This window comes from Kribbella rubisoli (assembly GCF_004217145.1).
Lineage (GTDB): Bacteria > Actinomycetota > Actinomycetes > Propionibacteriales > Kribbellaceae > Kribbella > Kribbella rubisoli.
The window spans coordinates 109,966-197,016 of the sequence record NZ_SHKR01000001.1; the positions used below are offsets into that span (position 1 = coordinate 109,966).

The 87,051-nt window shown below is 68.8% G+C and carries 85 protein-coding genes; 36 read left to right on the forward strand and 49 right to left on the reverse strand.

Translation table 11 applies throughout. From position 1 onward, the window contains the following. The first annotated feature begins 7 nt into the window (after positions 1-7). On the forward strand, positions 8-562 hold the full coding sequence (locus tag EV645_RS00535) for a hypothetical protein (protein ID WP_242000114.1): 555 nt from the start codon (positions 8-10) through the stop codon (positions 560-562). Here EV645_RS00535 and EV645_RS41750 read toward each other — a convergent pair. Together EV645_RS41750 and EV645_RS00540 are read right to left on the reverse strand one after the other, a co-directional pair. Further along, positions 503-679 carry a hypothetical protein gene (locus tag EV645_RS41750; protein WP_157996977.1) on the reverse strand — a complete coding sequence of 59 codons (177 nt, stop codon included), beginning with the start codon at positions 677-679 and terminating at the stop codon, positions 503-505. The genes EV645_RS00535 and EV645_RS41750 overlap by 60 nt on opposite strands. Beyond that, entirely contained in the window at positions 679-2,568 is a 1,890-nt protein-coding gene (locus EV645_RS00540; protein ID WP_130438560.1) for an ABC transporter ATP-binding protein, read from the reverse strand. Before EV645_RS00540 ends, EV645_RS41750 begins: the two co-directional genes overlap by 1 nt. A 132-nt stretch (positions 2,569-2,700) precedes the next feature. Between EV645_RS00540 and EV645_RS42080 the strand changes: the two genes are divergently transcribed. The 3 genes from EV645_RS42080 to EV645_RS00550 are packed head-to-tail and all read left to right on the forward strand — an operon-like array spanning position 2,701 to position 3,937. After that, the gene (locus tag EV645_RS42080) at positions 2,701-3,141 is read left to right on the forward strand and encodes an SRPBCC family protein (RefSeq protein WP_242000115.1); all 441 of its coding nucleotides are present in this window, start codon (positions 2,701-2,703) and stop codon (positions 3,139-3,141) included. After that, the gene (locus EV645_RS42085) at positions 3,138-3,482 is read left to right on the forward strand and encodes an ArsR/SmtB family transcription factor (protein WP_242000116.1); all 345 of its coding nucleotides are present in this window, start codon (positions 3,138-3,140) and stop codon (positions 3,480-3,482) included. Before EV645_RS42080 ends, EV645_RS42085 begins: the two co-directional genes overlap by 4 nt. Positions 3,483-3,493: 11 nt before the next feature. After that, the gene (locus EV645_RS00550; RefSeq protein WP_130438564.1) at positions 3,494-3,937 is read left to right on the forward strand and encodes an SRPBCC family protein; all 444 of its coding nucleotides are present in this window, start codon (positions 3,494-3,496) and stop codon (positions 3,935-3,937) included. Here EV645_RS00550 and EV645_RS00555 read toward each other — a convergent pair. Both EV645_RS00555 and EV645_RS00560 read right to left on the reverse strand, forming a co-directional pair. Continuing rightward, positions 3,934-4,704, reverse strand: coding sequence for an enoyl-CoA hydratase/isomerase family protein (locus EV645_RS00555; protein WP_130438566.1), 771 nt, complete (start codon positions 4,702-4,704; stop codon positions 3,934-3,936). The two genes, EV645_RS00550 and EV645_RS00555, sit on opposite strands and share 4 nt — an antisense overlap. 25 nt (positions 4,705-4,729) lie before the next feature. Next, positions 4,730-6,328 (reverse strand): ABC-F family ATP-binding cassette domain-containing protein, encoded by a 1,599-nt coding sequence (locus EV645_RS00560; RefSeq protein ID WP_130438568.1) that lies wholly within the window; start codon positions 6,326-6,328, stop codon positions 4,730-4,732. A 63-nt stretch (positions 6,329-6,391) separates the two neighbouring features. Between EV645_RS00560 and ypfJ the strand changes: the two genes are divergently transcribed. Continuing rightward, positions 6,392-7,297, forward strand: a complete 906-nt coding sequence (gene ypfJ / locus EV645_RS00565) for a KPN_02809 family neutral zinc metallopeptidase (RefSeq protein WP_130438570.1) — start codon at positions 6,392-6,394, stop codon at positions 7,295-7,297. 174 nt (positions 7,298-7,471) lie between these two features. Here the strand turns inward: ypfJ and EV645_RS00570 are convergent, their stop codons facing one another. From EV645_RS00570 to EV645_RS00630, 13 genes are all read right to left on the reverse strand, one after another. Beyond that, a complete protein-coding gene (locus tag EV645_RS00570) occupies positions 7,472-10,492 on the reverse strand; it encodes an AfsR/SARP family transcriptional regulator (protein ID WP_130438572.1) in 3,021 nt (1,006 codons plus the stop codon). Between the two features lie 21 nt (positions 10,493-10,513). Then, on the reverse strand, positions 10,514-11,455 hold the full coding sequence (locus tag EV645_RS00575) for a hypothetical protein (protein WP_130438574.1): 942 nt from the start codon (positions 11,453-11,455) through the stop codon (positions 10,514-10,516). Positions 11,456-11,564: 109 nt separating this feature from the next. Continuing rightward, complete coding sequence (locus EV645_RS00580; protein WP_242000117.1) at positions 11,565-12,212, reverse strand: hypothetical protein; 648 nt, start codon at positions 12,210-12,212, stop codon at positions 11,565-11,567. Positions 12,213-12,232: 20 nt separating this feature from the next. Beyond that, entirely contained in the window at positions 12,233-13,012 is a 780-nt protein-coding gene (locus EV645_RS00585) for a TadE/TadG family type IV pilus assembly protein (protein WP_198681392.1), read from the reverse strand. Then, a complete protein-coding gene (locus EV645_RS00590; protein ID WP_130438576.1) occupies positions 12,999-13,436 on the reverse strand; it encodes a TadE/TadG family type IV pilus assembly protein in 438 nt (145 codons plus the stop codon). Before EV645_RS00590 ends, EV645_RS00585 begins: the two co-directional genes overlap by 14 nt. A gap of 10 nt (positions 13,437-13,446) precedes the next feature. Continuing rightward, positions 13,447-13,878, reverse strand: a complete 432-nt coding sequence (locus EV645_RS00595) for a TadE/TadG family type IV pilus assembly protein (protein WP_242000118.1) — start codon at positions 13,876-13,878, stop codon at positions 13,447-13,449. 11 nt (positions 13,879-13,889) lie between these two features. After that, a complete protein-coding gene (locus EV645_RS00600) occupies positions 13,890-14,111 on the reverse strand; it encodes a hypothetical protein (RefSeq protein ID WP_130438578.1) in 222 nt (73 codons plus the stop codon). Positions 14,112-14,211: 100 nt separating this feature from the next. Beyond that, positions 14,212-15,132 carry a type II secretion system F family protein gene (locus tag EV645_RS00605; RefSeq protein WP_130438580.1) on the reverse strand — a complete coding sequence of 307 codons (921 nt, stop codon included), beginning with the start codon at positions 15,130-15,132 and terminating at the stop codon, positions 14,212-14,214. Continuing rightward, on the reverse strand, positions 15,129-16,034 hold the full coding sequence (locus tag EV645_RS00610) for a type II secretion system F family protein (RefSeq protein WP_130438582.1): 906 nt from the start codon (positions 16,032-16,034) through the stop codon (positions 15,129-15,131). The genes EV645_RS00605 and EV645_RS00610 overlap by 4 nt, the downstream gene beginning before the upstream one ends. Before the next feature lie 4 nt (positions 16,035-16,038). Beyond that, positions 16,039-17,349: a TadA family conjugal transfer-associated ATPase gene (locus EV645_RS00615; RefSeq protein ID WP_130438584.1), complete on the reverse strand. Its 1,311-nt coding sequence runs from the start codon at positions 17,347-17,349 to the stop codon at positions 16,039-16,041. 76 nt (positions 17,350-17,425) lie between these two features. Next, positions 17,426-18,226 carry a CpaE/TadZ family protein gene (locus EV645_RS00620; RefSeq protein ID WP_130438586.1) on the reverse strand — a complete coding sequence of 267 codons (801 nt, stop codon included), beginning with the start codon at positions 18,224-18,226 and terminating at the stop codon, positions 17,426-17,428. Then, positions 18,226-18,966 (reverse strand): hypothetical protein, encoded by a 741-nt coding sequence (locus tag EV645_RS00625; RefSeq protein WP_130438589.1) that lies wholly within the window; start codon positions 18,964-18,966, stop codon positions 18,226-18,228. Before EV645_RS00625 ends, EV645_RS00620 begins: the two co-directional genes overlap by 1 nt. Before the next feature lie 52 nt (positions 18,967-19,018). After that, positions 19,019-19,480 (reverse strand): hypothetical protein, encoded by a 462-nt coding sequence (locus EV645_RS00630; protein ID WP_130438591.1) that lies wholly within the window; start codon positions 19,478-19,480, stop codon positions 19,019-19,021. Between the two features lie 211 nt (positions 19,481-19,691). Between EV645_RS00630 and EV645_RS00635 the strand changes: the two genes are divergently transcribed. From EV645_RS00635 to EV645_RS00655, 4 genes are all read left to right on the forward strand, one after another. Further along, on the forward strand, positions 19,692-26,774 hold the full coding sequence (locus EV645_RS00635; RefSeq protein ID WP_130438593.1) for a hypothetical protein: 7,083 nt from the start codon (positions 19,692-19,694) through the stop codon (positions 26,772-26,774). 33 nt (positions 26,775-26,807) lie between these two features. Further along, positions 26,808-27,338, forward strand: a complete 531-nt coding sequence (locus EV645_RS00640; RefSeq protein ID WP_130438595.1) for a hypothetical protein — start codon at positions 26,808-26,810, stop codon at positions 27,336-27,338. A 3-nt stretch (positions 27,339-27,341) separates the two neighbouring features. Next, a complete protein-coding gene (locus tag EV645_RS00645; RefSeq protein ID WP_130438597.1) occupies positions 27,342-27,899 on the forward strand; it encodes a hypothetical protein in 558 nt (185 codons plus the stop codon). A 129-nt stretch (positions 27,900-28,028) separates the two neighbouring features. Further along, a complete protein-coding gene (locus tag EV645_RS00655) occupies positions 28,029-34,445 on the forward strand; it encodes a hypothetical protein (protein WP_157996978.1) in 6,417 nt (2,138 codons plus the stop codon). A gap of 4 nt (positions 34,446-34,449) precedes the next feature. On the opposite strand, the gene EV645_RS00660 is transcribed toward EV645_RS00655, so the two are convergent. The 9 genes from EV645_RS00660 to EV645_RS00700 are packed head-to-tail and all read right to left on the reverse strand — an operon-like array spanning position 34,450 to position 41,636. After that, positions 34,450-35,067 (reverse strand): acVLRF1 family peptidyl-tRNA hydrolase, encoded by a 618-nt coding sequence (locus tag EV645_RS00660; RefSeq protein ID WP_242000119.1) that lies wholly within the window; start codon positions 35,065-35,067, stop codon positions 34,450-34,452. Next, positions 35,064-35,450, reverse strand: a complete 387-nt coding sequence (locus tag EV645_RS00665; protein WP_130438604.1) for a metal-sulfur cluster assembly factor — start codon at positions 35,448-35,450, stop codon at positions 35,064-35,066. Before EV645_RS00665 ends, EV645_RS00660 begins: the two co-directional genes overlap by 4 nt. After that, entirely contained in the window at positions 35,443-35,913 is a 471-nt protein-coding gene (gene sufU / locus EV645_RS00670) for a Fe-S cluster assembly sulfur transfer protein SufU (RefSeq protein WP_130438606.1), read from the reverse strand. Before sufU ends, EV645_RS00665 begins: the two co-directional genes overlap by 8 nt. A 1-nt stretch (position 35,914) precedes the next feature. Continuing rightward, positions 35,915-37,171, reverse strand: coding sequence for a cysteine desulfurase (locus EV645_RS00675; protein ID WP_130438608.1), 1,257 nt, complete (start codon positions 37,169-37,171; stop codon positions 35,915-35,917). Continuing rightward, a complete protein-coding gene (gene sufC, locus EV645_RS00680) occupies positions 37,168-37,929 on the reverse strand; it encodes a Fe-S cluster assembly ATPase SufC (RefSeq protein WP_130438610.1) in 762 nt (253 codons plus the stop codon). The genes EV645_RS00675 and sufC overlap by 4 nt, the downstream gene beginning before the upstream one ends. Positions 37,930-37,952: 23 nt before the next feature. Beyond that, on the reverse strand, positions 37,953-38,291 hold the full coding sequence (locus EV645_RS00685; protein WP_130438612.1) for a non-heme iron oxygenase ferredoxin subunit: 339 nt from the start codon (positions 38,289-38,291) through the stop codon (positions 37,953-37,955). Then, complete coding sequence (gene sufD, locus EV645_RS00690) at positions 38,288-39,490, reverse strand: Fe-S cluster assembly protein SufD (RefSeq protein ID WP_130438614.1); 1,203 nt, start codon at positions 39,488-39,490, stop codon at positions 38,288-38,290. The genes EV645_RS00685 and sufD overlap by 4 nt, the downstream gene beginning before the upstream one ends. After that, positions 39,490-40,902 (reverse strand): Fe-S cluster assembly protein SufB, encoded by a 1,413-nt coding sequence (gene sufB / locus EV645_RS00695; protein WP_130438616.1) that lies wholly within the window; start codon positions 40,900-40,902, stop codon positions 39,490-39,492. Before sufB ends, sufD begins: the two co-directional genes overlap by 1 nt. Continuing rightward, positions 40,899-41,636 carry a helix-turn-helix transcriptional regulator gene (locus tag EV645_RS00700; RefSeq protein ID WP_242000120.1) on the reverse strand — a complete coding sequence of 246 codons (738 nt, stop codon included), beginning with the start codon at positions 41,634-41,636 and terminating at the stop codon, positions 40,899-40,901. The genes sufB and EV645_RS00700 overlap by 4 nt, the downstream gene beginning before the upstream one ends. Positions 41,637-41,764: 128 nt before the next feature. On the opposite strand from EV645_RS00700, the gene EV645_RS00705 reads away from it, so the two are divergent. Genes EV645_RS00705 through EV645_RS00715 form a run of 3 tightly spaced genes read left to right on the forward strand, consistent with a single transcriptional unit; the run spans position 41,765 to position 44,203 of the window. After that, positions 41,765-42,484, forward strand: coding sequence for an ABC transporter ATP-binding protein (locus EV645_RS00705; RefSeq protein WP_242000121.1), 720 nt, complete (start codon positions 41,765-41,767; stop codon positions 42,482-42,484). After that, a complete protein-coding gene (locus EV645_RS00710; protein WP_130438620.1) occupies positions 42,481-43,257 on the forward strand; it encodes an ABC transporter permease in 777 nt (258 codons plus the stop codon). The genes EV645_RS00705 and EV645_RS00710 overlap by 4 nt, the downstream gene beginning before the upstream one ends. Before the next feature lie 19 nt (positions 43,258-43,276). Further along, positions 43,277-44,203 carry a COX15/CtaA family protein gene (locus EV645_RS00715; protein WP_130438622.1) on the forward strand — a complete coding sequence of 309 codons (927 nt, stop codon included), beginning with the start codon at positions 43,277-43,279 and terminating at the stop codon, positions 44,201-44,203. Positions 44,204-44,233: 30 nt separating this feature from the next. Here the strand turns inward: EV645_RS00715 and EV645_RS00720 are convergent, their stop codons facing one another. Further along, on the reverse strand, positions 44,234-45,328 hold the full coding sequence (locus EV645_RS00720) for a ScyD/ScyE family protein (protein WP_157996979.1): 1,095 nt from the start codon (positions 45,326-45,328) through the stop codon (positions 44,234-44,236). A 98-nt stretch (positions 45,329-45,426) separates the two neighbouring features. After that, positions 45,427-46,404, reverse strand: coding sequence for a heme o synthase (locus EV645_RS00725; RefSeq protein ID WP_130438727.1), 978 nt, complete (start codon positions 46,402-46,404; stop codon positions 45,427-45,429). 228 nt (positions 46,405-46,632) lie between these two features. Here EV645_RS00725 and tkt point away from each other — a divergent pair, with 228 nt between their 5' ends. From tkt to EV645_RS00765, 8 genes are all read left to right on the forward strand, one after another. Then, a complete protein-coding gene (gene tkt / locus EV645_RS00730) occupies positions 46,633-48,795 on the forward strand; it encodes a transketolase (RefSeq protein WP_130438729.1) in 2,163 nt (720 codons plus the stop codon). A gap of 41 nt (positions 48,796-48,836) precedes the next feature. Further along, complete coding sequence (tal, locus tag EV645_RS00735) at positions 48,837-49,946, forward strand: transaldolase (RefSeq protein ID WP_130438626.1); 1,110 nt, start codon at positions 48,837-48,839, stop codon at positions 49,944-49,946. Then, positions 49,943-51,526 (forward strand): glucose-6-phosphate isomerase, encoded by a 1,584-nt coding sequence (locus EV645_RS00740; RefSeq protein WP_130438628.1) that lies wholly within the window; start codon positions 49,943-49,945, stop codon positions 51,524-51,526. The genes tal and EV645_RS00740 overlap by 4 nt, the downstream gene beginning before the upstream one ends. 22 nt (positions 51,527-51,548) lie before the next feature. After that, complete coding sequence (zwf, locus tag EV645_RS00745; protein WP_130438630.1) at positions 51,549-53,108, forward strand: glucose-6-phosphate dehydrogenase; 1,560 nt, start codon at positions 51,549-51,551, stop codon at positions 53,106-53,108. Continuing rightward, complete coding sequence (locus tag EV645_RS00750; RefSeq protein WP_130438632.1) at positions 53,105-54,277, forward strand: glucose-6-phosphate dehydrogenase assembly protein OpcA; 1,173 nt, start codon at positions 53,105-53,107, stop codon at positions 54,275-54,277. The genes zwf and EV645_RS00750 overlap by 4 nt, the downstream gene beginning before the upstream one ends. Further along, positions 54,274-54,993 carry a 6-phosphogluconolactonase gene (gene pgl / locus EV645_RS00755; RefSeq protein ID WP_130438634.1) on the forward strand — a complete coding sequence of 240 codons (720 nt, stop codon included), beginning with the start codon at positions 54,274-54,276 and terminating at the stop codon, positions 54,991-54,993. The genes EV645_RS00750 and pgl overlap by 4 nt, the downstream gene beginning before the upstream one ends. A 40-nt stretch (positions 54,994-55,033) precedes the next feature. After that, positions 55,034-55,849, forward strand: coding sequence for an isocitrate lyase/PEP mutase family protein (locus tag EV645_RS00760; protein WP_130438636.1), 816 nt, complete (start codon positions 55,034-55,036; stop codon positions 55,847-55,849). Positions 55,850-56,160: 311 nt separating this feature from the next. Then, positions 56,161-56,394, forward strand: a complete 234-nt coding sequence (locus EV645_RS00765; protein WP_130438638.1) for a hypothetical protein — start codon at positions 56,161-56,163, stop codon at positions 56,392-56,394. Here EV645_RS00765 and EV645_RS00770 read toward each other — a convergent pair. After that, positions 56,353-56,970 (reverse strand): NADPH-dependent F420 reductase, encoded by a 618-nt coding sequence (locus tag EV645_RS00770; protein WP_130438640.1) that lies wholly within the window; start codon positions 56,968-56,970, stop codon positions 56,353-56,355. The genes EV645_RS00765 and EV645_RS00770 overlap by 42 nt on opposite strands. Before the next feature lie 52 nt (positions 56,971-57,022). On the opposite strand from EV645_RS00770, the gene EV645_RS00775 reads away from it, so the two are divergent. The 3 genes from EV645_RS00775 (at position 57,023) to EV645_RS00785 (ending at position 58,258) form a co-directional block, all read left to right on the forward strand. Continuing rightward, positions 57,023-57,457, forward strand: coding sequence for a VOC family protein (locus EV645_RS00775; RefSeq protein WP_130438642.1), 435 nt, complete (start codon positions 57,023-57,025; stop codon positions 57,455-57,457). Positions 57,458-57,598: 141 nt separating this feature from the next. Further along, positions 57,599-57,799, forward strand: coding sequence for a winged helix-turn-helix transcriptional regulator (locus EV645_RS00780; RefSeq protein ID WP_130438644.1), 201 nt, complete (start codon positions 57,599-57,601; stop codon positions 57,797-57,799). A gap of 48 nt (positions 57,800-57,847) precedes the next feature. Beyond that, complete coding sequence (locus EV645_RS00785; protein WP_130438646.1) at positions 57,848-58,258, forward strand: SRPBCC family protein; 411 nt, start codon at positions 57,848-57,850, stop codon at positions 58,256-58,258. Here the strand turns inward: EV645_RS00785 and EV645_RS00790 are convergent. Continuing rightward, positions 58,248-59,783: an AAA family ATPase gene (locus tag EV645_RS00790; protein WP_130438648.1), complete on the reverse strand. Its 1,536-nt coding sequence runs from the start codon at positions 59,781-59,783 to the stop codon at positions 58,248-58,250. The genes EV645_RS00785 and EV645_RS00790 overlap by 11 nt on opposite strands. Before the next feature lie 73 nt (positions 59,784-59,856). On the opposite strand from EV645_RS00790, the gene EV645_RS00795 reads away from it, so the two are divergent. Both EV645_RS00795 and def (EV645_RS00800) read left to right on the forward strand, forming a co-directional pair. Beyond that, positions 59,857-60,672 (forward strand): LLM class F420-dependent oxidoreductase, encoded by an 816-nt coding sequence (locus EV645_RS00795; RefSeq protein WP_130438650.1) that lies wholly within the window; start codon positions 59,857-59,859, stop codon positions 60,670-60,672. Positions 60,673-60,756: 84 nt separating this feature from the next. Then, positions 60,757-61,374 (forward strand): peptide deformylase, encoded by a 618-nt coding sequence (def, locus tag EV645_RS00800; RefSeq protein WP_130438652.1) that lies wholly within the window; start codon positions 60,757-60,759, stop codon positions 61,372-61,374. Position 61,375: 1 nt separating this feature from the next. Here def (EV645_RS00800) and EV645_RS00805 read toward each other — a convergent pair whose 3' ends face one another. Genes EV645_RS00805 through cobT form a run of 5 tightly spaced genes read right to left on the reverse strand, consistent with a single transcriptional unit; the run spans position 61,376 to position 65,524 of the window. Then, complete coding sequence (locus tag EV645_RS00805) at positions 61,376-61,924, reverse strand: P-loop nucleotide/nucleoside kinase family protein (RefSeq protein ID WP_130438654.1); 549 nt, start codon at positions 61,922-61,924, stop codon at positions 61,376-61,378. Next, positions 61,903-62,439, reverse strand: a complete 537-nt coding sequence (locus EV645_RS00810) for a GNAT family N-acetyltransferase (RefSeq protein ID WP_130438656.1) — start codon at positions 62,437-62,439, stop codon at positions 61,903-61,905. Before EV645_RS00810 ends, EV645_RS00805 begins: the two co-directional genes overlap by 22 nt. 9 nt (positions 62,440-62,448) lie before the next feature. Further along, the gene (locus tag EV645_RS00815; RefSeq protein ID WP_130438658.1) at positions 62,449-63,258 is read right to left on the reverse strand and encodes a TrmH family RNA methyltransferase; all 810 of its coding nucleotides are present in this window, start codon (positions 63,256-63,258) and stop codon (positions 62,449-62,451) included. Next, the gene (gene cobA, locus EV645_RS00820) at positions 63,255-64,463 is read right to left on the reverse strand and encodes a uroporphyrinogen-III C-methyltransferase (protein ID WP_130438660.1); all 1,209 of its coding nucleotides are present in this window, start codon (positions 64,461-64,463) and stop codon (positions 63,255-63,257) included. The genes EV645_RS00815 and cobA overlap by 4 nt, the downstream gene beginning before the upstream one ends. Next, positions 64,460-65,524 (reverse strand): nicotinate-nucleotide--dimethylbenzimidazole phosphoribosyltransferase, encoded by a 1,065-nt coding sequence (gene cobT / locus EV645_RS00825; RefSeq protein WP_242000122.1) that lies wholly within the window; start codon positions 65,522-65,524, stop codon positions 64,460-64,462. Before cobT ends, cobA begins: the two co-directional genes overlap by 4 nt. Positions 65,525-65,683: 159 nt before the next feature. Here cobT and EV645_RS00830 point away from each other — a divergent pair, with 159 nt between their 5' ends. Continuing rightward, positions 65,684-66,214, forward strand: coding sequence for a YbhB/YbcL family Raf kinase inhibitor-like protein (locus tag EV645_RS00830; RefSeq protein WP_130438662.1), 531 nt, complete (start codon positions 65,684-65,686; stop codon positions 66,212-66,214). 39 nt (positions 66,215-66,253) lie between these two features. On the opposite strand, the gene EV645_RS00835 is transcribed toward EV645_RS00830, so the two are convergent. Next, positions 66,254-66,709 (reverse strand): DUF7144 family membrane protein, encoded by a 456-nt coding sequence (locus EV645_RS00835; RefSeq protein ID WP_130438664.1) that lies wholly within the window; start codon positions 66,707-66,709, stop codon positions 66,254-66,256. Between the two features lie 227 nt (positions 66,710-66,936). On the opposite strand from EV645_RS00835, the gene EV645_RS00840 reads away from it, so the two are divergent. Continuing rightward, positions 66,937-67,386, forward strand: coding sequence for a DUF6069 family protein (locus EV645_RS00840; protein ID WP_130438666.1), 450 nt, complete (start codon positions 66,937-66,939; stop codon positions 67,384-67,386). On the opposite strand, the gene EV645_RS00845 is transcribed toward EV645_RS00840, so the two are convergent. Continuing rightward, entirely contained in the window at positions 67,383-67,796 is a 414-nt protein-coding gene (locus tag EV645_RS00845) for a hypothetical protein (protein ID WP_130438668.1), read from the reverse strand. The two genes, EV645_RS00840 and EV645_RS00845, sit on opposite strands and share 4 nt — an antisense overlap. Beyond that, positions 67,793-68,041 carry a YchJ family protein gene (locus tag EV645_RS00850; RefSeq protein WP_422386607.1) on the reverse strand — a complete coding sequence of 83 codons (249 nt, stop codon included), beginning with the start codon at positions 68,039-68,041 and terminating at the stop codon, positions 67,793-67,795. Before EV645_RS00850 ends, EV645_RS00845 begins: the two co-directional genes overlap by 4 nt. 175 nt (positions 68,042-68,216) lie before the next feature. Here EV645_RS00850 and EV645_RS00855 point away from each other — a divergent pair, with 175 nt between their 5' ends. Continuing rightward, the gene (locus EV645_RS00855) at positions 68,217-69,089 is read left to right on the forward strand and encodes a nucleotidyltransferase domain-containing protein (RefSeq protein ID WP_130438672.1); all 873 of its coding nucleotides are present in this window, start codon (positions 68,217-68,219) and stop codon (positions 69,087-69,089) included. Here the strand turns inward: EV645_RS00855 and EV645_RS00860 are convergent. Both EV645_RS00860 and EV645_RS00865 read right to left on the reverse strand, forming a co-directional pair. Beyond that, positions 69,078-70,028 (reverse strand): DNA glycosylase AlkZ-like family protein, encoded by a 951-nt coding sequence (locus tag EV645_RS00860; protein WP_130438674.1) that lies wholly within the window; start codon positions 70,026-70,028, stop codon positions 69,078-69,080. The two genes, EV645_RS00855 and EV645_RS00860, sit on opposite strands and share 12 nt — an antisense overlap. A gap of 38 nt (positions 70,029-70,066) precedes the next feature. Next, positions 70,067-70,732: a class I SAM-dependent methyltransferase gene (locus EV645_RS00865; protein ID WP_338419118.1), complete on the reverse strand. Its 666-nt coding sequence runs from the start codon at positions 70,730-70,732 to the stop codon at positions 70,067-70,069. A gap of 28 nt (positions 70,733-70,760) precedes the next feature. Here EV645_RS00865 and EV645_RS00870 point away from each other — a divergent pair, with 28 nt between their 5' ends. Continuing rightward, positions 70,761-71,633, forward strand: coding sequence for a GNAT family N-acetyltransferase (locus tag EV645_RS00870; RefSeq protein ID WP_157996980.1), 873 nt, complete (start codon positions 70,761-70,763; stop codon positions 71,631-71,633). Here EV645_RS00870 and EV645_RS00875 read toward each other — a convergent pair. Next, positions 71,620-72,006: a hypothetical protein gene (locus EV645_RS00875; RefSeq protein ID WP_130438678.1), complete on the reverse strand. Its 387-nt coding sequence runs from the start codon at positions 72,004-72,006 to the stop codon at positions 71,620-71,622. The genes EV645_RS00870 and EV645_RS00875 overlap by 14 nt on opposite strands. A 73-nt stretch (positions 72,007-72,079) precedes the next feature. After that, positions 72,080-72,562 (reverse strand): winged helix-turn-helix domain-containing protein, encoded by a 483-nt coding sequence (locus tag EV645_RS00880; protein ID WP_157996981.1) that lies wholly within the window; start codon positions 72,560-72,562, stop codon positions 72,080-72,082. A gap of 59 nt (positions 72,563-72,621) precedes the next feature. Here EV645_RS00880 and def (EV645_RS00885) point away from each other — a divergent pair, with 59 nt between their 5' ends. Both def (EV645_RS00885) and EV645_RS00890 read left to right on the forward strand, forming a co-directional pair. After that, positions 72,622-73,242 (forward strand): peptide deformylase, encoded by a 621-nt coding sequence (gene def, locus EV645_RS00885; RefSeq protein WP_130438682.1) that lies wholly within the window; start codon positions 72,622-72,624, stop codon positions 73,240-73,242. A gap of 11 nt (positions 73,243-73,253) precedes the next feature. Beyond that, positions 73,254-73,865 carry a class I SAM-dependent methyltransferase gene (locus tag EV645_RS00890; RefSeq protein ID WP_130438684.1) on the forward strand — a complete coding sequence of 204 codons (612 nt, stop codon included), beginning with the start codon at positions 73,254-73,256 and terminating at the stop codon, positions 73,863-73,865. Positions 73,866-74,157: 292 nt separating this feature from the next. Here EV645_RS00890 and EV645_RS00895 read toward each other — a convergent pair whose 3' ends face one another. Beyond that, positions 74,158-75,132 (reverse strand): Lrp/AsnC family transcriptional regulator, encoded by a 975-nt coding sequence (locus tag EV645_RS00895; protein WP_130438686.1) that lies wholly within the window; start codon positions 75,130-75,132, stop codon positions 74,158-74,160. A 130-nt stretch (positions 75,133-75,262) separates the two neighbouring features. On the opposite strand from EV645_RS00895, the gene EV645_RS00900 reads away from it, so the two are divergent. Next, positions 75,263-76,114 (forward strand): oxidoreductase, encoded by an 852-nt coding sequence (locus EV645_RS00900; protein ID WP_277876958.1) that lies wholly within the window; start codon positions 75,263-75,265, stop codon positions 76,112-76,114. Here EV645_RS00900 and EV645_RS00905 read toward each other — a convergent pair. After that, a complete protein-coding gene (locus EV645_RS00905; protein ID WP_130438688.1) occupies positions 76,098-77,552 on the reverse strand; it encodes an MGH1-like glycoside hydrolase domain-containing protein in 1,455 nt (484 codons plus the stop codon). The genes EV645_RS00900 and EV645_RS00905 overlap by 17 nt on opposite strands. A 71-nt stretch (positions 77,553-77,623) precedes the next feature. On the opposite strand from EV645_RS00905, the gene EV645_RS00910 reads away from it, so the two are divergent. Next, the gene (locus tag EV645_RS00910; RefSeq protein WP_130438690.1) at positions 77,624-78,391 is read left to right on the forward strand and encodes a PIG-L deacetylase family protein; all 768 of its coding nucleotides are present in this window, start codon (positions 77,624-77,626) and stop codon (positions 78,389-78,391) included. A gap of 79 nt (positions 78,392-78,470) precedes the next feature. On the opposite strand, the gene EV645_RS00915 is transcribed toward EV645_RS00910, so the two are convergent. Then, positions 78,471-80,639 carry an alkaline phosphatase family protein gene (locus EV645_RS00915; protein ID WP_198681394.1) on the reverse strand — a complete coding sequence of 723 codons (2,169 nt, stop codon included), beginning with the start codon at positions 80,637-80,639 and terminating at the stop codon, positions 78,471-78,473. A gap of 205 nt (positions 80,640-80,844) precedes the next feature. Between EV645_RS00915 and EV645_RS00920 the strand changes: the two genes are divergently transcribed. Further along, on the forward strand, positions 80,845-82,002 hold the full coding sequence (locus EV645_RS00920) for an EfeM/EfeO family lipoprotein (protein WP_157996982.1): 1,158 nt from the start codon (positions 80,845-80,847) through the stop codon (positions 82,000-82,002). Further along, positions 81,995-83,239 carry a Dyp-type peroxidase gene (locus EV645_RS00925; protein WP_130438696.1) on the forward strand — a complete coding sequence of 415 codons (1,245 nt, stop codon included), beginning with the start codon at positions 81,995-81,997 and terminating at the stop codon, positions 83,237-83,239. Before EV645_RS00920 ends, EV645_RS00925 begins: the two co-directional genes overlap by 8 nt. Positions 83,240-83,315: 76 nt before the next feature. Here EV645_RS00925 and EV645_RS00930 read toward each other — a convergent pair whose 3' ends face one another. Beyond that, the gene (locus tag EV645_RS00930; protein WP_198681395.1) at positions 83,316-83,825 is read right to left on the reverse strand and encodes a GNAT family N-acetyltransferase; all 510 of its coding nucleotides are present in this window, start codon (positions 83,823-83,825) and stop codon (positions 83,316-83,318) included. 262 nt (positions 83,826-84,087) lie between these two features. After that, the gene (locus EV645_RS00935) at positions 84,088-84,249 is read right to left on the reverse strand and encodes a hypothetical protein (RefSeq protein ID WP_242000124.1); all 162 of its coding nucleotides are present in this window, start codon (positions 84,247-84,249) and stop codon (positions 84,088-84,090) included. Positions 84,250-84,458: 209 nt separating this feature from the next. Here EV645_RS00935 and EV645_RS00940 point away from each other — a divergent pair, with 209 nt between their 5' ends. Continuing rightward, positions 84,459-85,214: a hypothetical protein gene (locus tag EV645_RS00940; RefSeq protein ID WP_130438702.1), complete on the forward strand. Its 756-nt coding sequence runs from the start codon at positions 84,459-84,461 to the stop codon at positions 85,212-85,214. Here EV645_RS00940 and EV645_RS00945 read toward each other — a convergent pair. Together EV645_RS00945 and EV645_RS42505 are read right to left on the reverse strand one after the other, a co-directional pair. Then, entirely contained in the window at positions 85,211-86,059 is an 849-nt protein-coding gene (locus tag EV645_RS00945) for a 1-aminocyclopropane-1-carboxylate deaminase/D-cysteine desulfhydrase (protein WP_242000125.1), read from the reverse strand. The genes EV645_RS00940 and EV645_RS00945 overlap by 4 nt on opposite strands. Before the next feature lie 465 nt (positions 86,060-86,524). Beyond that, on the reverse strand, positions 86,525-87,051 hold a 527-nt coding region (locus tag EV645_RS42505), incomplete at its 5' end, for a hypothetical protein (protein WP_206751439.1).

Genomic DNA, 87,051 nt, shown 5'->3' on the forward strand with positions numbered 1-87,051 from the left:
TTACGCGATGTACGACGTCGTACTGCTCGTCGAACAGGAACTGTCCGAGCCCGACGCGAAACGCGTCGTCGAACTGCACAACGACATGCCGGAGCCGGTCACGTACCACGTGCTCGTGCCATGCCACAACGCCGAAGCGGGCGTCGAGGCCTCGATCAGCGCACTCGGTACGGCGGACCTCTACGGGCCGGGACTCGCCGGTCAGCGTGACGACCTCGCCGAGGCACAGAAGGCGATCGACACCGAGGCCAAGGGCTGCAGCGGACGCAGCGTGCAGCGGCTCCGCGACCTCGGGCAGCACGCCGAAGGCGGAATCTCGCACGAGCGGCCGATCGACGCCCTCGTCGCCACCGTGAAGCAAGCCCAGGGGCAGGAGGTCATCATCCTGACCCGCCCGCACATCGTGGCCGAGTTCTTCCACCTGGACTGGACCACGTCGGCGCGCCGGCATCTCGGCGTACCCGTGCTGCATCTGCTCGAGCACGACGCGCAGAAGGCAGCCTCAGTGCGACAGCAGGGCCGCGTAGGTGACGCCGCCGGCGAGACACGCGATCAGCAATGACAGCGTCGTCCTGACCGCACGCTCACCCGTGCGGCCGTAGTGGCGGCCGTCCTCGGAGTGGTACGCGACCTTGAAGCCCGCGTACCCCGCTGCGAGAACGAGCGCCAACTTGATCATCAGACACCTGCCGCCGTACCAGATTCTGTGAACTGCGTGTGGTACAGATCAGCGTACTCGCCGCCCGCCGCGAGCAGCTGCTCGTGCGTGCCGCGCTCGACGATGTTGCCGTGGTCAACGACCAGGATCAGGTCGGCGTCCCGTACGGTCGACAGCCGGTGCGCGATGACCAGCGACGTACGCCCTTCCAGTGCCGTGTCGAGCGCCCGCTGAACGGCGACCTCGGACTCGGAGTCCAGGTGCGCGGTCGCCTCGTCGAGTACGACGATCTTCGGGGCCTTCAGCAACAACCTGGCGATCGCCAGTCGTTGCCGCTCGCCACCGGACAGCCGGTGACCACGATCGCCCACGACCGTGTCGAGACCGTCCGGCAGGCCGGAGACGAGGTCCCAGATCTGGGCCGCGGTCAGCGCGGCGACCATCTCGTCCTCGGTCGCGTCCGGCTTGGCGTACAGCAGATTGGCGCGGATCGTGTCGTGGAACATGTGCGCGTCCTGCGTGACGTACCCGATCGTGTCGTGCAAGGACTGCAGGGTGACGTCTCGAACATCCTGACCGCCGATACGCACCGCTCCCCCGGTCACGTCGTACAAGCGGGCCACCAGATTGGTGATGGTGGTCTTGCCGGCGCCGGACGGCCCTACCAGCGCGACCATCTGGCCGGGCTGAATCACGAAGCTGACGTCTTCGAGGACCTGAGCCGACACGCGCTTGTCCAGTACGGCGACGGCCTCGAGGCTCGCCAGTGAGACCTGCTCGGCGGTCGGGTAGGCAAACGCGACATGCTCGAACTCCACGCTCGCTGCATCGTCAGGCAGATCCTCAGCGTCCGGCGCGTCCTTGATCATCGGCTCCAGATCGAGCACCTCGAAGACCCGCTCAAAGGAGATCAGCGCGGTCATGACGTCGACGCGGATGTTGGACAGCGCAGTCAGCGGGCCATAGAGCCGGCCGAGCAGGGCGACGAGTGCGAGCAGTGTCCCGATGGTCAGGGTCTGCCGTACGGCGAGGTTGCCGCCCACGCCGTACACCAAGGCCGTCGCCAGCGCGGCGACCAAGGTCAGCGCCGTGAAGAACACCCGGCCGAGCATCGCGATCCGGATGCCCAGGTCGCGGACGCGGCCGGCGCGCTCGCCGAAGTCCGCGGTCTCCAGCTGCGGCTTGCCGAACAGCGTGACGAGCAGCGCGCCGCCGACGCTGAACCGCTCGGTCATCGCGCTGGACATCTCGGCGTTCAGGTTCATCTGCTCGCGCGTCATCGCGGCTAGGCGACGACCGAGGACGCGCGCCGGGATGAGGAAGATCGGCAGCATCAGGATCGCGACCACGGTCAGCTGCCAGCTCAGCGCGAGCATCGCGCCGACCACCAGGATCAGGCTGATCACGTTCGACACCACGCCGGACAGCGTGGAGGTGAAGGCCTGCTGGGCGCCGATCACGTCGTTGTTGAGGCGCGACACGAGCGCGCCGGTCTGCGTCCGGGTGAAGAACGCGACCGGCATCCGCTGGACGTGCGAGAACACCTTGGTCCGCAGGTCGAAGATCAGCCCCTCCCCGATCCGCGCCGAGAACCAGCGCTGGATCAGACCGAGCAAAGCCTCGAAGACCGCGAGTACGGCGACCACCAGGGCCAGCGCCGTCACCAGTCCGGCGTTGCCCTTCGAGATCCCGTCGTCGACGATCTTCTTGAACAGCAGCGGCGACGCGATCACCAGCACCGCGGACACGATCACCAGCAGCAGGAACGCCGCGATGTGCCAGCGGAACGGCCTCGCGAACCGCGCGATCCGCGGCAGCGTGCCCTTCGCCAGCTTCTGCCCGGCGACGGACGCGTCCTGCCGCCGCCAGCCCATCGCGCCCATGCCGGGCCGCATCATCGGTGACGACATTCAGTCCCCTCCCCTTCGATAGATCTTCTAACACCTCACGCCGCTCGAGACTTCCCGCAACTTTTGGTTGCGCATCCGAGCCGTCGTCGTCTACAGTCATGTGCAACAAAAGGTTGCGAAAGGATGAGGGTAATGACCAGGAGCATCGAGCGGGAGATTCGGGTGGAGGCTACCCCGGAGGTGGTCTACGAGGTGGTCAGCTCGCCGGAGCACCTGCGCGAGTGGTGGCCGGACGAGGTCGACCTCGACCCGAAGCCCGGCGCGACCGGCACGATCACCTTCCGGCAGGACCACGGCAACATGGTCGAGCCGCTGACGGTCGTCGAGGCGGACCCGCCGCGGCGCTTCTCGTTCCGCTGGGCCTACACCGACGAGCCCGCCACCGCGGAGAACTCGGTGCTGGTCACCTTCGACCTGATCCCGAGCGACGGCGGCACGCTGCTCCGGTTCGCCGAGACCGGGTTCGACGAGGCCGCCAAGTCCGACGAGCTGCTCGCGGACCACACCAGCGGCTGGGACTACTTCATCCCGCGCATCACGCCGTACGCCGAGGGGCTGGCGAACCGGCCGTGATCGACGACGAGCTCTGGTCGGCGATCGGTGACCCCACCCGGCGACGGATGCTCGACCTGCTGCTCGCCGACGGCGGCGGTACGTCGACCAGCCTCAGCGACCAGCTGCCCGTCACCCGCCAGGCGGTCGCCAAGCACCTCGCCGTACTCGACCGGGCCGGGCTGGTGCACTCCGCACCGTCCGGACGCGAACGTCGCTACACCGTCGACGAATCGCAGCTCGCCCGCGCGATCAACCAGCTGACCGACGTCACCGACGCCTGGGACCGGCGGCTGCAGCGCATCAAGCGGATCGCCGAAACGATCCAGAAGACCCGAGACAACACCCGAGACAACAACTGAGAGGCACAACCATGTACGACATCTTGCATCGCGTCGGAATCATCGCATCCCCGAACGACGTCTACGCGGCACTCACCACCATCGACGGCCTGGCCGGCTGGTGGACCGAGGACACGACCGGCGATGTCGACGGCGTCATCGCATTCCGCTTCGCCACGGCCGGCGGGGACGGCTTCGACATGAAGGTCCTCGAAACCACGCCCGGCAAGCTTGTCCGCTGGGAGGTCGTTGGTGGACCCGACGAATGGATCGGCACCCACGTCAGCTTCGAGCTCTCCCAGACCGACGAGTACACGATCGTGCTCTTCAAGCAGGAGGGCTGGCGCGAGCCGGTCGAGTTCATGTACCACTGCAGCACCAAGTGGGCCACGTTCCTGATGAGCCTCAAGCAGTACGTCGAGACCGGCAAGGGCGAGCCCGCGCCGAACGACGTACTCGTCAGCAACTGGCACTAACCGAGAGCGGCGATCAGTTCCTTCAGGCGCCGGGACTGGGCCTGACGCTCGGCCTCGAGCTGCTCGGTGTAGGTGCGGTCCGCGGCACCGAGCAGCAAGGCCTTGGTCTCGCGGATCGCACCCGGCAGCGGGCCGAGCAGCGCATCGGTCAGGTCCTTCACCGTCGCCGCCAGCTCATCGGCCGGTACGACGATGTTGGCCAGACCGATCTCCTTGGCCTCGGCCGCCTCGACCCAGCGGCTTGTCGCGCACAGCTCGAGCGCCCGCGAGTAGCCGACGAGCTGAACCAGCGGCTGGGTGCCGCCCAGGTCCGGGACCAGGCCGAGAGCCGGCTCGCGCATGCTGAAGCGGGCGTCCGGGGTCACCACTCGCAAGTCGCAGGCCAGCGCCAGCTGGAACCCGGCGCCGACCGCGTGACCCTGGACCGCCGCGATGCTGATGATCTCCGGGCGTCGCAGCCAGGAGAACCCAGCCTGGAACGCGGCGATCAGCTCCAGCAGCTCGGGCTCCGGCTTCGCACCCAGCGTCAGGAGCGGCTCCTGGCCGTCGACGGGATCGCCAACCATCAGACGTCGGTCGAGGCCGGCCGAGAACGATGGCCCCTCCCCCGACACGACGACGACGCGGACCTCGGGCGGCAACGACGTACCGAAGTCGGCCAAGGCACTCCACATCGCCGGGGTCTGCGCGTTGCGCACCTCCGGCCGGTCCAGCACCACGCGCGCAACAGGGCCGTCCACCGAGAACCGCAGTCCGAGATCCGTCATGGCACCGGATATTACTCCGGAGTAATCAGGCGAGCGAGACCAGGTCGGCGTAGTCGTTCGACCAGAGGTCCTCGACACCGTCCGGAAGCAGTACGACGCGCTCCGGCTCGAGGGCCTCGACCGCGCCCTCGTCGTGGGTGACGAGGACGATCGCGCCGGTGTACGAGCGGATCGCGTTCAGCACCTCGGCCCGGGAGGCCGGGTCCAGGTTGTTGGTCGGCTCGTCGAGAAGCAGTACGTTCGCCGCCGAGACGACCAGAGTCGCCAGGGCGAGCCGGGTCTTCTCGCCGCCGGAGAGCACGCTGGCCGGCTTGTCCGAGTCGTCTCCGGTGAACAGGAACGAGCCGAGCACGCTGCGGGCCTGCGTTTCGTTCAGGTCCGGGGCGGCCGACTTCATGTTCTCCAGCACGGTCCGGTTGACGTCGAGCGTCTCGTGCTCCTGCGCGTAGTACCCGAGCTTGAGGCCGTGGCCGTCGATGATCTCGCCGGTGTCAGCCTTCTCGATGCCGCCGAGGATCCGCAGCAGGGTGGTCTTGCCGGCGCCGTTCAGCCCGAGTACGACGACGCGCGAGCCCTTGTCGATCGCCAGGTCGACGTCGGTGAAGATCTCCAGCGAGCCGTACGACTTGGACAGCTCGCGGGCCATCAGCGGCGTCTTCCCGCACGGGGCAGGCGTCGGGAACGAGATCTTCGCGACGCGGTCTGCCTGACGCTCGTCCTCGAGCGACGACATCATCCGCTCGGCGCGGCGCAGCATCTGCTGGGCGGCGGCCGCCTTGGTCGCCTTGGCGCGCATCTTGTTCGCCTGGTCGACCAGCTGAGTGGCCTTCTTCTCCGTGTTCGCCCGCTCGCGCTTGCGGCGTCGTTCGTCGGTCTCGCGCTGGTTCAGGTACGCCTTCCAGCCGACGTTGTAGACGTCGATCTCGGCCCGGTTCGCGTCCAGGTGGAAGACGCGGGTGACGGTCTCCTCGAGCAGGTTCACGTCGTGGCTGATCATGATCACGCCACCGGCGTACGACTTGAGGAAGTCGCGCAGCCAGACGATCGAGTCGGCGTCCAGGTGGTTGGTCGGCTCGTCGAGCAGCAGCGTCTCGGCCTGCGCGAACAGGATCCGGGCCAGCTCCACGCGGCGGCGCTGACCGCCGGACAGGGTGGCCAGCGGCTGGCCGAGGACACGGTCCGGGAGGCCGAGGTTGGCCGCGATCCGGGCCGCCTCGGACTCCGCGGCGTACCCGCCAGCGGCGTGCAGGTCGGCCTCGGCGCGCTCGTACCGGCGCATGCCCTTGGAGCGGGTCTTCTCGTCGGCGCTGGCCATCGACTTCTCGGCGCTGCGCAGACGGCGTACGACGTCGTCGAGGCCGCGCGCGGACAGGATCCGGTCGCGGGCCAGTACTTCGAGGTCGCCGGTGCGCGGGTCCTGCGGCAGATATCCGATCTCGCCAGACTTGGTCACCGAACCGCTGGCCGGCAGGCCCTCACCGGCCAGGATCTTGGTCAGGGTCGTCTTGCCGGCGCCGTTGCGGCCGACCAGCCCGACCTTGTCGCCGGGACCGACCCGGAAGGAAGCAGGCGCCAGTAACTGCCGGGCACCGACGCGAACCTCGAGATTGGAGACAGTGATCATCGGGGTTCGCAGGCGTCCTTACGCTAGAGCTTCAGCAGAGTTTGCTGCTCTAGTGTAAGTGGCATGAAATTCAATCCGGATGCGGATCTCGACACCAGCGGTGTCGAGGACACCCGCGGTAGCGGCGGCGGGCGCGGTGGCGGCCTGCCCGGCGGGATGATCCCGGTCGGTGGCGGCATCGGCGGCATCATCCTGCTGGTCGTGATCCTGCTGCTGACCGGCGGCCTGCCAGGCGGAGGTGGCAGCGCCGACGAACCGGTCACGCAGAACACGGCGACCGGCAACCTGAGTTCCTGCAAGAAGGGCACGGACCTGCAGGCGAACTCGAACTGCCGGTTCGTCTTCTACCAGAACTCGATCGAGAGCTTCTGGGCCGCGGAGCTCCCCCGGCGCGGCAAGAAGTACACCCGGGCGCCGATGCGCGTCTTCGACGGCTCGGTCAACACCGGCTGCGGCCCGGCCACCAGCGCCGTCGGCCCGTTCTATTGCCCGCCGGACATGCGTGTGTACCTGGACCTCGGCTTCTTCGAGACGCTGCAGACCGACCTCGGCGCCCGCGGCGGCGAGTTCGCCGAGGCGTACGTCATCGCGCACGAGTACGGGCACCACATCCAGAACCTGTACGGCATCCTCGACCGGATCAAGACCCGCAACGGCCCGTCCTCGGACTCGGTCCGCTCCGAGTTGCAGGCCGACTGCCTGGCCGGCATCTGGACCAACCACGCCACCACGGTCCCCAACAAGAGCGGCCAGCCGCTCATCACCGAACTCTCCGACGACGACATCGTCCGCGGCCTCGACGCCGCCGCCTCCGTCGGCGACGACCGCATCCAGCAGAAGACCCAGGGCCAGGTCACCCCCGAATCCTTCAGCCACGGCACCGCCGCCCAACGCATGAAGTGGTTCCAGAAAGGTATGGACTCCGGCGACATGACCGCCTGCGACACCTGGTCCGCCAACCCCCTCTGACCACCGGCACCCACCGACTCAGGGCGGATATCCCCTGAAGTTGGGGGTTCTCCGCTCGCACACCAGCGGAGAACCCCCAACGCGAGTGGATATCCCCTCGTGTTCGGGCCGCTCAGACGGACATGCCGAACCGCCCTGTACCTGGAAGGTGCGGGGCGGTTCTTGCGGGGTCGGTCAGGCGACCTGGGCGGGGCGGTGGTAGCCGGGGAGGAGTTCGTCGACGAGGGCGTCGGTTTCGGCTTCCGGGCCGCGGGGGGCGCCGTGTTTGGTGAGGGCGGCGTACAGCTGGGCGGCGACGTTGGTGACGTCGGCCGTCGTACCGAAGTGGGATGCCAGGCGGAGCGTGGCTCGCCAGAGTTCCTCTGAGGCCGGGGAGAAGCTCAGGCCGGTCTGGAGGGCGGTGCGGGCGAGGTTGCCGTCGTTGTGGCTGAGGGACGCCTCGGCGAGCCGCAGGGCTGCGTCGACGACGGCCTCGGCCATCCGGCGCTCGATGCCGGACGCGGCGAGCCACGAGTAGCGGCCGCCGGGCAGGTTCGACCAGGCGGGACCGTGGACCAGGCTGAGCGCCGTCGACAGCGGACCACGCGGGTCGTCCACCATCGTCGCCTGCTTCGCCAGGGTCCGGAACACGTCCCAGTCGACCCGGACCACGCTGCGGTTGAGCATCCAGCGGCCGGACTCGTCGGCGTACATCGCGTCCACCCCGACCCAGCGGCGGGTGTGCTCCAGCGCGGCGTCCCGCAGCTCCTCGCTGATGCCGCGCGGCCAGATCGCACCAGCGAGCACGTTCGGGTGTACGCCGTAGTCCTGGCTCGCGAGGAACGCGATGATCTCCGTCGACAGCGAGACCCGGCCCTCGTCGATGACACCGCGGGCGTCGACCTCTACCGGACCGAGCAGGTCGACCTCGACCGGAGCCGGCTGGCTGAGATCGGTCGTCGAGAACTCGTACGCCGGCATGTCCTGCTCCGCGCGCCGCTTGTCGCGTGCATCCACCTCGGCCGCGTCGAACAGCGCAACCAGGTCGGCGAACTGCTCCGGGTTGACGCTGTGCGCGTCGACCTCGAGGCCGAGCAGCCGGCAGACGGCCTGGTTCTTCTCGTCCACGACGAACCGCCACGGCGAGTTGATCACGTCGCCGACCACGACGACCGCGATGCTGCGCTGGGCGTCCGCGGCCAGCCGGTTCAGCTGGTCCTGCTCCTCCGGCGACGGCGGCGCGGACACGAAGATGATCTCCGAACCCCACAACGCCGCGTCCGGGTGCGTCATCCGGGCATCCGCGACCGAGTCGACGTTGCGCCGCTGGCATGCCTGCACCTGTGCCTCGGTACGCCGGGCAACCTCGCCCATCGCGTCGTCGAGACGGATCCAGTAGCTCAGCCGCGACGGCGCCAGCGACGACAGGTCGTCGCCGAATCCGACCATGCTGATGTGCGCGCCCTCGGACCACAGGTTGGTCGCGAGCTCGACGGCGAGCGAACCGACCACGTCGCGGGACGCGTTGGTCACGCCGCCGAACGAGACGATCCCGTTCGCGGTGTCGAGGTCGATCAGCACCGTGGCGCCGTCGGCGTTCTGGCCGACCGTGACCAGCGTCGGGTACGGCGCGGGCGCGTTCACCTCGCCGCTCGGACCGTACGCCCGGCGCAGCGTCCACCGGGTGCCTTCGGCAATCGCCTGCCACGGACCGGGCGGCTCGGGCTGAGCCTCGTACGGGTCGAGCACCAGCGTCAGCGCCCGGTCGGTCACCAGCGCGGCGACCACCTTCGGCATCGACCGCTCCGACTGCGTCATGTCCGCGCCGAGCTTGCGCAGCGCGTTGTCGACGAACTGCGCGGTCGGCACGTCCGACGCGAGCCGCAGGCCGACCTCGGTCTGCCGGTGACCGGCAGCCTTCGGACCCGGACCCTGCGCCCAGCCGCGGCGCCGCTTCAGTGCCAGCGCCAGACCGGCTGCGAGCAGCGCCGCACCGAAGCCGTAGATACCGGCCTGCTGCAGGTTGATCCCGCCGTCGTCGGTCGCGACCGGAGTCGCCTCGGGAACCTGGATGCCGCCACCGGCGGGCTCGCCGTGCTCGGATTGGCCGGTCCCCGGAACGTGCGGCTCGACACTGACGCGCGGCTCCCCCGGCTTCACGTTCTTCGCGCCCGGGTCGCTCTGGCTCGTGCCGATGACGATCGACGAGCCCGGCTCGATGCCCTGCTCGGAGTACCGCGTCGGAGTACCGGACTCGTGCTTGCCGCCGGTCTTCGTCTCGGTCTTGGTCTCGGCCTTTGTGGTCGGCTTGACCGTGGGCTTGGCGGACGTCCGGGTCTCGGTGGTGGTCTTCGTGCTGACAGTGGTCTTGCCGGTTCGGTCGTCGATGCTGACGCGCACCGTGTGCACACCCGGGCCCTTGGCGTCGCTCGGCAGGCGCACCTGCCAGCCCGGCATGATCAGATCCGGGTTGGTCAGCCGGCGGCCGTCGGGCTGGAGCTTGTTCTTGTTGAGGTCGTAGATCTCCTTGTACCGGCGGCCCTCGCCCAGATACCGCTCCGCGATGTCCCACAGGCAGTCGTAGTTGCGCCCCTGCGGCGGACGGACCTCGGTGTACTTGATGACCTGACCCTGGTGGTCGTGGTTCGTCCGTACGCCGGTCGTCGTCTTCTGATTGCCCGCGAGGATCTTGCTGGCGGCCTCGGTCTGACGGAACTGCGACGTCGCGGACTGGTCACCACCGTGCCGTGCCGACACCGACGTCGGAGCGGCCGGGCCGGCCGTGGTGACCGCGCTCGCGACCGGCAGGCTGACGCCCGCGCCGGCGGCGATCAGTACGACGGTGCCGATCAGCCGGCGGGCGATCGTCTGCGAACCGCCGCCGAACGGGATCCGCGGCGACAACCCGTGCCCGCGGATCTCGGCGACCGCTTCCGCGATCAGGCAGACGACGAAGTGCAGCCACGCGACCCAGATGAAGAACGCGATGATGCCGAGGACGGTCCGGATGCTCAGCTCGTCGAACAGCATGCTGCTGGTCGGCATCTTGTCCGGCCACGGAGTCCCGAAGAACCGCAGCAAGATGTACGGCACACCGCCGACGATCGCGAGGATCGCGAGCAGCGCGACGAACCCCTTCAACCGGTCCGCGCCCGGACTCCCCGCCCGCCGCTGCGGCAACCGCGCCGCACGCACCGGCTCATTCGTCCTTACCATCGCTCCTCCATACCCCCACCATCAACCACCAATGGCCTGCGCTTCCTGTACAGGAAGCCGTTGTACTGCGGTCACGTTCGCTGCGCCGATCAAGTGCCAGCCGCTAGCCTTACCGACCCAGTAGAAAACCTCCCACGTGATGGTGAGCTTCACCGTGTACATCTTGTCCGGCTGAGTCGCGCTGGATCGCTCGTAGACGTGCTTGCATGTGTTGATCTGGTGGAACGGGTCCTGGGTCTCGTCGTACCCGTCCGGGTCGTCTTCCGTCGTCACACCCATCAGGCACTTGAACGGCTTGGTGCCGTCGCCGGGATCGACCGTCATCGCGGCGACCCGGCCGCGCATTGTCAGGTTGTGCTCCGGGTCGATGTATCCGCTGAGCCTGCCCGGGTTATTTTGGTCGGCCTCCGCCTTTGAACTCTCCGCGGTCAGGGAGAAGAATGCAGGCACGTTGACGCGGGGCGTGAACGTCGGCATGACGACCAGGGCCGGCGGCGGATAGTTGCTCTTGAACGGATACCAGAACGGCTCCATGTAGTTCGGGAACGGGCATTGCGCCTCTTCCACCGGACCCACCGGGACATAGGCGCGCTCCAGGTGGGCGTTGTCACCACCGTCGTACGTGTCGAGGTTGTAGTCGGTGATTGTGATCCGCATCACCCACTTCTTGCCGTCCGGCGCCTTGGGGAGTCGGATGCCGTCCGGGATGGTGAAGTCGCGGCATGGGATGAACGGCTTGCCCTTGAGCCGCTCCCGCCACGTGGGCGGTGCCGGGTAATTCGAACCGGTATGGGCCGGCCCGTTGCTGCAGTACGCACCGAAGCCAACCGAGTTGACGTACATGCTGCAGACCGACGTGCCGGTCTGGATCGTGTCAGCGGAGGCGGTGGAGACAGGGCCTGCCGTGAGTAGTGCGAGTACCGCGCTCAGGACGAGCAGTGTGCGGCCGACTCGGTTGTGCATCCTCACTCCCCAGGACTCGTCTTCCGGCAGATTATCTTCGACCAGGGGCATCATGCCCGTTGCCCACTGCCCCGTCACCTCTTCGCAACCTCGAATTCCGTCTTCCGGACTAGGCCGGATAATGGACTCCGGTGCACTTCACCCCGGTCGTCGTGGCCAGGCGGTACGGCAGCCAGCCGATCCCGGTCAGGATCATCTCGATCACCTCGGGCGAGCCCTTCGGCGTCACGACGGTCCAGTTCTTCGCCTTCGGATCCCAGTACTGCGTGGTCTGCGAGCGGCACGTCTGCACCGCGACGGTGCCGTCGGCCGTCCGCTTCGCGCCGACGATGACCACGCTGCCCGGCGGCTTCATGATCCAGCCGTTGCGCTGGGCGTCGAAGATGCCCTGCGCAACGTCGGAGTAGAAGAACGACGGGAACTTCTTCTTCAGGACCGTGTCGTCTTTCGACACGAGGGCCTGGAAGTACAGCGGGTAGCTGGTCACGAGGCCTTGGACGGCGGGGTTCGAGGCGAAGTTCCCGGCTTCGATGATGATTTGGCCCTTGGGCGCCGTGGCCGGTTTGGTGGGCTTGGCGGTCGTGGCCGGCTGGGTGGGAGCGCTGGTGGTCGGCTCGGTGGACGGGGTGTCCGAGGACGTCGACGTGTCCGAGCCGCCGGCCGGGACCGGGAGGGTGCCGTCGTTCGAGTTCTTGCCGCAGGCACTCAACAGCAGGACAGCGGTCAGAACGACGGCCGGGAGGGCAAACCTACGCACGGGAGGCAATCCTTTGATCTCTAGCCGCCGGGCGGCTTCGTCGACGACGGCGGCTCCGAACTGGACGGCGGGCCGGACGGATCGCCGGACGGCGGCGGCGAGGAGTTGGTGTCGGGCGGCGGCGTGACGTTCGGCGAGCAGGTGGCGGGGAACGGGAACGGTGAGAGGGTCCAGGTCGGGGTCGGTGAGCCGACGGTCCAGGTCGGGCAGGGCAGGTCGATCGTCGGCGGGCGTGCGGTGGTGATGGGCGCGCCGGGGCCGTCGGTGGTCGGGTTCACCACGATCGGCGGGATCGTCGGGCTGTCGTCGGCCTTCTCGATGCCTTGCTCGGCATGCGCCTGACCGGTGCCGCTGGCCTTCAGGGAGGTCTTGCCGATCAGGCCCAGGAACGTGGTCTTGTTGGCGATGTCGACCTGGATGTCGACCTCTTTGTCGGTCAGCGTGGTCGGGCCGCAGGCGGTCACGGCCGGGTCGTTGGTGCGCACCTGCGCGCAGAACCCGGCGATCGCGACAGCCGCCTTGGCGGGGTCGATCTTGGCCTCGGCGACGTTCAGCTGGATCGCGGCGGCGCCGACACGGGCCGCCTCCTGGGCGTACCCGACCGCCCGCGACCGGGCGCCGAGCTGCCGGCCGCCGTCGATCACCAGACCGGCCAGGGTGAAGATCATCACCGCGAGGATCGCGACCGCGGGACTCAGCGCACCCCGCGAGAACAGCCGATGGTTGCCGGGGGCATCAATCCGGAAGAACTCGACGACCCGGGACCGGCGGCCGTGCTGGTGGTGGTCAGGAGCCGTCACCGCGCACCCCCCGGTACGGGTCGAGGGACGAGGTGAAGCGCTTGGTGATCGTGGTGTCGCCGCCGAGGCCGAGCAGCCCGAGGTCGCGGTAGTTGATCGTGCAAGTGACTTCGACCGACAACGGCGAACCGGCAACGAACCCGGTGGTGATCGAGCCGGACGCGGTCGTCTTGCAGGACTTGATCGCCTGGTTCATGGTCGTACTCACGGCCTGGTCGACACGGCTCTGGGCCTCGGGCAACGACCGGGCCTGGCTCGCGCTGCGGGCGCCGTCGCGGGCCGCGCTCTCCAGCAACGACGACGTCTGGAAGTACCGCCCGCAGGCCAGCAGGAACATGAACAGCAGGAGCAGCACGGGCGCAAGGATGACCATCTCCAGCGCCATGGTGCCGCGCTGACTACGGATCCCCAGCTTCCGCTTCATCCTCACGCTCTCACTTGTCGGCTTGGAACTGTTCGATCTGGCCGGTGGCGGTCCGGCTCACCTTCAGCTTCAGGCCGGGGACCAGCGAGACGGTGTCCCCGGTGACGGTGAACGAGACGGTGCCTTCCGGGCTGTTGTACGCCGGGAACGGGACGTCGGTGTGCTGCAACGTCGTGCCGCCGAGCTGCGCCGCGTACGACTGGATGTCCGAGCGGACCTTCTCCCCCACCGCCGTGGTGTAGACGGTCGGCTGCACCAGCCGGAGCCGGGACACGCCTTCTTCCGCGGCGTTCAGCGCGACGGAACGCCCGTACAGCCACAGGGCCGTCTGGATGGACAGGAAGATCAGCGTCAGGATCGCCGGTGCGAGGATGGCCAGCTCGAGTGTGCTGACCCCTCGCTCCGACCGCCTGCGCCGCAACGTCTTCCAGCCCGAACGCATAGCTGCGACCGTCAGCTGCCCGTGTCGATATCGGCGGTGTGCTTGCTGATCACGCGCTTCACCACGACGCCGATCGCCAGTGCGGCGACGACCAGGATGCCCGAGATGATCGCCCACTCGAGTGCGGAGGCGCCCAACTCGGTGTGCCCCTGCCGCGCCCGGGCCCGCTGGGCCTGCGCCCGTGCGAACGCGTAGCGGGCCATGGTCCGCCAGAACATCAACTCCGAGGTCATCCGATTGCCTTCCAGATCGTGAGGCCGAAGCAGGCCTCAGTATGCCCTGTACGACGGGCTACGCCGCCCTGCGGATCCCGTGCCCTGGCCACTGTTTTCCCTAACTTCCGAGGATGGCCACGCCGGCCGGGAAAGCCAGGAACAGGAAGAATGCCGAGATCATGACCAGCTGCGCAACCAGCATCGACTGAGAGCGCTCACCCGCCTTACCTTCCACGTCCGCCAGCTCCTTACGCCGCAGCGATGCCGCCCGCGCGAGCAGCGACGAGCGGATCTTCGCGCCCTCGTCACCGGCCAGGGCGAGCGCCGACGCAAGGTCCCGCAGCTCCTCCACACCGAGGTCCTCGCCGAGCAGTGCCATCGCGTCCCACGGCGTGATCCCGATCAGTCGCGCGTTCGCGAGCGCCTGACGGATCCGCGCCATCGCCCAGTGCTCGCCGATCGTTGACGCGGTCATCAGCGCCTCGGGCAGACCGCGGCCGCCGGCCAGGTTCATCGCGACCAGGTCGAGGAAGCTGCCGACCACGTGCCGGAAGTCGCGCCGCCGCTTCTCCGCCTCCTGCCGCAACGCCAGGTCAGGCAGGAAGAACGCCAGCGCCATGAACGCGAGCGTCACGATCGCCGGCGCCGCGCCCGGTGCGGCGAACCCGATCGCGGAGAACAGGAACAGCACGATCGGGATCAGGATCAGCGCGCCGAGGGCGAAGAACACCTTCGTGGCAAGCATTGCGGCGAACGGCTGGTTCATCACCGCGAGGTCGCGGCGGAGCTTGCCGAACGCCCAGCCGCGCGCGTTCGCCTCGGCCTCGAGCCGTCGGCCCAGCGTCTCCCGGGCCCGGTCGACGCCGCCGAGCACGCGCTCGCCGGCCGCACTCGCCGTCGCACCGCTGGTGTAGCCGCCGCGCCCGGCGTCGATCCGCGCGATCGTCGACAGCACGTTGGTCCGCGGCTTGATGAAGATCCGGATCGCGACGTACACGCCGAGGCCCGCCAGGCCGCCGGTGATGAAGGCCCAGGTCATCCGCTCACCGTTTCCATCCGGTCGTTACCCGGTCGGTTCAACCGGCCGTCGGTGCTCATGCCGATCAGGAACCGCTCCGGCACCTCGATCTTCGCCAGGCGTCGCAGCCACAGCAGGCCGAGCGCGTACAGCCCGATCACGATGGTCAGCACGGCCTGCCCGATGAAGCTCCGGTACGGCGCCATGTACGTCGGGTTGAACAACACCAGGCCCGCGGCCATGATCAGCGTGATCGCGACGACCACCTGCACGCTGCGCCGCGTGGATCTCCGCTCCGCCGCGACCTTCCGCCGTACGTCGAGCTCCTCGCGCGCCGAGTCCGCCAGCGCGCTCAGCACCTCACGCAGACCGGGTCCGCGCAGCCGGGCGTTGAGCACCAGGGCTGCGACGATCAGGTCGGCGGACGGGTCGTTCAGGTCGTCGGCGAACCGCATAAGGGCCGAAGGCAACGGTTCGCGGATGCGCAGCCGGTCGACGAGCAGGTTCAGGCTGGGCTTGATCGCGGGTGCCGCGTTGACCGCGGTCGCCGGGATCGCCTGTTCCAGACCGACCGCGCCGGCGATCGTGTCGCGCAGCGCTTCGGTCCAGGTGGCCAGTGCGTCCAGCCGGTCGATCGCGCGACGTTCCTCACCGGTGCCGCCGAAGAAGCGGTCCGCCATACCGGCCAGGAGGCCGAGCGCGATGGCGAGCACCAGCCAACGGGTCACCACCAGCACCACCAGGCCGACCGCGATGCCGGCGCCGAGGCGGATCAGGTTCCGGCGGTTGTCGGCGCTGCGGTTGCGGAACAGCGACGGCGTCTCGTCCTTCGGCTCGGTACCGCGGATCGCGACGATCAGCAGCAGTGCCGCGCCGCCGACCACCGCACCGCACAGCAGCGCAAGCAAGGTCCGGTCGTTCATCGCCTCACGCCCACGTTCCGTGGACGAGGGGCTGGTACCCGAAGTGCTCGAGCTCGTCCATGCAGGCGATCGGCGCGTGCGCCGCGGCGCGGCCGTCCGGTCCTGCCGCGAACACCTCGCCGGACAGCACGCGGCCGTCCCAGCCGGTCACCTCGCGAATGCTCTCGACGTACCGGCTCAGGCCGCCGCCGCGCTGGTAGTCGTTGTGCTTGCGGATGAACACGACGAAGTCGAGCGCGCCGGCGATCAGCATCTGGGTGGCGTCCATCGGTAGCCGCTCCATCGCCTGGATCGCATAGGTGCTGATCCGGTTGAACACCTCCATCGAGCTGTTCGAGTGGATCGTCGACAGCGAGCCGTCGTTACCCTGGCTCATCGCGTTCAGCATCGTCACGATCTCATCGCCCAGCACCTCACCCACGATGACCCTCGAAGGGTTCATGCGCAGCGATCGGCGGACCAGATCGGCCATCGTGACCTCGCCGACGCCCTCGGAGTTCGGCAGCCGTTCCTCGAACGCGACCACGTTCGGGTGCAGGTCCTTGAACTCCCCCAGGCCGAGCTCGAGCGAGCGCTCGACCGTGATCAGGCGCTCGTGCGGCTGGATCTCGTTGGCCAGCGCGCGCAGCAGCGTGGTCTTCCCGGAGTTCGTCGCGCCCGCGATCATGATGTTCTTCCGCGCCGCGACCGCGGCCCGCAGGAACGAGCCGATGTCGTCGGAGATGGTCCCGTTGGCCACCAGGTCGCGCAGGAACACCTTGCCGAGGCGGGCACGCCGGATCGACACCGCGGGGCGCGAGGTCACGCCCATCACCGCGGACAACCGGGAGCCGTCCGGCAGGCGCAGGTCCAGCTGCGGGTTGGCCGAGTCGAACGGGCGGCTGGTCAGACCCGCGTGCGCGGCCAGCACCTGGATCAGCTCGACCAGCTCGTCGTCGCTCTCGGCCACCGGACCGGGCGTCTCCTCGCGGCCGTCGCCGTACTGCACGAAGACCTGGTCGCAGCCGTTGATGTCGATGTTCTCGACCTCGGGGTCGTCGATCAGCGGCTGCAGCCGGCCGACGCCGAACAGCGCGGAGTGGATCGCGCCGGCGATCTGCGCGTCGTCGTCCGGGGTCGGCGGCGTCCGGCCCTCGGCCAGCTCGTACCGCGCGTGGTCCTCGAGGACCTGCACGATCAGCGACCGCGCGTACTCCCGCTCGTCCTCCGCACTCATCGGAGGTACGCCGTTCACCTGGTCGCGGCGACGCTGCTCGTTCAGCCGCTCCGCAACCTGCACCCGCAGCTTGCGCACCAGCTCCTGATCAGCGCTCATCGACGTCCTCGCTTCGCTCCGGGCGCCGATGAGACACGAGACGCACTGTGCTGAATGGTGATCTCGCTCCGCTCGATCACTGATACTCACCCGGCGGGAACGCCGCGTTGGCCATGTCGAAGTCCTGCGGCGGCGGTGCGGACACCAGCGACGCCATCTCCGCGGTGATGTCGGTCGCGGTCCGGATCAGCGGAGTCTTGTCGAGACGGCCGTGGCCACGCCCGTCGAAGAACGCCGCGCCGGCCGGGTCGTACGCCAGGTGCCAGCGGTGCCGCACCGGCACGGACATGGCGTCCAGCACGGTCCAGACCTGCTTCACGCCGTCGCGCCGCTTCGGGTCCGCCACCACGATCACGCCGAGCTGAGCGTCGACGTGGTGCACCAGTGTGGACAGCCGCTCGCGCAAATGCGCGACCGACGAGCCAGTCGCCGTACAGACCATGACAACGAGACGTGCGGACTGGATGACCGGCAGCTGCGGCGAGGACGCACCGATGCGCCCACAGTCCGCCAGTACGTCGCTGTTCTGCATCTGGTTGAACGAGATGCCCAGCGGATGCCACAGACCGCCCATACCGCCGACCTGCTCCGGCGAACGCACACCGAGCAGTACGTCGAGACCGCCGTCGAGCTGCTGGCTGTGCGCGAGGATCACCTCGTCGCCCAGGCCCTTCCGGCTCGCAGCGGCCAGGCTGACTAGGCCGCGGTCGGAGTTGAGCGCCGAACCACCCGGTCCGGTCATCCGGATCGCCACGTCGCTGCCGGCCGGGTCGCACTCGGCCAGCAGCACCTGCCGCGGCCAGAGCGCACCGATGACCAGACTTGCTGTGGTGACTCCGGGTGAACCCTTCGCGCTCGCGAATGCCACCAATGCCATCAGTTCGCCCCGCCGTTGCGCTCCACGTCGGTCTTGGTCCCCGGGGCCAGCTTCGCGAGCATCAGCGACTTGGACGCCGCGGCCGCGCCGACCGTGGTGATCTGGTCGGAAGGGACCAGCACGGTCACGTTCAGCGAGCTGTTCGCGTTGGTCTTCGAGTCGGTGATGGCGCCCGCGCTCGAGGTCACCTGGGCCGCCTTGACCAGGGTCACCGCCGCCGTGCCGTCCTGGTTGGCCGTGGGGACCCGGGTGATCGAGACGATGTCACCGACCTCGAGCCCGTCCGACGGTGCGCGCCCGGCCTCCAGGCTGATGCCGACCAGCGCGGCGCCGGCCGGGATCGGCTGCTGCCCGTCCTTGGTGAAGTTCTCGGGCGTGACGAACTGGTCCTTGTAGAGCCAGGTGGTGGTGTAGCGGCCGAGGTACTTGCTCGCCTCGGACCACGGGATCAGGCCGCCGGTCGCGCCGGCCAGGTCGCCGCGGGACAGGTCCTTGGCCTCGAGCTTGTGCCCGGGGGCCAGGCTGTCGGCGGAGATCGCCACGAAGTCGGAGCGGTTGCCGCTGTTCAGCGCGATCAGCGCTGAACCGGCGGCACCGAGCAGGATCAGGATCACCGCAAGCGCGGCCAGGGCCGGACGCCGCTCCCGGCTGCTCGGGAGGCGGTTCGGGCCACCACCCGCCGATCGGCCCGCTGCCCGGGCGCCTTGGGAAGGGGTTCGCGTGGAGGACGAGAGACTCACGCGCCTACCGTAATGGCAGCGAGGTACCACTCACGCCAGCAGGCCGGTGCCGTTACCGCGCTGCGACCCGCCTGCGTTCGAAGGTGGTCAGCAGCTCGTTGAAGGCACCCGGACCGCCGTACAATTGGTCTAGATAGGTGTACAGCGCGCGCAGCGCCTTGCCGAGGTCCTGCTGCCACCCGCTCTGCTCCTCCATCCACGTCGTCAGCTCCCGTCCCTCGACGAGCGTGACCGCCGCATTGACCGGCTGGACCAGTCGGTCGCTCTCCGGATCCCCTACGCCGCTCGGCCCGCGGACCTCCCGGACCGCATCGGCCAGCGCCTGCCGCTCGGCTCCGGTGAAGACGTAGTCGAATCCGAACTTCCCGTGCAGCTGATCGAGGTACGAACACAGGGCGGTGAACAACTCGATGCCGTCGTACTCCGGGCCGTCGCCGGCCACGTGCCGCAGCCGGGCGACCATGCTGCGCGCCTCGGAGACGCTCCACTGCGATGTACCCAGCCGCTCGACCATGGATTCGATCCTAGGTGGGCGGCCAGGCGTAAATCGTTAACAGTTCGGGTGATTCGAGTTGCTGGCGAGTAACCGATTGTTTGCTAGATTCCGGAACTAGGACGTCCTAGTGACAACTGGTGAGCACTTGGACACCCAACGGGAGGGGGTGAGTCGGCTGACCACACCCATTTCGTCCGCCGCCGATCCGACGACTCGCGCCCGGTGGGCAGTGGGAACCGCGCTCGGGATCCTTCACCCGTCCGCCGTTCCGCTGCGTAACGGCAGGGTCTGGCTGACCGGTCGCGACGACATGGTCCCGGCGTACGTCATGCGGGCCCTGGAGGCGCAACTTGCTCGCCGGGCCGCGGACCGTGCCGCCGACGACCGTCTGCTGGCCGAGGCCGTCTGCGTGCTCGGGGCCGAGGTGGCCCGGGCCCGCGGTCAGGTGCCGGCCCGCGGCGCGGTCGGAGCGCTCGACCAGTACTTGCGCGGCCCGGGACTGGACCAGTCCCGCCGTACTGAGGCTGAGGCGCTGCTCAGGTACGCGCTGACCAGTGCCGCTCCGGACGACCCGGAGGCCGCAGCCAGGCTGGACCGCCTGCCCGGATCGGCACGCCCCGTCGCGCTCTCGACGATCGTGTCGGCGTCGGCGACGATCAGCCGCGATGCCCTCGTTCTCGGCGTGAACGGGCCGGTGAACGGGCCACCGAACCGGCCGGCCGGCCGGCGACATCGCGCTCCGGTCGGCAACAACCACAGACGTGCCGAAGGTCGGCGGGTCTGGACCTCGCAAGTTCACGGCACGGGCCTGGTGACCGGTGCCGGCGGACGACCGAGTGGCCAGACCGATCTGACCGGATCCGGTGCGCTGACGGCGCTTGCCGCGATGAACCAGGTGGATCTGGCTGCGTCGGTGACCGACCAGCCGACAGTGGACCTCCAGAGGCAGCTGGCGATCCTGCGGACGACGGCCACCGACGTACCGCAGCATGTCCGGGTCGAGATCGGGAAGACCACGCTCGGCGCGATGGCGCAGGGCATCATCCGGTCCGGTACGGCGGACGACCCGCACATCCTGCAGATCTCGCCGCGGCTCGCGGACGAGCAATTGCGCCACGTGTGGACCCACCAGCTTTCCCTGATGACGCAGGAGATCGCGGCCGCACGGGCGGACCGGCCGCGCGGCGTGCTTCGCCGGCTGAAGTCGGTCTTCGGCCATGAGCGGAGCGACCGCCGACTCAACGCCGACCACGCGGCGTACCAGGTCATGGTCCGGGACTGGCAGCAGGCTCGCGCCGAGACGCTGGCCAACGGTGCTCCGAGCGGGCCGCGCAGCCTGTCGGATCTGGAGCGCGACCTCAACGGCCTGGCCAGAACGATCCGGCGCCATGGCGGCGCCGAGCCGGTCCTCCCCTGGTCCGCCGAGGCGATCGCAGGACCTGACGCGACCGCGTTCGGCGTCGCCGCTGCACGCGCCAGCGAGCGGCCCGCTCCGCACTCGGTCGCGCACCTCCGCGAGGAGGTCGTCACTCAGATCCAGTCGCTTGAGGCGTCGGTCACCGAGCTCCAGTCGCAGTCGGCCACAAAGGCCGACACTGCGCAGACCGCTGCAGAGTCGGCCGAAGAGACCAAGCGCAAGGCCGATGAGGAGGAGCAAGGCCTCGACGTCGGCGCCGCCGAACGCGCCCGGATGCTCCGGGTCAACGCCACGGCCGCTGAGAACAGGTCCACCCGGCACAAGGAGATCAGCGCCGCGTACGGCGATGCGGCCGCCGAAGCGCAGCACGCGCTGACGGCGTACCGGACGCTCCTCGACGGGATCGACTCGGGCGGCTCACAAGGCCAGCTCAAGGCGCTGGCCGACGCTGCACGCAGTCAGGTCACCAAGTACGAGCAGAGCTGCAACGCCGCGATGCCGGTCGCGGATGTGCTGATGACCGGCACGCCCGAGGGTGCTCCGGTCGAACTGCCCGTCGACGTGATCAACGAGGAACTGGCCGCGAACGGCGCCTCCCGTCAGCTGCCTCGGACCGGCCCGCTGCCGTTGGAGAGTGCGGAGTACCGCCTCCTGCTCTCGCAGGACGGCATGGTGTTCCCGGTCCCCGGTGACGGCGACGGCAGCATCTCGGAGATGCCCGAGGTCCGGGTCCGGATGCGCGCCCGCAACATCCGGGAGATCACCCGCCGCGACTTCGAGATGGCCGAGCAGATGTCCGGCACGCTCGGCGAGGGCGGTATCAGCGCCGGCACGACGAACACGCACTCCGGCAGCACCACCGTCGGGTTGAACCTGCAGCCGATCATCGCGCTGGCCGCACCGGGTACGCCGCTGCACGCGGCCGCTCAGCTGACCACGCCGAAGCTCGAGGTCACCCACGGCCACACCCTCGCCGACAACGCCGGCGAGTCCGGCTATCACATGCGCGGCAGGGTTTCCGTCCACCGGGGCGAGTCGTTGCTGGTGGAGTGGGACGGCGTCCTCGAGGTGGAGGTTCGCAACTCCCCCACCGAGCCGTGGTCCCCGGTCCGGAGCATCGACGCCGGCACCCAGCAGACCTGGGTGGCCAGTCCGTACACCGTGAAGTCCGCGGCCAAGACGGTCACGCTCGCGGGCCTCGGCCGCGCCCAGGACGTCACCGGCGAGTTCCCGCGCTACACGATGGACAACGTCGACGGTCTGCGCGGCGTCGCCACCGACGTCCTACGCAAGGCACAGGAGCGGTACGGCGACCTGGACGAGGTCACCGCCAGCCATATCTCCGGCCTGATCGTGACCGACACCCCCCGGCTGATCCACGACATGAGCCGGCCGGGCGGTGTCACGCGGAGCTTCCGTGCGGCCGACAACAACGAGTACGAGCTCACCTGGGAACTCACCCCGGACTGGAGCAAGGCCGAGCTCGTCGGCGAGTTCAGCTTCGAGATGGGCATGGAAGACGTTCCGGTCGGCTTCCTCGGCGGCAACGCGAGCCAGACGTACGGCGCGTCGCTCACCGGCACCGGATCGCTGTCGTTCCCCGGCGTACGGGACGCGGCCCACCCGCTGGGCGCGGCGACGGCGCTGAACGATGTCGGCGGCTCCGGCGTGAACCTCTCGCCGAGCGTCTCGGCCGGGCGCAACGTGTCCCGCCAGGGCGGCCAGAACATCAGCAACACCACAATCTCGCCAGTCGTCCACCGGTTCATGGGGACGCAGGGCGTCAAGGTCCCGCTGCAGGCGACGGCGACACTGCGCCGGGTCGGCGACCGGAAACCGCCGATCGTCTCCAACGGCGCATGTACGGCGCACATGCGCGTCGCCGAGGGCGACCTGCTCCGGGCCGGTGGGCGCGCGGATGCGAAGGCGGTACAACGGGACGAGCACGACGCGATCCGGATGGACCAGGACGGCCGGGCGTTGCTGCGCACCGACCCGGAGCCGCCGACCGGTCCGCAGACCGCGCCGCCGTGGATGGGCCGCGGCCCGGGCCAGATCCGTGGTGTCGGCCAGGGCCTCGTCCAGAACATCGTCGGCGCCGACGCCGCCTGTCACGACGCGCTGGTCGGGCTCAGGGCGCAGGGCCTGGTGCCGGAGCTCGACGAGTACGACCGGCCGCGCGGCGACCGTCCCGCGACCAGGGCACAGCTGGCCAACCACGAGCGCGTCGTACAGGCGATCAGTGCGGCTCGGCTCGGAGCGGGGATGAACGAGGCCTGCCAGGGCGGCCTGATCGTCGTACTCGAGGACGAGGGCTTCGCCGGCACGCCGCGCTGGCGCCCGTACCGGTTGACCGTCGACCAGGAGTACGACAAGAACACCGGGGCCTTCGTCTCCGAGGGCCGCGGCACGAGCACGAACGAGAACCAGGTGCCGCTCGGCATCAGCTCGGTGGCCTCCAGCCGGACGATCGGGCGGAGCAGCTCGGTCCCGGTCTCCGCCGGGATCGAAGCCGGGATCGCACCGGCGAAGGGCGTCCGCGGCTGGGCGGCCAAGCTCGGGGTGAAGGCCAGCCGGTCCGCGTTCATGCGGAACATGAGCTGGACGGCGGGACTCCGGATCAACCGGGTCACGCTGAGCGAGAGCACCGAACCACTGGACCGGGTCAAGCAGAAAATCCGGATCAAGTTCGCGGAGATCACCGACAAGGGCGATGCCACCCCGCTGGCCGATGTCCTCGGCAGCATGGAGATCGCATACGACAGCCCGCTGGCCCGAGCTGGTACGCCGATGCTCGCGCAGGCTCAGGCGCCGACCGCGGAGGCCGTCGAGCAGGCAATGCCCGTCGCCGTCGACGCGGGCAACGCCGCCGATGCGCTGGTGGACGCGATCCCGGCGATCCGTGCCGACTCGACCGCACTGCCGGCGCTGCACGCGGCGCTGGCCCCGACCAGCCTGGTCGCGAACCGCGACTGGATGAACGGGACGTACAAGCCGACGTTCATGGTGGTGCAGGCGCCGGGCAACCCGCTCCACGCACTCCGGGACGGCACGATCCTGCCGCAGCAGTACCAGGTGCACATCCGCGGCGAGGCGGTCAGCCTCACCCATGTCGCGATGACCCAGCAGAACAGCGTCGACATCAACTTCACGATGAGCGATGTCGGGTACACGTCGGGGACGTCCACCTCCGGCGGCGTCAGCGGCAGGGCCAGCGGCGGTCCGGTCGCCGCAGACGGTTCGGCGTACTCCGGAGGCCTGTCGCTCGGACGGACCGGCGGTACGGCGCAATCGACGACGGTCAGCGAGACATCGGGCGAAGAGCGTCTGCTGATCAATGCCGGCACGCACCACCAGTTCCTCGAGCAGTACCGGATGTTCGCGGACATCGTGCACAACGGGCAGGTCGTCAAGACTGTGCCGCTGCCCGATGCGACCGTGCAGAAGCTGATGGCCGAGCGAAGGGCAATGGAGCTCTACGCGTCCGGCAAGCTCGACCTGCCGCTCAGCGCGGTCAGCGATGCGGCCGAGCGGTACCTGAACGACAAGCTCCCGCTCAGTCCGCGCGTCCGCGGCGGCTTCGTCCGGCGCTACACGCTGGAGAAGCAGGGCGTCACCACTGGTCTGGCCGCAACGCACACGACAGAGCGGTTCGCCGCGAAACTCCGCGCGGAAGGCCTCACCGCGGCCGACCAGTACCAGACCGAGGACGAGAGGCTCACCGCGAGCATGGACCAGTCCGACGAGCTGGCCAGGACCGGCCGCACCATGCACGCCACCGGGCCGTACAAGGACAGCCTGGGCGCGGCCGAGGTCGAGAAGCTGGTGGTGGTCTCGGGACAGTTGACCCAGCCTGCCGACCTCGCTCCGCAGATCGAGGCCCAGATCGACGAGATCGCCCCCGGCCTGCGGAACGCCAGCCCGGTGCTGCAAGCCGGGGTGGAGATCGGCTTCAAACCTGAGAACCTCGGTGGCCAGCTGGACGACATGCTCGGCCCGGCCGGAATCGAGATCCCGCTCGAGGCCCCGCTCGACGGCCGGAAGCATCCCGACGTGATGATCGGCGTGGTGCAGGCACGCTTCGAGGGCGATGTGATCGTCCGTACGGTGCTGACCGACAAGGACGGCAACATCCTCACCGACGAGCACGGCCGGCCGAAGCTCGCACCGGAACAGGCCGGCGGTGCCGAGCAGGGGTACGACTACGAGCAGCGCGACCGGTCCGTGAGCCGGACCAAGTCGATCTCGGTCGGCGCCGACGGCGGCGTTCCGGGGGCGGGCGGCGTCAACCCCACGGCCGGTGTCGCGACGGACCTGACCACGACCGACACCCTCGGCGACGGTCACCAGAACACCGTCCTGCGCCGGCACGGCAACTTCGTCCGCAACCTGGCCGAGCGGAAGGTGGTCTTCACCACCCAGGTGGTCCGGCTGCACAACGCCGGTGCGGCGGCCATGTCCAGCACCAGTGCGAAGTTGCGCCGACTCGACCCGGACGCCAACGTCACCCGGTCCGCGCCGCGCGAGCTGACCGCGACGCTGTACACGATGATGCCGGAAGGCGAGCTGAAGGACGGCCCGACGCCGCAGACCGCGGAGCTGGCCGAGGAGCGACCCGACCACCGCACGGTCCGGCTCCCGGAGGGCGCGATGCCCCTTCGGTCCGTGCCGTTCGGGCGGGGTGAGAAGAAGCAGGACCAGCTGTTCGACAACCTCAGCGCCGTACTGCGGCAACCGCAGTACCTCGGCCGGCGTGGTCTGGCCGACTTCCGGCACCTGATCCGGGCGACGCTGAAGCCGAGCGCGCTCAAGGCGAAGATCGGGCGGCTGCTCGACGGCGGCATCGACCTGGTGCCGATGGCCAGGCCGGGCAACGGGAAGACGATGATCAATGTCACGGTCAACTCCGTCCCGGTCGGCTGGGAGCTGGACGGCGACCCGTCACCGGGTCAGGAGGGCCACGTCTGGCGTAGTCAGCGGGTGGCCCGCTCCGGCAGCGCGCGCAACCGTCGTACGCCGTTGACCGCGACCGGCGGGCTGGACGGCGGGATCGCGTCGGTCAGCGGCTCGATGGGTGAGCAGGTCAAGGAGCAGACCGGGGACGCGAACGGCAGCCGGCTCGAGCTCAGCCGCTTCCTCGAGGGCCAGATGGTCACGGTCCGGATCCCGGTCGTGTACGACGCCACGATCCGCACCAGCACCGACGACGGCCGCGGCGAGCAGGTCACGAAGAAGACCGCCCACGTGCCGAACCTCGCGAACGGCCAGATGTACGTGCGGATGCTCGCCCACCGGTACCTCGAGGGCCTCCGGCAACTGGAGCAGGGCGCGGCGCTGGACTCCGTCCTCGCGGATTCCCGGCTGCAGGCCGTGCAGGAGAAGCTGGGACGTCCCGACATCGTCATGACCGAGTACGGCGAGGGAAAGGACGCGGCGCTCTACCAGCCGTACCGGCCGCTGCTCGCGGCGATCGACCAGGCGCAGGCGACGCAGAAGCCGGTCGTGCTGCTGGTCAAGGAGGCCGACGGCACACAGCGGAAGTACCAGGCCCTGCCGGGCGATCCCACCCGGAACAGGCCTGCGACCCTGCTCGGGGTGAACGACGGCGGTTTCGCCTCCGCGTTCGCGACGCTGAATCGTCAGCTGGCGCGGATGGCCGAGGGCCGGGTCGACCTGCGCGAGCTCTACAACACGTCGTCGCCGGACGGCAGCTTCAGCGGCAAGGTCGCGGCCGAGCTGGAGAAGTCCGGCGTACCGCGGGATGTGCTCAAAGCGCTCGACTACACCACCGCCGCGCGCACGATGACGCCGGCGGCCGCGCCGGCCGCGCACCATCCGTCGAGTGGCCGAACCATTGCACCGACCGGCCACGGCCAGACGATGAGCGGACCTTGAAGGCGATGATTTCCGGACAGCGAGAGGGGCGGTATGGCATTCGCGGTGGCGCGGACCAGGGACGAGGCGCAGCTGTACCTGGAGCTGCACCCCTGCCCGGACTGCGGGTCGATCGATGCTCCCTGGGAGCAGGCGCTGATCGAGGTCGACGGTGAGCTGACGTCCAGCTATGCCGCGAGCTGTCCCGGCTGTAACGCGCAACGCGAGTACCTGTTCGGCCTACCGGTTCGGGAGACGCCGGTGCGTGGCTGGCCCACGTTCGGCGGTCCGGAGCCGTCGGAGGTGCTGGATGCGGGCCAGTGGCTGGACGTCGCCGACACCGCCGCCTCGGAAGTCCCCGCGGACCCCGCCGAGGCCGGTAAGGTGCTGGCCGTCGCGCGGGCAGCCGTGGACGAGGTGATCAAGTTCGTGCCGCCCGGCGCGGACGCCGTACCGCAGGACGGGTTCTGGACGCGGGAAGGTCGTACAGTCCTGGATGCGGAGCCGGGACGGTTCCGGCTCGAGCGGTTGCTGATAGCGCGTGACACGTACGACCAGCTTGGCCGAGAGCTAGGAGCGAGATAACCCATGCTGACCGCTAGGACCCTGACCGAGGCCCAGATCTACGTGAGCCTGGTGACCGCGGCCGACCCGGAGGCGCCTGCGCTCGTGCCGGCCCGGCCCGAGCCGGGAGTCAACGTGACCGAAGGACCGGATGCGTGGGTCTTCGCGTCGCAGGCCGGCGAGATCACCATCCCGTACGCCTCCGAGCGTGCGGCCACCGCGGTCGGCGCGCGGTTCGGCCTGGGCAAGTCGCAGCTGATCGACGCGGCGCAGTGGGCGATTGTCTCCGCGTCGTTCGCCCGCCGGGCACTGGACGCCGACATGGCCTACACCGGCGCGCCGGATCAGGACCGCACCATCGTCGAGCTGAACTGGGAGTTCGCGGCCGACGCGGTCAGCGAGGCGATCAAGTTCCTGCCCGAGGATGCGGACGAGGTCCCGGACGCTGACATCTGGTCGGAGTACGGCGCTGCGGCGAAGGCCCGGCACCCGCATCTGGTCAGCCGCGCGAAGCTGGTCGACGACCTCGAGTACTACCGCGGCACGCTGGAGGATTTCCGCGCGCTGTACAAGCGATCCTGACGTGACGAAGGCCACCGGCAGAAAGTTACTGTACTGGTGAGAAACATGTCGAAAACCTGAACATAAGATGGCTAATGTCCCCGCTCACAGCCGGTGAAAGTACCGGCACGTTGAACGGGGAGTGCTGGGTTGACGTCTGCCGCGATCACCGTGGACGACCCACAGGGTCGTGCGCGTCAGGCGCTCGGGGTGGCGTTCGGTATCGCGGCTCCGGAGGCGATCGCCCTTCGTGACGGCACCTTCCGGCTAAGGCACTCGCGGGAGCGGTTCGCGCGGAAGATGCTGCGGCGGCTCGATCGCAGGCTGGCCCGCCGCGCGGGCGACATCACCGACGACCGGCTCGTCGCCGAGGCGGTGGCGCTCGTCGGCGCCGAGCTCGACCGCGTTCGGGGCGGGTCCCGCGCGGACGGCGCCACGCGGGCGCTGGACGCACTGCTCGATCTGCCGGGTCTGCCCGAGTCCCAGCGGGCGGAGACGCAGGCGCTGCTCCAGGACGTCCTCGACGGCAACCAGCTTGCTACCGACGCCGACCTGCGCCGCCTGACCAACGTCCGCGGCCGCCGTCACTCCCCCGGCCGCCCTCTGGCGGCCGACCTGATCGCCGAGTCGCAGGCCCTGACCCACGACGCCGAACGCCTCCTGCGAACACCAACGCCGACTGTCCCGGCTGTCAGCAGTCCAGGCACCCCGTCGCGCGGATTCTTTCGCCGGCTCGTGCAGGAGAGCCGCACCGCGGCCGACGGGTATCGCGAGGCGCGTGATCGCCGGGCCGAAGCGCAGTACGAGGAGTTTCGGCAGCTCAGCCGCGAGTGGCGGGAGCGGCCGGGGAGCCGTCCGCTCGAGGACATCGAACGAGACTTGGAGACCCTGTCGCAGGCGATCCGGCGTGACGGACATCCGGCGCCGCGCCTTCCGTCGGCCGGGGTGCAGGTGGTCGTCCCGGACATCCCGCACGGACCGGACGACAGCTTCCGTGCACACGTACGTCGGCAGATCGCCGACCTCGAGTCCGCAGCCGCGGATCAAGCTCGCCGTGCCGACGTACGCACCCGCAGCGCGGCGACCGCCGGTGACCAGGCCACCGAGCTGTTCGCGGCGGCCGACCGGCAAGCTGCGAGTCAGGATGCGTCAGCCCACGAGCGCGCCCGCCGGATCCGCGCCCAGGGCGTACGCCGGCTGCGCGTCGCCGAGCGGCACGCCCAGATCGCGCAGTACTGCACCACCGCCGCAGACCAGGCGCGTGCAGCTGCCGACGCCTACCGAAACCTGCTGGAGTCGGACGACCTGCCGACCGCTATGCAGGCGGCCGCCTCGCAGGTGGAGGCCTATCAGAAGGCGACGGCGGCAACGCTCCCGGCGGAGGGCGTGCTGCACAACGGGCTTCCGTCCGGCCGGCTGCCGCATCTGACCAGGCTGTGCCGGGAGCTCAACCAGGCTCTGGCAGACCGCAAGTCGCCGTACAGCTTCACCCCGGACGTTCTGCATCGGGCGCTGCGGGCGGAGAGTCGCCGGATCCTCTCGCCGGACGCCTTCGTGCTGACGATCGGGAACGAGCCACGCGCCGATGTCGACGGGCTCATCCAGTTCCACCTGAAGCTCGATCCCGGCGAGCTGCAGGAGGTCCTGGACAGTCCGCTGACCATCGACGAGGCCCAGGTCGGCCAGGTGGTCCAGGGCGGGTACAACGTCGCCACCTCGGCGATCCAGACCTCCGGTGCGACGCTCGGCGCCGATCTGCGTGTCATGACCGAGGCGCTGCCGGACACCAGCAAGCTCAAGGCGGTCGCGAAGGTCGTCTCGCCCGGCGTGGAGTCAGCGACCGGGCGCGGCCTCACAGTCAGCGGCGGAGCCACGGAGTACGCGCAGAGCGGTGCGGTCGAGGCGCTCCGCGGCGAGATCCTCCGGTACCGGTCGACGCAGCCGCGCTGGAGCTGGCGGATCCGCGAGTCGGCGGCCGGCGACTGGTCCGCCGTTCATGTCGTCGACTCCGGTGCGGAGCACGACACCGCCACGCTCGACCTCGGGTACATCCACACCTACACGGTGCCGCCGCCGGCCGACCAGACCGACCTCGAGAAGCTCGGCCTGTCGGCGGAACGCAGTACGACGATGCCTGAGCACATGGCGACCCGCGTGGATGGGCTCAATGACCTGTGCGACCGGACGGTGGCGGAGCTGCGTCAACGCCTCGGATCGCTGGACCGCGTCGGCCACGACCGGATCCGCAGCCTGGTCGCCGAGGACGCGATGACCCGGCTGGACGAGACGACCCGGCCCGGCGGTGTCTGGCGACTGATCACGAACGGCGGGCGGCCGGTGGCCTGGGCGCAGCTGGAGACCGTCGCCGAACTGGAGACCGCGGAGCTGGTCAGCGACAGCTCCCCCGACCACAAGCTCGAGATCTGGCGGGTCGGCAACTCCGGCACGTCCGGCACACAGGGCTTCAGCAACTCCCGCACACTCAGCGCCACGGCGACGACCGCGCTATCAGACGTCGGCTCGTCGACCGTCGACGTTGCACCGGGTGTCCGCGCCGGCCGGAACACCGGTCAGGAGGACACCGCGTCCACCGCCGATCTCGGCAGTCGTTGGAGCACCCAACGAGTAGCGCCGACCGTCGGCGTGAAGCTGCGGCTGCGGCACAAGGTCACCGTGCACCGCCTCGACCGCGCGGAGTCGTTCACCACCGAGGGCGAGGGCGACGCCTACCTGCGGATGGCGGAACGAGACGCCTTCCGCTACGGCATGCCGGTGCCCGCAGCGGCGCTCATTCGCGAAGACGGTCGCCTGCGCCGCGGCGCCGACGGCCGGCTATTGCTTCGCGGGGATCCGCACCCGACTGACACCCCGCTCCACCTGCCGGCGTGGCTCGGTAACGGACCAGGCCAGCTGCGTGGCGCGGGGCCTGCAATGATCCGGGAGCTGACCGGAGCCGACGAAGCCCTGCAAGGCTTCCTCGCGCACCTGTCCCAACAGTCGATGGTTCCACCGCTGGCCGACGGCCACCCATTGCCCCAGGGCCTTGCCGGTGAGGATCCGGCGGTCCTGCTCAGCCGGACGGAGAACTGGGAGCGTGCCTGCCAGCAGCTCGCCAGGCATCGCCTCGAGACCGGGTACGACCACGCAGCGCAGGACCGGCTGACCTTCCAGCTCACCGAGCACCGCACCGGCCACCCGCCTCGCGTCCGGTCCTATCGCATCGCCATCGAGCAGCACTTCGACCGCGCGACGCCGATCGGTGTCGCGGACGACGACATGGTCGTCAACGTGGACATCGGCGTGAGTACGTCGGGTCGCACCAGCAGCCAGTCGCGGAGCCTGCCGTGGTCGGCGTCCCTCGGGGTCAGCAACGCTCCGGCGGCTGGGCAGTCAGGGAGTACGCCGCAGGCCCGCGCGTCGGTCGGCCGGTCGTCGATGGGCCGATCCCTCACCTCGTCGTCGAGTCGGGGCGCGTACCGGATGACAGTGTCCGAGTCGAGCGCGCAGGTCGCGGTGTTCGACGTACCGCACACGATCACGATCAGCGAGATCACCGATGACGGCGCGTCGGTGCCGGTCGTGACGTCGGAGGGCAGCGCGCGGGTCTGTCTCGACAGCGAGTTCTGCGCCGGGCCTGAGCAGCCGACACCCGCCGTACGCGATCGGGTCGATCCGGGTCTGTTGCAGACCGCAACGGTCCAGCACGTCGACGCGCGTGATCCGATCGGGCGGCTGATCGAGGCCGTCCCGGAGCTCGGGCGGGGCGACAGCTCTGCGCTGCACCACCTCAGTGCCTTCCTCGCGCCGCGCAACCTCATCTCCCGGCCGGAGCTGCTCACCACGGAGTACCGCACTGGTCTGGCCGTCAGCCCGGCGCCGTCCGACGCGCTGGAGGCAGTCCGACGCCGCGGCCTGAGCCCACGCCGTACTGCGCTCAGCGTCACCACCCGCGTGGAGAACCTCAGGTACGTCGGCAGCGGGCATCCGATCCTCGCCGAGCTCAACGTGACGCTGGCGAGCACCGGCAGTACGTCGGGTGTCTCCACCGGCGCGACGGCCGGCGTGAGTGCAGGCACCGGCTCGGTGTCGGCCGACGGGCATGGACACAGCGCATCGATCGGGCTGAACCGGTCGACCACCGTTTCCTCGTCCGGCTCGGAGACGTCCACCAGCGGCGTCGAGCGGACGCTGATGCGGGACGGGCAGCACTACCAGTTCTGGGGCGACCTGGTTCTGGAAGCTCAGCTCCGGTCCGGCAGCGCCGCGGTTCGCGCGATCCCGCTGGACACCGGTGCCGTCGTACTCACGCTTCCTGAGGGCGATGCGCTCCGGGCCTACGGGCGGAACGAGCTGGACCTTCCGCTGCACCAGGTGTCGGATGCCGTCGAGCGGTTGCTCGACGACAACCTCGATCTCCCCCGCCGTACGACGACCGCGTTGCTGCGTCGGTACCGCATCGAGAAGGCCGGCGCCGACGGGCTTGCGGCGACTCACACGGACGAGCGGCTGGCGAAGAAGTTGCGCGAGGCAACGGGTCTCTCGACGCCGAGCGGAACCGGGCTGGACGCTGCGCTCGTGGAGGCGGAGGTCCTGGCGCGGTTGCGGGTCGAGGTGCCGATGCCGCGTAACTACGAGCAGATGCTGGGTGCCGCGCAGGTCGACCGATCCTCGCTGCAGGACAAGGACGGCAACGACAGCGACCTGTTCCGCGAAGTGTGCGCGGCGGTCGCGGAGCATTCGCCACAGGCGCTGGACGACGCCGTACTGACCAATGCGTTGCGCGGTGATCTGAGCGGCACGCGATGGCGCAATCAGCTGGACGAGATGCTCGACCCGCGTGGATACGTCCGGGAGCTGCCGGTCCGCGACGGTGCCGGCACGCGCAGCCTCCGGGTCCGGGTGAAGGTGCGGTTCGTCGGCCCGGTGACGACCGAGGCGGGCGGGACGGAAGGGCAGAGCGGCAACGGGTACGGCCTGCAGCAGCTGTGGAGCCTGCGGGATCGGACCCGGAGCGTGACGGAAGGTACGTCGTACAGCGGTCAGGTCGGCGTGTCGGCCACCGAAGGAGCGGCCGCGACCATCGGCGCCGGCGCGGAGCTCGCTACGTCGACCACCTCGTCGAGCAGCGAGCTCAACACCCGCATCAGCACCGGCCTGTCGCTGTCGACGGTTCGGATCGAGCGGGACTACGAGGTCGTCATCGAGGTCGAGGACTCGGCAGAGCCCGGCGGCCAACCGAGGGCCGTGACTCGACGGGAAGCCTCGGGGCGGATCAGCCTGTCGGTGCCGGCATCCGTACTCCACTCGGCCCCCGTACAGGACGGCCCGGAGGTCGCCGACCACCGGGCCGTCAGGCTGCCGGACAACTACCTCGTCGACGGCACCCTCCCCCACCAGCCCGATGCGCCGCCCGAGAACGCCCTGTTCGACGCGGCCGTCGCACGTCTCGGCCGACCTGACTTGTTGCGGAGCGCCGGCGTCCGGATGCATCAGACGACGCTGGAGTCGTTGCTCGGCGCCGCGAACCGGGCGGTCGCGTTCCAGGAGATGGCCGGCCCCTCGGGGCACGAACTCGTCCCGCTGGCGATCCCCGGGCAGACCGCGCGGGTCGTTGCCGTCCGGATCCGCGCCGAGGTTTCCGGTCTGGAGCTGATCTCGGATCCCGACGAGGACTCGACTACCCAGCTCGGCGAGAACTCCCGCGAGCTGCGCGTCAGCCAGCTGACCGCGCGCAGCAACCGCCTACTCCCCGGCTCGCGGTCCATCGGCGGCACGCTGCCCGGCGGCGCGATCACGGTCGGTCTGAACTCCGGCCGGCGCGTCGGCGAGCAGGACACCGGCACGGTCGGCGTGCGTCACGAGACCGGCGTCTACGAATCCGGGCAGGTCGTCACGGTCAAGGTCAGCGTCGACTACCACCTCGACTTCGAGCGCCGCCGGATCGACCGCAACCATCGGCCGAAGGTGGAGCGCGCCGATTCGGTCCACCGGGCCGCGTCCGGCGAGGCGTACCTGACGATGTTCCGCCACGAGTACGACGCGATGCGCGCCAGGATGGAGGCAGGCGAGCCCGCGCTCAGCGGCTGGGACCCAGAGCAGCAGACCAAGCCCGCCCGGGTCCGGACCGTCGCGCTGCGGGTGAACGCCGACGAGCATCACCCGTACCAGCCGTTGGTCGACGCACTTGGCCAGGCCCGCCGCGACGGCGTGAACGTGCGGCTGACGATCCGCGAGTCGAGCGGCAAGCGTCAGGTGTACGTCGCCGGACCGGACGGCACGCTGACGAGCCGGACCGACGCCGAGTTCGCGGAGGCGTTCGCCACCCTGCACCCGCGTCTCGCATTGCTCGCGGAGGGACGCGTCGACCTCCGTGAGCTCCACGCGTCGACGTCGGGCCGGTTCACCGGGGCGGTCGTCGACGCCCTGCAACAGAACGGCATCCCCGCATCAGCCCTGGTCGAGACGGACTCGCGCATGCGCCGTACGCCGACCGCTCACAACACCGACGGCCCACCTGCGCGCCGGATGCACGCATCCAACCCCGGGACCGGAATGACGATCGAGTGAACGACTAGTCCGGCTGATCCACGTCGATCCGGATCGCGAGCGCGTCAAGGCCGGCCTGCTCGAGCACCTTCTGCTTCGGATCCGGTACGCCGAGGAACGGCGGCCGCACGATCGCGGGCAAGTCCTTCAAGCGGGGATCCTCGAGCACGGTGTCGACGGCCCGCCGGTCGCCCCCGCACACCAGCACGTCGAGCCTCGCCGGCGCAAGGATCCGTACGGCGACCTCCGTCGCGGCCGCGAACGCCTCGCGGGCCTGGTTGTCCCGCCGGCGCGCGTACCGCTGCTGCGACCAGCCGCCCGCCTTCGTCGTCCCCTGCACGTGCCGGGACCCGACCTTGGAGTCGAGAAGCTTGCCCCCGGCAAACACTCCGGCTCCGTACCCGCCACGCCGGACGAGCAGTACGCCGAGGCGCCGCTCGGCCAGCACATGTGCGACGAGCCCCTCGCGTGTCAACACGTCGAGGGGCTCGAAGGGCACGGTGACGACGGCGATGGAGCCGTCCTCGGCGGACAACGTGACACTGGTCGGCGTCACGTCGTACCGCACCGCGCCATGGCGCTCACCGAAGCCGTCCAGCCACCTGTCCAGTCGGCTCGGCGCCACCGAGATCGTGCGGATCACACGTTGAAGCCGAGCGCCCGCAGTTGGTCGCGGCCGTCGTCGGTGATCTTCTCCGGGCCCCACGGCGGCATCCAGACCCAGTTGATCCGGAAGTCGTTCACGAGACCATCGAGCGCCATCCGGGTCTGGTCCTCGATCACGTCGGTCAGCGGGCAGGCCGCGGACGTCAGCGTCATGTCGATGATCGCCGTACTGGCGTCGTCGACGGTGATGCCGTAGATCAGGCCCAGGTCGACCACGTTGATGCCGAGCTCCGGGTCGACGACATCCTTGAGTGCCTCGGTAACGTCCTCGACCTTGGCCGGGGTCGTGCCGACCGGCGCGGCGGCCGCGTCGAGGTCGACCTCGGGCAGTTCGATCTTCTCGTCGGTCTGGTCAGGCATTCTTGACTCCTTCGTTGGCTGCGCCCTGGGTTGCGAGGGCCTGGGCGGTGGCATCGCGCCACGCCGACCAGCCCAGCAGTGCGCACTTCACCCGGGCCGGGAACTGCGCGACGCCGGCGAACGCCACACCGTCCTCCAGTACCTCTTCGTCCGGCTCGACATTCCCCCGGCCCTGCATCAGCTCGAGGAACTTCTCGTACGTCGCCATGCCCTCGGACACCGGCTTGCCGATCACCAGGTCCGACATCACCGACGTCGCCGCCTGGCTGATCGAGCAGCCGACGCTGCTGTGCGTGACGCCCTTGACGGTGTCGCCGTCGAGCTCGACCCGGAGCGTGACCTCGTCCCCGCAGGACGGGTTCACGTGGTGCACCTCCACGTCGTACGGGTCCGCGAGACCCGAGTGGTGCGGGCTGCGGTAGTGATCCAGGATGATCTCCTGGTACAGGTTGTCGAGCTGCATATCAATCCACCTTGAAGTACTTGCGCACGAATTCCAGGCCGTCCACGAGCGCCTCGATCTCCTCCGGCGTCGTGTACAGATAGAAAGACGCTCTGGTCGACGATTGCATTCCGAACCGCTCGTGCACCGGACGCGCGCAGTGATGTCCCGCCCGTACGGCGATGCCGCGGGTGTCCAGCACGGTCGACACGTCGTGCGGGTGCACGCCGTCCAGCGCGAAGCTGATCGCGCCGCCGTGGTCGGCCGCGTCCGTCGGACCGAGGACCTTCAGACCGGGAACGGTCTTCAGCCCCTCGAGCGCGTACTCGACGATCGCGTGCTCGTGCGCCGCGATCTTGTCCATGCCGATCCCGGACAGGTAGTCGACGGCCGCACCGAGCCCGACCGCCTGCGCGATCGGCGGCGTACCCGCCTCGAACCGGGCCGGCGGAGCGGCGTACGTCGAACCGGTCATCCGGACGATCTCGATCATCTCGCCGCCGCCCAGGAACGGCGGGAGCGAGGCGAGCAGGTCGTACCGGCCCCAGAGCACGCCGATACCGGTCGGGCCGACCACCTTGTGGCCGGTGAAGGCCAGCAGGTCGGCGCCGAGCGTCGAGACGTCGACCGGGAACTGCGGGACGGCCTGCGACGCGTCGACGACAACCGTCGCGCCGACGGCGTGCGCCTTCGCGGCGATGTCGCTGATCGGGTTGATCGTGCCGAGCGCGTTCGAGACCCAGGTCAGCGCGACGACCTTGGTCTGCTCGGTGAGCAGCTCGTCGATGTTCGACAGGTCGAGCCGGCCGTCCTCGGTCACGCCGAACCACTTCAGCGTCGCACCCGTCCGCTCGCAGGCGAGCTGCCACGGGACGATGTTGCTGTGGTGCTCCATCTCGGACACCACCACGACATCGCCCGGCTTCAGCGACGCTCCGAGGGTGTGCGCGGCGAGGTTGAGCGCCTCGGAGGCGTTCTTGGTGAAGACGATCTCGTCCCGCGACGGCGCGCCGATGAAGGCCGCGACCTTGTCCCGGCCGCCTTCGTACGCCGCGGTGGCCTCGGCGCCGAGCTGGTGCATGGCGCGGGCCACGTTCGCGTTGTGCTTGAGGTAGTGGTCCTCGATCGCCTGCACCACCTGGCGCGGCTTCTGCGACGAGTTCGCCGAGTCCAGGTAGACCAGCGGGAACCCGCCGGCCAACTCGCGCGACAGGATGGGGAAGTCCGCCCGGACCGACTGCAGGTCCAGGGGACTGCTGAACGTCCGGGCGTCGGTCACTTCGCGCCTGCCTTGAGGAAGCGCTCGTAGCCGTTGGCCTCGAGCTCTTCGGCGAGCTCGGGGCCGCCCTCCTCGGCGACGCGGCCGTCGACGAACACGTGCACGAAGTCCGGCTTGATGTAGCGCAGGATCCGCGTGTAGTGGGTGATCAGCAGGACGCCCTTGTCGCCCTGGCCGGCGAACCGGTTGACGCCCTCGGAGACGATCCGCAGCGCGTCGATGTCGAGGCCGGAGTCGGTCTCGTCGAGGATCGCGACCTTCGGGTTCAGCAGCTCGAGCTGGACGATCTCGTGCCGCTTCTTCTCACCGCCCGAGAAGCCCTCGTTGACGTTACGGGTGCCGAAGTCGGCGTCCATGTCCAGGTCGGCGAGCGCCTTGTTGACGTCCTTGACCCAGGTGCGCAGCTTCGGCGCCTCGCCGTCGATCGCGGTCTTCGCGGTCCGGAGGAAGTTCGCCACCGACACACCGGGCACCTCGACCGGGTACTGCATGGCCAGGAACAGGCCGGCCCGGGCGCGCTCGTCGACGGACATGTCCAGCACGTCCTCGCCGTCCAGCGTCACGGTGCCGCTGGTGACGTTGTACTTCGGGTGCCCGGCGATCGAGTACGCCAGCGTCGACTTGCCGGAGCCGTTCGGGCCCATGATCGCGTGCGTCTGACCGCCGGCGATGGTCAGGTCGACGCCGCGCAGGATCTGCTTCGGGCCGTTCTCGGTGTCGACCGACACGTGCAGGTCGCGGATCTCGAGTGTCGCCATGAGGTTTCTTCTATCTCCGTCGTTTACAGGGCTGCTTGGTTCAGGGGGTTCTTCACGTCGACGAGTACGTCGTCGCCGTCGAGGCGCACGGGGTAGATCGGCACCGGGTCGTACGCCGGCAGGCTGGTCGGCTCGCCGGTGCGCAGGTCGAAGCGGGACCCGTGCAGCCAGCACTCGATCTCGCACTCGCCGACGTCACCCTCGGACAGCTGGATCTGCGCGTGCGAGCACTCGTCCCGCACCGCGAAGTACTGGCCCTCGCTCTTCACGACCGCGACCTCCACGCCGCCGACCTCGACCGGGATCACTCCCTCGTCGGGTACGTCGGCGGCGGCGCAGGCGCGCTCGAAGCTGTCGCTCACTGGCCGATGACCGCCTTGGCGGACGTGCTCAGCTCGGCGGCGCGCGCCAGCTTCTCTTCGATCACCTCGTGCAGGTGCTCGGTGACCTCGGGTACGCCGATCTTGCCGATGATGTCGTTGAAGAAGCCGGACACCACCAGCCGCCGGGCCGCGTCCTCGGGGATGCCGCGGGCCTGCAGGTAGAACAGCTGCTCGTCGTCGAACCGGCCGGTCGCGGACGCGTGGCCGGCGCCCTCGATCTCACCGGTCTCGATCTCCAGGTTCGGCACCGAGTCGGCGCGGGCGCCGTCGGTCAGGACCAGGTTGCGGTTCAGTTCGAAGGTGTCGGTGCCCTCGGCCGCGGCCCGGATCAGCACATCGCCGATCCACACCGAGCGGGCGTGGTCTCCGGCCAGCGCGCCCTTGTAGAGCACGTTGCTCTTGCAGTTGGTCGCCTCGTGGTCGACGAAGAGCCGGTTCTCGTGGTGCTGACCGCCCTCGGCGAAGTACACCCCGAGCAGTTCGGCGTCGCCGCCGGGACCGGCGTAGCGGACGTTGGTGCCGATCCGGACGATCTTGCCGCCCAGCGTCACCGCGACGTGGTGAAGCTTCGCGTCGCGACCGACGACGGCATCGTGCTGGCCGAGGTGGATCGACTCGTGGTCGCCCTGCTGGATCGAGACGACCCGCAGGTCGGAGCCGTCGCCGACGACGATCTCGACGTTGCTGCCCAGCTCACCGGATCCGCTGTGATCGATGATCACGATCGCCTTGCTGTGCCGGCCGGACTCGATGATCAGGTGGCTGAAGCCGCGGGCGCCGAGGCTCGCGACGTTCACGTGCACCGGCTCGGTCAGCTCGGCCTCGACCGGGATCCGGACCGCGAACGCGTCGCCGGCGTGGTTCCAGGCGACGGCCGCGGAGCGGTCCTGGGGCTTGCCGACCTTGAGCGAGTCCGCGGCGACGGTCTCGAAGACCACGCCCTCCGGACCGGACGCGTCGACCTTCGGGGTCTCGGTGCCGGCGGCGTCCTCGAACAGGGCCTTCAGCTGCCTGACCGGGGTGAAGCGCCACTCCTCCTCGCGTCCGTTCGGCACCGCGAAGTCGGCCACGTCGTACGACGTCGGCCGCTCGCTGCGGGCCTGGAGCGGGACCGGCGAACCCGGCCCGTGGGAGTGCGCCTTGTTGCCGGTAGCAACAAGGGTGTCAGACGACGACATCAGCCGACGGCCCCTTCCATCTGCAGCTCGATCAAACGGTTCAGTTCCAGCGCGTACTCCATCGGGAGCTCGCGGGCGATCGGCTCGATGAAGCCGCGGACGATCATCGCCATCGCCTCGTCCTCGGCCATGCCCCGGCTCATCAGGTAGAAGAGCTGGTCGTCGCTGACCTTGGACACGGTCGCCTCGTGCCCCATCGCCACGTCGTCCTCGCGGACGTCGACGTACGGGTAGGTGTCCGAACGGCTGATGGTGTCGACCAGCAGCGCGTCACAGCGCACCGTGGACTTGCTGTGGTGCGAACCCGGCGCCACCTCGACCAGACCGCGGTACGACGTCCGGCCGCCGCCGCGGGCCACCGACTTCGACACGATCGAGCTCGACGTGTACGGCGCGTTGTGCACCATCTTCGAACCGGCGTCCTGGTGCTGGCCCTCGCCCGCGAACGCGACCGACAGGGTCTCGCCCTTGGCGTGCTCGCCCATCAGGTAGACGGCCGGGTACTTCATCGTCACCTTGGAGCCGATGTTGCCGTCGATCCACTCCATCGTCGCGCCCTCTTCGCAGGTGGCGCGCTTGGTGACCAGGTTGTAGACGTTGTTCGACCAGTTCTGGATCGTCGTGTAGCGGCAGCGCGCGCCCTTCTTCACGATGATCTCGACCACCGCGGAGTGCAGCGAGTCCGACTTGTAGATCGGCGCCGTGCAGCCCTCGACGTAGTGCACGTAGGCGTCCTCGTCGACGATGATCAGGGTCCGCTCGAACTGGCCCATGTTCTCGGTGTTGATCCGGAAGTAGGCCTGCAGCGGGATGTCCACCTTCACGCCCTTGGGCACGTAGATGAACGAGCCGCCGGACCAGACCGCGGTGTTCAGCGAGGCGAACTTGTTGTCGCCGACCGGGATCACGGAGCCGAAGTACTCCTTGAAGATCTCCGGGTGCTCCTTCAGGCCGGTGTCGGTGTCGAGGAAGATGACGCCCTGCGCCTCCAGGTCCTCACGGATCTGGTGGTAGACCACCTCCGACTCGTACTGCGCGGCGACGCCGGCGACGAGGCGCTGCTTCTCCGCCTCCGGGATGCCGAGCTTGTCGTAGGTGTTCTTGATGTCCTCGGGCAGCTCTTCCCAGCTCGACGCCTGCTTCTCGGTCGAGCGGACGAAGTACTTGATGTTGTCGAAGTCGATCCCGGACAGGTCGGCGCCCCACGACGGCATCGGCTTGCGGTCGAAGAGCTTCAGGCCCTTCAGCCGCAGGTCGAGCATCCACTCCGGCTCGTTCTTGAGGGCGGAGATCCCCCGCACCACGTCGGTGCTGAGGCCGCGCTGGGCGACCGCGCCGGCGGCGTCGGAGTCGGCCCAGCCGTACTGGTAGTTGCCGAGGCCTTCCAGTTCGGGGTGAGCGGTTTGCGTCATCGTGCGGTCCTCGCAGCTTCGCCGTCGGATACAGGGGGCACGGGCGGTACCGATTTCTGGGCGCCCGGGATATGCGTCGTACAGACACCGTCGCCGTGGGCGATGGTGGCCAGTCGCTGCACGTGCTTGCCGAGGAGTCTCGAGAACACCTCGGTCTCGGCCTCGCACAGCTGGGGGAACTGCTCGGCCACGTGCGCGACCGGGCAATGGTGCTGGCAGAGCTGCTCTCCGTGCGCGGCCTTCGCCGTGGACGCGGCATAGCCGTCCCCGGTCAGGGCCTGGGCGAGCACCTCCGCCTTGTTGCTGTCGGGTGCGGCCTCGACCGCCTCCCGGTACCGCTGCTCCACCTCGGCGACGCGGCGCCGGGCGAACTCCGCCACGGCGTCCTCACCGCCGGCCTCGGCGATGAACCGCATCGCGGTCGCCGCCAGGTCGTCGTAGGCCTGGTGGAAGGCATGCCGGCCGGTGTCGGTCAGCACGAAAACCTTCGCAGGGCGACCGCGGCCGCGCGGGCCGTAGATGCGCTCCTCGCGGGATTCGACCAGGCCCTCGTCAAGCAGGTGGTCGAGGTGCCGCCGGACCGCGGCCGGGGTCAGCTCGAGCCGCTCCGCCAGCACCGCAGCGCTGGACGGGCCGTTGGTCAGGATCGAGCGTGCTACCCGGTCCCGGGTGGACTCGTCCCGCGCGCTACCGGCGCCGTGGGGCACGGCTCCGCTGTTCGCAGGATTTTTCACAACATCAGTGTCGCGTAAATACCCGGGGCCTTCAAATAAGGCTCCCCTAACCGGTTCGGGCGCCCACGCGGGGCACGAGACCGGACCGTGAGCGAGGTCACTCGGGGGCGTTCTCTATGCTGCGGTTTGTGCCAGTTGCGGTTGAGATCGAAGACCTCGTCGTGCGGTACGGCGAGAAGACCGCGGTCGACGGTCTCAGTCTCACCGTAGCCGCCGGCACGGTGACGGCCGTGCTCGGCCCGAACGGCGCCGGCAAGACCACGACCGTGGAGAGCTGTGAGGGGTTCCGCCGGCCCGACTCCGGCCGGGTCCGGGTGCTCGGGCTGGACCCGATCGCGGATCACGACGCGTTGATGCCACGGATCGGCGTGATGCTCCAGGAGGGCGGCGCCTGGTCCGGCGTCCGTGCCGTCGAGATGCTCAAGTACGTCGCGACGCTGCACACCCACCCGCTCGACATCGCGATGCTGGTGGAGCGCCTCGACCTGGCCAGCTGCGGCCGGACGCCGTACCGCCGGCTGTCCGGCGGTCAGAAGCAGCGGCTGTCGTTCGCGCTGGCGATCGTGGGGCGGCCGGAGATCGCGTTCCTCGACGAGCCGACGACCGGGCTGGACCCGCACGGCCGGCGCGAGATCTGGCAGGTGATCCGCGATCTGCGCGACGACGGCGTGACCGTCGTACTGACGACCCACGCGATGGACGAGGCCGAACAGCTGTCCGACCAGGTCCACGTCGTCTCGGCCGGCAAGGTGATCGCCTCCGGCACCCCCGACGACCTGACCGAGCACCACAAGAAGTCCCTCGAGGACGTCTTCCTAGAACTCACCGCCAAGCCGGAGCGCTCATGACCACGTATGCACCGCAGCCGGGGAGTGCGCCGTGGCCGCGGAAGGTTCTTGCGCATTCGCGGATGGAGTTCAAGCTGCTCGTCCGCAACGGCGAGCAGTTGCTGCTGGCGCTCGTGATCCCGCTCGGCATTCTGCTGCTGCTCGGCGCCACCGGCCTGGGTGACCGGCTGCCGCTCGGTGACGGCCGGGCGATCGACCAGGCCGTGCCTCGCGTGCTCGCCCTGGCCATCCTGTCCTCGTCGTTCACCTCGCTCGCGATCGCGACCGGTTTCGAGCGGCGGTACGGCGTCATCAAACGACTCGGCGCCTCGCCGCTGTCCCGCACCGGCCTGCTCGCCGGCAAGATCGGCGCCGTCCTCATCGTCCAGGTGATCCAGCTCGCAGTTCTGATGGGCACCGGACTCGCGCTCGGCTGGAAGCCGGTCGGCGGAGCCCAGGCTGTCATCGGCGTCATCCTCACCGTCCTGTGCGGCACCGCGGCCTTCGCATCACTCGGTCTGCTGATGGCCGGCGTACTGCGTGCGGAGGCCACGCTGGCCGCCGCGAACCTGCTGTATCTGCTGCTGTTGGTCGGCGGGGCGATCATGACGCCCGTCGACGAATACCCGTCCGGCATGCAGAGCGTCGTACGCCTGCTGCCGAGTGCCGCCCTGGCCAACGGGCTGGCGAACTCGACCGTCGAAGGAGTGATCCCGTGGGCGGCCGCTCTGTCCCTGGCACTGTGGGCCGGGGTGCTCGGCTACCTGGTGTCCCGAACGTTCCGCTGGGACTGAGCTTTAGAGTGTCCCGGTGATGACGACGGAGCCCCCGCCTCGAGAAGCCGAACAAGTCAGCCGTTTCTGGCGACTCGTGCCCGAGCCGAGCCTGGACGTGGTCCGCCGTTGGGGCTGGGCCTCGATAGCGGTCAACATCGGCATCGTGGTGACCGGCGGACTGGTCCGTCTGACCGGCTCTGGCCTCGGCTGCCCGACCTGGCCGTCGTGCACGGACGATTCCTACGTGCCGCACGCCGCGCTCGGCTACCACGGCGCGATCGAGTTCACGAACCGGATGCTCGGGTTCGTGGTCGGCGTGGTCGCGATCTGCACCTGGCTGGTCGTGATGCGCTACCGCCCGGTGCGCCACGACCTGCGCCGGCTCGCGACGGCGGCGGCCCTCGGCGTACCGCTGCAGGCGGTCATCGGCGGTATCAGCGTGCTCACCGGCCTGAACCCGTGGATCGTGTCGGCGCATTTCCTGGTCTCGCCGATCATCATCACGCTGACGGTGTCGATGATGCGCCGGTCGCGCACCAGCCCGTACCCGCACACTCCCCCGGTGGTCCGCGCGCTCGCGACCGCCAGTGTGGTGGCGGTCTGGCTGACTGTTGCCCTCGGCACCATTGTCACCGGCGCCGGTCCGCACTCGGGCGATCCGGAGACCGGGCGCAACGGATTCGATCCCGAACTGGTCAGTCAGCTGCACGCGGACGTGGTGTTCGGGTTGCTCGGCATCACGATCGCGTTGGTGATCGCGACCCGGGTCACCGCGACCTCGCGTACGTTGCGCAAGCTGGCCGCCTGGCTGCTGGCCGTCGAAGTACTGCAGGGCGCCGTCGGCTTCACGCAGTACTTCACCGGGCTGCCGTGGGGCGTCGTGCTCGTGCACATGTTCCTGGCCGGCTTGCTGATCGCGCTCGTCACGGCCGTGTACGGCGAGCGCGGGACGCCCGCGACCTGAAACGGGCGTCCCGCCGTACCTCACTGGATCTCAGTAACGCACCTTGTAGACGGCGCCTGGACCGAAGACCGGTGCGGAGACGAACAGCTCGCCCCACCGGTTGAAGCCCGCTCCGCCTGGCAGCGTCAGCTGATCCTTCACCAGCTCCCGGACGTACCCACCGCGGTGGTTCCTGCCCGGGTACTGCAGGAACAGCCCACCGTGCGTCGGGCCGCTCATCTCGAACTTCAGCCAACTCGCCTTGTCCAGTTCGACCACCGCGAGCGTGCCGCGCGGACCGCCGGCCAGGTCGACGATCGACGTGTAACCGTCGGCGTACCGCTGGCAGTTGCCCTTGTTCGGCTTGACCGGGTCACACACCGCGCCCACCGAGCCCGGCCTGATCCGCCAGATCTCCGACGTCCCCGGCGTTGCCGGGAAACCACGGAGTTCACCGACGTACCAGTAGCCGTCGGAGCCGACCGTGACCGAGGTGGCCACTGCTTCGGCAACGAACGGCGTACCGGCCGGCGGAGCCTCGTCACCGAGACCGGCTGGCACCTTGACCGTGCGTGGCTTGAGCCGCGCGACCGTCTTGACGTGACCGTTCGGCCACACCCTCAGCAGATCGTTGTTCGCGGCATCGGACACCAGCACCGTGCCGTCGCTCAGGGCCGCGACACCGAACGGGTTGGACTCTGTCGGCGAGTCGGCCTGGTTGTACGGGTCCCGGTCGTGCGCCTGGTACGCCGCGATGTCGGCGACCTTGACCGCCGGCTTCCCGTACCGCATCCGGTACAGCGTCGAACTGCCCGGCACCGGCGGTTGTCCCGGTTCGCCGCCCGCACCGGTCAGTGCGTACGTCGTACCCCACTTGTTCGTGTCGATCGCCGGCGGGAACCCGCCCGTGCCCGGTACCTTGCCGAGCTTGATGCTCTTGTGCCCGTCGGTCACATACACCGAACCGTCGGTCACGCTGTAGATGACCAGGTTCTTGTACGTCGAGACGCCGCGCGGACCGTTCAAACCTGTTGCCACCGGCTTCAAACTGCTGCCGTGACCGCCGGCCTCGGCCTGCCCCGCGACCAGCAACGAGCCGGCCAGTGCTAGTGCGGCGAGCGCCGCAACACGTGTTCGTACCCCCATACGAATCCCCCTGCCACTGTGTCTCCCCAGGCGTGGAAACGCCTCCACAGACCAGACCATCGCAACACGTGGTCACGATCTGGTCAAGGCGCTGCCCGTTAGTGCAGCAGCGGGTCGACGGCCGCTGCGATGAACAGCAACGCCAGGTAGATATTCGAGAAGTGGAAGAGCCGCATCGGCCGCAGGGCGGCGCCATCCGCGCCGGTGTGGGCCCGGAGCAACAACCGGCGAGCCTCGCGGAGGAACACGAAACCGAGCACGATCGAGGCCAGCGGATACACGTACCCGGTGTCCGCGACCGGCCAGAGCGCGATCGACGTGATCACCATGACAACGGAGTACGCCATGATCTGCCGCGCGGTCGCGACCGGGGTGGCGACTACCGGCAGCATCGGCACGTCCACCGATGCGTAGTCCTCGCGGTAGCGCATCGCGAGCGACCAGGTGTGCGGCGGCGTCCAGAAGAACACCACCAGGAACAGAACGACCGGGGTCCAGGCCAGCTTGCCGGTGACCGCGGTCCAGCCGATCAGGGTCGGGAAGCAGCCGGCGATACCGCCCCAGACGATGTTCTGCACGGTCCGGCGCTTCAGCACCATCGTGTAGCCGAAGACGTAGAACAGGTTCGCCGCGAGCGCGAGGCCGGACGACAGCCAGTTCACGAAGAAGCCGAGCTCCAGCGTGGCCAGCACGCCGAGCACGACACCGAAGACCGTCGCCGAGCGCGGGCTGACCGCGTGCCGCGGCAACGGGCGGCGCCGGGTCCGGCGCATCTGCTCGTCGATGTCGCGGTCGAGCACGCAGTTGATCGTGTTCGCGCTGCCGGAAGCGAGGATGCCGCCGATCAGGGTGGCGACCACGACCTCGAGCCCGGGCACTCCACCGGCGGCCAGGAACATCACCGGCACGGTGGTGATCAGCAGCAACTCGATGATGCGCGGCTTGGTCAGACCGACGTACGCCTTCACCACGTCGCGCACCGTCGGACTCACCGTTACAGCTGATGCAGCAGTAGCGTCCGGCAGCGGCGTCGGGTACGACGTCGTCGCGGCGGGACGCGGGTCGACGGCCGTCACGAACACCTCGAACAAAGTGGGTTGACGCCGGACTTCCGGCGCTGACGATTCAGCAGTCTACGACGCCCCGTAGGAGAGTCCCGACACCCCCCTCCGCGAGCCGGGAACAGGCTGTTCGGCTGAACGGTTGACAAACAGTCGAGAGGTACCCAACTGACGATCCTGCTCACAGTAGGCTCATCCTGAGTGGGTACTCGTAAAGCCACCATCGAGAGGAGCGCCGCCGGCGTGACGGAGAAGACCAAGCTTGAATGGACCGAGCTCGACCAGCGCGCGGTCGACACCGTGCGGGTGCTCGCGATGGACGCGGTCGAGAAGGTCGGCAACGGACACCCCGGTACGGCGATGAGCCTGGCGCCGGCGGCGTACCTGCTGTTCCAGAAGGTGATGCGGCACAACCCCGCCGACCCGCACTGGGCCGGCCGCGACCGGTTCGTCCTGTCGGCCGGCCACTCCAGCCTGACGCTGTACATCCAGCTCTACCTGGCCGGCTTCGGCCTCGAGCTGGACGACCTGAAGGCGCTGCGGACCTGGGGCAGCAAGACCCCCGGCCACCCGGAGTACCGGCACACCGCCGGCGTCGAGACCACCACCGGCCCGCTCGGTCAGGGCGTCGGCAACGCGGTCGGCATGGCGATGGCGGCCCGCCGTGAGCGCGGCCTGCTCGACCCGGACGCGCCCAAGGGCGAGGGTTTGTTCGATCACAACATCTACGTGATCGCGTCCGACGGTGACCTGGAGGAGGGCGTCTCGGCCGAGGCGTCGTCGCTGGCCGGTCACCAGAAGCTCGGCAACCTGACGGTGATCTACGACGCGAACAAGATCTCGATCGAGGACAACACCGACATCGCGTTCTCCGAGGACGTCGCGGCCCGCTACGCGGCGTACGGCTGGCACGTCCAGGACGTCGACTGGACCCAGGGCGGCACGGGCTACCACGAGGACGTCCAGGCGCTGTACGACGCGCTCGAGGCGGCCCGGGCGGTCACCGACAAGCCCAGCTTCATCCGGTTGCACACGATCATCGGCTGGCCGGCCCCGAACAAGCAGAACACCGGCAAGATCCACGGCTCGGCGCTCGGCGCCGACGAGGTCGCCGCGACCAAGAAGGTCCTCGGCTGGGACCCGGAGCAGTCGTTCCAGGTCGCCGACGACGTCCTCGCGCACACCCGCGAGGCGCTGGACCGCGGTAAGGCCCTCGAGGCCGAGTGGAGCGGCAAGTTCGACGAGTGGAAGGCCGCGAACCCCGACGGCGCCGCGCTGCTCGACCGCCTGTCGAAGCGTGAGCTGCCGGCCGGCTGGAAGGATGCGCTGCCGAGCTGGGACGCCGACGCCAAGGGTGTGGCCACCCGCGCCGCCTCCGGTGACGTGCTGACGAAGCTGGCGCCGGAGCTGCCGGAGCTGTGGGGCGGTTCGGCCGACCTGGCCGGCTCGAACAACACCACCCCGAAGGGCCAGCCGTCCTTCATCCCGGCGGAGTTCGCCACCAAGGAGTTCCAGGGCAACGAGTACGGCCGGGTGCTGCACTTCGGCATCCGCGAGCACGCCATGGGCTCGGTGATGAACGGCATCGCCCTACACGGCCTGACCCGCCCGTACGGCGGTACGTTCCTGGTCTTCTCCGACTACATGCGCCCGGCGGTCCGGCTGGCCGCGTTGATGAAGCTGCCGGTCACCTACGTCTGGACGCACGACTCGATCGGCCTCGGCGAGGACGGTCCGACGCACCAGCCGATCGAGCACCTGTCGGCACTGCGGGCGATCCCGGGCCTGGACGTCGTCCGCCCCGGTGACGCTAACGAGACGGCCGCCGCGTGGGCCACGATCCTCGAGCACACCGACCGCCCGGCCGGCCTCGTGCTGACCCGGCAGAACGTGCCGACGTTCCCCCGCGGCACGGACGGGTACGCCACCACGGAGAACGTCCACAAGGGCGCCTACGTGCTGCTCGACACCGATGGCACGCCGGACGTCGTACTGATCGGCACCGGTTCCGAGGTCCAGCTCGCCGTCGAGGCGCGGGCCAAGCTGGCCGAGGAAGGCGTCAACGCCCGCGTGGTCTCGATGGTCTCGCGCGAATGGTTCGACGAGCAGGACGACGCGTACCGCGAGTCGGTCATCCCGGCCGACGTCCGCGCCCGGGTCTCGGTCGAGGCCGGGATCGCGCAGAGCTGGCACGACATCGTCGGCGACTCCGGCCGCAGCGTGAGCCTGGAGCACTATGGCGCCTCCGCGGCGTACCAGACGCTGTACGACGAGTTCGGCATCACCACCGACGCGGTGGTCCAGGCCGCCAAGGACAGCATCGCCGTGGCCGCCCAGATCAGCGGACCGGGCGTGCCGCCCGGACGCGCCGCCGCCGGACCGGTCGGACCGGCCGACGCCAGCTGAAGATACCCACACAGAACACTTCGGAAGAAGGCATCGGACACATGAACGATCGCTTGAAAGCACTCGCCGACGCGGGTGTCTCCATCTGGCTCGACGACCTGTCCCGCGAGCGGCTGACCAGCGGCAGCCTGCAGGCGCTGATCGAGGACAAGCACGTGGTCGGTGTGACCACGAACCCGACCATCTTCGCCAAGGCCATCTCCGACGCCGACGCGTACGCCGAGAAGGTCGCCCACCTGGCCTCGCAGGGCGTCTCGACCGACGAGGCGATCCGGGTCATCACCACCGACGACGTCCGGGACGCGGCCGACGTGTTCAAGCCGGCGTACGACGACTCCGAGGGCCAGGACGGCCGGGTGTCGATCGAGGTCGAGCCGACGCTGGCGCACGACACCGCGAAGACCGTCGAGCAGGCCAAGCTGCTGTGGGACATCGTCGGCCGCGAGAACGTCTTTGTGAAGATCCCCGCCACCAAGGAGGGCCTGCCCGCGATCACTGAGACGCTGGCCGCCGGCATCAGCGTGAACGTGACGCTGATCTTCTCCCTCGACCGGTACAAGGCGGTCGTGGCCGCGTTCCTCGCCGGCCTGGAGCAGGCCATCGACAACGGCCACGACGTGACCAAGATGGCCAGCGTCGCGTCGTTCTTCGTCAGCCGGGTGGACACCGAGGTGGACAAGCGGCTGGACGCGATCGGCACCGACGAGGCGAAGGCGCTGAAGGGCAAGGCCGCGATCGCCAACGCGCGGCTCGCGTTCGAGGCGTACGAGGAGATCTTCGACACCGACCGCTGGCGCGAGCTCGAGACCGCCGGCGCCAAGCCGCAGCGCCCGCTGTGGGCCTCCACCGGCACCAAGGACCCGTCGTACTCGCCCACGCTGTACGTCGACAACCTGGTCACCAAGGGCGTCGTCAACACGATGCCTGAGGCAACGATCAAGGCGGTCGAGGAGCACAGCTCGTTCTCCGGCGACACGGTCCGCGGCGACTACGCCGGCGACCGCAAGGTGATCGAGGACCTGGAGAAGCTGGGCATCTCCTACGACGAGGTCGTGCAGCTGCTCGAGGACGAGGGCGTGGCCAAGTTCGACGCCTCCTGGTCCGAGCTGCAGGACACCGTCACGGCGGCCCTGAAGGGCGCGGCCAAGTGAGTGCTCCGAAGGTCAGCACGCAGAACGGCGACTGGGCAGAGGTCGTCGACAAGCTGGTCGCCGAGAAGATCGCCTCCCGGATCGCCGCGAAGGACGCGACGATCTGGGGCCCGGACGCCGAGCACGAAGCGTCGATCCGGCTCGGCTGGGTCGACCTGCACGACACCTCGCGTCCGCTGCTGGCCGAGATCGAGGCCCTGCAGGCCGACCTGCGGTCCGAGGGCCTGGACCGGATCGTCCTGTCCGGCATGGGCGGTTCGTCGCTGGCGCCCGAGGTCATCACCCGTACGGCGGGCGTCGAACTCGTCGTGCTGGACTCGACCGACCCGAGCGTGGTCGCGCGGGCACTGGCGGGTGACCTCTCGAAGACCGTGATCGTCGTGTCCAGCAAGTCCGGCGGGACGGTCGAGACGGACAGCCACCGGCGTACGTTCATCAAGGCGTTCCAGGACGCGGGTATCGACGCCGCGTCGCGGGTCGTCGTGGTGACCGACCCGGGTTCGCCGTTCGAGAAGCTGTCGGCGGACGAGGGCTACCGCAAGACGTTCCTGGCCGACCCGAACGTGGGCGGCCGGTACAGCGCACTCACGGCGTTCGGCCTGGTGCCGTCCGGTCTGGCCGGCGCGGACATCGCCGAGCTGCTCGACCAGGCGGCCGAGGCGGCGCCGGAGCTCCAGGCCGACTCGACCGACAACCCGGCGCTCTGGCTGGGTGCTGTGCTCGCGGCGAGCGAGGGTCGGGACAAGGCGATCATCACGGCCGACGGGTCCGACATCGTCGGATTCCCGGATTGGGCCGAGCAGCTGATCGCGGAGAGCACCGGCAAGCTAGGCACCGGCGTCCTGCCGGTCGCGGTCGAGGTCGGCGCGCCGGAGCTGCGCAGCGAGGCGGCTGACCTGACCAATGCGTTGCTGGCGGAGAAGGCGACGAGCGGCGTGCCGACGGCACTGACGTCGGGCTCGCTCGGCGGGCAGATGCTGCTCTGGGAGACGGCGACGGCGGTGGCGGGCTACCTGCTCGGCATCAACCCGTTCGACCAGCCCGATGTGGAGAGCGCGAAGAAGGCCGCGCGCGGTCTGCTCGACGCGCAGCCGAAGCCGGAGGCGGCCGCCTTCACCGAGGGCGCAGTCGAGGTCCGTGGGTCCGAGGGTCTGCTGGACGGCGTCGACTCGCTGAAGGGCGCGGTGGACGCGCTGCTCGGCAAGCTCGACGCGAAGGGGTACGTCGCAGTGATGGCGTACCTGGACTCCGAGCGGGACGCCGACCTGTTCGGCGTACGGCCGGCGCTGGCGACCAAGACCGGTCGTCCGGTGACCTTCGGGTGGGGGCCGCGGTTCCTGCACTCGACCGGTCAGTACCACAAGGGCGGACACCCGGAGGGCGTGTACTTGCAGATCACCGGGGCACACGCGACCGATGTGGAGATCCCGGATCGGCCGTTCAGTTTCGGTACGTTGATCACGGCGCAGGCAGCCGGCGACGCCGGAGTACTGGCGGAGCGCGGGCGTCCGGTCCTGCGTCTGCACCTGACCGACGTGGCGAACGGCGTACAGCAGCTCCTGTCGTTGTTCGGCAACTAAAAGCACGGGGAGGAAGCGGGCAATGACCGCTGAGCTCGACGAAGGGCCGGGCGACATCACGCCGCACCGGAACCCGCTGCGGGATCCGCAGGACCGGCGGCTGCCGAGGATCGCGGGGCCGTGCAGCCTGGTGATCTTCGGGGTCACCGGCGACCTGGCCCGCAAGAAGCTGATGCCGGCGGTCTACGACCTGGCGAACCGGGGGCTGCTGCCCCCCGGTTTCGCCCTGGTCGGGTTCGCGCGCCGCGACTACACCAACCAGGACTTCGCCCAGATCGTGCACGACTCGGTGAAGGAGCACGCCCGGACCCCGTTCCGCGAGGAGGTCTGGCAGCAGCTCTCCGAGGGTTTCCGGTTCGTGCCGGGCGACCTGACCGACGACGTGGCGTTCGAGCGGTTGCGCGAGACGGTCGACGAACTCGACGTCACCCGCGGTACGGGCGGCAACCACGCGTTCTACCTGTCGATCCCGCCGGGGTTGTTCCCGGAGGTCGTGCGGCAGCTGTCCGAGCACGGGCTGACCGACGAGAAGCCCGGCTCGTGGCGGCGGGTCGTGATCGAGAAGCCGTTCGGCCACGACCTGAAGAGCGCTCGCGAGCTGAACCGCGTGGTCGAGTCCGTGTTCCCGCCCGAGGCGGTCTTCCGGATCGACCACTACCTGGGCAAGGAGACGGTCCAGAACATCCTGGCGTTGCGGTTCGCCAACGAGATGTTCGAGCCGATCTGGAACAGCAACTACGTCGACCACGTCCAGATCACGATGGCCGAGGACATCGGCATCGGCGGCCGCGCCGGGTACTACGACGGCATCGGCGCCGCCCGCGACGTGATCCAGAACCACCTGCTCCAACTGCTCGCGCTGGTCGCGATGGAGGAGCCGGTCAGCTTCGACGCCTGGTCGCTGCGCCAGGAGAAGAAGAAGGTCCTGGCCGCGGTGCAACTGCCGGAGCGTCTGGACCTGCACAGCGCCCGCGGTCAGTACGCGGCCGGCTGGGCCGGTGGCGCGAAGGTCAAGGGATACCTCCAGGAGGACGGCATCCCGGCTACGTCGGCCACGGAGACGTTCGCCGCCCTGCGCGTCGACGTCGACACGCGCCGCTGGGCGGGCGTGCCGTTCTACCTGCGGACCGGCAAGCGGCTGGGACGCCGGGTGACCGAGGTCGCGGTGATGTTCAAGCGCGCGCCGCACCTGCCGTTCACCAAGACCGAGACCGAAGAGCTCGGCCAGAACGCACTGGTCCTGCGGATCCAGCCGGACGAAGGCATCACCATCCGCTTCGGCGCCAAGGTGCCCGGGACGACGATGGAGATCCGCGACGTCAACATGGACTTCCAGTACGGCGGTTCGTTCACCGAATCCTCCCCCGAGGCGTACGAGCGGCTCATCCTCGACGTACTGCTCGGTGATCCGCCGCTGTTCCCGCAGCACACCGAGGTCGAGCTGGGCTGGAAGATCCTCGACCCGGTGCTCGACTACTGGGCCCGGCACGGCAAACCGGAGCAGTACCCCTCCGGCCACTGGGGCCCGGACTCGGCGCACGAGATGCTCGCTCGCGACGGGCGTGCCTGGAGGCGGCCATGATCATCGACCTGACCGACACGACGTCGAGCGAGATCGCCTCGGCGCTGCTGAAGGCCCGCCGGCACGCGGGATCGCCGGCGATGGGCATGGTCGGCACGATCGTGGTCGTCGTCGACGAGGCGTCCCACCACGACGCGATGAAGGCCGCGAACGAGGCCGGTCGCGAACACCCGTCCCGCGTCCTGGTCGCGATCCTGCGGCCCGGCCGCGGCGCCACGGGGCTGGACGCGGAAGTGCGCGTCGGCGAGGGCATCCCCGGCGAGGCCGTGCTGCTGCGGCTGCACGGTGAGCTGGCGAAGGTGCCGGAGTCCGTCATCACGCCGCTGCTGCTGCCCGACTCCCCCGTCATCGTCTGGTGGCCGGGCGGCGGGCCGAAGGTTCCGGCCGACGACCCGCTGGGCCGGCTCGGTCGGCGTCGCGTGACGGATGCTGCTTCGACGCGACGGGCTTCGATCGACTTCAGTGCGCGGGCCGAGGGCTACAAGCCCGGCGACACCGACTTCGCATGGACGCGGTTGACGCCGTGGCGTGCGCTGATGGCCGCGGCCCTGGATCAGTACCCGACGAAGGTGACCGGGGCCGAGGTTGCGGCCGCCAAGGGGAACCCGAGCGCGGACCTGATGGCTGCGTGGCTGCAGTCGCGGCTCAAGGTGCCGGTGGAGCAGCGGAATTCGCGCGGGCCGGGCGTAACCGCTGTGCGGCTGTTCACCCCGTCCGGGCCGATCGCGTTGACGCGGCCGGACGGCGCGGTGGCGACGTTCAGCGTGCCGGGTCAGCCGGATCGCCCGGTGGCGCTGAAGCGGCGTACGACGTCCGAGCTGCTGAGCGAGGAACTGCGGCGGCTCGATCCTGATGACGTGTACGCGAAGACGTTGGCGTGCATGGTCGAGCGGGATCAGATGCCGGCGGCCGAGAAGAAGGTCGACGCGACCGCCCGGAAGTCGGCGGCCGCGAGCGTGACCGCGGCCGGTAAGCAGGTGGTCGCGGCACAGAAGAAGCCGGACTCCGCGAAGAAGGCCGCGGCCAAGAAGACGGTTGCCAAGAAGACGGTTGCCAAGAAGACAGCTGCGCGGAAGTCCGCGGCCAAGTCGACGAGTGCCAAGACGACGAGTGCCAGGAAGACTGTGGGCAAGAAGGTTGCCGGGAGCAAGCGGGTGGCGAAGCGATGACGATCGATCCGGAGCTGCTGATCCATTCCGACGCCGAGGACCTGGCGTTCTCGGTGGCCGAGCGATTGATCACGGCGATCGCCGACGCTCAGAGCACCGGTGGGGTCGCGCAGGTCGTCCTCACCGGCGGCCGAGTGGCCGCCGTCGTGTACCGCGCCGTGGCAGGTTCGCCGGCGCGGGTCGAGGTCGACTGGCAGCGGGTCGAGTTCTGGTGGGGCGACGAACGCTTCCTGCCCGACGGCGACCCCGAGCGCAACGAGACTCAGGCGCGGGACGCTCTGCTGTCCGAGCTGGACGTCGACCCGGCGCGAGTACACCCGATGCCTGCCGACACCGGGCAGGGCGCGGAGGCTGCGGCAGCGGCGTACGCCGCCGAGCTCGAGGCCGCCGGTTCGCCGACGTTCGACGTACTGATGCTCGGGGTCGGGCCTGACGGGCATGTGGCGTCGTTGTTCCCGGGGTATCCGCAGCTCACGGTCGTGGACGTCGCGGCGGTCGCGGTGCACGACTCCCCCAAGCCGCCGCCGACCCGGATCTCGCTGACCGTGCCGTTGCTCGACCGGGCGCGCGAAGTCTGGTTCGTGGTGTCCGGCGAGGACAAGGCGGACGCGGTCGCAACTGCCTTGGCCGAAGGCGACGTCCCCGCTGCCCACCCGAAGGGCCAGAACCGGACCCTCTGGCTCCTGGACGAAGCAGCGGCCTCGAAGCTGTCGTAGTTCGGCGGGCACCGAAGCGTCGGAGTGACAGACTCGGCGCATGACGTTTCGCGAGTTGCATGCCTCTCCGTTCGTGATGCCGAATGCGTGGGATGCCGGGAGTGCGGTGATCCTCGTGGCGGCCGGGTTCCCGGCGATCGCGACGACGAGTGCGGGGATCGCGTTCTCGATGGCGAAGGGCGATCACACGCTGCCCGACGGGGCGCCGGCGGTGTCGCGGGAGGCGATGTTCGAGCGGGTGCGCGAGATCGCGGCGGTGAGCGCCGTACCGGTGAACGGGGACCTCGAGGACGGGTACGGCGCTGAGCCGGCGCGGGTCGCGGACACGATCACGCTGGCCCGCGAGGCCGGGCTGGCGGGCGGCAACATCGAGGACTTCGACGGGCGGGACCTGTACGACGTCGAGCTCGCGGTCGAGCGGATCGCGGCGGCGCGGGAGGCGGCGGGGTCCGAGTTCGTGCTGACGGCGCGGACGGACGGGCAGTTGCTGCGTACGCCGACGTCGCTGGCGGACTCGATCGATCGCGCCAACCGGTTCCGTGCGGCGGGTGCGGACTGCCTGTACGTGCCCGGCGTGAACGATCCGGACGCGATTCGCCTGCTGGTGCAGGAGATCGACGGGCCGCTCAACGTGGTGATCGGCCTCGGTACGTCGACACTCACGGTTGCCGACCTGCAGGCTGCCGGGGTGACGCGGATCAGCCTCGGCGGGAGTATTGCGCGGGCAGCACTCGGGTTCGTCCGCCGGAGCGCGGAGGAACTGGCCACGAAGGGCACGATCGGCTTCGCCGCCGACCAGATCCCGCAGGCTGACCTGAACCTGCTTTTTGCGCGATCATCCGAGGGTGAGCGCTAGATCCAGCCTGCCGTTGGTGGCGATGGCCCATAGCTTCGTGGGCTTCGCTACGTGCGTCTGTCTGCTCGTCTTCTTCGCCGTCGGCGGTCCCTTCGGAACCATCAACGACTTCGGCAATGCCCTCTTCGGCATCCTCAGCTTCGCCCTGGCGTGGCTCCTTCGAACTGGGGCGTCCCGGCTGTCCGGTGTGTTGATAGGTCTTGCCGGGGTCGGCGCGGTGCTGACGATCGTGGGCACAGTGCTCGTGGTCGGCAACATCACCGGGTACTACCTGGTCGAGTTCCGGATTCGGGCTGATCGGGGTCTGGTTGGTGGGGATCAGCCGCCCGGCCACAGCACTGATGCGTCGGACGGGGTTGATTGCCGGCGCGGTGATGGTGCTCGGGCTCGTCGGCGTACCTGGGATCTTCAGGGGCCTCGACGTCCTGGAGACGGCTCCGGCGTGGACCTACCTGGCCGACTTCAGCTGGGCCGGGACGTATCTGCTGTTCCCGGCCTGGAGCCTAGGACTGGCCCGGCAGAGCCGTCCCGAATGCGTCGGCTAGCGCCGGGAACATGCCGCGGACATCTCCCCCGCCGACCAAGATCGCGATCGCCAGCGCAGCCGTTGCCTCCAGCAACTTTGCCCGTACCAACCCGCCGGCGGCGACCGGCACACAGCCGACGTCTCGCACCAGCTCCGCAACTAGGTCGAGTTGGCCGTCACCGCAGATGGGCACACCGAGGTTGGCCGGCGGGTTCCGCCAGACCGCGTCCGCCGCCAGGTTGAACGCTTTTACTACCTGCACACTCGGGACCGCGTGGTTGATCGCCTCGGCCGTCGCCGGTTGCGCCAACGTGAAATCCCTGTGGTCCAAGGCATTCGTGCAGTCGATCAGCGTCCGCCCCGGCGGCACGATCTTCGCCACCTCCACCGCTGTTTCTGCCGGTACGGCGAGCAGCACCACCTCGCCGTACGCCGCCGCCTCGGCCAGCGATCCCGCCGCAGCGCCGATTCGCTTGGCGACCTCCGCGGCGCGCTCCGGATCGCGGCCGCCGATCATCATGTCGTGACCTGCCTTCACCCAGTGGCCGGCCAGCGCTTCGGCCATCAGCCCGTTGCCCAGTGTTCCTATTCGCATGGTCCGACGGTAGACAGTCCGATGCGCACCTTCCGGTGTCTATGCTGGGCCGATGTCGTCCGTGAAGCAGTTCCAGGTCACCTTCGATTGCGCGGATCCGGAGCGCGTCGCTCGCTTCTGGTGCGAGGTGCTGGGGTACGTCGTACCGCCGCCGCCGAAGGGCTTCGACAGCTGGACCGAGTTCGACCAGTCGTTGCCGGCGGAGAGTCAGGGCGCGGCGTTCGCATGTGTCGACCCCACGGGTGTCGGACCGCGGTTGTTCTTCCAGCGGGTGCCCGAGGGCAAGGTCGTGAAGAACCGCGTGCATCTCGACGTACGGGTGGGCACCGGGCTCGTGCGTGAAGAGCGGCTGGCGGTCCTCGAGGCCGAATGTGTGCGACTGGAAGCGCTCGGCGCGACGCGCGGGCTGCTGCTGCGGTACGACGGCGTCAACGAGTCGTGCCAGAACATGCAGGACATCGAGGGCAACGAATTCTGTCTCGACTAGGGGGTCTCTGACGGTTCCACGCCGTACGAGCAGCGGACGCTCGCCGCACGTCTCAGGGGTCAACCCCTGACCTCGCCGGTTGACACCCCGCGTACAGACAGACAAACCGACCATCTGAGGGGTTGACCCCTCAGACGTCCGGTGGTCGAACGCGATCGCCCGGCTGAAGGAGGCCGCCTCGAGCACAACGGCCTGGTCGAACGCCGTCGGTACGCCGAAGCGCCGCCGCGGGTCGAGTACTCGTTGACGACCGCGGGCAAGGACCTGCTGGTACCGATCCGCGCGCTGGGCGACTGGGCCGAGGTTTACGCCGACCAGCTGCCGACCGAAAGCAAACCGTAAACGCCTCCAGGCACAGTGATCGAGTCATCCACACTGGAGGTTCTGATCATGTTCACGTTGCAGCAGGTCGTCGACGCCCCGCCCGCCGAGGTCGTCCGCGCGTTCACCGAGGCCGAGCCGTTCGCGGCCTGGTTCCTCGCCGAAGGTTTCACCACGCCCTCCGACCGCGTCACGCTCGACGTGCGACCGGGCGGCCTGATCTCGGCCGTCTTCGTCGGCGAGGCGGATGTCGAGGTCCCGTTCACACTCCGCTACGGCGAGCTCGACCTGCCGCACCACCTGGTCGTGTACTTCGACGACCCCGCCGAGGAGGAGATCACCGTCGACCTGTCAGGTCTACCTGACGGCAAGACGCAACTCGACTACCGCAGCACCGGCCTCACCGACGAACGGCAAGCCCCGATCAAACCCGGCGTAGCCACCATGCTCAACCACCTGGCCACCTACTTCACCCAATAAACCCCTTGTACACCCCCGGCATCGGCCCCCGCCGAGGCAACACACCCGACGCGCCGCCCGGCCCGGCAAGCCCGGGCTCGGCTCCCGCGCCCGCCTCCCGTCCCGGCCCACCCTCGGCCCCTACCTCTCCGTCGCGAAGCTCGCCGCCTGTTGCGCCGAGTAGGCGGCGGGTCAGGGTGTCGCGGGAGGACAGGAGCTCTGCGACCGCGGCACGGAGGTGATCCGCGGCCGGCGCCTGCCCGGCCTCCGCGGCGAGTAGGACCGTGCGGCGTACGAGTTCCTTCATGAACGATGCCGTCGTACCAGCCGTTTGCTCGACGATCTCGTCGACCAGCTCGGCCGGAAGCTCCAGCCCAGGCCCGTACAGCCGCAGCAGCCGACCTCGCCCTTCGGCGTCCGGCAGCGGCACCTCGACGGCCATGTCCACCCGCCCCGGCCGCTGCACCAGCGCCGGCTCGAGCAGGTCCGCCCGGTTCGTGGTCAGCAGGAACGCCACGTCCGCGTCCTGCGCCAACCCGTCCATCTCATTCAGTACTTGGAACAGCAGCGGATTCTCGGAGCCGTGTGAGTAGTCCCGCGCCTCGGCGACGAGATCGCAGTCCTCGAGTACGACGAGTGCCGGCTGCAACATCCGCGCCAACGCACACGCCTGCGAGATGAAGTGGATGCTCGTCCCCGCCAGCAGCACGACCGTGAACTCCGGCAACTGCGACAGGACATACCGTATGGTATGGGTCTTCCCGGTGCCGGGCGGCCCGTACAGCAGGACGCCCCGCCGCAGGTGCTGCCCCGCGGCCAGCAGCGTCTCCCGATGCGCCGCGATCCCGACGACCTCACGCTCGATCCGCTCGAGCACCCCCTCCGGCAGGACGACGTCCGCACGCGTGATCCCCGGCCGCGGATGCAGCCGGAACGGCCCGACCCCCTGCCCGAACTCGTGCCCCTCGAACGACACCACCTTCCCGCGGAACACGTTGTGCTCCCGGATCAGCTCAGGCAGCGCCCCGAGGAACCGATCCCCGGCCGCCTTCTCCACCGCCAGGATCTCGAGGTCCACGCTCGACCGCCCGTACTGCGGATTCGCCGCCCGCAGCAACGCGACGTACCGATCCTCGCCCCGCACCCCGAGGTAGAACCCGAACGCGACGCAGTCCATCTCCTCGTCGACATCGATCTGGAGCCGCTGGTAGTCGACCGCCCCGATCCCGAACCGGTCGTACTCCGCCAGCTCCAGCAGCTCACCGAGCGAGTGATGCCCGCGGTTCGACCCGGCCAGCCCGACCACCTCGAACGAGTCGAACCACGCCTCGATCGCCCGCTGCACGTTCGGCAGGTCGTACGGCGGGAAGCTCGACGACACCACCGGCACCTGCTCGGGGTCGACGCCGAGATGCTCCCGGAGCCGGTCCCGCAGACTCTCCCGGCTGCTCCGCTGCCCGCTCACCTGCATCCGCTCCAGGAACCGCGTGAACAGCCGCGCGAACTCGTCGATCTCTGTCCCGTCATCAGACACAGCGTCAGGCATCTGGCCGTCTCTCCTCGTCCTCGTTCCGGACCTATCCGGAGGGTCCTCCGCAACGGCGGTTAGGATCTTCACCATGACAGCTTCCGAGTCCACCGACCGTCCGTACGGCGCCTTCCCGGTACGGATCGGTCTGCAGGTCCAGCCCCAGCACGCCCAGTACGCCGACATCCGGCGTACCGTCGCCGCGGCCGAAGAGATCGGCGTCGACGTGGTGTTCAACTGGGACCACTTCTACCCGCTCAGCGGTGAGCCGGAGGGCCTGCACTTCGAGTGCTGGACCATGCTGGCCGCCTGGGCCGAGGCGACCGAGCGCGTCGAGATCGGCGCCCTGGTCACCTGCAACTCCTACCGCAACCCCGACCTGCTCGCCGACATGGCGCGCACGGTCGACCACATCAGCGACGGCCGGCTGATCTTCGGCATCGGCTCCGGCTGGTTCGAGAAGGACTACGACGAGTACGGCTACGACTTCGGTACGGCGGGCGGCCGGCTGGACGCCCTCGGCGAGGCCCTGCCGCGGATCGAGCAGCGCTGGACCAAGCTCAACCCGGTGCCGACCCGCGACATCCCGGTGCTGATCGGCGGCGGCGGTGAGAAGAAGACGCTGAAGCTCGTCGCCAAGCACGCGAACATCTGGCACGGGTTCGGCGACGCGGAGACGCTCGCGCACAAGCACGCCGTACTCGACGAGCACTGCAAGACGCTCGGCCGCAACCCGGGTGAGATCGAGCGCTCGGCCGGTGTCGGCGACAAGTCCCCCGCGGACATCGGCAAGTCGCTGCTCGACGTCGGCACCCGCCTGTTCACGGTCTCGTCGTCCGGTCCGGACTACGACCTCGGCCTGCTCCGCGAGTGGGTCACCTGGCGCGACGAGGTCAACGCCAAGTAGCACCTTGGGCACCCGCCAACCACCGGCGCCGGCCGGAAACGGTTGGTGGGTGCCCAAAGCCCGGGGCAGGCTAGGATTTCGGGCATGTCTACGTTGCCTGGGAACGGTTCGGTGCGAGCGATCACCCGCTGGGGTGAGGACGTCATGCATCGGGTCAACAAGCCTGTCACCGACTTCGGCGACGAGCTGCAGACGCTGATCGCCGACATGGTCGCGACGATGAACGCGGCCGAAGGCGTCGGCCTGGCGGCCAACCAGGTCGGTGTCGACCTGCAGGTCTTCGTGTTCGACTGCCCCGACAAGGAGGGCAACCGGGTGCAGGGCGTGGTGTGCAACCCGACGGTCGAGGTGCCGGAGGGCAAGGACCGCAACCTGGACGAGGGCGACGAGGGCTGCCTGTCGTTGCCCGGCGCGTTCACCAAGTGCGCCCGCCCCGACTTCGCGAAGGTCACCGGTGTCGACCAGCACGGCGAGCCGGTCAGCTTCGAGGGCGACGGCCTGCTGGCCCGCTGCCTGCAGCACGAGACGGACCACACCCAGGGCATGGTGTTCGGCGACCGGCTGTCGCGGAAGTACAAGAAGCGCCTGTTCGCCGAGGCCGAAGAGTTCGCCCCGGACTACCCGTCCGACTGGCCGGTCTCCCCGATGATCGAGCACGAGGACGACCACGAGAGCGACCACGAGGACACCCCCGCAACCTGAACTACCAGCGGGCCTTCTCCAGGTCGATCTCGTCGACTGTCTGAGCCGGGGTCTGGCCGGTGGTGTCGAGCCATAGGCCCCGGCGCGGAGTCTCGTCGAGGCTCGTCATCAGCGCGCGGACGCCCTCCTCGACCGAGGGTCCCCAGTCCCGGTACGCATTGTTGCCGCCGCGCCCGATCTCCCGCTCGACGATCGATTCGACCGACGGCACGAGTACGACGAGGTACGGGTCGACGCCCCGCAGCCGCGAGAACCATCGCTCGACGTGCTCGCCCAGCACGATGTCGCTGCACACGAAGTCGAATCCGGCGTCCGCGTAGTGCTGCGCCACGAGCGCGCTCGCGTCGTACCGCAGTTCGAGTTGGCGGACCGCCTCCGGCGACGGTTCGGGTGTCATGATCTCCGCGCCGGCGACGACGCCGCGGTAGAACACGTCGCCGTCGAGGGTCGCCGCGGGCGGGCCCATCCTTGCCGCGAGCAACGGTGCGATCGTGGACTTCCCGGCGGCCTGCATGCCGGTGACGAGGACTACTTTTGGCTTGCTTTCCATGCCGCCCAGGCCTCCGCCGTCAGCGAGTAGATGGTGGCGTCGAACGGTACGCCGTCCTCCTCCAGCACCGCCTCGTGATCGAAGCTCATCCCGAGCCGGCGCATGACGGCGATGCTACGGACGTTCGGCGTATCGGTCACCGCAATAACGCGCGGCAGGCCGAGCGTCGTGAACCCGTGCTCGATCCACGAGGCCGCGGCCTCGGACGCGTAACCGTGACCCCAGTGCTCGCGGGCCAGCCTCCAGCCGATCTCGAGATCGTCCGGGTACCACTGCTCCTTCGACAGACCGCAGGCGCCGAGGAACACGCCGTCCGTACGACGCTCGACGGCCAGAAACCCGTACCCGCGCGAGGCGTAGGCCTCGTTGATCCCGGCCGCGTCCCGGTCGCACTCCTCCCGGCTCAACGGGCCTCCGAGGAACTGCGTGACGTGCGGATCCGCATTCAGGGCGGCCCATGCGTCCAGGTCGCTGTCGCGGAACGGGCGCAGGACCAGGCGTTCCGTCGTACGCATTGCTCCCCCTCAGCGTCGAGTGGCGTAGAACGCTACTGCTGCTGAGGATGCCACGTTGAGGGAGTCGACGCCGCCCGCCATCGGGATGCGTACGGTCAGGTCTGCCTGTTCGAGCACGTGCGGTTTGAGGCCGTGGCCTTCGGTCCCGAAGATCAGGGCGAGTTTGCCGTCCTTGCGGTCGGCGAGTTCGTCGAGCGTGATCGAGTCGTCGGCGAGTGCCATCGCGGCGGCGACGTACCCGTGCTCCTGGAGGAGCCGGAGGTCGCCGGGCCAGTCCTCGAGGCGCGTCCACGGGACCTGGAAGACGGTGCCCATCGAGACCTTGATCGAACGCCGGTACAGCGGGTCGGCGCAGGTCGGCGTCACCAGCACGAGGCCGACGCCCAGCGCGGCCGCAGCGCGGAAGCCGGCTCCAACGTTGGTGTGGTCAACGATATCGTCGAAGATCGCGATCCGTCGTACGTCGTCGGTCAAGAGGTCGCTCAGCGGTACGGCGGCGCGGCGCTTGTACGACGCGAGCGCGCCGCGGTGCACGTGGAACCCGGTGACCTGCTCGGCCAGCTCCTCCGACACGACGTACACGGGCTTGTCCGGCCACTTGTCGAGCACGTCCTGCAACGAGTCCAGCCACCGCGGGGCGAGCAGGAACGACCGCGGCTCATACCCGGTCTCCGCGGCCCGCCGGATCACTTTGTCGCCCTCGGCAATAAACAGCCCGTGCTCTTCCTCGAGCAACCGCCGCAGATTGACCTCCCGCAGCTGCACGTAATCAGCCAGCCGCGCATCCGCCGGGTCCTGGATCTCAACCAAGTGGCTCATTTCGCCTGCGCAGCCACCTCAACCACGTTGCCTATGACAACGATGGCCGGTGCGCCGACGCCCTTGTCCTTCATCGCTTGGGCGATCCCGCCCAGATCGGACGTCACCATCCGCTGGCCGGGAAGGGTGCCGTCGGCAATCGCCGCCGCCGGGGTGTCTGCCGACCGACCGGCCGAGATCAACCGCTCGGCGATCGCCGGAAGGTTCTCGACCGCCATCAGCAGCACCAAGGTCCCATTCAACTGCGCGAGCGCGTCCCAGTTGACCAGCGAGTCCGGGTGCGACGGCGGGATGTGCCCCGACACCACCGTGAACTCATGCGTCACCCCGCGATGCGTCACCGGGATCCCCGACACCGCCGGCACCGAGATCGAGCTGGTGATCCCCGGCACCACCGTCCACGGCACCCCGGCCTCAGCGCACGCCAGCGCCTCCTCGAACCCGCGCCCGAACACGTACGGATCCCCGCCCTTGAGCCGTACGACGACCTTCCCGGCCCGCCCGCGCTCCACCAGGATCCGGTTGATCTCTTCCTGCTGCGCCGCCCGCCCGCGCGGCAACTTCGCCGCGTCGAACAGTTCAACGTCCGGGTGCAGCTCGTCCAGCAACGGCTGCGGCGCCAACCGGTCCGCCACCACCACATCCGCCTCGGCCAGCAACCGCCGCCCGCGCACTGTGATCAGATCCGGATCGCCCGGTCCTCCACCGACCAGGTACACCCCGGGTCGCCGCTCCACGTCCCGCGCAGCCAGCTCACCGGTGCGCAGCCCTTCCAGAATCGCGTCCCGGACGGCGGCCGACTTCCGGTGATCGCCGCCGCCGAGTACCCCGACCGTCACGTTGTCGTGCTGGCCGGACGCCGGCGTCCACGCGGTCGCGCGCGAACGGTCGTCGGAGCGCACGCAGAAGATCCGCCGCTCCTCCGCCTCCGCCGAGACGCGGTCGTTGACCGAGGCATCATCCGTCGCCACGACGACGTACCAAGCCCCGTCGAGATCGCCGTCCTGGAACCCGCGCTCGATCCAGCTCAACGACGGGTTGCCGAGCAGGCCCTCGATGGTCGGCGTGATCGACGGCGAGATCAGGTCGATCCGCGCGCCTGACTCGAGCAGCCGCGGGAGCCGGCGCTGGGCGACCCCGCCACCGCCGACGACGACCACGCGCCGCCCGTCGAGGACGAGACCGGACAGGTACTGATGCGTCACTGACCGATCCCCGCGTCCTCGAACGTCGCCATCTCGGCGAGCGCACGCACCGCGCAGGTCAGGATCGGGTACGCGAGCACCGCACCCGTCCCCTCACCGAGCCGTAGGTCGAGGTCGACGAGCGGCTGCAGGCCGAGCTTCTTCAGCGCGACGGCATGACCGGGCTCGGCGGACCGGTGCCCGGCGACGCAGTAGTCGACGACGGCCGGGTGGAACGCCTGCGCCACGAGCGCGGCAGCTCCGGCGATCACGCCGTCGAGGATCACCGGCGTACGGTTCGCCGCCGCACCGAGGATGTATCCGGCCAGAGCGGCGTGCTCGAGACCGCCGTACGCCTGGAGCGCCTTGAGCGGGTCGGCTGCCGGCACGTCGTGGAGGGCAAGAGCATCCCGTACGACGGAGGTCTTGTGCGCGAGCGCAGCATCGTCGATGCCAGTCCCGCGGCCGGTGACCGTGTCCGCGGTCGCGCCGGTGAAGGTCGCGATCAGCGCGGCCGAGGCGGTCGTGTTGGCGATGCCCATGTCGCCCGTCAGTAGGCAGCGGTACCCGTCCTGGACCAGCTTGTCCGCGAGCTCGAACCCGACCGCGATCGCCGCGCGGGCCTCGTCCTCGGTGAGCGCGTCGGTCTGGGACAGGTCGCGGGTGCCTGGGCGGACCTTTGCGTGCACGATGTCCAGCTGCTCCACCGGCGTCGCCACGCCGACGTCGACGACCCGTACGTCGACCCGGTTGTTGGCCGCGAAAGCATTCACCGCAGCACCACCGGCCGCGAAGTTCGCCAGCATCGCGGCGGTCACTTCCTGCGGCCACGGGGAGACGTTCTGCGCGTGTACGCCGTGATCCGCTGCGAACACCGTCACCACGGCGGGCTGCGGCACCTCCGGCGGGCAGGTCCCGGTCATCCCGGCCACCCGCACGGACAGCTCCTCGAGTACGCCGAGCGACCCGGCCGGCTTCGTCAGCTGCGCATGCCGCGCCTCGGCCGCCCGCATCGCCGCCGAGTCCGCGGGAGCGATCCGCTCCACGTACTCGTCCACCACGCCGTCCATCAAGTCCTCCATCCGTTCCCGGTCCATGCCGGTCCGTGCCGGGCTGTCCGCCGTACCGGCTCGATCTTCGCATCTCCGATCAGGTGCCCCGGGGTGGGTCGGCGCGATGTGGACAGTAATGTCGGAATCACCACACGTCGCAGACGCCTTCCAGATCCCGGAGGATCACAGATGTCGCTCGATCGTCCCGTCGCCCCGGACCCCTACGAACTGCTCCCGAAGGCGGGTTCGTTCACCGTCACCAGCACCGATGTCGCCGACGGCGAGCCGCTGTCGGACGACCATGCGTTCGCCGGCGGGAACACGTCGCCGCAGCTCAGCTGGTCCAGGTTCCCCGCGGAGACCAAGGCCTTCGTCGTCACCTGCTACGACCCTGACGCGCCGGTCGTCTCCGGCTTCTGGCACTGGGTCCTGGTCAACCTCCCGGCGACCGTTACCGAGCTCCCGGCCGGTGCCGGTACGGCCGAGCGCCTGGACAACGGCGCCTTCCACGTCCGCAACGACTTCGGCGCCAAGAACTTCGGCGGCGCGGCCCCGCCCGCGGGCGACCAGGTCCACCGCTACTACTTCGTCGTCCACGCCATCGACGTGGAGGCCCTCGACGTCGACTCGGATGCCTCGCCGGCCGTCGTCGGCTTCAACCTGGCCTTCCACACGCTGGCGCGCGCCATCATCACCCCGACGTACCAGACCGCGGAGTGACGTGAGTGGGAGCCGTCTCGTTCGGGACGGCTCCCACGGTCAGCTGAGCGGGGGTCTGCGTCGCTCGGCAGCTGTGAGATCGGCCGCCTCCTGACCGCTCCACTCGGTTCCGCTCCCAACGCCGAGTTCGCCGCGTACGTCGGTCCACCGGGCGGTGAGCGCGTAGAGCACGAGGACGTCCAGCGCGATCATCAGCAACCCCCAGACCGGATAGGCGCCGAGCCAGGCGACCTGCGTGACAGCGTGCAGACAGACGAGCACGATCGACGCGATCCTGGCCCACGTCTGTGCCATCAGCAGACAGGCGCCGACTCCGATCAGGAGCAGGCCGAAGATCAGGATTATCCATCCCCAGACGGTCACGTCGACGATGATCAGGTTCTCCCGGGTGATCACCAGGCGCTCGTCCGAGAACAGCGCGATGAACCCCTCGAAGACGTTCACCAGACCGGTCATCATGAGCAGCGCGCCGGCGAACACGACGACGCCGGTCATCGCCGCCCCGCCTTTCTCGCAGCCATCCTGCTGTCTCCTCTCGTGCGGCGGACCGCCACCGATCCGGCGACGGATCACCCCTGGATGGTGTCCCGGCGGCCGCTCGGGCACCTCACCCCATCCGGATGAGAGCCCCCGCCCGCCGCGCCCCGCAGCTAGGACGCCCCAGCACCGACTCAACCGGATGGGGTGATGAATTCGCCCCGATCGCCGGTCAGGCTCGGGGAATGACGCCTCAACCCACGCAAGGCGGTGCGCCACCGATCGCTGCCGGACGACTCTGGGCCGCGGGCGCGGCGACGGCGGTGGTCGCGGCGCTGATCGCGGTCGTCGGCATCCTGCTCGCCCGCGGCGTGTTCGACGTACCCGTGCTCGCGCCGGAAGGTGAGGGCACCTGGGGCGACGCCGACACGATGACGTACGCCTTGTTCTGCGCTCTGGCAGCGCTCATCGCCACCGGCCTGCTCCACCTGCTCCTGGCCTCGACCCCACGCCCGTTCGAGTTCTTCGGCTGGATCATCGGCCTGGCCACCGTCGCCGCCGCAGCCGCCCCCTTCGTCGCCGGCGGCGACACCAACTCAAAAATCGCCACCACAGTCATCAACCTCGCCGTCGGCGTAGCAATCGGCACCCTCCTATCCAGCGCCGGCCGCTCCGCAGCCCGAACCGTCTATTAACCGTCGCCCTGAGCCCAGCGGGTGATTTGGTAGGCCGCGCTGTCTGGGGTGGGTGGGTCGCCGGAGAGTTCGGTCGACGACGCCTTCGGGGCGAAGCGGAGGTGGTCGATCTGGCCGTTGTGGCGGTGGATGTCCAGGTAGACGCCGAAGGGTTTGTAGTCGAACTTGGCGTAGGCGATCTCCGTGCGCGGGATGCGGGTGGCGCCGATCAGTTCCCGGCAGATCAGCTCGTCGTCGGTGAGGCGGAGTTCGTACCGCATCGCCCCGGCCAGGAACAGCAAGGTGCCGGGGATCGTCGGCCAGAGCATGGGCGCGATCGCGGTCGCGATGAGGGCGGCCAGGACCAGGAGGCGGAGCAGGATCAGGGTTACGCGGTGGGTGCCCCACCGGCGGATGTTCGGTTCGGTCATAGGGCGGTGACGTAGACCCAGTGGCCGGCTTCGCGGGTGAAGGTGCTGTTTTCGTGTTGGACGCCGGGATTGCCTGCTTCGGTGTAGTGGGCGCGGAACTCGACGGTGCCCTCCGAGTGGAAGAGGCTCCCGCCGGTGGTGCCGACGATCTCCAGGCCGGTCCACTCCCGGCCGGGTGGGAAGTCGATGCTTGCCGGTCGGGTTGTCAGGGACCAGGTTTGCTGGAGGTACGGCGCATCGTGCATCACGAATGCGGCGTACCGGGAACGCATCAACTGCTCCGCGGTCGAGGCGGTCGCCGCGCCGCGGTGGAGCGGGCCGCAGCAGGCGGCGTACGGCAGGTCCTGACCGCAGGGACAGAGGGCTGGCATGGAGTGATTGTCGCCGATCGGTCGGCTGCCTGCGTGATCTACTGCCGTGATGGTGACCGACGCAGCACGCTGGCGACGTCGGACGGTCCGGCCGGTGCTCGACTGGTACGCCGCCGTGGAGGGTGTCGACGCGGTGATGCTGGGTGGGTCGACTGCCCGCGGAGACGCGGATCGCTGGTCGGATGTCGAGGTCGGCGTGTTCTGGCGGCGGCCGCCGACGCCTGCTGAGCGGCTCGCGGTCGCGGGGGTTGCAGAGGTTCGGGTGGTGAACGTCGACGGGCCGCCGTGGGACGACCACCTGTACCTCGGCGCGCCGCGACCGGACGGCCTGATGGTCGAGGTCGCCCACACCTTGACGCAGACGGTCGAGAACGCCCTGGACGATCTGCTGGTGGCCGGCACGCCTGATGGCCAGGTCATGCAACTGGCGCTGGGCATCCTCGACGGCCGTGAGGTGATCGGCCCGAGGGCGGAACTCGTCGCTCGTTGGCAGGAGCGAGTCGCGACGTACCCGCGCGGCCTGGCGCTGGCCGTTGTCAGGTACAACGGGAACATCGAGAAGTTCTGGCGCTGGCAGATGCTCTACGAGCGCGACAACCCGCTTCTCGTCGCCCGTGAGTTCGTGCGAATGACGAACCAACTCCTGAACGTCCTGCACGCCCTCAACGGCCGGTACTCCGGACACGTCCTGGCCTTCAAGCGCCTCGATGCGATGGAACGCGACCTCCCCCTGGCGCCGCCGTCCCTCGCCGCCCGCGTCCGCGCGGTCTTCACCCGGCCCGCCCCCGAGGGCGCCCAGACGCTGCACGATCTCATCGAGGAAACGTACGACCTGGTCGAACGCCACCTGCCCGAGGTCGACGTCGATGCCCTGCGCGCCACGTTCCGCAGCAACCGCAAGCCCCTTGAGTCAGCAGATTGACAGCTGCGGATCGCGCACCGGCATCGTCGCGACCTCTTCCTCCAAAGCGCCGTATTGCTTCGCGTCGAGCTTCTCGGACAGCACCACGCTGACCCGCCCGCCCTTCCGTCCCCACGCGCCGACGATGCGTCCGTCGACCAGCAAACCGTTCGGATGAAAGGAATCCGCGGCCGGCGTCAACTCCCGCAGACCGGGTCCCACGAACCGGCCGCCGTGATCCCGACCGAACAACCGCAGATCCGACGCGACGAGCAACCGAACCTCACGCGGCAACGTTGCCGATCGCAACCATTCCTCATCGGCCCGAAGAATCCACCCGGCAACACCGTCGAAATCAATCTCGACCAACTCGTCCGCCAATGAATTCCAGACCGCCCGAGCGTCCGCAGGCGATAACCCTGACCACCATGAGAACGCCTTCGGCGTTGTGGGCCCGAAGCAACGAACGTGTCGCCGACACAACTCCGCCCGCGCCTCGGCAAGGTCGATCGACGGTCGCGGCACCTCCCGCACCCAGAGCGACGTCGTGTCCCACCGCAGCGCGAGCCGCCCACTCGCACACGCCTCGCGCAGGTCACTCCCCATGCCGCCACGCCGCTCGCCCCCGTCCAACGTCGCGCACAGCCTCTCCGCGAGTACGTCGATCCGCCGCACGGCGTCGGCATCAAGCGGCAATCGCCCGAGCGTGAACACCCCGAAGTCACGCGCCGGCAGCACATACACAGCCGCCCGCGGGCTGTACGTCTGGATCAACGTCGGATGCTCCCAGTCCGACGGCACGCATGCCGCCATCCGAGCATGGAGCCCGAGCAACGCGTCCCGCGGCGCGGTGTCCTGCAGACCGACGTACGCCGCCTCCTCGTGCGACCCCGCCGGCAGCCGATCGACCAGGTGGTTGACGTGCAACCGATAGGCGACGGCCTGCTCCCGCGTGATCATGACTGGGACCGTACGGGAAAAAGACGCCAGCGCTTGGCTTAGTTTCGACGGACCGTCGCGAGCCAGCCCGGCGCGCCGTGCTCGTGCATCCGGGTCTCGATCCTGCGCGGTTCGATACTGACGATCGTCCAGCCGGAATCTGCGGGAAAAGCCGTCTGCAAATCGGTTTGCGAGATCGGATGCGGAACGGCATCGGGTTCTTCGTCGCTGAAACAGACCACATAAAGAGTCGCGCCGGGATTGGCGACCGAAGCCAGACTCACGACGTACTGCGAGCGCTCGCCCGCATCGAAGGTGTGCAAGAGACCGCTGTCGAGAATCGTGTCGAACCTACGCCCCAACTCGTCGAGCTGCAGCGCATCGGCGGCAACAAACTCCGCGTCGACACCGAGCTCAACCGCCTTCTCCCGGGCACGCGCCAACGCGGTCTCCGCGACATCGAACCCAACCACCGGCACGCCACTCGAGGCGATGAGCAGCGCGTTGTCGCCGCTCCCACAGCCTGCGTCGAGCACTGCTCCACGGAACGCACCCTCGGACACCAGCTGTACAACCGCCGGCTGCGGCCCGCCGAACTCCCACGGCGCGGGACCGTCCTGGTACGACGCATCCCACGGACGCCCTGACATCCGTTCATGGCTCGTCGGTTGCCGCGTGCGCTCGGACATCGTCGTACCCTTCGTGGCTGAGAGGTGTCTACCCATCCTTACCCCAAGTGAAGGATTGATGCAGATGCTCGAGACCGCTCGGCTCGATCTGGTGGAGTTCGAGATGGAGCGCGATCTGCCGGCGCTGCATGCGATGTTCTCGGATCCGGAGTGGGCGCGGGGCGGCTACATGACGCCGGCGACATCCGAGAGCGAGTCGCGGGAGCGGTTGGAGCGGGAGTTCGGCGACAATGGCGGCTGGACGTGGGTACTGCGGGTTCGGCCGGACCAGACCGCCGTCGGCGTCATCGCCGTCTTCTCGGATCAAGGCAGCTCGATCCGCGGGCTGAGCTGGTACCTGCAGCGCGATCGTTGGGGCGCCGGGCTGATGAGCGAGGCAGCGCGCGCGGTCGTCGATAATCTGCTCGACCAGCCGTCGATCACCGGCGTCGAGGCATGGATCGACTCCCGCAACGTGCGCTCGATCGCCGTCGCTCGGCACGCAGGTCTCGACCTGGTCGGCCGCCTGCCGCGGACGCTCGACGGCGAGATCGCGCAGTCCGTCGTGATGGGTCGCGCCGCGAAGCCGACGGATCCGACCACGTTCGCGATCATGCCGGTGCTGGAGGTACGCGACGTCGCCGGCACCGCACGGCTGCTGTGCGAGCTGCTCGGCCTGCAGATCCGCTTCGAGCTCAAGGACGTCGTCCACCTCGGCTTCACCGAATGGAACGGTCAGAGCGGCCTGGAGGTACGGCGCGCAACCGGGGCGATCTCGCCCGCGACGATCACGTTCGAGGTCGGCGTACTGGTCGATCCCCTGTACGCCGCCGCTCGCGCCGCCGGGCTTGTCGAGTCGACCGCGCCGGAGGACATGTCGTGGTACCGGCGTACGTTCACGCTGGTGTTTCCGGAGGGGCACCGGCTGACGATTTCGGGGCCTGTCAGCGGTAGTTGAGCACCATGATCCAGCCGACCCCGAGTGCCAGCACGCACAACACCGCGCCGACCACGGCGAGCGGCTTCCCGCGCCGGGGGCCGATCAGCCCCGCGATCGCTAGGCCGACACCCGGCAGCGCGAGTGGGAAGGCGGCGTACTGGCGGAATCCCGTCATGTCGACCGGCAGGAACGGCGCGACCAGAGCGGCGAGACCGAGGACGACGGCGAGCACGCCCAGCATCGCCGTACCCTTCGGCTGACCCGCGACCGGCGCTTGCGGCTGCCAGGCAGGATCGGCCGGCGCCTGCGAGTAGTCGGGCCAGAGGTGCTGCGGATACCCGGCGCCCCCTTGCTGCGGGTTAGGGTTGCGATCCGGCTGGCCGTAAGTCATGGGAACTCCGTAGTCGACAGGATGCGTTCCCCTGCGCTGACGCTGTGGGTTCCCGGTCGGTTCCCTCGACTTACTACTCTTCGCGGAGCGGGAACGCGCGGATGATCACCGCGGTCGGCGTTGCGGCGTCCGATCTCGGCTCGGAGCCGACGAAGTCGCGGAGTACCCGATGCAGGCGGGCCCTCAGCTCGGCCAGCTCCCCGTCGGCGAGCGTGACCACCTCGCTGAACGCGAAGTCCTCGTCGTCGGACGTTTTGGCGGCGAGCCAGCTCGCGTACGCCGTGTCCTCGAGCTCGCGATTGAGCGTCGCCTGCTCGACCCGCATCCGCCGCCACGGCTTCACCCGCCCGACCGAGCCCGGGACCGCCTCGATCACGCCGAGCGCCTCGAGCCGCCGCAGGTGGAACGAGCACGACCCTGTGCTCTCCCCCAGTTCGCGCGCGGCGATGGTCGACGTCGTCGTACCGTCCCGGTCGATCAGCTCCAGGAGCGCCTCGCGCAGCGGGTGGGCGCGGACGACGTCGCGGCGGTTCGGCGTACTGCGGTGGTCGGCCATGGTCCGCATCCTAACCTCGTGCTTTGCAAAGCCTTGACTTTGCAGATTACGATCTTTGCATGCCGACGTTCATCCAGGGCCGACTGAGCCGCCGTCTGCCCGAGCTGACCGCCGAGGTACGGCGCGGCACGCCCCTGCGGATCACGGAGTACGGCGAGGAGATCCTGCACCGCCCGTGCCAACCGGTCACCGAGTTCGGCGCGGCGCGCTGGGGAGCGCTGATCGACGACATGTTCGCCACGATGTGGATCGCCGAGGGCTGCGGCCTCGCAGCGAACCAGGTCGACGTCGACGCGGCGCTGTTCGTCTACGACCTCACCGACGAGCACGGCGACCGCCACGTCGGCCACGCGTTCAACCCGCGCATCGAAACCATGACCGCCCTCTTCGGCACCCAACCCGGCACCGAAGGCTGCCTCTCAGTCCCCGGCGCCAACGCCCCACTCCCCCGCCCCACCCGAGCCACCCTCCACGCCCAAGACATAGACGGCCACCCCTTCACCCTCACCTCAACCGGCTACCTCGCCCGCTGCCTGATCCACGAAACCCAACACCTAGCCGGCACCGTCTACATCGACCACCTATCGCCCCACGCCCAAACAACCGCCCTCAACCACTCCGCCACCCACCGCGCCGACGTCCTATCCCACCGCGCGACCCGGCAACTGCTACTCAGCTAACGTCCGTGAGCATGGACGATCCGAAGCAGGTGGTACGCCGCGGGTACGACGTACTCTCGACCCGCTACGACGAGGCCACCGACTCCGACTCGAAGTACCAAGGCTGGATCGAAGAACTGCTCTCACGCCTGGACGCGGGCAGCAAGGTGCTCGACATCGGCTGTGGGAGCGGCGTGCCCGTCGCGCGCGAGCTGACGGCCGCCGGTCATCACTTCACCGGCGTGGACATCAGTGAAGTCCAGATCCGCCGTGCCCGCGAACTCGTGCCGCAGGGCACGTTCATCAACGCCGACGCCACGTCTTTGGACTTCGCCGCCGCGTCGTACGACGCTGTCGTCTCGCTGTACGCACTGATCCACATGCCGCTCGACGAGCAGCAACAACTCCTCGCGAAGATCGCCGGGTGGCTGCGCCCCGGCGGCTGGTTCCTGTGCACAACAGGCACCACGGCATGGACCGGCACCGACGAGAACTGGCTCGACGGCGGCGCTCCCATGTGGTGGAGCCACACCGACGCCGCGACGTACCGTGCCTGGCTCAGCTCGGTTGGCCTGACGGTCCGGAGCGGAGCCTTCGTTCCCGAGGGCTCCGGCGGGCACACGCTGTTTTGGTGTCGCCGTTGACTCAGTGCACCGCTGGGATGCTGACGTCTTTGCGGAGGGCTTGGAGTACTTCGAGTTCGCGGTTGATCTCGCGGCGGGCTGGCCGTCATCATCACCGGCGTCATCTGGCTGAAGCTCGCCGACCGCCCAACCCGAGAGACTGCACCTAACGACAGGTAGAGCACCCACGAGACGGTGTACGCACCGGCACGTCCACGCTCAGGTGCACTACCAACCGCCGGACACTACCTGTCCTTCCGCACGCCAAGCCACCGCCGCAAACCTGGAACCCTGACAGCAGGCGTACGCGCAGTTAGTCGAGGACGAGGCGGTTGTTGTGGACTCTGGTGCCTGATTGTTTGAGACGGCGTACGACTGGAACGACCTCGACCTGACGTACCGCGGGGAGGACGCCGACCTTGGTGGTGACGAAGGTGTAGAGGCCTTCGATGTCTCGGCAGGTGACTGTGACGAGGAGGTTGGCCGCCCCGGTGACCGCCGCGGTGAATGTGGTCTCGGGGAGCTGCGACAGAGCGTTGCCGGTGGCATCGAGTTCGCCCGGGGTCACGGTCAGCCAGAGGTAGGCGGTTGTGTGGAATCCGAACTCGGCCGGCGCGAGATCGATCGCGACGTGCAACGCACCGGAGGACAGGAGTTCGTCGAGTCGGTTCGACACCCTCGACTGCGGCCAGCCGGTCGCCTTGGCCAGCGCCACCACGCCGAGCCGGCCATCACGACCAAGCTCGGCCAGCAGCGCCGCATCCGCACTGCCGATCGACGCCGATGATTGCAGGCCGGTGGGCTTGCCTCCGCGGAGAAGGGCAAGTTCAGCTTCGGGCAACGGATCGACGAAGGCCAGCCACTTGGTGTCGCTGGTGGTGTGCATGTGCATGACCGCACAGGCCGTGAAGCTCAGCACCTGACTGGTCCGCGGCAACCGGGCCAGGACCGATCCCGCCGACGGTTCGCGATCGGTGAACGTCACACACACGATCTCCGACCCGCCGGACGTCGTGCTGACCCAGGCGACGTCGTCGCGGGCGGCGATCGCATCCGCCAGCGCGTCGGCCGCATCGGGCCGGCACTGCACCCGCACGAACCATCGCTGTTGCCCGGCAGTGTGCGCGCCCGATGCCACGCGGACACGCAGTACTCCGCGCGCGAACAACGCGCGGTACCGCCGAGCGACCGTCTGCTCCGACACCCCGAGGACATCAGCGATCCGCCGGAACGGCGCGCGACCGTCCTGCACGAGGCATTGCACGATCCGGCCATCAATCAGCTCCACATTGGCAGATTACCTCGGGCGGATGCCATCGATTGGAGGTTCGGCTCCGGATCAGATCCGTGGGTGGATGACGCCTGGCCGGACAGGCGAGGCTGGCACAGTCATCCAGAACAAGCTGAACGGAACTACCTTGAAGCACAGCACCTTCCGCGCCGCCGACGACCTCGTCCTCACCCGGATGGGCTACGGCGCGATGCAACTGGCCGGCCCGATGGCATGGGGTCCGCCGAAGGATCGCGACGCCGCGATCGCCGTACTCCGTGAAGTCGTCGCACTCGGCCTGACCCACATCGACACCAGCGACTACTACGGCCCGCACACCGTCAACAACCTCATCCGCGAAGCCCTTTACCCCTACCCGGACGAGCTGCACATCGTCACCAAGGTCGGGGCCCGCCGCGACCCGGACAAGTCCTGGCCCGCTGCGTTGTCACGCACCGAGCTCATCTCGGCGGTGCACGACAATCTCGAGCACCTCAACCTGCCGGTGCTCGATCTGGTCAACCTCCGCATGACCGGTTCGGCGACCGACATCGTCGAGCCGTTCACTGTGCTGGCCGAACTGCAACAGGAAGGCCTGATCCGTCACCTCGGCCTGAGCAACATCAACGCCGAGCAACTCGAGGCGGCGCGCGCCATCGCTCCCGTCCGCACAGTCCAGAACTTCTACAACGTTGCCGTCCGCAACGACGATGCGCTGGTCGACCTCTGTGCCCGCGAACGCATAGCCTTCGTCCCGTTCTTTCCGCTGGGCGGGTTCCAGCCGCTGCAGTCCGACGTACTCCGAACCGTCGCCGACGAGCTTGGCCACACACCCAGGCAGGTGGCGCTCGCCTGGCTCCTGCACCGCTCCCCCACGACCTTGCTGATCCCGGGCACCTCGTCGCTGGCCCACCTTCGAGAGAACGTCGACGCAGCAACCATCGACCTACCGGCCGAGGCACTCGCACAACTGAACACGAGTGCTACGAGTCCAGTGTGATGTCGATTGTGTGGTGTCCATCCAGGGAGGCCGGTACGCCGTACTCCCTGGACGGGCTGCCGTCGAGGTTGAAGGAGCTGATGACATTGCCCGCGCCGCGGAGGGTCACCGTCAGGACAGCGTCGCGGTAGCGCACGCTGCTGACCGTGACGTCGCCCCAGCCGGGCGGGAGCGTCGGTGCGAAGGTGAGGCCGCGGTCGTCGAATGTCATGCCGAACAGGCCGGTGTGCATCATGTCGATGAAGGCCGTCGCCGACCAGGTCTGGTCGGGCTGCGAATCCCAGCGGCGTTTCAGAACGCCGGTCGCGCCCTGGTAGCCGCCCTCGACGGCACCGGAGTTCCCGTCGTAGATCTCCCAGAAACCGCCGCTGTCCCTGACCAGCTCCGCGAGCAGTCTGGTCTCGGTCGCGAACCCCGCCACATCGCCGCGCTTAGCCAAGCCCTTTGCCCAGAGCCCTTGCACGAGCGGCCAGACGATCGCGTTGTGCCGTCCGGGTTCGGCGCTGGAGTACCTGTCCCAGTGCGGAAAGGTGTCAGGCATTCCCCAGGTCATCCGCTGCGCATTCGCGATCAGGGAACCAGCCTGCGCGGCGTCGGCGATCCCGAAGAGCAGGGTGAACGCCAGCCCCGCACCTTCCTGGTACACGCCCGGCCTTCCGTCGGTGGTCAGCTCGTAGTTGTAGCTTCCGGTTCGTGGGTTCCAGAAGTGCTGGTTGATCGCCTGCTTGATCGCTGCCGCCTTGGCTCGATGGCCATCCGCCGTCCGGCCGAGCGCCTCCGCCATCTCGGCCGCGCGCGCGTAGGCCGCGTAGTACAGCGCGTTGGTGCTCAGGTACATGGCCGAGACAACATCCGGGTACGACGTACTCTCGCTGCCCCGCGACTCCCCCGCGTCCGCTGTCGGCGCCGGGAATCCGGAGACGCCGTCGTTGAAGAACGACGGACCGGTGAAGAGGCCGTACCTGGCGTCGCGGCCGAAGACGGCGGCCTGCTCGCGGAGGGCGAGGGTGTTCGTGACAGCGTCGTACGCACGCTGCAGGAAGTCCCGGTCGCCGGTCACCAGATAGTGGTGCCAGGCGCCGATCGTCCAGATCACCTGATCCCATTGCTGGCTGTCCTGCTGCACCATGAGCTTGCCAGCGGCATCCTTTTCGACCACCGCCCACAGGGTGTTCGCGGCGAGCGCCGGCGCGAGCAAGCTCGTCGCGTTCCAGCTGTTGATCGTCGCGTCCCGGGTCCACGGCTGCTCGTAGCCACCACCGGCCCGGACCATCCCGACCGCCGGATCCATCAGCCCACTCCTGGCGTACACCTCGCCGAACGGAACGGTGTTGGTCCCCAGCAGGTTCTCGAGCGCCGCCACGTAGGTCGCCCCATAGAGAGCCTGACTCGCCGCATCCTCGAACCGCACCACCGGCCGAGAGTCTGTCGTTGTCATAACCGCATTCCATCAGCCGCGCAGACCAGCAGCTGCAGCGCGGGCACCCAGCGGGATGCAAAGATGCCGGTATGACATTGCCGGCTCTGCCTGAGGAGACTTTTCAGCGGGTGTTGTGCGTTGTGGCGCACCCTGACGACATGGAGTACGGGAGCTCCGCGGCCGTTGCTCGCTGGACCGCGCGGGGTATCGAGGTCGGATATCTGCTGCTCACCAGGGGCGAGGCCGGGATGCCGAATCCTCCCGCGGAGACGGCTCAGCTGAGACTTGCCGAGCAGCAGGCCGCGTGCGATGTCGTCGGAGTCACGCACCTGACCGTCCTCGAGCATCCGGACGGCGTGCTCGTCTACGGCCTCGACCTGCGCCGCGACATCTGCCGGGAGATCCGCCGGTTCAAGCCTGACGTCGTCCTCGGTGTCGGGTACGACGTCGAGACGCCGTTCGGCTTCGACCAGGCCGACCACCGCGCCGCCGGGCTCGCGACGCTCGACGCGATCCGGGACGCGGGCAACCGCTGGGTCTTCCCCGAACAGATCGACGACGAGCAGCTCGAGCCGCACTCGCCTCGCTGGTACCTCGTCCCCGGCCTGGGCGGCAACGCGACCCACGGCGTCGACGTCACCGGCGAACCGCTCCGCAAGGGCGTCGCCTCACTCGAGGCACACGCGGCGTACCTGGCCGCCCTCCCCTGGCACCCGGCCCCCGCCGAGTTCATCCCGATGTTCGCCAAGATGAGCGGCAAGACCATGGGCGTCGAGCACGCGGTCCTCTTCCGCGCCCACGACCTGCAAGCACCACCGGCCTTCCCAACCGACGACACCGACGAGACCGAGGACTGACACCTCGCGACGCAGATGTGCCCGCGATCCGGTAGGAACGCGGGCACATCGCTATCAGCTCAACGCAGCGCGCGAAGGATCACTTCTGCGCAGCGCGTCCGGCGTACCGCTGCTTGAAGTCCGCAGACTCGCTCGCAGTGATGATCACGTCGTAGTAGCCGTCCTCGGTCGGCCAGGTGACGACGCTGTGCTTACCGGCCGGCACCACGATGGTCGTCTTCTTCCCGGCGAAGTCGTTCGCGGTCAGCGTGTACGTCACCGCCTTGCGGCCGTCGGCGGACAGGGTGAACTCGACGGCCGGCTTGTCCCGGCCGTGCCCCTTGGCGAGCCGAACGTCGACCCGCGGCTGGGCCGAGGTGCGGTCGCTGGCCGGGACCACGGTGCCGGCGAAGGACCGGATGAAGTGGTCTGGGCCGTAGAAGGTGAAGGCGTACTTGCCGCCCGTCGCCTTGGTGTCCCAGGTGTAGGAGTTCGACCGGCGGTTGCCGGCCGTGAGGGGCAGCGCGTCCTGGCCGATACCGAGCGGCTCGGCGCCGGTCAGGGCGGGCACGTACTTGTCGGCCAGCCCGACCAGGTTGACCGCCTTACCGGTGGGGCCGCCTTCGACGGTGAAGGTCGCCGTCGCGGTCCCGTTGGCGGGGTTCTCGACGAGTACGCCGTTGGGCTGGAACGACAGCGGGCTGCGCTTCGCCTTGCCGGTGATCGTCTGGGTCGGCATGACCTGCGCGCCGACGGCCGGCTGGGGCACGGGCGGCAGGCCGGCGTCGGTGACGACCGACTTGAGCAGGTCAGCCGGCTTCGGCAGGTTCGGGAACGACGTGTCGAAGTTGCCGAAGTCGATCGCCGAGAGCAGGTTGCCGGAGACGCCGCGCCGCCAGTCGTTGATGTTCGTGCAGACGGCCGGCCGGCCGAGGCTCTTGGTCCATTCCTCGATCAGCTGGATCGTCGAGGTGTGGTCGAAGACCTCGGAGTTGACGAAGCCACCGCGGGTCCACGGCGAGACCAGCACGAACGGCACCCGGCCGCCCATACCGGGCTTGATTCCGGGCGCCCGCTCGCCGACGGTCCCGGCCTCCGGGATCGGCGGTACGACGTGGTCGAAGAAGCCGCCTTCACCGATGCGGTTCGCGTGGTCGGGCTCGTCGTAGTTCAGGATGATCAGCGTCGACTCCCACAGCTCGGGGTTGTCGTGCACCGCCTGGATCACCCGGTCGGTGTAGACCGCGCCGTTGTTCGGAGCGTACGTCGGGTGCTCGGTCCAGGCCGCGGGCGCGACGACCCAGGACACCTCGGGGATGTCACCCGACGCGCAGTCGGCGATGAAGTCCCGCAGTACGTAGTCGACGTTCGAGGTGTCGTTCTTGATGCCGGCGGGCTGCGTGGTGTGGGCGTACACCACGTTGCCTCGGGCAAGCAGACCCTCGCGGGGCAGCGTGTTCTCCGGGTTCGCGTTCGCCGGGTTGAACGCCGCGAACGAACGGACGGTGTTGTCCGTGTAGTCGCCGAGGAAGTCGTCGTCGGTGTCGTTGTTGACGTAGATCTGCCAGCTGACACCGGCGTCCTGCAGCGTCTCCGGGTAGGTCTTGAACTTGTAGGCGTAGCCGTAGTCGCCGTTGTTGTTGACGACCGGGCCGCCCTGCGTGCCGGCTGCGTCGTTGGTGCCGGCCCACATCATGATCCGGTTCGGGCTGGTGCTGGTGTCCAGCGAGCAGAAGTAGTGGTCACCGATGGTGTACGCCTTGGCGATCGCGTGGTGCCACGGCACATCGGCTTCCATGAAGTACCGGTTGCGCGCGCTGGTGTTCTGCGCGTTGTACTTCAGGCTGTCGGCGTGGTACGGCAGCAGGTAGCCTTCGGCGCGGCTGTTGGGGTCGTAGTAGATCGTCTGGCCGTTCTGCCAGGTCAGGACCTGCTTGTCGGCGAAGCCGCGCGCGCCGGCCAGGTCGAGGGTGCCGAAGTAGTGGTCGAAGGACCGGTTCTCCTGCATCAGGATCACAACGTGCTTCAGGTCCTTGATCGTGCCGGTGCGGTGCGAGTGCTGCGCCGGCTTCGAGCCGGTCGTGCTGTCGGCCGTTCCGACCGTCGCGGTCGCGTCCGGTGCGGCGTCGGCCGGGGCGGTCGACAGCCCTCCGGCGGCGGCAACAGCGCCCGCGGCGCCCGCGGCCTGGATCAGCCGGCGTCGGCTGATCCGGTTGCGCTCCGCGGTCGCCTTGGTGACGTCCGCGGATGCCGAATCGTTGTCAGACATAGGTTTGCTACCTAATCTCTCGTGGCGGGGATTCCTCCAAGAGTCAACTGCCAAAGGTCCGGACCGCGCGAGCATCGCGTCATGAACAATCCCTGAAGACTCAGGGACTCCGTGGTCTCGACCCGCCCGGCCGGTCACCCGCTGTTCACCGGCGCGTTGTGGTCAGCATCGGATCCGTTCACAACCGCCGCCCAGCGTGGGCCCGGTGAGCAGTACGACGGCCTCGGCGGCCGCACCATCACTGCCGTCGAGCCGGCCGCAGCCTCTGGTCCTGGTCGTTGGCTCGCCCTACGGCATCGACGACTGGCTCGGCGGACCGGCCGGCCGCTACGACTTCGTCTTCGTGAACAACGAGGGCGCCGGCGCGGAGGTCTATCTGGAAGATCCCGCGACCGAGCGGATCTACGTCGAGGTCGAGCACTTCGGCCGCGGCGTCAGCCGTGCGGTCACGGCATCGGTGCCGCCCGGAACGTACCGCTGGGTCTGCATCACCGACTACACGATCAAGTACAGCCGGCCGGTCGTCGTCACCGGTGACCCGTTGCCGTACGACATACACGGGATCATCCCCGTGACCGGGCTGGACCTGCGGATCCCGATCAACTCCTACGTCGACTGGATCGCCGGACAGCTGCCCAGGCTGACTGATGAGGTTGAACAGCTGCGGGGCGCGGTCGAGGTTGGCGACGTAGCGGCCGCCCGGCGCCACTGGCTGACGGCCCACCTCACCTACGAGACGCTGGGCGGCGCCTACCGCGCGTACGACGAAACCGGTGACGACGTCAACGCCGACCCGCCGCGCGGCATCGCCCCCGATCGTCTCGCGGACGCGGACTTCGCGGGCTTCCGCAAGATCGAGGCAATGCTGTGGCACGACCGGCCGACGGCGACGATCGTGCCGCACGTCGGCGCGCTCCTCGAGGCGATCGGGCGACTCACCGACGAGCTGGCGCTGCCGAACGCGATCATTCCGATCGACATGGCCCGGCGGGCTCACGAGATCCTCGAGGACGCCCTGCAGTGGGACCTGAACGGGATCGGCGACGCCGGTAGCCAGACCGAACTGGCGACCGTGGACGCGAACATCACCGGCGTCTGGCAGGCGCTGGACCCGCTGCGGCCGATCCTGCGCAAGCAGAACCCGTACCTGCACGAGACCGACGAGCAGCTCCGGCTCACCCAGCAGATCGTCCGCAGCCACCACCACGATGACGGTTGGGTCGGACTGGCAGCACTGTCCGCCCGCCAGCGGGCCGCGGTGAACGCGGCCGTACAGCACAGCGTCGAACTGCTCGCCCACACCGCGGCCATCATCGACCCCCGCAACGCCACCCGCGACCGAGGCCCGATCACCCATGACTGACCACGACACCGCCGTACCGGACAGCGCCGCACGGAGCGTCGCCGCACAGGGCACCGCAGTACCGGGCGTCACCGCACAGGACGTCGCCGTGCCGGCCGGGCGGCCGTTCGAAGGTGCCCACCAGGCCGGGATCCTTGAGCCTGCGCAGCAGGCGGGGATCGTCGTCGCGTTCCTGGTGACCGCGGCCGACCGGCCGGCGCTGCGGCGGATGTTCCAGACGCTGACGGCAACCATCCGCTACCTGGTCTCCGGCGGCGACGCACCGACCGGACGCGGCAGCGACGACGGTCTCGTGTCGACCCCGTACGAGAACGGCGTACTCGGCCCGGGCGCGGTGCCCGACGGTCTCACCGTCACGGTCAGCGTCGGTGCCGGCCTGTTCGACGACAGGTTCGGCCTCGCCGACGTCAAACCTGCCCGGCTGCGGGCGATGGATGAGTTCCCGAACGACGCCCTCGACCCCGAACGCTGCGACGGTGACCTGCTCCTGCAGATCTGCGCCGATCACCGCGACACCGTACTGCACGCGCTCCGCATCCTGATGCGCGCAACCCGCGCCGACCTGCAGGTGCTGTGGCAGATGGAAGGCTTCACCAGCCCGCCGCGACCGAGCGGCACGCCCCGCAACCTGTTCGGTTTCAAGGACGGCACAGCCAACCACGAGTTCCTGGACCGGCCTGAGCTGCTCGATCAACTGGTGTGGACCAAGGCCGGCGGCGACGAACCGGCCTGGGTGACCGGCGGTACGTACCACGTCGTCCGGCTGATCCGGATGTTCGTGGAGTTCTGGGACCGGATCTCGATCAACGAGCAGCAAAGGATCTTCGGCCGCGACCGAGACACCGGCGCACCACTGTCCGGCCGCCCCGGCGAACGAGTAGCCGGCCAGGAGGAGCTCCAACTCCCCAGCTACTACCGGGACGCCCACGGCAACACCGTGCCGCTGACCGCCCACACCCGCCTCGCCAACCCCCACGACGGCACCGCCGACGACCGCCGCATGCTACGCCGCGGCTTCAACTACAGCGCCGGCATCGAACCCAACGGCCAGCTCGACATGGGCATGATCTTCATCTGCTTCAACGCCGACCTGGACCGCCAGTTCGTCACCACCCAAACCCTCCTCATCGACGAACCCCTAGTCGACTACATAACCCCCTTCGGCGGCGGCTACTTCTTCGCCCTCCCCGGCGTACAAACTGCCGACGACTGGCTGGGCCGCACCCTCCTCACCTGACCGGCCCCGCAAGCCCGAAAACGAATCTCGACTGTTGGGTTCGGCTCTGATGGGGCTGATTGGTGCGCAGGGCGGCTCAACGTGCTGATGGTGACGGAGGACGAGTTCTTCGGAGCATGGCGGTGAGGACCGGCCCGTCGGCGGACGGCTGCTGCGTACTGATCGGCTCGTAGCCCCAGGATTCGTAGAGCGCTTTCACCTTGCCGTCCCCGTTCAGCGCGTTCACCAGCAATGAGACCTGCTCCTCGGCACGATCGCGGAGAAGCTCGTCGTGGATCAACAGCGCGATCCCCTGCCCCCGCCACGGGTTGCACAGCATGATCTCCTTCACCGCCACGGTCGGCGTCTGTGTGCAGCCGTCGGGTAGCGGGGTGGTCATCCGCCGCCACCAGCGATCGTCGGTCGTAAGCGTGTTCGCGTACGCAAACCCCACCGGCTGACCATCGTCGTAGCCGATCACAACCTCCCATCCCGGATCAGATGAATGCCGAGCAAGCTGCTCCCGGAACCGCTCGACCGAGTAATGCACCAAATGAAGCTGATCAGCCCGTACGTCGGCATACACCTCGATCAGCGTGCTCCTCACGTCGTCAATCGTGGTCGAGCGGCGCAACTCAATACCATCAGGGGTCACAGAACCTTCCTCCGTGAGTCGTCTGCGTAATTCTCACAAGCGCTTGCCGGGTGGCTGAAAGTTGACCGGCAACCTCACCGGGGTCCTGCGCTCGCGCCGCGCTGTTCGTTCACGCCATCCGCATCTGGCCTCTCCATGCAAGCTCAACGCCTGAGCTACACAGCGGCCAAGCCTCGCGACAGTGACCAGCCTCAACAGACCGAACGTATGAACGTCAGTCGTCGAGCCACTGATCGCCGACGACGTCCCGATGCGGACCTTGGTGGTGCCCCAGCACACATCGCTCCTCACTGCGAGGATTCCGCCCGTCGCACTCGACCTCCTGCGCCGAGCGCAGCACCGGCCACTCCTGCGTACGCCGCTTGGCCAAATCCACTTCCTGTCCTCCGATCACAGCCATCGCTTGGACCGGCCAGGGCGACGGGGCAGGAGAAACGCACACCGTCCGGCGCGCTCGGGCTCACCCACCGCCCTGACCGTGCCTCAAATCTGCCGCGAGCAGCGCGTAGGAACCACCGAGACAGCCAGTGACCATTTACCTCAAACCTCCCCGCGCAACAGGGAGGTTGTGACACCATACGAGGCATGAGCCTCAACGCGGGCGCGCGTCCCTCGCGGGCAAGCAGTCTGCGCCAGCAGCGCCGAGACTGGGCCACCGAACTACGCGCCCAAGGATCAACCTGGGCTGAGATCGCAGATACCTTCGCCGACCGGTACGGCGTGAATCCGCGGGTCGCGTTTCGCCTCGCGCATGACTGGAGCCAGCGCGAGGCCGCCGACGAGTGGAACCGCCATTGGCCAGACGACCCGAAGACCTTCAAGAACTTCTCCTACTGGGAGCAGTGGCCAGCACCGACGGGCTACGCCCCATCCCTCGACGTCCTCACCCGGCTGGCGGAGCTGTACCAGTGCTCGGTCGCCGATCTGCTCATAGACCAGGCCGACTTCTCGAACCTCGACACGGCCCGAGCCACGAGCGGCAACCTCAACGGTCTCTGGCTCTCCCGATACAGCTACTTCTCCTCTGGCCGCGACGCCAACCTTGAAGGCGAACACACAATCCGCCTCCACCACACCGGCAGCCGCCTGCACGGCACCAACGACCCCGTCGACGGCGAATCACGACTCACCCTCGAACTATCCGTCAGCGGAGCCATCGCCACCGGAACCTGGAAAGAACGCACAGCGCCCACCGGCTACTACCGTGGGGCCGTCTACCACGGCACGATCCAACTGGTCGTCAGCCCACAGGCCCGCGGCCTGAACGGCCGCTGGCTCGGCTTCGGCAAGAACTTCAACGTCAACTCGGGCGACTGGCACCTCGAGTGGCTGGAAGGCTAGCCACCCGATCCACTGATCAACGCCACAATCGTCGTACCTCGGGCGAACGAATCGCGAGCCACCAGATCGAACAACGCGTACATCATCTTGGCCTCGTACACCCAGTCCAACCTCAGGCCGTGCCGCACCTCGAAGTCGTCGATGAACTCATCCAACTCACTCGTCCGCTTCGCGTAACCGCCAAAGTGGTAATCACACTCAAGCCGCCACGAGCCCTTCCGCGCGCCGTACACCTGCTCCTGCAGCCGAACGATGTCGTCCTCCAGAAACGCGCCACCCTTCAACACCGGAACCCCAACCACCAACTGATCCGGCCGAACACCTGCCGCCACACCCGCGAGCGTCCCGCCCGTCCCCACCGCACAGAACACAATGTCGACGGACGGCTCAAGCTCGGCCGGCAACTCCGCACACCCTCGTACGGCCTCAGCGTTGCTCCCACCCTCGGGAATCAGATAGAAGTCGCCGAACTCCTTGCGCAACGCCTCGATCACAGCATCCGATGTCTTCTCCCGGTACGTCGTCCGGTCCAGATACGTCAGCCGCATCCCCCGCGAGACCGCGTACTCCAGCGACGAGTTGAGCGGCAGATGCTCCTCGCCCCGAATCACTCCAACCGTCTCGAACCCACACAACGCCCCAACCGCAGCAGTCGCCCTGACGTGATTCGAATACGCCCCACCAAACGTCAGCAGACTCCCGAACCCCAACTCCCGAGCCTTCGCGACGTTGTACTTCAACTTCCGCCACTTGTTCCCCGGCACCTCCGGATGAACCAAATCATCCCGCTTCAGCAGCACCCGTACGCCCGCAGCCCCCAGCCGGTCATCCCCAATCTCCACCACCGGCGAAGGCACCCGAAGTCCCGAAATCAGCCCATCCTCCACCCCAACAGCATGACAGGCTTCCCCGATCCGCAGTCCTGACCAGCCGGCACCCGTTCAGCGCATCCCCAGCCCGCAACTGCAGCGCCGGTCAGCCGAATCACAGGACCTGCTGCGCTGGCACTGGCCGCCCAGCGTCGTGCTCCCGGGCGGTTGCCGGATCGGTCAGACCCGAACCTCGCGACGAGTGTCAGAGCCTGCGCTTAGTGTGCATCCATGAACGGCAGCCGACAGAAGCCGACATCGGATCCACACTTGGCCGATCGTGTGACCACGGAGGGCGCGGCCGCTCCTGAGGGGACGGAACCTAAGGGCGTCGCGCTGTATCACGACATGCGGGCAGAGGAGGACTTCACCAAGTGCGCCACCCGTCTCTTCTCGATTCTCCAGAAGGCAGCAGTCGCAAGCCCTAGCGCCCCGCGGCGCCTATACCTTGACGTCCAGGGGCACCGCAACGCAGCCGGCGGATATGACGCCGACGCCGCCGAAATCATCCAAGAATTCCTGCTGGGCTACCTCAGCCCATATCTCACCGAGATCCGCACACCGCTCTATCACGCACGGAACCCTGGACCACAGCGTGAGGACATCCCTGACATCCTGCACATTCAGGACCGCGGTCGTGAACACGCCTACAACCACCACGAGCTGCACGTACGCAATAGAGATAGTCATCCCAGCACGCGGCGGTCCAGACCACCGGTCCAGGCGATCGCTGACTACCTCGGCCTCGATGAACCGACCTGTCTGATCTGCTGGCAGACGCCGGTAGAGCGAGCTCACGTTGTCCCTGAGTCGCTTGGCGGCTCCAACGACGTTCGCAACTTCGCCCTGCTCTGCACATGCCACCATCGTGAGGCTGTCGACGGCGGGTGAAGACTGACCCTCTAGCGACGGCTGGAAGTGGACCCCTGCGTGACCCTGTGAAGGGTGATGACAGTGGAGGACTGGGC

What these genes read in the sequence shown, in the direction of transcription:
- EV645_RS00535 (WP_242000114.1), top strand. Translation starts at nt 8, where the DNA reads ATGTACGACGTCGTACTGCTCGTCGAACAGGAACTGTCCGAGCCCGAC.
- EV645_RS41750 (WP_157996977.1), bottom strand. Translation starts at nt 679, where the DNA reads ATGATCAAGTTGGCGCTCGTTCTCGCAGCGGGGTACGCGGGCTTCAAG.
- EV645_RS00540 (WP_130438560.1), bottom strand. Translation starts at nt 2,568, where the DNA reads ATGTCGTCACCGATGATGCGGCCCGGCATGGGCGCGATGGGCTGGCGG.
- EV645_RS42080 (WP_242000115.1), top strand. Translation starts at nt 2,701, where the DNA reads ATGACCAGGAGCATCGAGCGGGAGATTCGGGTGGAGGCTACCCCGGAG.
- EV645_RS00550 (WP_130438564.1), top strand. Translation starts at nt 3,494, where the DNA reads ATGTACGACATCTTGCATCGCGTCGGAATCATCGCATCCCCGAACGAC.
- EV645_RS00555 (WP_130438566.1), bottom strand. Translation starts at nt 4,704, where the DNA reads ATGACGGATCTCGGACTGCGGTTCTCGGTGGACGGCCCTGTTGCGCGC.
- EV645_RS00560 (WP_130438568.1), bottom strand. Translation starts at nt 6,328, where the DNA reads ATGATCACTGTCTCCAATCTCGAGGTTCGCGTCGGTGCCCGGCAGTTA.
- ypfJ (WP_130438570.1), top strand. Translation starts at nt 6,392, where the DNA reads ATGAAATTCAATCCGGATGCGGATCTCGACACCAGCGGTGTCGAGGAC.
- EV645_RS00570 (WP_130438572.1), bottom strand. Translation starts at nt 10,492, where the DNA reads ATGGTAAGGACGAATGAGCCGGTGCGTGCGGCGCGGTTGCCGCAGCGG.
- EV645_RS00575 (WP_130438574.1), bottom strand. Translation starts at nt 11,455, where the DNA reads ATGCACAACCGAGTCGGCCGCACACTGCTCGTCCTGAGCGCGGTACTC.
- EV645_RS00590 (WP_130438576.1), bottom strand. Translation starts at nt 13,436, where the DNA reads ATGAAGCGGAAGCTGGGGATCCGTAGTCAGCGCGGCACCATGGCGCTG.
- EV645_RS00595 (WP_242000118.1), bottom strand. Translation starts at nt 13,878, where the DNA reads ATGCGTTCGGGCTGGAAGACGTTGCGGCGCAGGCGGTCGGAGCGAGGG.
- EV645_RS00600 (WP_130438578.1), bottom strand. Translation starts at nt 14,111, where the DNA reads ATGACCTCGGAGTTGATGTTCTGGCGGACCATGGCCCGCTACGCGTTC.
- EV645_RS00605 (WP_130438580.1), bottom strand. Translation starts at nt 15,132, where the DNA reads ATGACCTGGGCCTTCATCACCGGCGGCCTGGCGGGCCTCGGCGTGTAC.
- EV645_RS00610 (WP_130438582.1), bottom strand. Translation starts at nt 16,034, where the DNA reads ATGAACGACCGGACCTTGCTTGCGCTGCTGTGCGGTGCGGTGGTCGGC.
- EV645_RS00615 (WP_130438584.1), bottom strand. Translation starts at nt 17,349, where the DNA reads ATGAGCGCTGATCAGGAGCTGGTGCGCAAGCTGCGGGTGCAGGTTGCG.
- EV645_RS00620 (WP_130438586.1), bottom strand. Translation starts at nt 18,226, where the DNA reads ATGGCATTGGTGGCATTCGCGAGCGCGAAGGGTTCACCCGGAGTCACC.
- EV645_RS00630 (WP_130438591.1), bottom strand. Translation starts at nt 19,480, where the DNA reads ATGGTCGAGCGGCTGGGTACATCGCAGTGGAGCGTCTCCGAGGCGCGC.
- EV645_RS00640 (WP_130438595.1), top strand. Translation starts at nt 26,808, where the DNA reads ATGGCATTCGCGGTGGCGCGGACCAGGGACGAGGCGCAGCTGTACCTG.
- EV645_RS00645 (WP_130438597.1), top strand. Translation starts at nt 27,342, where the DNA reads ATGCTGACCGCTAGGACCCTGACCGAGGCCCAGATCTACGTGAGCCTG.
- EV645_RS00665 (WP_130438604.1), bottom strand. Translation starts at nt 35,450, where the DNA reads ATGCCTGACCAGACCGACGAGAAGATCGAACTGCCCGAGGTCGACCTC.
- sufU (WP_130438606.1), bottom strand. Translation starts at nt 35,913, where the DNA reads ATGCAGCTCGACAACCTGTACCAGGAGATCATCCTGGATCACTACCGC.
- sufC (WP_130438610.1), bottom strand. Translation starts at nt 37,929, where the DNA reads ATGGCGACACTCGAGATCCGCGACCTGCACGTGTCGGTCGACACCGAG.
- sufD (WP_130438614.1), bottom strand. Translation starts at nt 39,490, where the DNA reads ATGTCGTCGTCTGACACCCTTGTTGCTACCGGCAACAAGGCGCACTCC.
- sufB (WP_130438616.1), bottom strand. Translation starts at nt 40,902, where the DNA reads ATGACGCAAACCGCTCACCCCGAACTGGAAGGCCTCGGCAACTACCAG.
- EV645_RS00710 (WP_130438620.1), top strand. Translation starts at nt 42,481, where the DNA reads ATGACCACGTATGCACCGCAGCCGGGGAGTGCGCCGTGGCCGCGGAAG.
- EV645_RS00715 (WP_130438622.1), top strand. Translation starts at nt 43,277, where the DNA reads ATGACGACGGAGCCCCCGCCTCGAGAAGCCGAACAAGTCAGCCGTTTC.
- EV645_RS00720 (WP_157996979.1), bottom strand. Translation starts at nt 45,328, where the DNA reads ATGGGGGTACGAACACGTGTTGCGGCGCTCGCCGCACTAGCACTGGCC.
- tal (WP_130438626.1), top strand. Translation starts at nt 48,837, where the DNA reads ATGAACGATCGCTTGAAAGCACTCGCCGACGCGGGTGTCTCCATCTGG.
- zwf (WP_130438630.1), top strand. Translation starts at nt 51,549, where the DNA reads ATGACCGCTGAGCTCGACGAAGGGCCGGGCGACATCACGCCGCACCGG.
- EV645_RS00750 (WP_130438632.1), top strand. Translation starts at nt 53,105, where the DNA reads ATGATCATCGACCTGACCGACACGACGTCGAGCGAGATCGCCTCGGCG.
- pgl (WP_130438634.1), top strand. Translation starts at nt 54,274, where the DNA reads ATGACGATCGATCCGGAGCTGCTGATCCATTCCGACGCCGAGGACCTG.
- EV645_RS00760 (WP_130438636.1), top strand. Translation starts at nt 55,034, where the DNA reads ATGACGTTTCGCGAGTTGCATGCCTCTCCGTTCGTGATGCCGAATGCG.
- EV645_RS00770 (WP_130438640.1), bottom strand. Translation starts at nt 56,970, where the DNA reads ATGCGAATAGGAACACTGGGCAACGGGCTGATGGCCGAAGCGCTGGCC.
- EV645_RS00775 (WP_130438642.1), top strand. Translation starts at nt 57,023, where the DNA reads ATGTCGTCCGTGAAGCAGTTCCAGGTCACCTTCGATTGCGCGGATCCG.
- EV645_RS00785 (WP_130438646.1), top strand. Translation starts at nt 57,848, where the DNA reads ATGTTCACGTTGCAGCAGGTCGTCGACGCCCCGCCCGCCGAGGTCGTC.
- EV645_RS00790 (WP_130438648.1), bottom strand. Translation starts at nt 59,783, where the DNA reads ATGCCTGACGCTGTGTCTGATGACGGGACAGAGATCGACGAGTTCGCG.
- EV645_RS00795 (WP_130438650.1), top strand. Translation starts at nt 59,857, where the DNA reads ATGACAGCTTCCGAGTCCACCGACCGTCCGTACGGCGCCTTCCCGGTA.
- def (WP_130438652.1), top strand. Translation starts at nt 60,757, where the DNA reads ATGTCTACGTTGCCTGGGAACGGTTCGGTGCGAGCGATCACCCGCTGG.
- EV645_RS00805 (WP_130438654.1), bottom strand. Translation starts at nt 61,924, where the DNA reads ATGGAAAGCAAGCCAAAAGTAGTCCTCGTCACCGGCATGCAGGCCGCC.
- EV645_RS00810 (WP_130438656.1), bottom strand. Translation starts at nt 62,439, where the DNA reads ATGCGTACGACGGAACGCCTGGTCCTGCGCCCGTTCCGCGACAGCGAC.
- EV645_RS00815 (WP_130438658.1), bottom strand. Translation starts at nt 63,258, where the DNA reads ATGAGCCACTTGGTTGAGATCCAGGACCCGGCGGATGCGCGGCTGGCT.
- cobT (WP_242000122.1), bottom strand. Translation starts at nt 65,524, where the DNA reads ATGGAGGACTTGATGGACGGCGTGGTGGACGAGTACGTGGAGCGGATC.
- EV645_RS00830 (WP_130438662.1), top strand. Translation starts at nt 65,684, where the DNA reads ATGTCGCTCGATCGTCCCGTCGCCCCGGACCCCTACGAACTGCTCCCG.
- EV645_RS00835 (WP_130438664.1), bottom strand. Translation starts at nt 66,709, where the DNA reads ATGACCGGCGTCGTCGTGTTCGCCGGCGCGCTGCTCATGATGACCGGT.
- EV645_RS00840 (WP_130438666.1), top strand. Translation starts at nt 66,937, where the DNA reads ATGACGCCTCAACCCACGCAAGGCGGTGCGCCACCGATCGCTGCCGGA.
- EV645_RS00845 (WP_130438668.1), bottom strand. Translation starts at nt 67,796, where the DNA reads ATGACCGAACCGAACATCCGCCGGTGGGGCACCCACCGCGTAACCCTG.
- EV645_RS00850 (WP_422386607.1), bottom strand. Translation starts at nt 68,041, where the DNA reads ATGCACGATGCGCCGTACCTCCAGCAAACCTGGTCCCTGACAACCCGA.
- EV645_RS00855 (WP_130438672.1), top strand. Translation starts at nt 68,217, where the DNA reads ATGGTGACCGACGCAGCACGCTGGCGACGTCGGACGGTCCGGCCGGTG.
- EV645_RS00860 (WP_130438674.1), bottom strand. Translation starts at nt 70,028, where the DNA reads ATGATCACGCGGGAGCAGGCCGTCGCCTATCGGTTGCACGTCAACCAC.
- EV645_RS00865 (WP_338419118.1), bottom strand. Translation starts at nt 70,732, where the DNA reads ATGGGTAGACACCTCTCAGCCACGAAGGGTACGACGATGTCCGAGCGC.
- EV645_RS00870 (WP_157996980.1), top strand. Translation starts at nt 70,761, where the DNA reads ATGCTCGAGACCGCTCGGCTCGATCTGGTGGAGTTCGAGATGGAGCGC.
- EV645_RS00875 (WP_130438678.1), bottom strand. Translation starts at nt 72,006, where the DNA reads ATGACTTACGGCCAGCCGGATCGCAACCCTAACCCGCAGCAAGGGGGC.
- EV645_RS00880 (WP_157996981.1), bottom strand. Translation starts at nt 72,562, where the DNA reads ATGGCCGACCACCGCAGTACGCCGAACCGCCGCGACGTCGTCCGCGCC.
- def (WP_130438682.1), top strand. Translation starts at nt 72,622, where the DNA reads ATGCCGACGTTCATCCAGGGCCGACTGAGCCGCCGTCTGCCCGAGCTG.
- EV645_RS00890 (WP_130438684.1), top strand. Translation starts at nt 73,254, where the DNA reads ATGGACGATCCGAAGCAGGTGGTACGCCGCGGGTACGACGTACTCTCG.
- EV645_RS00905 (WP_130438688.1), bottom strand. Translation starts at nt 77,552, where the DNA reads ATGACAACGACAGACTCTCGGCCGGTGGTGCGGTTCGAGGATGCGGCG.
- EV645_RS00910 (WP_130438690.1), top strand. Translation starts at nt 77,624, where the DNA reads ATGACATTGCCGGCTCTGCCTGAGGAGACTTTTCAGCGGGTGTTGTGC.
- EV645_RS00915 (WP_198681394.1), bottom strand. Translation starts at nt 80,639, where the DNA reads ATGTCTGACAACGATTCGGCATCCGCGGACGTCACCAAGGCGACCGCG.
- EV645_RS00925 (WP_130438696.1), top strand. Translation starts at nt 81,995, where the DNA reads ATGACTGACCACGACACCGCCGTACCGGACAGCGCCGCACGGAGCGTC.
- EV645_RS00940 (WP_130438702.1), top strand. Translation starts at nt 84,459, where the DNA reads ATGAGCCTCAACGCGGGCGCGCGTCCCTCGCGGGCAAGCAGTCTGCGC.